Origin of the sequence: Candidatus Dechloromonas phosphoritropha (assembly GCA_016722705.1) — a bacterium.
GTDB lineage: Bacteria > Pseudomonadota > Gammaproteobacteria > Burkholderiales > Rhodocyclaceae > Azonexus > Azonexus phosphoritrophus.
Map to the genome: position 1 here is coordinate 399637 of JADKGN010000005.1, position 114528 is coordinate 514164.

At 62.3% G+C, this 114528-nt stretch carries 101 protein-coding genes and 4 pseudogenes (2 of these 105 cut by a window edge); 50 read left to right on the plus strand and 55 right to left on the minus strand.

The window, feature by feature from the left end:
* The 4 genes from prsK to IPP03_21515 all read right to left on the minus strand — a co-directional run.
* On the minus strand, positions 1 to 1818 hold the 5' portion of the coding sequence (gene prsK, locus IPP03_21500) for a PEP-CTERM system histidine kinase PrsK (GenBank protein ID MBL0355080.1). Its footprint begins 297 nt before the window's first position; 1818 of the gene's 2115 nt are visible here — the first part of the coding sequence; it begins with the start codon at positions 1816 to 1818; its stop codon lies beyond the left edge, outside the window.
* A 47-nt stretch (positions 1819 to 1865) separates the two neighbouring features.
* Positions 1866 to 3245, minus strand: coding sequence for a TIGR03013 family PEP-CTERM/XrtA system glycosyltransferase (locus IPP03_21505; GenBank protein ID MBL0355081.1), 1380 nt, complete (start codon positions 3243 to 3245; stop codon positions 1866 to 1868).
* A 371-nt stretch (positions 3246 to 3616) separates the two neighbouring features.
* Positions 3617 to 4861, minus strand: coding sequence for a pyridoxal-dependent decarboxylase, exosortase A system-associated (locus IPP03_21510; GenBank protein ID MBL0355082.1), 1245 nt, complete (start codon positions 4859 to 4861; stop codon positions 3617 to 3619).
* A gap of 29 nt (positions 4862 to 4890) precedes the next feature.
* Positions 4891 to 6489, minus strand: coding sequence for an acyl-CoA ligase (AMP-forming), exosortase A system-associated (locus IPP03_21515; GenBank protein ID MBL0355083.1), 1599 nt, complete (start codon positions 6487 to 6489; stop codon positions 4891 to 4893).
* A gap of 110 nt (positions 6490 to 6599) precedes the next feature.
* Here IPP03_21515 and IPP03_21520 point away from each other — a divergent pair, with 110 nt between their 5' ends.
* The 11 genes from IPP03_21520 (at position 6600) to IPP03_21570 (ending at position 17409) form a co-directional block, all read left to right on the plus strand.
* The gene (locus tag IPP03_21520) at positions 6600 to 6851 is read left to right on the plus strand and encodes an acyl carrier protein (GenBank protein MBL0355084.1); all 252 of its coding nucleotides are present in this window, start codon (positions 6600 to 6602) and stop codon (positions 6849 to 6851) included.
* A gap of 101 nt (positions 6852 to 6952) precedes the next feature.
* Positions 6953 to 8938 carry a 2-oxoglutarate dehydrogenase gene (locus IPP03_21525; protein ID MBL0355085.1) on the plus strand — a complete coding sequence of 662 codons (1986 nt, stop codon included), beginning with the start codon at positions 6953 to 6955 and terminating at the stop codon, positions 8936 to 8938.
* 15 nt (positions 8939 to 8953) lie between these two features.
* Positions 8954 to 10054, plus strand: coding sequence for a 2-oxo acid dehydrogenase subunit E2 (locus tag IPP03_21530; protein ID MBL0355086.1), 1101 nt, complete (start codon positions 8954 to 8956; stop codon positions 10052 to 10054).
* 15 nt (positions 10055 to 10069) lie between these two features.
* Positions 10070 to 10339 carry an acyl carrier protein gene (locus IPP03_21535; protein ID MBL0355087.1) on the plus strand — a complete coding sequence of 90 codons (270 nt, stop codon included), beginning with the start codon at positions 10070 to 10072 and terminating at the stop codon, positions 10337 to 10339.
* A 25-nt stretch (positions 10340 to 10364) separates the two neighbouring features.
* Positions 10365 to 11213, plus strand: a complete 849-nt coding sequence (locus IPP03_21540; GenBank protein MBL0355088.1) for a hydrolase 2, exosortase A system-associated — start codon at positions 10365 to 10367, stop codon at positions 11211 to 11213.
* Positions 11210 to 12109, plus strand: a complete 900-nt coding sequence (locus tag IPP03_21545; protein ID MBL0355089.1) for a hydrolase 1, exosortase A system-associated — start codon at positions 11210 to 11212, stop codon at positions 12107 to 12109. The genes IPP03_21540 and IPP03_21545 overlap by 4 nt, the downstream gene beginning before the upstream one ends.
* Before the next feature lie 4 nt (positions 12110 to 12113).
* A complete protein-coding gene (locus IPP03_21550; protein ID MBL0355090.1) occupies positions 12114 to 12962 on the plus strand; it encodes a hypothetical protein in 849 nt (282 codons plus the stop codon).
* A 486-nt stretch (positions 12963 to 13448) separates the two neighbouring features.
* On the plus strand, positions 13449 to 14666 hold the full coding sequence (locus IPP03_21555) for an IS256 family transposase (GenBank protein MBL0355091.1): 1218 nt from the start codon (positions 13449 to 13451) through the stop codon (positions 14664 to 14666).
* Between the two features lie 223 nt (positions 14667 to 14889).
* On the plus strand, positions 14890 to 16152 hold the full coding sequence (locus tag IPP03_21560; GenBank protein MBL0355092.1) for a glycosyltransferase: 1263 nt from the start codon (positions 14890 to 14892) through the stop codon (positions 16150 to 16152).
* Positions 16153 to 16251: 99 nt separating this feature from the next.
* The gene (locus tag IPP03_21565) at positions 16252 to 16686 is read left to right on the plus strand and encodes a hypothetical protein (protein MBL0355093.1); all 435 of its coding nucleotides are present in this window, start codon (positions 16252 to 16254) and stop codon (positions 16684 to 16686) included.
* A gap of 69 nt (positions 16687 to 16755) precedes the next feature.
* Positions 16756 to 17409 carry a tetratricopeptide repeat protein gene (locus IPP03_21570; protein ID MBL0355094.1) on the plus strand — a complete coding sequence of 218 codons (654 nt, stop codon included), beginning with the start codon at positions 16756 to 16758 and terminating at the stop codon, positions 17407 to 17409.
* A 125-nt stretch (positions 17410 to 17534) separates the two neighbouring features.
* On the opposite strand, the gene IPP03_21575 is transcribed toward IPP03_21570, so the two are convergent.
* The gene (locus IPP03_21575; protein ID MBL0355095.1) at positions 17535 to 18485 is read right to left on the minus strand and encodes an IS5 family transposase; all 951 of its coding nucleotides are present in this window, start codon (positions 18483 to 18485) and stop codon (positions 17535 to 17537) included.
* A 280-nt stretch (positions 18486 to 18765) separates the two neighbouring features.
* Here IPP03_21575 and IPP03_21580 point away from each other — a divergent pair, with 280 nt between their 5' ends.
* Both IPP03_21580 and IPP03_21585 read left to right on the plus strand, forming a co-directional pair.
* Complete coding sequence (locus IPP03_21580; protein MBL0355096.1) at positions 18766 to 20091, plus strand: IS4 family transposase; 1326 nt, start codon at positions 18766 to 18768, stop codon at positions 20089 to 20091.
* 120 nt (positions 20092 to 20211) lie between these two features.
* Complete coding sequence (locus IPP03_21585; protein ID MBL0355097.1) at positions 20212 to 21894, plus strand: asparagine synthase; 1683 nt, start codon at positions 20212 to 20214, stop codon at positions 21892 to 21894.
* Between the two features lie 69 nt (positions 21895 to 21963).
* On the opposite strand, the gene IPP03_21590 is transcribed toward IPP03_21585, so the two are convergent.
* Positions 21964 to 22314: a hypothetical protein gene (locus IPP03_21590; protein ID MBL0355098.1), complete on the minus strand. Its 351-nt coding sequence runs from the start codon at positions 22312 to 22314 to the stop codon at positions 21964 to 21966.
* A gap of 138 nt (positions 22315 to 22452) precedes the next feature.
* On the opposite strand from IPP03_21590, the pseudogene IPP03_21595 reads away from it, so the two are divergent.
* Positions 22453 to 24150: pseudogene (locus tag IPP03_21595) on the plus strand (IS1634 family transposase).
* A 285-nt stretch (positions 24151 to 24435) separates the two neighbouring features.
* Here the strand turns inward: IPP03_21595 and IPP03_21600 are convergent.
* The 20 genes from IPP03_21600 to IPP03_21695 all read right to left on the minus strand — a co-directional run bounded on the left by IPP03_21600 (position 24436) and on the right by IPP03_21695 (position 50173).
* Positions 24436 to 27546, minus strand: a complete 3111-nt coding sequence (locus IPP03_21600) for a hypothetical protein (protein ID MBL0355099.1) — start codon at positions 27544 to 27546, stop codon at positions 24436 to 24438.
* Between the two features lie 40 nt (positions 27547 to 27586).
* The gene (locus IPP03_21605; protein MBL0355100.1) at positions 27587 to 29734 is read right to left on the minus strand and encodes a hypothetical protein; all 2148 of its coding nucleotides are present in this window, start codon (positions 29732 to 29734) and stop codon (positions 27587 to 27589) included.
* Complete coding sequence (locus tag IPP03_21610) at positions 29731 to 32856, minus strand: putative baseplate assembly protein (protein ID MBL0355101.1); 3126 nt, start codon at positions 32854 to 32856, stop codon at positions 29731 to 29733. The genes IPP03_21605 and IPP03_21610 overlap by 4 nt, the downstream gene beginning before the upstream one ends.
* Entirely contained in the window at positions 32853 to 35309 is a 2457-nt protein-coding gene (locus IPP03_21615) for a putative baseplate assembly protein (protein ID MBL0355102.1), read from the minus strand. The genes IPP03_21610 and IPP03_21615 overlap by 4 nt, the downstream gene beginning before the upstream one ends.
* Complete coding sequence (locus IPP03_21620; GenBank protein MBL0355103.1) at positions 35306 to 35665, minus strand: GPW/gp25 family protein; 360 nt, start codon at positions 35663 to 35665, stop codon at positions 35306 to 35308. Before IPP03_21620 ends, IPP03_21615 begins: the two co-directional genes overlap by 4 nt.
* Position 35666: 1 nt before the next feature.
* Positions 35667 to 35990, minus strand: coding sequence for a hypothetical protein (locus tag IPP03_21625; protein ID MBL0355104.1), 324 nt, complete (start codon positions 35988 to 35990; stop codon positions 35667 to 35669).
* 20 nt (positions 35991 to 36010) lie between these two features.
* Entirely contained in the window at positions 36011 to 36526 is a 516-nt protein-coding gene (locus tag IPP03_21630) for a baseplate assembly protein (GenBank protein MBL0355105.1), read from the minus strand.
* Positions 36523 to 37650, minus strand: a complete 1128-nt coding sequence (locus IPP03_21635; protein MBL0355106.1) for a hypothetical protein — start codon at positions 37648 to 37650, stop codon at positions 36523 to 36525. Before IPP03_21635 ends, IPP03_21630 begins: the two co-directional genes overlap by 4 nt.
* Positions 37643 to 37960 carry a LysM domain-containing protein gene (locus tag IPP03_21640; protein MBL0355107.1) on the minus strand — a complete coding sequence of 106 codons (318 nt, stop codon included), beginning with the start codon at positions 37958 to 37960 and terminating at the stop codon, positions 37643 to 37645. Before IPP03_21640 ends, IPP03_21635 begins: the two co-directional genes overlap by 8 nt.
* A complete protein-coding gene (locus tag IPP03_21645; protein MBL0355108.1) occupies positions 37957 to 38613 on the minus strand; it encodes a hypothetical protein in 657 nt (218 codons plus the stop codon). The genes IPP03_21640 and IPP03_21645 overlap by 4 nt, the downstream gene beginning before the upstream one ends.
* Before the next feature lie 123 nt (positions 38614 to 38736).
* Positions 38737 to 41124, minus strand: coding sequence for a DUF4157 domain-containing protein (locus IPP03_21650; protein MBL0355109.1), 2388 nt, complete (start codon positions 41122 to 41124; stop codon positions 38737 to 38739).
* A complete protein-coding gene (locus IPP03_21655) occupies positions 41121 to 41372 on the minus strand; it encodes a hypothetical protein (GenBank protein ID MBL0355110.1) in 252 nt (83 codons plus the stop codon). Before IPP03_21655 ends, IPP03_21650 begins: the two co-directional genes overlap by 4 nt.
* Positions 41369 to 43345 carry an ATP-binding protein gene (locus IPP03_21660; protein MBL0355111.1) on the minus strand — a complete coding sequence of 659 codons (1977 nt, stop codon included), beginning with the start codon at positions 43343 to 43345 and terminating at the stop codon, positions 41369 to 41371. Before IPP03_21660 ends, IPP03_21655 begins: the two co-directional genes overlap by 4 nt.
* Entirely contained in the window at positions 43342 to 44634 is a 1293-nt protein-coding gene (locus tag IPP03_21665; protein ID MBL0355112.1) for a DUF4255 domain-containing protein, read from the minus strand. The genes IPP03_21660 and IPP03_21665 overlap by 4 nt, the downstream gene beginning before the upstream one ends.
* Positions 44631 to 45437, minus strand: coding sequence for a hypothetical protein (locus tag IPP03_21670; GenBank protein ID MBL0355113.1), 807 nt, complete (start codon positions 45435 to 45437; stop codon positions 44631 to 44633). Before IPP03_21670 ends, IPP03_21665 begins: the two co-directional genes overlap by 4 nt.
* A gap of 7 nt (positions 45438 to 45444) precedes the next feature.
* A complete protein-coding gene (locus IPP03_21675; protein ID MBL0355114.1) occupies positions 45445 to 46188 on the minus strand; it encodes a hypothetical protein in 744 nt (247 codons plus the stop codon).
* 21 nt (positions 46189 to 46209) lie between these two features.
* Positions 46210 to 46734, minus strand: coding sequence for a phage tail protein (locus IPP03_21680; GenBank protein MBL0355115.1), 525 nt, complete (start codon positions 46732 to 46734; stop codon positions 46210 to 46212).
* A gap of 29 nt (positions 46735 to 46763) precedes the next feature.
* Positions 46764 to 49046 carry a phage tail sheath subtilisin-like domain-containing protein gene (locus tag IPP03_21685; protein ID MBL0355116.1) on the minus strand — a complete coding sequence of 761 codons (2283 nt, stop codon included), beginning with the start codon at positions 49044 to 49046 and terminating at the stop codon, positions 46764 to 46766.
* Between the two features lie 453 nt (positions 49047 to 49499).
* Positions 49500 to 49751 carry a hypothetical protein gene (locus IPP03_21690; protein MBL0355117.1) on the minus strand — a complete coding sequence of 84 codons (252 nt, stop codon included), beginning with the start codon at positions 49749 to 49751 and terminating at the stop codon, positions 49500 to 49502.
* A 5-nt stretch (positions 49752 to 49756) separates the two neighbouring features.
* A complete protein-coding gene (locus tag IPP03_21695) occupies positions 49757 to 50173 on the minus strand; it encodes a GTP pyrophosphokinase (GenBank protein ID MBL0355118.1) in 417 nt (138 codons plus the stop codon).
* Between the two features lie 474 nt (positions 50174 to 50647).
* Here IPP03_21695 and IPP03_21700 point away from each other — a divergent pair, with 474 nt between their 5' ends.
* The gene (locus IPP03_21700; GenBank protein MBL0355119.1) at positions 50648 to 51994 is read left to right on the plus strand and encodes an SUMF1/EgtB/PvdO family nonheme iron enzyme; all 1347 of its coding nucleotides are present in this window, start codon (positions 50648 to 50650) and stop codon (positions 51992 to 51994) included.
* Between the two features lie 100 nt (positions 51995 to 52094).
* A complete protein-coding gene (locus IPP03_21705) occupies positions 52095 to 52331 on the plus strand; it encodes an SUMF1/EgtB/PvdO family nonheme iron enzyme (GenBank protein MBL0355120.1) in 237 nt (78 codons plus the stop codon).
* Positions 52332 to 52416: 85 nt separating this feature from the next.
* Here the strand turns inward: IPP03_21705 and IPP03_21710 are convergent, their stop codons facing one another.
* The gene (locus tag IPP03_21710; protein ID MBL0355121.1) at positions 52417 to 52761 is read right to left on the minus strand and encodes a four helix bundle protein; all 345 of its coding nucleotides are present in this window, start codon (positions 52759 to 52761) and stop codon (positions 52417 to 52419) included.
* A 55-nt stretch (positions 52762 to 52816) separates the two neighbouring features.
* Here IPP03_21710 and IPP03_21715 point away from each other — a divergent pair, with 55 nt between their 5' ends.
* Positions 52817 to 53758, plus strand: a complete 942-nt coding sequence (locus IPP03_21715) for a group II intron reverse transcriptase domain-containing protein (protein ID MBL0355122.1) — start codon at positions 52817 to 52819, stop codon at positions 53756 to 53758.
* Between the two features lie 144 nt (positions 53759 to 53902).
* Here the strand turns inward: IPP03_21715 and IPP03_21720 are convergent, their stop codons facing one another.
* Both IPP03_21720 and IPP03_21725 read right to left on the minus strand, forming a co-directional pair.
* Positions 53903 to 56737, minus strand: a complete 2835-nt coding sequence (locus tag IPP03_21720) for an SUMF1/EgtB/PvdO family nonheme iron enzyme (GenBank protein ID MBL0355123.1) — start codon at positions 56735 to 56737, stop codon at positions 53903 to 53905.
* A gap of 168 nt (positions 56738 to 56905) precedes the next feature.
* On the minus strand, positions 56906 to 57469 hold the full coding sequence (locus IPP03_21725; protein MBL0355124.1) for a phosphatase PAP2 family protein: 564 nt from the start codon (positions 57467 to 57469) through the stop codon (positions 56906 to 56908).
* 220 nt (positions 57470 to 57689) lie between these two features.
* Between IPP03_21725 and IPP03_21730 the strand changes: the two genes are divergently transcribed.
* The 21 genes and pseudogenes from IPP03_21730 (at position 57690) to IPP03_21830 (ending at position 76595) form a co-directional block, all read left to right on the plus strand.
* Positions 57690 to 57926 carry an acyl carrier protein gene (locus IPP03_21730; GenBank protein ID MBL0355125.1) on the plus strand — a complete coding sequence of 79 codons (237 nt, stop codon included), beginning with the start codon at positions 57690 to 57692 and terminating at the stop codon, positions 57924 to 57926.
* Positions 57927 to 57930: 4 nt separating this feature from the next.
* Positions 57931 to 59178 (plus strand): beta-ketoacyl-[acyl-carrier-protein] synthase family protein, encoded by a 1248-nt coding sequence (locus tag IPP03_21735; GenBank protein ID MBL0355126.1) that lies wholly within the window; start codon positions 57931 to 57933, stop codon positions 59176 to 59178.
* 21 nt (positions 59179 to 59199) lie between these two features.
* The gene (locus IPP03_21740; protein MBL0355127.1) at positions 59200 to 59484 is read left to right on the plus strand and encodes an acyl carrier protein; all 285 of its coding nucleotides are present in this window, start codon (positions 59200 to 59202) and stop codon (positions 59482 to 59484) included.
* On the plus strand, positions 59481 to 60155 hold the full coding sequence (locus IPP03_21745; GenBank protein ID MBL0355128.1) for a hypothetical protein: 675 nt from the start codon (positions 59481 to 59483) through the stop codon (positions 60153 to 60155). The genes IPP03_21740 and IPP03_21745 overlap by 4 nt, the downstream gene beginning before the upstream one ends.
* Positions 60152 to 61495 (plus strand): acyl-CoA synthetase, encoded by a 1344-nt coding sequence (locus IPP03_21750; protein ID MBL0355129.1) that lies wholly within the window; start codon positions 60152 to 60154, stop codon positions 61493 to 61495. The genes IPP03_21745 and IPP03_21750 overlap by 4 nt, the downstream gene beginning before the upstream one ends.
* Complete coding sequence (locus IPP03_21755) at positions 61482 to 61787, plus strand: hypothetical protein (GenBank protein ID MBL0355130.1); 306 nt, start codon at positions 61482 to 61484, stop codon at positions 61785 to 61787. Before IPP03_21750 ends, IPP03_21755 begins: the two co-directional genes overlap by 14 nt.
* Positions 61784 to 62698, plus strand: coding sequence for an acyl-CoA synthetase (locus IPP03_21760; protein ID MBL0355131.1), 915 nt, complete (start codon positions 61784 to 61786; stop codon positions 62696 to 62698). The genes IPP03_21755 and IPP03_21760 overlap by 4 nt, the downstream gene beginning before the upstream one ends.
* The gene (locus IPP03_21765; GenBank protein MBL0355132.1) at positions 62695 to 63261 is read left to right on the plus strand and encodes an outer membrane lipoprotein carrier protein LolA; all 567 of its coding nucleotides are present in this window, start codon (positions 62695 to 62697) and stop codon (positions 63259 to 63261) included. The genes IPP03_21760 and IPP03_21765 overlap by 4 nt, the downstream gene beginning before the upstream one ends.
* Before the next feature lie 41 nt (positions 63262 to 63302).
* On the plus strand, positions 63303 to 65597 hold the full coding sequence (locus IPP03_21770) for an MMPL family transporter (GenBank protein ID MBL0355133.1): 2295 nt from the start codon (positions 63303 to 63305) through the stop codon (positions 65595 to 65597).
* 167 nt (positions 65598 to 65764) lie between these two features.
* Positions 65765 to 66565, plus strand: a complete 801-nt coding sequence (locus IPP03_21775) for a polysaccharide deacetylase family protein (protein ID MBL0355134.1) — start codon at positions 65765 to 65767, stop codon at positions 66563 to 66565.
* Complete coding sequence (locus IPP03_21780; protein MBL0355135.1) at positions 66562 to 67284, plus strand: class I SAM-dependent methyltransferase; 723 nt, start codon at positions 66562 to 66564, stop codon at positions 67282 to 67284. The genes IPP03_21775 and IPP03_21780 overlap by 4 nt, the downstream gene beginning before the upstream one ends.
* On the plus strand, positions 67281 to 67841 hold the full coding sequence (locus IPP03_21785) for an isoprenylcysteine carboxylmethyltransferase family protein (GenBank protein MBL0355136.1): 561 nt from the start codon (positions 67281 to 67283) through the stop codon (positions 67839 to 67841). The genes IPP03_21780 and IPP03_21785 overlap by 4 nt, the downstream gene beginning before the upstream one ends.
* The gene (locus tag IPP03_21790; protein MBL0355137.1) at positions 67766 to 69025 is read left to right on the plus strand and encodes a DUF1615 domain-containing protein; all 1260 of its coding nucleotides are present in this window, start codon (positions 67766 to 67768) and stop codon (positions 69023 to 69025) included. Before IPP03_21785 ends, IPP03_21790 begins: the two co-directional genes overlap by 76 nt.
* Positions 69026 to 69079: 54 nt before the next feature.
* A complete protein-coding gene (locus IPP03_21795) occupies positions 69080 to 70273 on the plus strand; it encodes a beta-ketoacyl-[acyl-carrier-protein] synthase family protein (protein MBL0355138.1) in 1194 nt (397 codons plus the stop codon).
* Positions 70270 to 71073 carry a beta-ketoacyl synthase chain length factor gene (locus IPP03_21800; protein MBL0355139.1) on the plus strand — a complete coding sequence of 268 codons (804 nt, stop codon included), beginning with the start codon at positions 70270 to 70272 and terminating at the stop codon, positions 71071 to 71073. The genes IPP03_21795 and IPP03_21800 overlap by 4 nt, the downstream gene beginning before the upstream one ends.
* On the plus strand, positions 71067 to 71513 hold the full coding sequence (locus tag IPP03_21805; GenBank protein ID MBL0355140.1) for a 3-hydroxylacyl-ACP dehydratase: 447 nt from the start codon (positions 71067 to 71069) through the stop codon (positions 71511 to 71513). The genes IPP03_21800 and IPP03_21805 overlap by 7 nt, the downstream gene beginning before the upstream one ends.
* Positions 71510 to 72229: a 3-oxoacyl-ACP reductase FabG gene (gene fabG / locus IPP03_21810; protein ID MBL0355141.1), complete on the plus strand. Its 720-nt coding sequence runs from the start codon at positions 71510 to 71512 to the stop codon at positions 72227 to 72229. Before IPP03_21805 ends, fabG begins: the two co-directional genes overlap by 4 nt.
* Positions 72230 to 72431: 202 nt before the next feature.
* On the plus strand, positions 72432 to 72854 hold the full coding sequence (locus IPP03_21815) for a hypothetical protein (protein ID MBL0355142.1): 423 nt from the start codon (positions 72432 to 72434) through the stop codon (positions 72852 to 72854).
* On the plus strand, positions 72854 to 73795 hold the full coding sequence (gene dmeF, locus IPP03_21820; GenBank protein MBL0355143.1) for a CDF family Co(II)/Ni(II) efflux transporter DmeF: 942 nt from the start codon (positions 72854 to 72856) through the stop codon (positions 73793 to 73795). The genes IPP03_21815 and dmeF overlap by 1 nt, the downstream gene beginning before the upstream one ends.
* Before the next feature lie 13 nt (positions 73796 to 73808).
* Positions 73809 to 74240, plus strand: a pseudogene (locus tag IPP03_21825) (N-acetyl-gamma-glutamyl-phosphate reductase).
* A 309-nt stretch (positions 74241 to 74549) separates the two neighbouring features.
* A complete protein-coding gene (locus IPP03_21830) occupies positions 74550 to 76595 on the plus strand; it encodes a C1 family peptidase (GenBank protein ID MBL0355144.1) in 2046 nt (681 codons plus the stop codon).
* Positions 76596 to 76927: 332 nt separating this feature from the next.
* Here the strand turns inward: IPP03_21830 and IPP03_21835 are convergent, their stop codons facing one another.
* Positions 76928 to 81760: a hypothetical protein gene (locus IPP03_21835; GenBank protein MBL0355145.1), complete on the minus strand. Its 4833-nt coding sequence runs from the start codon at positions 81758 to 81760 to the stop codon at positions 76928 to 76930.
* Positions 81761 to 82236: 476 nt separating this feature from the next.
* On the opposite strand from IPP03_21835, the gene IPP03_21840 reads away from it, so the two are divergent.
* Positions 82237 to 82641 (plus strand): hypothetical protein, encoded by a 405-nt coding sequence (locus IPP03_21840; GenBank protein MBL0355146.1) that lies wholly within the window; start codon positions 82237 to 82239, stop codon positions 82639 to 82641.
* 315 nt (positions 82642 to 82956) lie between these two features.
* Here the strand turns inward: IPP03_21840 and IPP03_21845 are convergent, their stop codons facing one another.
* Positions 82957 to 83376 carry an HU family DNA-binding protein gene (locus IPP03_21845; GenBank protein MBL0355147.1) on the minus strand — a complete coding sequence of 140 codons (420 nt, stop codon included), beginning with the start codon at positions 83374 to 83376 and terminating at the stop codon, positions 82957 to 82959.
* A gap of 375 nt (positions 83377 to 83751) precedes the next feature.
* Here IPP03_21845 and IPP03_21850 point away from each other — a divergent pair, with 375 nt between their 5' ends.
* On the plus strand, positions 83752 to 84168 hold the full coding sequence (locus IPP03_21850) for a CHRD domain-containing protein (GenBank protein ID MBL0355148.1): 417 nt from the start codon (positions 83752 to 83754) through the stop codon (positions 84166 to 84168).
* A 33-nt stretch (positions 84169 to 84201) separates the two neighbouring features.
* Here the strand turns inward: IPP03_21850 and IPP03_21855 are convergent, their stop codons facing one another.
* Genes IPP03_21855 through IPP03_21870 form a run of 4 tightly spaced genes read right to left on the minus strand, consistent with a single transcriptional unit; the run spans position 84202 to position 87920 of the window.
* Positions 84202 to 84921 carry a phosphoadenylyl-sulfate reductase gene (locus IPP03_21855; protein ID MBL0355149.1) on the minus strand — a complete coding sequence of 240 codons (720 nt, stop codon included), beginning with the start codon at positions 84919 to 84921 and terminating at the stop codon, positions 84202 to 84204.
* 9 nt (positions 84922 to 84930) lie between these two features.
* Positions 84931 to 85443 carry a DUF934 domain-containing protein gene (locus IPP03_21860; GenBank protein ID MBL0355150.1) on the minus strand — a complete coding sequence of 171 codons (513 nt, stop codon included), beginning with the start codon at positions 85441 to 85443 and terminating at the stop codon, positions 84931 to 84933.
* Complete coding sequence (locus IPP03_21865) at positions 85443 to 87134, minus strand: nitrite/sulfite reductase (GenBank protein MBL0355151.1); 1692 nt, start codon at positions 87132 to 87134, stop codon at positions 85443 to 85445. Before IPP03_21865 ends, IPP03_21860 begins: the two co-directional genes overlap by 1 nt.
* A gap of 9 nt (positions 87135 to 87143) precedes the next feature.
* Positions 87144 to 87920 (minus strand): sulfite exporter TauE/SafE family protein, encoded by a 777-nt coding sequence (locus tag IPP03_21870; GenBank protein ID MBL0355152.1) that lies wholly within the window; start codon positions 87918 to 87920, stop codon positions 87144 to 87146.
* Between the two features lie 82 nt (positions 87921 to 88002).
* On the opposite strand from IPP03_21870, the gene IPP03_21875 reads away from it, so the two are divergent.
* Entirely contained in the window at positions 88003 to 88944 is a 942-nt protein-coding gene (locus IPP03_21875) for a CysB family HTH-type transcriptional regulator (GenBank protein ID MBL0355153.1), read from the plus strand.
* A gap of 267 nt (positions 88945 to 89211) precedes the next feature.
* On the opposite strand, the gene IPP03_21880 is transcribed toward IPP03_21875, so the two are convergent.
* From IPP03_21880 to IPP03_21955, 16 genes are all read right to left on the minus strand, one after another.
* Positions 89212 to 90003: a peptidylprolyl isomerase gene (locus tag IPP03_21880; protein ID MBL0355154.1), complete on the minus strand. Its 792-nt coding sequence runs from the start codon at positions 90001 to 90003 to the stop codon at positions 89212 to 89214.
* A gap of 36 nt (positions 90004 to 90039) precedes the next feature.
* On the minus strand, positions 90040 to 90306 hold the full coding sequence (locus tag IPP03_21885; protein MBL0355155.1) for a BolA family transcriptional regulator: 267 nt from the start codon (positions 90304 to 90306) through the stop codon (positions 90040 to 90042).
* Complete coding sequence (locus IPP03_21890; protein MBL0355156.1) at positions 90303 to 90605, minus strand: YciI family protein; 303 nt, start codon at positions 90603 to 90605, stop codon at positions 90303 to 90305. Before IPP03_21890 ends, IPP03_21885 begins: the two co-directional genes overlap by 4 nt.
* Positions 90605 to 91213 (minus strand): septation protein A, encoded by a 609-nt coding sequence (locus tag IPP03_21895; GenBank protein ID MBL0355157.1) that lies wholly within the window; start codon positions 91211 to 91213, stop codon positions 90605 to 90607. The genes IPP03_21890 and IPP03_21895 overlap by 1 nt, the downstream gene beginning before the upstream one ends.
* Positions 91214 to 91256: 43 nt before the next feature.
* Positions 91257 to 91952, minus strand: coding sequence for a dethiobiotin synthase (gene bioD, locus IPP03_21900; protein MBL0355158.1), 696 nt, complete (start codon positions 91950 to 91952; stop codon positions 91257 to 91259).
* Positions 91949 to 92713 carry a malonyl-ACP O-methyltransferase BioC gene (gene bioC / locus IPP03_21905; protein MBL0355159.1) on the minus strand — a complete coding sequence of 255 codons (765 nt, stop codon included), beginning with the start codon at positions 92711 to 92713 and terminating at the stop codon, positions 91949 to 91951. The genes bioD and bioC overlap by 4 nt, the downstream gene beginning before the upstream one ends.
* Positions 92706 to 93419 carry an alpha/beta fold hydrolase gene (locus tag IPP03_21910; GenBank protein MBL0355160.1) on the minus strand — a complete coding sequence of 238 codons (714 nt, stop codon included), beginning with the start codon at positions 93417 to 93419 and terminating at the stop codon, positions 92706 to 92708. The genes bioC and IPP03_21910 overlap by 8 nt, the downstream gene beginning before the upstream one ends.
* The gene (gene bioF, locus IPP03_21915) at positions 93416 to 94579 is read right to left on the minus strand and encodes an 8-amino-7-oxononanoate synthase (GenBank protein ID MBL0355161.1); all 1164 of its coding nucleotides are present in this window, start codon (positions 94577 to 94579) and stop codon (positions 93416 to 93418) included. The genes IPP03_21910 and bioF overlap by 4 nt, the downstream gene beginning before the upstream one ends.
* Positions 94580 to 94632: 53 nt before the next feature.
* The gene (locus IPP03_21920) at positions 94633 to 95118 is read right to left on the minus strand and encodes a hypothetical protein (protein MBL0355162.1); all 486 of its coding nucleotides are present in this window, start codon (positions 95116 to 95118) and stop codon (positions 94633 to 94635) included.
* A 78-nt stretch (positions 95119 to 95196) separates the two neighbouring features.
* Positions 95197 to 95601 carry a PIN domain-containing protein gene (locus tag IPP03_21925; GenBank protein ID MBL0355163.1) on the minus strand — a complete coding sequence of 135 codons (405 nt, stop codon included), beginning with the start codon at positions 95599 to 95601 and terminating at the stop codon, positions 95197 to 95199.
* Positions 95598 to 95864 (minus strand): CopG family transcriptional regulator, encoded by a 267-nt coding sequence (locus IPP03_21930; protein MBL0355164.1) that lies wholly within the window; start codon positions 95862 to 95864, stop codon positions 95598 to 95600. Before IPP03_21930 ends, IPP03_21925 begins: the two co-directional genes overlap by 4 nt.
* An 87-nt stretch (positions 95865 to 95951) precedes the next feature.
* Positions 95952 to 96200: an acyl carrier protein gene (locus IPP03_21935; GenBank protein MBL0355165.1), complete on the minus strand. Its 249-nt coding sequence runs from the start codon at positions 96198 to 96200 to the stop codon at positions 95952 to 95954.
* Positions 96200 to 97681 carry a hypothetical protein gene (locus tag IPP03_21940; protein MBL0355166.1) on the minus strand — a complete coding sequence of 494 codons (1482 nt, stop codon included), beginning with the start codon at positions 97679 to 97681 and terminating at the stop codon, positions 96200 to 96202. The genes IPP03_21935 and IPP03_21940 overlap by 1 nt, the downstream gene beginning before the upstream one ends.
* Entirely contained in the window at positions 97678 to 99255 is a 1578-nt protein-coding gene (locus IPP03_21945; protein ID MBL0355167.1) for an amino acid adenylation domain-containing protein, read from the minus strand. Before IPP03_21945 ends, IPP03_21940 begins: the two co-directional genes overlap by 4 nt.
* 116 nt (positions 99256 to 99371) lie before the next feature.
* A complete protein-coding gene (locus IPP03_21950) occupies positions 99372 to 100718 on the minus strand; it encodes an adenosylmethionine--8-amino-7-oxononanoate transaminase (protein ID MBL0355168.1) in 1347 nt (448 codons plus the stop codon).
* A complete protein-coding gene (locus IPP03_21955) occupies positions 100718 to 101890 on the minus strand; it encodes a DUF2863 family protein (GenBank protein MBL0355169.1) in 1173 nt (390 codons plus the stop codon). Before IPP03_21955 ends, IPP03_21950 begins: the two co-directional genes overlap by 1 nt.
* A gap of 87 nt (positions 101891 to 101977) precedes the next feature.
* On the opposite strand from IPP03_21955, the gene yaaA reads away from it, so the two are divergent.
* On the plus strand, positions 101978 to 102751 hold the full coding sequence (gene yaaA / locus IPP03_21960) for a peroxide stress protein YaaA (GenBank protein ID MBL0355170.1): 774 nt from the start codon (positions 101978 to 101980) through the stop codon (positions 102749 to 102751).
* Here yaaA and rlmF read toward each other — a convergent pair.
* The gene (gene rlmF, locus IPP03_21965; protein ID MBL0355171.1) at positions 102742 to 103770 is read right to left on the minus strand and encodes a 23S rRNA (adenine(1618)-N(6))-methyltransferase RlmF; all 1029 of its coding nucleotides are present in this window, start codon (positions 103768 to 103770) and stop codon (positions 102742 to 102744) included. The genes yaaA and rlmF overlap by 10 nt on opposite strands.
* Entirely contained in the window at positions 103767 to 104207 is a 441-nt protein-coding gene (locus IPP03_21970) for a putative toxin-antitoxin system toxin component, PIN family (protein MBL0355172.1), read from the minus strand. The genes rlmF and IPP03_21970 overlap by 4 nt, the downstream gene beginning before the upstream one ends.
* Positions 104208 to 104397: 190 nt before the next feature.
* Between IPP03_21970 and IPP03_21975 the strand changes: the two genes are divergently transcribed.
* Both IPP03_21975 and IPP03_21980 read left to right on the plus strand, forming a co-directional pair.
* A protein-coding gene (locus IPP03_21975; protein ID MBL0355173.1) for an IS3 family transposase occupies positions 104398 to 105575 on the plus strand; the annotation gives its coding sequence in 2 pieces (ribosomal slippage) (positions 104398 to 104650 and positions 104650 to 105575; 1179 coding nt in all).
* 166 nt (positions 105576 to 105741) lie between these two features.
* Positions 105742 to 107036 (plus strand): annotated as a pseudogene (locus tag IPP03_21980) (IS4 family transposase).
* A 117-nt stretch (positions 107037 to 107153) separates the two neighbouring features.
* On the opposite strand, the pseudogene IPP03_21985 reads toward IPP03_21980, so the two are convergent.
* Positions 107154 to 108370: pseudogene (locus tag IPP03_21985) on the minus strand (IS256 family transposase).
* A gap of 238 nt (positions 108371 to 108608) precedes the next feature.
* On the opposite strand from IPP03_21985, the gene IPP03_21990 reads away from it, so the two are divergent.
* From IPP03_21990 to IPP03_22010, 5 genes are all read left to right on the plus strand, one after another.
* Positions 108609 to 109592 (plus strand): hypothetical protein, encoded by a 984-nt coding sequence (locus tag IPP03_21990; GenBank protein MBL0355174.1) that lies wholly within the window; start codon positions 108609 to 108611, stop codon positions 109590 to 109592.
* Positions 109593 to 110756: a hypothetical protein gene (locus IPP03_21995; GenBank protein MBL0355175.1), complete on the plus strand. Its 1164-nt coding sequence runs from the start codon at positions 109593 to 109595 to the stop codon at positions 110754 to 110756.
* Between the two features lie 296 nt (positions 110757 to 111052).
* Complete coding sequence (locus tag IPP03_22000) at positions 111053 to 112012, plus strand: tRNA-dihydrouridine synthase family protein (GenBank protein MBL0355176.1); 960 nt, start codon at positions 111053 to 111055, stop codon at positions 112010 to 112012.
* On the plus strand, positions 112012 to 112677 hold the full coding sequence (locus IPP03_22005; protein MBL0355177.1) for an SAM-dependent methyltransferase: 666 nt from the start codon (positions 112012 to 112014) through the stop codon (positions 112675 to 112677). The genes IPP03_22000 and IPP03_22005 overlap by 1 nt, the downstream gene beginning before the upstream one ends.
* On the plus strand, positions 112674 to 112988 hold the full coding sequence (locus IPP03_22010) for a YkgJ family cysteine cluster protein (protein ID MBL0355178.1): 315 nt from the start codon (positions 112674 to 112676) through the stop codon (positions 112986 to 112988). The genes IPP03_22005 and IPP03_22010 overlap by 4 nt, the downstream gene beginning before the upstream one ends.
* 102 nt (positions 112989 to 113090) lie before the next feature.
* On the opposite strand, the gene IPP03_22015 is transcribed toward IPP03_22010, so the two are convergent.
* Positions 113091 to 113378: a hypothetical protein gene (locus IPP03_22015; protein ID MBL0355179.1), complete on the minus strand. Its 288-nt coding sequence runs from the start codon at positions 113376 to 113378 to the stop codon at positions 113091 to 113093.
* A gap of 471 nt (positions 113379 to 113849) precedes the next feature.
* Here IPP03_22015 and acnB point away from each other — a divergent pair, with 471 nt between their 5' ends.
* Positions 113850 to 114528 carry the 5' portion of a bifunctional aconitate hydratase 2/2-methylisocitrate dehydratase gene (gene acnB, locus IPP03_22020; protein ID MBL0355180.1) on the plus strand. Its footprint extends 1919 nt past the window's final position, so 679 of the gene's 2598 nt are visible here — the first part of the coding sequence; it begins with the start codon at positions 113850 to 113852; the stop codon falls past the right edge of the window.

Here is a 114528-nt window from a genome sequence, read left to right on the forward strand (position 1 = left end):
TTCATCTGTGGCATCCAGCGCATTCTGAACAAGATGACCGATGACACGCTCCAGTCTCTCCGCGTGGCCTCGCGTTGCCAAGTATTCGCTTATCGTCATTTCAACAGTGCGTCCTTGTTTCATTTTACTCTGCCGTACGCGATTGATGACATCGGAAAGTTGCACGCCGCATGCCGTTCCGGGCGGGGTTGCACCTTCACGGAGCTGCATCATCAGCTGGCGCATGCGCTCGACTGAATGCTCCACCGTCATCAGCATGTCCTGCTGAAACTCTGGGTTGTCCCGGTGACGTTCGGCATTGCGCAGCATTAGGGAAAGTTGAGTAACGATGTTCTTGAGATCATGCACCACAAATGCCGACATTCTGTTGAACGCATCGAATTTCCGGGCTTCGAGGAGTGCTTCCGTAGCCTGCATCCGCGCCAGAAAACCTGCTGCCTGGCAGCCAGCGGTGCGAAGCACATCGTTCACTTCCCAATTCACATTGATGCGTGTCCGGGCACTGGCAAGAATCACGAAGCCGGTCATTTCCTGATTGACAATCAGTGGAACAACAAGCCAGGCGTTTGGAATGCGATATACCCACTCGGGCATTTCCAGTTCCGCATAGCGTCCCCGTGCCATCCGATACTCCTCGAGATTGATGACCCAGCCCCTGCTGACGAGGAAGCGGCAGAGAGATGAATCGCCGTCTTCGGAGACTTCATTGGCCGGGATGTTCCATCTTCCGGTCATCCTGAAGGTATTTTGCCCGGGTTCCTTGAGCCACAGGCCGCCTGCCGGGCTCTCGACCAGGTTGGCAAGGCCGCGTATGGTCTGTTGCCCAATGGCTTGGTGAGAGTCCTGTAATGACAGGGTCTGAGTAAAGCGCAACCATTCCTCACGGTAGTCGTAGCGATACCTGAAGAAATGCTTGCTCACAAGAACACGTAGTTTTGCCCGCATTGAGCCCGAGAAAACCAGTACCCCGAGGAACAGTAGCGAGATGAACAACAGCGAGAACTGCAGAGCACGTCCCCAGTCACCGCCGAAAAAACGGACGTAAGAACCGAGGGAAGCCATGAGCAGAAGATAGATAGCCGCAAACACAAGCGTGGCCGTGTGGAACGCGGCCTTCTGAGAAAATTGGATCTTTGCGCGCCAGTCACGGCTACGGATCGTGGCGACGAGAAGTAGCGGGATGACCAGCGCATGGACGAATCCGCGTATCGCATAAGCGTCGGCATCAATCCGGTTGAATAAAAGCGCGTCCGAATAGAGGTAGAGATCGAAGCCGAACTGCCCGAGCAGGGCCACGCACAGAGGCTTGACATTCCAGCGCGCGTCATCGGTTACGTTCCGGAAAACCTGTTCCAGAAGGATCAGGACAATGATGACCATTCCTAGACTCAGGAGAAGTTCCATCCTCACCCATTGAAACGCCTGAAACAAACCCATGGAAATCGCCAGATGCACACCGATACTGCCAGTCACCATTGCCCAGCCTGCAGGAATCATCCAGACGGGAAGGATCCGATCAATGCGTCGATGTGTCTCAGATGGAGAAAGCAGAAGGATCAGGAAGACATACCAGGCGCCATAGCGCAGGGTATCGAGTAGAACGCTCGATACAAGAAGAATGCGCTTGCCAGTCAGAGCAAACAGAGTGCCGACGATTGCCCAAAGGGCCGCGAGAACCACGGCTGCCATCATTGCCTGGACGCGCCGGTTACCACGCCAGCCCTGGCCGAGAGTAATGAGATGGACAGTCAGCAGTCCGTAACTGACTGCTGCCGTGCCCATGCTCCATGCGATCAGCGATGTCGTTTCGATATTCATGGTTCAGTCAGCAAACGACACGATGAAACGCGCCGTGAAACCGCGTTTTATTGCGCACCTTTGCCTGTTAGTACAACTCCGACCGTTTCGAGGAGCACGACGAGGTCAAGGAACAGGGAGTGGTTTTTCACGTAGTATAGGTCGTACTGCAGTTTCACCGCTGCGTCCTCGGCGGATGCCCCATAGTGATAACAAACTTGGGCCCAGCCGGTCAACCCGGGCTTGACGCTGTGCCTGACCGCGTAGAACGGTATCTCCCGGATCAGTTGATCGACAAAGAAGGGCCGTTCCGGGCGCGGGCCAACAAGACTCATGTCACCTTTGAGGACGCAGTACAGTTGTGGCAGTTCGTCGATGCGCAGTTTGCGGATGATGCGTCCAATCTTTGTCACGCGATCATCAGATGATGTCGCCCAGACAGGCTTTCCATGCTTCTCGGCGTCCTGACGCATGCTGCGGAACTTGATGACACTGAATAGACGTCCGTTATGCCCAACTCGTTCCTGCCGATAGAGGAGCGGGGTGCCGGTTTCCAGCCCGATCAGCAATGCGGTGACAACCATCACCGGCGCCCCGATGATTAGCAGAATGAGCGAGGCAATAATGTCAAAGATTCGCTTCACGACTGAGCGAACGACGCCTTGACTGAAGCCCTCACCGAAAATTAGCCAGCCAGCGTAAAGGGAGTCCAGGCGGATCTGGCCAAGCGTCTTCTCGAAATGACTGGCCAGGTCGAGAACGCGGATTCCATTCAGGCGGCAATCCAGAAGTTCACGCATAGGCATGGAACCTCCGCGTCGTTCAGACAAGGCGATGACAATTTCATCAGTTTCCAGGGAGATTGCGGCGTCGAGCAGATCACCGCCCTGCGCAATTAGCCGGTTGCCTTGAATGATCGAGTCGTTTTCATTGGGTCCCGGAAAAAAGCCGACGATAACGGTATTCTTGTCCGATTTCCTGAGCGCGTCCCTGACTTCAATTGCCTTGGAGCCTGTTCCAAAAACCAGTATTCGCCGTTTGGCGAGTTCCGAATCGCGCGAGCCTAAACTTCCGATACGTGAGACAAGTACCCCGAACACCGCTGCCATGATGGAAAGGTAGAGCAATTCTCGATCGAACCGGACGAATAGCAGAACATCGATGAGATAGGCAATCGGAAATGAAAGATAGACCGAGAAGAGTATTTGGGTTCGCGGCCCAATGGTCGTCCGTGGGTTGATGCGTTGATTGACGCCCAGCAGTGCGGTAATCAACACGGCGACAACCAAATAAATCAGAGCGAACAGAACGACCTGTTTTTGATTTATTGGCAAGCCGCTGCGAGCCCACTCTAGCGCAATGACCGCAACGACAACGATGAACGCTGAATCAAAAAGCGCTTGAGCGAGAGGTCGCCAGTACAGCCAGTAACTGAACATTCGGTTCATTGTTGTCCTATTATGCACTTTTCACCGTGCCGAACTCGAAACGCCTTCTAGCCGATGACATGGGGGCACCGCCCCTGACAACCTGGCCGATAAGGTTATTCGGGATTATCCGGAGGAAGGTGCAGTTCGCCAAATTGTCAGAGGGCTGAAATAATTTTATCCAAGTACGTTGATGTCGCGTGCGTATTATTTCACGATCCTTGGCCGTCTGCTGATCGAGGGCGAAAGCAGGAGCGCGCAAATCCCCGTGTTGTTTTTAGGTTTGATGACGTTGCGTATGGTTGGCAGGAAGCGCCCAAGAAGGGAAGCTTTTCGGGTCGATCGCCGCAGTACAACAGGCGCTGATGCCGAGTTAGCAAGCTGCTCGCCGGCTAGACGAGCACCTCGACCGCAGCCGGATGCCCGAGAAATCCGTGCGGGCTGGCACTGGCTCCATAGGCGCCGGACTGGAAGATCACTACCAGATCGCCGGGTTGGGCAACTGCAAGTTCCATGCGGTCGGCGAGGAGGTCGAGCGGGGTGCACAAGGGTCCGACCACGGAAGCGGTTTCCCGTTGATCCGTTGCCATCCGGTTGCCGATGGTGACCGGGTAGTTCTTGCGGATGACCTGCCCGAAGTTGCCTGAAGCCGACAGGTGATGGTTCAAGCCACCATCGACGACGAGAAAGACTTGTCCGCGTGAAACCTTGCGGTCGACGACCTTGGCGACGTAAATTCCGGCCTCGCCGACCAGATAACGGCCGAGTTCGATGACCAGATGCGCATCAGGCATATCCCGTCTCACGCGCTGCACCAGGCGGTCGAGATTCTCGCCGATTGCTGCCAGGTCAAGTCGCTGCTCACCTGGGAAGTAGGGAATTCCAAATCCGCCCCCAAAATTGAGGAAACGGACCGGCGCAGGAGCATCGGCGGCCAGTCGCAATGCCAACTCATACGATTTCTGCTGCGCCTCGCAGATCGATTCTGCGCGCAGGTTCTGTGAACCGGCAAACAGATGGAAACCTTCAAAAGCCAGACCCGCACGCCCGATCTCACCCAGTAACTCGGGAACTTGTTCCGCATCGACGCCGAACTGCTTCGGCCCGCCGCCCATCTTCATTCCCGAGCCTTTGAGCTCGAAATCCGGGTTGACGCGCACCGCCACCCGGGCGGGAAGGTCAAGTTCGGCGGCAATTGGGGCAAGTTCTTTGACTTCGCGGAAAGACTCGATGTTGATCAGGACGCCGGCTGCCACAGCCTGGGCCAACTCACCGCGGCGCTTGCCGGGACCTGCAAAGCTGATCTCGGCCGGATCCACGCCGGCGTCGAGCGCAACCTTCAACTCGCCACCAGATGCGACGTCGATGCCATCGACCAGACCGGCCATGACACCGACCAGTGCCGGCATCGGGTTGGCTTTCATCGCATAGTGCAGCTGGATGTTCTTCGGCAGTGCCGAGCGCAACTCAGCGACGCGAGATCTCAATAACTTCTGGTCATAGGCATAGAAGGGCGTCTGGCCGACCCGGGCCGCGAGGCGTTGCAGGGTGATGCCACCAACCAGAAGCTGGCCATCGGCAGTGGCGAACTGATTCATTGGAGCGTGAACCGGAATTGGGCGATCTGAAACGGACATTGATTGCATTTCTCCGGAAATGGTTTGGGTCAACCGGCGTTCTTCTCGACCCACGCGGTCGACAGGGTTTTTCGGTCAATTTTTCCATTGGGGTTCCGCGGCAACGGGCCTTCGCGAACCTCGATATCTGCCGGTACCATGTAGGCTGGCATGCGCATGCGACACTCGGCAAGCAAGGCGGCCGTATTGATTTCGTTTCCGGCGGGTGGGGTGACAATGACCTGAATTGCTTGGCCCAGGGTGTCGTGGTCGACGCCGAAGGCGACACATTCACCGACCAGCCTGGTAGCGTAAAGGATTTCCTCCACTTCCGTTGGGCTCACGCGGTAACCGGAAGTCTTGATCATCTCGTCCCGGCGACCGATGAAGTATAGATAGCCGTCCTCGTCCATGCGGACGGTGTCACCCGAAAACACGGCGATTTCCGGGAGGACGAGCCCAGCCTCGCGTCCCGGTGCGTGAACGGGTAGCGGCCTGAAGCGCTCAGCGGTTTTTTCGGCGTCGTTCCAGTAGCCCAAGCCGACCAGGGCACCACGGTGGACGAGTTCGCCCGGCTCATTGGGCGCGCAGGGCGAGCCGTCCTCGCGCAACACCAGAATTTCGGCATTGGGGATCGCTTTGCCAATCGAGTCCGGGCGTCGTTCTACCTCGGACGGAGGGAGAAAGGTCGACCTGAAAGCCTCAGTCAGCCCGTACATCAGAAAGGGTTTGGTCTTCGGTAGGTGTCTGCGCAGTGCTGCGAGTGTTTCGAGTGGCATGCGGCCGCCAGTGTTGGCGAAGTAGCGCAGGTGTTCGGTGATTTCCGGGAGCCACTCGAGCTGGGTCAGCTGGATGTAAAGTGGCGGCACCGCCGTCAGGCCGGTTACCTTTTCACGAACGATGGCCTTGAGCACGTCACGAGGCAACAGGTAGTTCAACAGCACGACCCTAGCCCCGACATGAAACGCGGTAGTCAACTGGCTGAACCCGGCATCGAATGAAAGAGGCAGAGCGGCGAGCAGCGTGTCGCCAGCGTGATTTTCCAGGTAAGAGGCCACGCTCTTGGCGCCGGCAACCATATTGCGATGCGAGAGAACGACGCCCTTAGGCTTACCCGTGCTGCCAGAGGTGTAGAGAATACCGAGTATGTCGGTATCGATCGTCCGATGGCACGCCACGAGTGGATGCTCGAGCATTTCGCTCCAGCGGTGCGCATTCTGCGCGCCGACAAGCGGTGAACTTTCACCGGAGTCCACGACAACGACATGTCTCAGATCGTGACAGGCTGGAAGCGTCGATCGCAGCAGATCTAAACGTTCGGGCGAAGTGACCAGAACGCGAACGTCGCAGTCACGCAGTATATAGCCCACCTGTTCGGGCTTGAGCAGCGGATTCAGGGGAACAAAGACAGCGCCGGCGGCCGGGGCGCCGAAACTGGCGATCACTGTTTCGAAGCGTTTCTCGAGATAGATGGCGACGCGTTCGCCACGCTCAATGCCGAGCGCAAGGAGGCCGCCGGCAAGACCTGCTACCGCATCATGCAGCTGACCATAGTTCCAGGTGGACTTCCCGTAAGTCAGCGCTGGCGCCGCCGAATCGCGATCGGCGGCAAGAGAAATGAGTTCGGGTAGAAGGGCGGAATCTCGCATGCGTTGGAAGTCTGGGATAGAAGAAGGTATGACAGTGTGGAGTATCTCACAGTTGAATTTGCATTCTCCGACTATAATTTCGCCCGGAATCTGCCTTTTTGGAGCAAGACTTGAATACCGAAAATGAAGTATTGTCCCTTCTGGACGAAATCCTGAGTCTGAATGGCCGCTCTGCGGAATTCTCCATCAATACGCCGCTATTGGGTGCGATACCGGAACTGGATTCGATGGCCGTAGTCGCGCTGATTACCGGACTGGAGGAGCGCTTCGGTTTTTCCGTTGATGACGACGAAATCGAAGGGAGTACGTTCGCTACGGTTGGTTCACTGATCGAGTTTGTTGACGGCAAACTGGCCAGCTAGCCCGCGAGGGCAGGTGGGTTGGTACGGCAAGACATGGTGGCGGGACAGGTCGCGGCGACCGTCTGCTCGACCAGCCTAGGTGTTTTTTTTTGGATAGCGTGATGGATATTGCCTCGACTTTCAGCATGGACGCTTACGGTAAGCCCCGCATTGGCAATTCTCCCCAAGAACTGTATGCGTTCGGACACCGGATTCGTGAGACCGAGAAGCTGATACTCGATCTTTTTTCACGGGGACTGGTTTCTGGGACGACGCATACTTGCCTGGGTCAGGAAATCTGTCAGATGTCTGTCGTTCGGGCGCTGAACCATCCGGATGATTACGTCCTTTCCAATCACCGGAATCACGGGCATTTCCTGGCTTATTCGGGTGATTTTCTCGGTCTTGTCGCCGAGATCATGGGGCGCCGGGCTGGAGTCTGTGGCGGGTATGGCGGTAGCCAGCATCTGGCCCGTCGGAATTTCCACAGTAATGGCGTCCAGGCGGGCATGACGGGGATTGGCGTCGGACTTGCCGCCGCCTTGAAGTCCCGATCAAGCCAAGGGATCGTTGCAATCATCATTGGCGACGGCACTCTGGGAGAGGGTATGCTTTACGAGAGCATGAATCTGGCGGCGATCTGGCAGGTTTCGGTTCTTTTCGTGGTTGAGCACAACGGTATAGCCCAGACAACCTATACTCGGAACACGATCGGGGGCGATATTGTTCAGCGCGGCCTCGCATTTGGCCTCTCCGCCTGGCGCCTCAGCGATCGCGATTGTGATTTCTCCGCGCAGGTCGCGCGGGTGGTGCAGGATATACGCGAGAGTCGTGGCCCCGGGATGCTGGTCATCGACACAGGGAGAATGGGCCCGCATAGCAAAGGCGATGACCTTCGTGAATCCGGCGAGCGTGCGGAACTCCTGGCCAACGATCCGCTGGCGAAGCTTGGCGCCAGTTGCTCGGCCGATGAACGCGAACAGATCGAGTCGTCGTGCCGGTCGTATCTTGCCGAGATCGAAAGGTCCGCGCTGGACTCTCCGCGCGCACAGTTTGATTTTGTTCCCGAGCATACCTTCAGGCCCGTATTGGAGATTGATTCCCCGGTTGCGGATGCGTCCGCCGCCAATGTTCGTCTGGCGTTGAACGACGCATTGCAAAAGCTTCTTGAGTATAATGAAGACGTGGTGTTGCTGGGAGAGGACTTGCACGACCCCTACGGAGGCGCATTCAAGGTCACTGTCGGTCTCTCCGAGAAATACGCGGGCCGCGTAATTTCCACGCCAATTAGTGAAGCCGGAATCACGGGGGCAGGCATCGGGCTGGCGATGGCGGGCAAGAAGCCCATCGTCGAGATCATGTTTGCTGACTTTCTGACCCTTTGCATGGATCAGATCTATAACCACGCAGTGAAATTCCCGGGCATGTTTGCCGACTCCGCCGTGCCGATGGTAATACGTGCTCCGTGTGGCGGCCGCAGAGGATACGGACCGACACACAGCCAGAGTCTGGAAAATCTTTTTGTATCCGTTCCCGGGTTGACCGTAGTCTTCGGAAGTCACCGCCACAAAATCGGCCAGATGCTGATCGATGCTACGGTTTGCTGGCCAAATCCGACGCTATTCCTCGAGCATAAGCTGCTTTACGCCGAGAAACTGGATCCCGCCGGATACGCGGAAATCGACCCGGAACCCGGTGATCTCGGCGCGGAATTGTTCCCGACGCTGCGAAGTCGAGGCCCGGATCCGGACGTCACGCTGGTTTCGTACGGTGGCATGTTGCCGGTTGCGGAAAGGGCGGCAGGGATTCTGGAGGAAAGCGAGGAGTTGTTCGTGGAAATCATTGCGCCGGCGCTCTTGGCTCCGCTACCGCGGCTGACGCTATTGAAGGCTCTGCTTCATCGCCCGAGAATCCTTGTTGTCGAAGAAGCGCATCATCATTTCGGATTCAGTGCTGAAGTGCTGGCGATGCTCGCGGAGAACGGATATCACGGCAAAGTCGCCCGTTTGGGCACTGCGCCGGTGCCAATTGCGTCCGCGCGTAGCCTGGAAAGCGCACAACTCCCGGATGAAAATGCGATCGTAGCGGCAGTCCTGGATATTCTCTAGGCTCGGGAAACAACTATGGCGACTCCAATACACGTACCGCGAATCAATAACAATGACGATGAAGTCAAGGTCCTGGCCTTCGATGTCGTCATCGGCGACAAGATCGAGAATGGCCAGATCATCGGGCAAGTGGAAACAGACAAGGCTGTCCTTGACGTGACCGCGTCCTGTGCCGGTTACGTGCTTGGCTTTGTTGCCGGACCCGAGGAGGTGGTCAAGGTTGGCAGCGTCATGTTGTGGTTGGGAGAGAGTGCGGCCGAAAAAATTCCCAAATCGATGGAGGCGCAATCGGCACAATCAACCACGCAGATATCCCAGGTGACTGCGAAGGCACGTATCCTGCTCAAGCAATCGGGTCTGCGCGCCGACGTCGTTCCCTTAATAGATGGCAGAGTTACCGTTGAAGCGGTAGAACGTTATCTGGCTGCACAGGGTAGCGGCAGAACCAACAAGGTGGAACCGCAGCCGGTCGATGTGGCGCCCGACATCGAGGGCGTGCATGTCAATCTCACGCGTGAAGAGAAGGGCATGGCGGCTACGGTGACCTGGCATCGCGACTTCGCTGTTCCTGGCTACATCGAGATCGAATACGGTGTTCCTCCTTGGGTGGAATACGCGAGACAATTTCAGGAAGAAAAGGGTCTCTTGATGCCGCCCCTGCTGCCGTTGATGGCTTGGCGCCTAGTACAAATTGCGCGCGGTAGCCAACGACTGAACGCGACGTTGATCAACAACAAGCGATTCGAATACAGCCCGATCAATCTTGGATTTACCATTCAGGCAGGCGATTCGCTCTATCTTGCGGTTGTTCGCAATGCCCAGGACCAGGATGAACTCAGCTTCGTCAACTCACTGGGTGATGTGCTGCGCCGTGCCGCGGGTCATAATCTCAAGGAGTCTGAAGCCACAGGCGCGACAATCGGATTTTCGAGTATGGAGCGCTGGAAGGTGTCGCGCCATATACCCATCCTTTCGCCATGGACTTCGCTGATGGTCGCACACGCTGCTGGGCAGGGTGGCAGAAGCGTGCTGGGAGCCAGCTACGACCATCGCGTTCTGAATGGTGGCCAAGTGGTTGCCATGCTAAAGAAATTGTCAACACCACACAGGAACTAGACTAGGAAAAAGCTGATGCCACTGAACAAAGAGTCGATTGAAGCGGAAATCAAGGCAAGGATCGTCGAAATTGCTGCGGAGATGGGAGACGACGCGTCGGAACTGGGGGTAGACGAAATCATTCCGGCTACTGGCCTGATCGACTCGACCGGCTTGCTCGAATTGATCGCGTGGTATGAAAAGACCTATCAGATACCGCTTGCGCAGGAAGAAATAAATATTGACAATTTGGGAACGCTGGCACGGATGGCTGAGTTCGTTCTGCGCAAGAAGGGGCTCCTCTAGGCGCTAACAGGCAGAGATGCATCTCTTGGAAGCTAATCGCTGCAAACCTCGGCCCTTTTTCCTTCCCAGTAGTCTTGGAAGAATCTTCTGCGTCTTTCATGAACCTGTGGGAGAGGTAAATCGCTTGGGAAATCTTCTTGTCGTTCCCGGTTTCAACGAAGAGATGAACCGCTGTCGAAGCATGGTGACACTTCTGGCCCGGGAATTGGCCGTAAAGGGCGTTGGAACCCTGGTGATTGACCTGTACGGGACCGGCGAGAGTGATGGTGAGTATGGCGATGCGCGATGGGATGCCTGGCTTGAGGATATTGGCCAGGCCATGGCTTGGCTTGACGGGCAGACAGGTGGTTGTCTCGCTCTCCTAGGGATTCGTTTGGGTTTCCCGCTGGCGGTAGCCGCAATGGCTAATGACCAAAGGGAGCGAGCACTGATCGGCTGGCAGCCTGTTATTGACGGCAAGAGCTATTTCACTCAGTTCATGCGCATGAAGATCGCCGCGAACATGGACAGGACCGATATCCCCAGGGAGAGTACGGGTGACATGCGCGCCCGGCTGGATTCCGGGAACAGTATCGAGATAGCCGGGTACGAGATCCATCCGGAACTCGCGATGGCAATCGAAAGCTTCCGGCTTGCGGAATCGATACCGCCGGAATACGCAAGGGTTGCCTGGTTCGAGAAAGAGGCCGGTGCAGAGCGAACGCTTTCGCCTGCCAGTACGAAAGTCATTGACGGTTGGTGTCTGGCTGGCAGGGCAGCACAGGCGATATCGTTTGAAGGCCCGGCGTTCTGGGCCCTTCATGAACGCTTTCTTGCGCCTGATCTGGTGAACAAGACGTCCGAGTGGCTTCTGCAGTTGGGTCCACGGCGATGAACGAGAAGCCAGTCGTTATCGAGAGCTGCGGCCAGCCTCTGGTCGGCATGCTTCACCCTGCGCCGGGAGCGCAGCGACTGGGTGTATTGATGATCGTTGCTGGCGGACCGCAATACCGCATCGGGGGTCATCGCCAACTGCTGCTCTGGGCGCGCAGGATTTCATCCTGCGGATTTCCGGTATTTCGCTTCGATTCGGGCGGGATGGGTGACAGCTACGGCGAGTTCGTCGAATTCGAGAATGTCGAAGAAAACATCCGGGACGCGCTCGACCGGTTTTTCGAGGAAACGCCGTCGCTGAAAAAGGTCGTGCTCTGGGGGGAGTGCAATGCCTGTTCGGCATCGCTTTTCTATGGCTACAAGGATCCGCGCATCGTGGGGTTGGTCATGCTTAACCCCTGGGTGCGCACGGAGCAGGCGCAGGCAAAGGCGGTGGTCAAGCACTACTACTTTGATCGGCTGACTCAACGTTCGTTCTGGGTGAAGGTCTTGACCCTGAGATTCGATTTCATTGATTCGCTACGCTCCGCATTGCGGATGATCTCGCTCGCTCGCGGACGGTCGGATTCCGGTGTCGGAATTGATGTCAGAAATGACGTTGACCGCAAGAGGCCGTTGCCGGAACAAATGCTGGACGGGTTATCTCGTTTCAAGGGCCGAATCATGCTGGTCATGAGCGGGCGTGACATGGTTTCCAGGGAATTCGACGATCTGATTCAATCCGTGCCTTCCTGGCGGGAGTGTCTTGAGGCGTGTTCTCTGATGCGCCACGACCTGGAATTCGCTGATCATACGTTCTCAACCGGCGTATGGCGCGATCAAGTCGTTGAATGGGGAATAGACTGGCTTTCCAGCCTGCCAGGCGTCCCGGGCCTTGACCCACCAGCAAGCAGCTAAGTTCATGACCAAACCAATTATCGAGCCCATCACCGACCAGACGCTTCCCGAATTCGCTGCATTTCTGGAATTCAACATGCCGGTCAGCCGGAGTGCCGAGGACTGGATTCTGGGGTTGCGCGTGAGTTGGTGCGAAAGCCGACCTAATTACGGCTTCCTGATGCGTGACCAGGGAGAAGTAGTCGGCGGCATCGGGGCGTTTTACGCGGACCGGATCATTGGTGGGCAGAAGGAGAAATTTTGCAATATCACTAGTTGGTGTGTTCTTGACAGTCATCGCAAGTACAGCATGCAACTGACGATGAGCATTGTTGCGCAGCGGGGATATCACTTTACCGATTTTTCACCAACCAAAGTTGTCGCAGGGACACTCCAGTTCTTCAAGTTCAAATCTCTGGACGAGGGCATTGCTGTGGTGCCGAATTTGCCACTGCCTCTCTTTTCCGGGCGCGTGCTGACAGAGTCTTGCGATATCGAGCAAAACTTGACCGGGAAGATGCTGGACGTCTGGAGGGATCACACCAAGTTTCCTTGGTTGCATCATCTGATTGTCGGCAAGACAAACGATTGGTGTTACGTGATCTATAAGCCGCGCCGATTCAAATCGTTGCCGTGTTCAAAGGTCATTTATCTTAGTGATGGCCGCGTATTCAATCGATATTTGAATTGCTTGAGTTGGCATTTTTTCTGGCAAGGAATGATGACAACACATGTTGAGAAAAGAATGCTATCTGAAATACCCATGACGGCCATAGTGAGGACAGGTTTCAATCCGAAACAGTTCCTAAGCCAGACACTGGAACCGAAAGACATCGATTACTTGTACTCGGAGACTGTGGCGCTCGATCTCTAGGGAATCCCGAACAAGTGAAAATGTTTCGCGTGTCCGGAGACAATTTGGAGTGACCTGCCCGAAGCCTTAGCGCCGACTTAAATTTGGGCGGAGGGCTTCCTTGGAGAAGAGTTGGTTGCGCGAGGTTATACTGCCGGCTGTGTAATGGAATCGGGGATGAAGAGCAAAGATTAGATTGAGGTACTGACGAGTGTTGTCCGTCCGGATACCGTCGTGTGTTCCGATGGCAGTTCAGCCTGCGTCGCCGAACTTGGGGCAACGTGGAAGATGAACAGCGCCTCGAAGCGTGGATGACCAATCAACCCATCGTTCCATGTACAGACTGTCATCAGTTATCATTTCACGGTGAAGGAATGGCTTAACAGTCGTTTCCGCAGCGTGGCAAGATTGAGTCCCTAAACTGCTGTAAATCGGGTGGCAGGTAGCCACCGCTTCGATTCGGTAAACTGACGTTGCGAGACGATCGATAACCGAAGGAGAGAAGCGATGACTGGGTATGAGGTTAGCGTAGGAACGGACTTGCTGCCAGGGCTTTTAAACGGGCAGGACGGGCTGGCGAAACTGGTGGAAGCGGTGCTCAATCAAGTACTGGAGGCGCAGGTGACGGAAACGCTGGGGGCGACGCGGCACGAGCGCACGGACGAACGGGCCGGCTATCGCAACGGCTACCGGCCACGCACCCTTTACACGCGGGTTGGGCCGGTGACGCTGCTGGTGCCGCAGACGCGGGACGGCAGCTTTTCGACGGACATCTTCAAGCGCTACCAGCGGAGCGAGCAGGCCTTCGTTCTGGCGCTCATGGAAATGGTCGTGCACGGTGTCTCGACGCGCAAGGTCTCGGCGATCACCGAAGAGCTGTGCGGCGCCAGCTTCTCCAAATCGATGGTGAGCGCACTGTGCGCCGGACTGGAACCGCGGGTCAGCGCGTTCAACGAACGGCGGCTGGACGGCGAGTATCCCTTCGTGCTGGTCGATGCCCTGTTGATCAAGAGTCGGCAAGAAGATCGTGTGGTTTCGCGTGCCGTGCTGACCGTCTCAGGCATCCGCTCCGATGGCTTCCGGGAGATTCTGGGCGTGCGGATCGGCGACACCGAGAGCTTCGCCACCTGGGACGAGACCTTCCGCTGGCTCAGAGGGCGCGGCCTCAAGGGCACGCAGTTCATCATCTCGGACGACCACGGCGGCCTGCGTGAAGCGGCAGCGCGGCACTTTCAGGGGGCCAGCTGGCAACGCTGTCAGGTGCATCTGATGCGCAACATTCTGGGCCAATGCAACACCCGCCACCGCGCCGAGGTGGCAGCTGCCGTCAAGCTCGTGCTGCAGGCGCCCGATTTGGTCGAGGCCAAGCGCCGCCTGGCGGAATTCACCGAGCGCTTCGCCAAGAGCGCCCCCAAAGCGGTGGCCTGCCTCGAAGCAGGATTCGAGGATGCCATGGCGGTAATGGTCTTGCCCGAGAAGTATCGCAAGCGGCTACGCACAACGAACATGCAGGAGCGGCTCAACGAGGAAATTCGCCGGCGGGAGCGCGTGATCCGCATCTTCCCCAACGACGAGTCAGCCTTGCGCCTGATCGGCGCTCTGCTGGCCGAACAGAACGAGGCTTGGCAGGAACGGAAGTACCTCGACATGGATGAATTCAAGGAGTGGGCGGCTTCCCGCGCCGCAGCTAGCGAGGGCAACAACGTTGTTGCCCTCGCTAGCTGAAAACCATTCGTCATTCATCGGATCGAAGAGTATTTACAGCAGATTTTGGACTTGACTCGTGGCAACGAAGTACCTGCGAACTATATGGCTTGATAGCGACTGCTTTCATGGTTCAAAGAGGTCGTGACGCCCAACGAATTCAGCGCCTCTGCCCTTGGAAGACAGTGAACCAATAATACGTAATGCGAACAGAGCCAAAATGAACAAAAACAAGCGACTATTGATGGTGGCCTATCATTTCCCGCCCGTCAGAGTGAGCAGTGGTATCCAGCGCACCTTGAAGTTCTGTACTTATCTTCGCGAGCATGGTTGGGATCCTCTCATATTGACAATTGCACCGAGGGCATACGAAGTAACCAGTCCAGATCAACTGAAAGAAATCCCGGATGACGTGATAGTTGAACGCGCGTTTGGTCTAGATACATCACGTCACTTGTCTTTCCGAGGGAAATACCCAATGTTCATGGCCCAGCCTGACAGATGGGTTAGCTGGTGGCCTGGTGCGGTCTGGTCCGGGATGCGGATGATCAAGAAATATAAGCCAGATGCCATATTCTCGACCTTCCCAATTGCAACGGCCCACCTTGTTGGTTTAAGCTTGAGCAAGCGTAGTCGTCTGCCATGGGTTGCGGATTTTCGAGATGCAATGACCGAAGAGAATTACCCGCGTGACCCGCTGACATGGAAGGTTCAACGTCGCCTGGAAAGCGCTTCGGTCGAGCAATGTTCCAAAGCTGTGTTCACGACAAGACAAACCAAGGACATTTATGCTAAAAGATATCCGGAAATTCCCAATTCAAAATGGGTGGTAATAGAAAACGGTTATGACGAAGATAATTTTCTCGATGCTGAAACTGGCTTGGAACTCCTTCCGCTTGGCAATCAAGATCAATTGACCCTAATCCACAGTGGTACTCTTTACCCGGAAGAACGCGATCCCCGTGCCTTTTTCCAAGCTCTGAGTAATCTTAAGGTTGCGGGCGAGATAAGCGCGGAAAAACTTCAAATTGTGCTTCGGGCCACTGGAAGTGATGCCCTCTACCAGCCGAAACTTATTGCCCTGAATCTGCAAGACATTGTCAGGCTGGAACCTGTCATTGCTTATCGCGACGCCCTTCGTGAAATGTTGCGCGCAGATGGCCTGTTGCTGTTTCAGGGAAGCGTATGCAATCATCAGGTGCCAGCAAAAATCTATGAGTATTTTCGTTCTGCCAGACCGATTTTTGCACTAGTCGATCCTGGAGGGATTTCCGCAGTCATGCTTGGAGAGGCAGGGGTTCAAGACCAGGCCAATATTGCTGATGTTCAGCAAATCACCGAAGCTATGTCAGTATTTCTCAGTAAACTTCGCAATGGGAAATGTGGCGGTGTGACTCGTGACGTGGCCATGAGAAATTCAAGGCGGTCACGAGCTCGGGAACTTGCGCAGGTTCTTGATGAATTGATAGTAGCCCGCGAACTGCAGCAACTTTCGCGCCAGTCCTGAACACTAGGATTTGGCTTTTGATACGGACGGGTTTTTGTATTCTGGAACCTGATGGGATTGGAGGGGTCGCATTGATGCCCGGTTTTTTTTGAGACGTTAATGGCGGTCAGGGCGATTTTGGGCGGGGGTGCGTGTCAATCGAACTACCTTGCTGTACCTGGAGACGTGGACTGGGCATGCACATCCCCTCTAGCTCCAGTTGAGTTGTTCAGTGACGCCATTGTTGGTTTACAGGGCGTAGCTTTAAGCGACGTTCAGTGCGATACCTTTAGATTTGAGCGGATTGAGGATGTCATCATCAGTGTATCGCGTGCTGCGATTCGTTGTCGATGCCAATTTCCGGCTGATATAAATGCCAGTTACAACGAATTCGGCCGTGACGAAGGGGATGCTGGACATGACCGAATGAATTTCGAAAGACCAGGCGACGAAATGACCGATAGCCCGGTATCACAGGAACCGATTGCCGTCCTTAGTATGAATTTGAGTATCGTCCATACTCTTCTTCTGGCGGATTTACGAATGTGGCGATGATGCTGAATCAAATTTTCTTGTGCAAATTTAAATTAATTGAAAATGCATAGAATCAATGCGAGAATTAGAATGAGCACAAAATTTTTTAAAATTTATCGTCTTTTTTTCATAATTTTATTTTTGATCTGTTCGCATAGTAGTGCAGATGTTAACGATTATGTTTGCGGCCCTCTGCAGAATGCTTATGGACCGTACGATTACCGTTCTAACAAGGATAAACTAAGAGTCGTTGAGGCATATCACTTGACGCCGGAAGTAGTTAACCTTGTCGCAGGATCAACTGGTATGGTAGGGGGTGATCTAGATTACACACTACGTGCTTCTCCGAATCACCACATCGCATTGATGGCCATGGTCAGGCTTGGAGAAAAGCAAAAATCTGTCAAACCGGGAGGTGCTAAATATACGGTCGAATGTTATTTGCAACGCGCTGTGAGGTTTAGTAATGACGATGAAAATGTCAGAATAATCTACGCTTATTATCTGTCAAAGGCTGGGAAAAGGACTGACGCATTAAATCAACTGGACGTTGCTGCTCAGATTGGGAGTGATAGTGCTAATGAAAATTATAATATGGGCCTCATTTATTATAATTTGAAGGAATACGATAAGGCATTAACCTATGCGCATAAAGCTTACAGTTTTGGTTTCCCATTACCTGGATTGCGGGACAAGCTCAAAAGGGCTGGGAAATGGACAGAGCCTGTTGTCCAGAGTGAGTAAAGCAGAAAGTAATTTTTAAATAATTGGTGTTAATAAAGGCGTTGGTTCACAATTAGCAATCGCTTATACATCAAAGGCTTAAATTCAAGACTTTCGGCATGAACCACCCCTATCCCCATCCTGATTCATACAGCAGCCACAATTTGCCCAGCGCGGACGGATTTCGGCATGCCGAGGCAGGTGAACCGGTTGATGATCGCCACTCGAACGTGGCTCTCGGCAACCTGCCGGTCAAACTCACGGGAGAACAGATGATCGCCCAATTGTTTGAGCCGATACATCATGTTTCCGGCAATGCTGCGTCGGTGGTAAGCGGAATCCTCCTTCCAGCCTGCGCGACTCTTGGATTGGATCTCAGCCAGGAGGGCATCCCGGGAATGGTTGTTTCCCCAGGTCACTGCATCCTCACGCGGCGGAATCGTCGCCTTGGCGTTCCGCTCGCGGATTGCGGCATGGGTGCCTGCGGTGTCGTAGGCGCCATCGGCGGAGACTTGGGAGACTTCACCCTCGACTTGCGCCAACAGGTCAGGGAAAACTTCGCTGTCGTGCCAGTCGGCGGCCGTCACCTCAATGCCAATGATGTCTTTGGCCGTTTCATCCACCGCCAGATGAATCTTGCGCCAGGTGCGGCGCTTACCAACCCCGTGCTGGCGGACTTGCCATTCGCCTTCGCCGAATATCTTCAGGCCCGTGGCGTCGACCACGACATGGGTGGCCCCGGTTCTCGGGTGCCAGGGTATCTGCACTTCCAGCGTGGCTGCCCGGCGCGACAGATGGGTGTGATCCGGCACCGGCAAATCCAGCGCAGACAAACGCATCAACGAGTTGAGCAGGCCTTCGGTGGCCCGGTAGGGCAGACGGAACAGGGCTTTGCGTGTCAGGCAGGTCTGGATCGCCAGGTCCGAGTAAGACCCCGGCTTGCCGCGCCCGACCGGTCGCGGCGGCGTCCAATTCTGGGCGATGCTGGCTTCGTCAAACCAGATTGTCAGGTTGCCACGATTGACCAGCGCTCGATCGTATTCCGCCCACTTCTTTACCTGGTAGCGGCATTTCGGCTGCGCCGTGCTTGCGTCCATCTTCGTTCTTGCTGCCATCTGGATCTCTCTCGCTCGTCAAAAACCCGCCACCCGGCAAGCTATGACATTATATTGCGCCAATGCCACTACCATCTCAAGCACGGTTCGAAGCTAATTAGCAAAGCGGGTAATGGTCGGTGCAGTAGATGGTATCGCTCTCCGGCCAACGGCCAAGTACCAGCACCCACGTACGGTTTGGGCTCTGAAGGCATCCCATTACACACAACTTCAACACCTCTGCGTAACATGCTGACTTTACAAGAAATGCTGGGTGGATGTGATGGGTTGGGCAGCGGAAGAATTCAAGGCGATCGACCTGGGCGACCGGCGTCTGGACAAGCGCACGGTGCTGCTGGCGGAGCGCATGGCAGCCAATCCGATGGCCAGTATCCCGCAAGCCTGCGGCGGCTGGGCGGAAACCCAGGCGGCGTATCGTTTTTTTGCGCAGGACGACATCGAATGGGAAGCCATCCTGGCCTCGCACTGGGGAAGCGCCGAAACGCGCATGCGGGTGCATCCGGTGGTGCTGTGCATCCAAGACACCACGGAACTCGACTTCAATGGTCAGCGCATTGCCGGTCTGGGGCCGCTCTCGTATGAAGCCCAACGCGGGATGTACGTGCATTCCACCTACGCGGTCAGTCCGCAGCGTGAACCCTTGGGTGTTCTGGACGCCTGGATGTGGGCACGCGAACCCAAGGACGCGAGCGGCCAACGAGGTGGCCTGCTGGAAAGCACCCGCTGGACGGAGGGCTACACCCGCATCGCGGAGTTGGCGAGCAGCATGCCGGACACCCGGCTGGTGTATGTGGCGGATCGGGAGGCGGACATCGTGGCCCTGATGGTGCAAGCCCGCGAGCTGGGGCATCCCGCCGACTGGCTGATTCGTTCCCAGCACAATCGGGCGCTTCCCGAGGGCGGCAAGCTGTGGACTGAGGTCCTGGCCAGCGAAGCGCTCGGCGGCATCCGCTTCACGATGCCTTCGCGGCAAGGACAGAAGGCGCGGGACGTTCGGCAACGAGTCTGGGCAAAGCGGGTGACGGTCTCCGACGGCAAGGGGAGCCGGATCGAGGTGAGTTGTCTGGTGGCGCGAGAAGAAAGTGCCCCCGAGGGCGTGAAGCCGGTGGAATGGCGGCTGCTGACCAATCGGCCGATTAACTCTTTCGAAGCGGCGACCGAACTGATCGACTGGTACCGGGCGCGCTGGGAGATCGAACTGTTCTTCCATGTCCTCAAGAACGGCTGCCGCGTAGAGGCGTTGCAGTTGAGCACCGTGGCGCGGCTGGAACGGGCGCTGGCGCTGTTCATGGTGGTGGCTTGGCGGATTGCCCGACTCATGCGCCTGGGCCGTACCTGCCCAGACCTGGATGCGGCCTTGCTGTTCGAGCAGGACGAATGGCAAGCGGCTTACATCCTGAATCGGAAGAAGGTGCCCAAGACGCCGCCCAGGCTCAATGAAGTGGTGCGCTTGGTGGCGATGCTTGGCGGATTTCTGGCCCGCAAGGGCGATGGCGAGCCAGGGGTGAAGACCCTTTGGCTTGGCCTTCAACGCGTCGTCGATTTCGCCGCCGGGATCAGATTCGCGAGAGAGGCTCATGCGTTATGACGCGAGTTCAACTTCAAAGTGTAATTTTGAATAATTTGTGTGTAATGGAATGCTCTGAAGGACGTAGCGCTCAGCCCAGGCACAATGCAGTAGGCGATAGGCAGCATCAGGAAATTTCTCATGATTAATAACAGTAATTCTTTAGTTTCGGGTAATCCTGAATTCGCATCGCGGGAGATTGCCGCGCTCGCAAAAAGTGAAGGTTATCTTGCGGCTTGGCGAACTCTGATCGGTACTGGTGGCAAGGAGGCCATGAGAGACGTTTCCGGTGATTTTTCCGTCGGATTCTTCGATACATCCGGGTGTGCCTTTCTTGCGGTTGACCGATTTGCGATTAGAAGTTTGTGTTACCAAGTTATAGATGGTGAACTGCGTTTCGCGGCACGGGCTGACGAGTTGGCAGATTCAACCTCAGAAATCGATCCGCAGGCTATTTTTGATTACCTGTACTTCCACGTAATTCCATCACCACGCACCATTTTCAAAGGCATTTTTCGCTTGCCGCCAGGACATTGTGCAGTATTCGAGAATGGTTCACTTAGTGTGTCACCCTATTGGGTGCCCGAATTCAACGAGTTGCAGAAGCCTTCCCCTACAGATTTGCGGACAGAGTTCCGTCAATTGTTGCGTGATGCCGTAGCGCGGCAACTCGATGGCGGGAAACCGGGATGCTTTCTAAGCGGCGGAACTGATAGTTCGACGGTGGCCGGAATGATCGGGGAAGTATCAGGTCAGCAGACTGCTACCTACTCAATCGGTTTCGAGGCCGAAGGTTACGATGAGATGGAATATGCGCGAATCGCGGCCCGCCATTTCAAGACCGAGCACCATGAGTACTACGTGACCCCAGATGATCTGGTGCGCAGCATTTCTGCGGTGGCTCAATATTACGATCAGCCCTTCGGCAACTCTTCGGCATTGCCCGCATATTACTGCGCCAAGATGGCAAGAGAGGATGGCGTAGGCAAGATTCTCGCGGGAGATGGGGGCGACGAGTTGTTCGGCGGAAATACTCGGTATGCAAAACAAAAGATATTTGGCTATTACGATTCACTACCAGCACTTTTTCGAAATACCTTGCTGGAGCCGCTGCTGCTAAAGACCGCCTTGGGAAGATTGCCTCTGGCGCGAAAAGGTGTGAGTTATATCGAGCAAGCGACGACCCCGTTGCCTGACCGTAGCCAGATTTATAACATGCTCTTTCGCTTGGGCATCCACCAGGTTTTCGAGCCGGATTTTCTTGACCTCGTGGATATAAATGGTCCCATCGCGCAACAGCGAGCAGTCTGGAACAGTGCCCTTGCCGACTCGCAAACGAATCGCGAACTGGCGTTCGATTGGCGTTATACGCTGGCTGAATGTGACCTTCCGAAAGTGGTAGGAACGACGGCCTTGGCTGGTATCAATGTAGGATTTCCCTTGCTTGATAAGGCACTGGTTGATTTTTCAACAAAACTGCCTACGAGTTACAAGTTGAACGGCTTGAATTTGCGCTGGTTCTTCAAGGAAGCATTACGTGGATTCCTGCCCGACGAGATTCTTGTCAAGAAAAAGCAAGGCTTTGGCCTTCCGTTCGGAGTTTGGGCTGCCAATAATGCAAAATTAAGGAGTCTCGCTGAGGATTCTGTTCGTGGACTGGTTGACCGCAACATCCTGCGGCAGGATTTTGTCGACGCATTGTTCAATCGGTATCTCTATGAACACCCGGGATATTACGGTGAAATGATCTGGATTTCGATGATACTGGAGCAGTGGCTTCGTCGAGACCTGACGGTGGCAGATTGCTGCGTGGGTGGAAGTTAATCCAGTGTCAATTCACCCAGCACCTTCTCTGCAATTGCCATACATGAGGTTAGGCCGGGCGATTCTATCTCAAACAGGTTTATCAGTCTCATAGCGCCGTGCTTTCCAGGCCCACTGAAATCTCCAGCGGGTTGCGTCGGACTCGTTACCTTTGGCCAGAATCCCGGTATAGCCAGGTTGAAGTGCGCCGCTTGGTAGGTCAGGGTAATAGCGGCGGATTGCCCGGTAAAACTTGTCCTCCAAACCAGTCTCGAACGAAAAGTCGAGCGCGGCCGGCCAGCCGCTGACGTCTGGTCCGAACTTGCACTGGCCACCCAGGTCGAGCGTCACGTGAATGCCGAGGCCGGCATGGTTCGGCATTGGGTAGACGAGGTGCTGGAATGGCGCACGCCCGCACACCCGAGTTCCGCAGTTATCCATCAAAAGCTGCCTCTTTTGACCCCGTCAGGCTAATGGAATCAATGGCTTGCAAGTGGGGGTTTTGAAACAGACGTAGTGGCACGCTGTTGTTCGTTATTCGTTAATTGACATGATTTAATCCTGGCGTATGGTGCTGGCATGTATGTTAAAGTTACTCGCTCCGGCCCCCGTCGCTACGTGCAGCTTGTCGAGTCCTATCGGGACGCAGAAGGCAAGGTTAAGCAGCGCACCATCGCGACCCTTGGCAGACTTGACTAGATGGACGGATCGCTTGATTCGGTCATCGGCGGATTGATGAAAGTCACCGGCCGTGAAGCGCCAGCCCCGACTGCACCGCCCACGGTTACGTTTGAATCAACGCGCGCCTTGGGGGATCTCTGGGCCCTGCAAGAACTCTGGAACACCCTGGGCTTCTCTGAATTGGCTCGCACATTCGGAAAGACCCGGCATCAGATTGATGTCGAAGCACTGATTCGGATCATGGTTTTTAATCGACTCTGTGATCCTGAATCAAAGTTGGGCGCCCTGCGCTGGTTGCAGACGGTTGCCTTCCCTGGTTTGAATCCCGCCACGGTGACGCACGATCATTTATTGCGCGCCATGGATGCCTTGATGGATCATCAGGCTGCGGTTGATGCCGTGGTAGCCAAGCTGCTGCGCCCCTTGATTGACCAGGAACTGTCGGTTGTCTTCTACGACATGACCATGATTCGAGCCGACGGGCAGTCTGATCAAGCCGGTGATATTCGCCAATTCGGGATGGCCAAGGAAGGGCCAATTGCCCGCCAAGTCATGCTGGGCGTTGTACAAACCGGCGACGGTCTGCCGATCTATCACGAAGTATTTGCCGGCAACACGGCGGAATCGCCGACCTTGTTGCCCACGCTGAAGACGGTGCTGGAACGCTTTCCCTCGATTCGCCGCGTGGTGCTGGTGGCGGATCGGGGTTTGCTCTCGCTGGACAACCTCGACGCCTTGTCTGAAATTCGTCTGGACAGGGGTGAGCCGCTGGAATTCGTGCTGGCCGTACCGGGTCGGCGCTACAGCGAATTCACTGAGCTGCTGCAACCCCTCCACGACACGCATTGCGTCGCGGCCACGGCGGAAACCGTTGGCGAATTGCCTTGGCGGAATCTGCGCCTGGTCGTTGCGCACAATCCCCATGTGGCCAGCGAAGCTCAGGCATCGCGCCGCGAGAAGATCAAGGCGCTGGAGGAACAAGCAGCCGCGTGGGTAGGCAAGCTGGATGCCCAGGACGCCGGTGTGAAAGCCCGCGGCAAGAAGCTCTCGGACAGTGGCGCCAAGGCGCGGCTTTATCATGCGGTCAAGGATGCGCATCTGGCGCCTATCTTCCGGGTGGATCTCAAGAACGAATTGTTCGCTTACGAGATTAACCAAGCCGCCCTCGATCTGGCTGAACTGATGGATGGCAAGTTGTTGCTGGTCACCAATACGCCGGATTTATCACCGAAAAACGTGGTCGACCGCTACAAGTCGCTGGCGGATATTGAGCGCGGCTTTCGGGTGTTGAAATCCGAGATTGAAATTGGCCCGGTGTTTCATCGCTTACCTGAGCGCACCAAGGCGCACGCCAGCATTTGCTTCATGGCGCTGATTCTTTATCGCATCATGCGATTCAAGTTGAAGGCAGCAAAAAACGCACTTTCACCCGAGAGAGCACTCGATAGTCTGCGGCGTATTCAGCATCACCGTATCCAACTCAACGGGGAAAACCCCGTTGAAGGTATCTCGACGATTACCGACGAACAAGCAAAGGTCTTTCAGGCACTCGGCGTTAAAAAACCAGCAGCCTCACAACAATTATCGCTTTTGTAGTGGAGCGCTTTTGAACCGCCTCCAAACAAATCAATGGCTTATCAAATTAACTGCGGAACTCGGGAGGCCTGGGGGTAGGGGTGAAACTGCCGGTGTTGGCAATGAGCCTGTGCAGGAATGTTCTCGACCAGTGCCGCGCCTTGCGTAATTTCGGCGACCTGACTACTGGTCAGGGGTCGCTTGGTGCAACCGCGCCGACGTTGACACTGGTGGTCAGTCTGGCCCGCAAACGGCCAATCGTCCGACTTTCAGGATGCAAACACCAATCAGCAACTCGAAAAGACCTTAGAGTGCCACGATCGACAGCCCGCCGTTCCCGAAACTTTCCGGGTTGGCGCCGGCAACGAAGAGTCTGAAATCGTTGTGGGCGAAGTTGCCGATGACCTTGGCCTGGTTGGCGATTAGGACGCCGACGTCACCTTGCGGTTCGAGGGTGTTGCAGTTGAAGGCGTTGTTGAAGCCGGGGTAATGGTCTCGCTCGCTGTCGATCCGGTTATCGATGACCTTCAGGTCGTGCCAGACGAGCAGGCTGCCCTGGGCGCTGCTGAGGACTTTGTCCAATACCTTGCCGCTCATCCGCAGGCCTTGCAGCGCATTCCGTTCGAGGACAAGGGTGCCGCTGTCGTCGAAGGTCACGGCACCGGCTTTGATCGCGGCGCTCAGGCGTTTGATCTGATCCGGCGTCAGGTCGGGCAATGCGTCAGATTCGCCAAATAACGTGATGCGCCCTTGCACCCGGTTGTCGATCAGGCTGGCATCGTCGGTATCGTCGAGGGCGAGCGCGAAAGCGGGGGTCGCGGCGCGCACGGCGATGGCGAGTTGGCCGATGGCCTTGCCCAGGCTGGCCGGGGAAATGCTGCGGCCGACGGCGCTGCTCAGCGCGCTGAGGCCGCTCTGCTCGCGCGGGCTGAGATTGGCGAGGTCGTTGCTGCGCAGCAGGGTGGTGATCTCGCCGACCATTTTTTTCTGCGCGGCAGGGCTGAGCGCGGCAATATCGCTGGCGGCTGTACTCAGGGTGCCATCGATGCTGGCGGTGGCGCTGAAAGCTTTCTGGAAGGCGGCCAGACTGGGAACGCGCTGGAGCACGAAGTTGAGACGTGAGCCATCGTCGGCAACGGCCGAGGCAAAAAGCCGGCAGCCTTCGATCAGCAGGCGCTGGCCGCCGCCGATGCGGAGCAGGCTGGTACCGGTTGCGGTCGGGCCGGCCAGGTCCAGTTGGCTCAGGCGCAGGTCGCCGCAACGCAAAAAGCCGAGACTGCGCGGACCGCCGGAACTGATGATGGTGAAGTCGGCCAGGGTCAGCGCGGCAAAGGTGTCGAACTGCAAGAGTTGGTCCTTGAGCACCAGGCGAGTCGCTGGGCCGGCGCCGTGAATGCTGATGCGGTGGCGCGTCGTGCCGGTCAGGCTGAGGTCGTCTTTCAGGGTATGGTTGCCGGGGAGCAGGCAGATGCAGATGTCGCGTAGGTCTTGGCCGATCAGGGTGCGCAGCGCGACGTCCAGCGTTTCAAATTCGCCGGTCAGACCAACAGTCACACAGCAACCGCCACCCGCCGTGCGTTTGCACAGCGTGTCGATGGCTTCCTGCACCGTATAGGCGTTGGCGGCCAGCAGGTCGGCGCATTGGCTCGGGTCGTAGGCAACGCCACTGGCCAGCGCCAATTGGGCACTGAAGTGCACGGGCAGGTAACGGCCGGGAACGACCTGACCGGCAACGAGCAATTCGGCGGTCGCATGCTGGACCGGTTTGGTGGCGTCGGAGGCCAGCGACCAGGCGATGCTGGCCGTGCCGTCGGCCAGGGTGTCGACCACTTGCGTCGTCGTGCCGTTGGGCAGTTGCCCGGTGTCGACGGTGAATTTTACCTGTGCGCCGAGGACCGGAAACTGGCCGTTGGCAACGCCGACCTGCAGCGAACTGGGCAGCGCGATGAGGGCGGGCGTATCGGCCGGGTTGGTCTTGATATTTTGACCATCGCCGCCGACGTAATGCAGCTGGGTCAGTTCGGTCAGGCTGGGGAAAAGCGGCCGGCAATCGGATTTCGGCGTCCACACGCCGCCGACAAATTCGAGCAAAGCCAGTCGGGCAAAGGCGCGCAGCACGCCGGCCGGGGCGCGGAAAGCCGGCTTGCCGGCTTCCTGCGGCCACTCGATGGCGGCGGTCGCGGTGCGGGCGGGAATCAGCCAATAATCGCCGATGCGATAGCTGCCCGGCGCGAATTTCAGTTCGATGCCGTCCTGCGCCATTTCCTCCCAACCGGCATTGACGTTGGCAATGGCGACCGGCTTGAGTTCGACGATGCCATCCCAGCACCGGACCCGCGGGTTGCTCGGGAACAGCGCAACATCGAGGGCATGGCCGATGCGGGTGGTCAGATCGACGGTGACGACATTGCCTTCGGTGCGCGTCACCTGGACCAGCGGGCCGGGCTGGCCGAGCAGTTCATGGCTGTCATCGATGAACTCGACCCAGCAGCCGGCGGTGATCGCCAGCACGTCGTCGCGGCCGATGCTGGCGACTTCGAATTCGTTGGCGATCGGGTCGTCGAGCCAGCGCACGACGCGGCTGAGCAGGCTGCCATTGTCACGCGACCATTTGTAGCGCGCCTTGCCGGCGATGCTGCCATCGTCGTGGATCTCGACCCGGTAAAGATGGTTTTCGAGCAGCCGGTAGCCGGCTTCCGGCGGCAACTGGCACGGCGTTTTCGGCGGAACGGTGGCTTCGGCGCGGGCGGCGAGCTGACCGTCGGGGGCGGCGGTCAAGGTGTTCCAGGCGGCAATATTCGACAGGCAGTCGAGGGCGGCACCGGCGTCGCCGGCGCGCAGCAGCTTGACCTGCCAGACGGTCTTTTCACGGGTGCAGGTGTCGGGGCCGCCGAGCGCCACTTCGCGCATGCTGGGGTTGTCCACTGGCAAATCGGGCGGGCTGAGGTGGCGTTGCCATGCTTCGAGATAGGCGAGGTAGGTGCCGTCCGCCGGCGCCACGGCATTGCCGGCATTGTTGAAAACGACGACGCCGGTGATGGCGCTGGCGACGATGCCGGCCGGCGGCAGGGGCAGTACGCTGGCGCCGGCCGGCAGCACCGGCGAGGCGGTGTCGGGCAGGTCGGGCTGGTCGGCGACGGTGGTCGGCGCCGGGTTTTCACAGAGCAGGCCATCGACGTACAGGCGGCCAGCCGAAATGGCCAGATCGGTGCCGGCCGGGGTCAGGCCGAAGCCAGGGTTGTCGATCGGCACGGCGACCGGGCCGAGGCTGTCGCGGGTCTCGATTTCGATGCGGTGATTGAGGATGTCCTGCTGCTCGTTGAAATCGGCATCGAGCTGGACGCGGCCCTGCTGCATGCGCACGCTACGGTAGCGTCTGGCCTGGTCGAAGGTGGCGCGGCTGAGGTCGGCTTTCATTGGGTCTCTCCCGGTTTTTGTCTAGGGATGTTGAATGGGGTCAATTGACGAAAATCGCGGCCGCTTCAAGGCCGAAACGCAGGTATTCGTCGAGCGCCAGGGCGAGATTGGCTTCGCGCTGGGGTTGCTGGAGCAGGTTCCAGACGCCGATCTCGGCCCCGTTGTCGGCGCCGGTGCGGATTTCCGGCGCGGTGCTGCGGGTCAGTTGGCCATAAGCCAGCGTGTCGAAATGGATGCTGGTAAAGCCGGGCGTGACACGGGTGGCTTCGCGGGCGGCCAAGGCGGCCGGCAGGTCGGTCATGACCAGATCGGGCTGGCAACGGTGGCGACGCGGCGTCACCGATTTCGCCGGCAGGTAGCAGTAGCGCACGCAGCCTTCCTGGCGGCGGGCAATGTTGACCAAGCCGTCGAACAGCGTGTTGCTGGCCTCCAGTCGGCCAGCGGCAGTTGTGCCAAACAGCGTGCAGGCGATCACCGATAACGGGCTGTCATCGACGTCGACCGCGACATTGCCGCCGGCCCCGTCGTCGCCATCGATCAGGCTATCGCGCAAGACGGCGGCGGCGAGCGGCTGGTTGCTGTGTAGCGCGCCGCTTAGGCAGCGGTAGATGCTGAGACTGAGGTCGGTGGCGGTACCCGTGTGGGCGATGCCGCCCTTGGCCGGAACCAGAGTGCAGTGGCGGAGCGTTACGGCGTGCAGCGCACCTTGCAGTTTGAGGGCGCCGTCGAGGAGCAGGCCGCCCAGGCTGAGCCGCGTGCTGGCGTTGCCCTTGAGGCTGAAATCGCCGATCAGCACCGGCCGGCGACCGGCTGCGGCGGTGATGGCGAGGTGCGTATCGGGGAGGTCGAGATCGGGTGTCAGCGCTTCGCTGGCGTCGCTGTTGAGGACGATCAGCGTGCGTTTTCCGGCAATAACCCGGTTGACCGTATCGGCGGGGTTGGCCGGGGCGTTGAAGGCCGAGGCCAGGGTCGGCGTGGCGGCGCTGGGAATCTGGATGACGACCTCGAAATCGGCCGGATCGGGCAGGATGGCCAGCGGGTCGCTGTCGCCCGGATTGGGACGCTCGTCGTAGGGGCCGGCGCCGATATCACCGGGAAAGCCGTAGGCGTAGCCGACTTCGACTGTGCTTGCCGCGACGCCTTCCGGCAGGGCGAGGCGGCCGCGCCGCGGGTCGATGCCGACCAGCACGCTGCCGACGGATGGAAAGTTCATGTCCGGCCGCCCGGCCTTGCTGGCGGTGACGGTCAGGCTGGCCGGCGGATGCCGCCAGTCTTCAGGAACGACGCCAGGAATCGGGCTGAGGTCGCAAATCACCAGATGTTCGACCGCGACTTCCTGATCGTCGATCCAGACGCGGAACACCGGTCCGCCAGCGCTCGCGGCAAAGTAGCGGTCATCCGGGTCTTCGCCATCGGTGAGGGCTTGCCGGCGGGCTTCCAGCTCGGCGTGGAGGTCGCGCCAGTGCAGTGCTTCCGGGACGTTGATCGGCTCGGCGAGATGACTGATGTCGGTTTCGCTGCGCGGCCGGTTGAACAGCGGCTGATCAAGGCCGAGCGGGTCGATGGTATAGAAGCCGGGCCGCGTCGTCGCCGGACGGGCGCTGGCGCGCTGCACCGGGTAGGCCTGCAGGCGCCATAAAAAAAGGCCGACATTGGGCAGGTTGTAGCGGCCGGCCGGCAGGGCGCGGACGTCGGCCGTATGCGCTTCGGTCCCGAACGGGCCGTCGATGCGGTCGAGCGGGCGCGGTTGGCGCAGATCCGGCGTGCGCAGGGAATGCGGCCGGGTGTGGTTCAGGTACTGCGTCGTGCTCACCCGTTCGAAAAACTCTACGGCGCGGGCCCGCCAGCCGGTCGTGTCGAAGGCCAGTTCTTCGAGAACCAGCGCCGTGCCCTTGCGCCGGCGCAGGCGCAAGGTGTTGGCGACCAGCGCCCGCGGGCCGAAGGCGGCGGTGCCGCTGACCGGGTAGAGGGCGCGCACGCCGAGCAGGTCGCCGATGTAGGGCACGACCCAGTCTTCGCAGGTTTCGATGAAGGCGTTGTCGTAGAGCCGGTCGATATCGGCTTGCAGCAAAGCCCCTTGGCGCGCAATGACGCCGAGCAGGGCGCGCAACGGGCCGTTCAGTTCGGTGTCGCGCTCGCGGTAAAAGGCAGGCAGCAGGTTGAGCAGCGTGTCGGCGTCGAGTTTCATGACGTGCGCTCCGTGAGGGTGACGGCGCCCGGCTCAAGCCGCAGGAGATCGGCCGGCTGCAGGCTGTTGCCCTGCCAGCGAGCGCTGCGCGCCGGTATGCTGCCGTCGGGGCCGTCTGAGGTAAGGACGGTCAGGCCGGCTGTGACCTGGATCAGCTGGTCGAGATCGCAGCCGATGACACCAGGAACATCCTGCAGCGCGGCCAGCACTTCGCTGCCGGTGACCGGCTGGCCAAAGCCACGGGCGGCAAAACCGAAGGCCTTGGCGAGGGCAGCGGCGGCGGCCGCGAGCACCTTGTCGGCCTCGTAGTCCGGGGCAATCCACAAGCCGGCACTCAGGCCAAAGCGCAGGTCGCGACAGGGGCTGACGCGCAAGGGTTGGTAAGGCGGCCGGGCGGCGTCGATGGCGGCGAGGAGGTTGCGGTAAAGGGCGGTATTCGGGTCCAGCCCGGCGCCGTCGGTGCCGGCCACGGTGAGGTGCACCATGCGTTGCTCGCCATCCCACAGCCAGACGGCCTGGGCTTTGCCGATGCCGGTGAAGGCGGCGGCAAAATCCTCGAAATCGCGCAGCGAGACGATGCGCTCCAGCGTGCGCACGGTGAGCGGGGCATTGCGCCGGGCTCCGTCGCCGGCCTCGGCATCAGTGCCGCCACTGGCCGCGACCGGGTTGGTGACGGCTTTCAGGCCCGGCGGTCGGGTCAGCAGCATGCTGATCTGGTCGGCCTTGACGTTGCCGGCCGTGCCGAGGCCAACGCGATAGCGGGCTTCGACATTGCCGCTGCCGGTGGGCAGGCGGGTGCCATGGCTGCCATCGCCGAATTGCACGGTGGCGCTGCCGTTTTCATCGAGCTGCACGGTATAGGCGCGCTCGGTCGGACCAGATGCCGTAAAGCGTGGCGCTTCCGGCCAGAGCAGGCCATCGACGCGGATTTCGAGGGTGCTGGCCGTACCGCTCGGGGTCGGCGCGGCGATATAGGTGAGCGGTCCCTGGCGCAGCGCAAAACGTTGCAGGCTGCGGCTGCCGTCGCCGCTGCCCAGCGGTTCGGGCTGGATGCGCATCTGCTTGCTGTCGCCGGCACTGGCTGGCGCGAGGTTGGCGTTGATGCGGACGGTGGACGGCAGGTAGGCTTGCGTCAGGTCGCTGTCGAGCAGCAACTGGGTGCGTCCGCCGGTGCTGTCGTTGTGCTGGATGCGGACAATTTCGGCGGCCGGGGCGAGGCTTGCGGTCAACCGGGAAAAATCCTCAAATTCCAGTTCCGCCGTCTTGCGGTCGCGGGCGAGCCGAATCGCTGCCAGCGCGTCGCCCTTGTTCAGCCGGTTGCGCGCCTTGATGTTGGCCGGCAAATCGGCCAGGACGAGGCCGGAAACGGCGAGCCAGCGGCCTTCGGGCAGATCGGGTTCATAGCCGGCCAGTTCGATGAGATGGCCTTGCAGGAAACCGGTGCGCGGCCGGGTCGCCCAGTCGAGCGGCTCAGATTGACCATGAGCCGTTGTGGCACGCAATTCTGGCCCGAAGATGTCATTCAGGTTCTCACCAAGCAGCGAGAGCCGTGTGCTCGTGGCGGACAACGTGAAACCGGCACGGGCGCCATCCTCGGCCTGCACGATGCGATAGACTTCTTCGTAATCGGGCAGCGACAATACTGTCCAGCTACCGGCCAGCCATTTGGGATAGCTATTGTCGAGGTAAAGCGGATGCACGTCGCGCGGATAGAGATATTGCATCGGGATGATCGCCTTGGTGACGCCGGGACCGGACCACGACAACTGGCAGGTCGCATTGGAAAGGTGTTCGTAGTATTCAAGACGAATACTGTGTTTCCGGTCGGCGACCAACTGGAAGCCTCCCGTGCGTTCGGTCGGGGCTTGGTCTTCCCAGTGATTGATGACGACCTGATCGTCGATCCACAGCCGGCAGCCGTCATCGGCATTGACATAGAAGGTAAACGTGCCACTGGCGGGTGCCTGCACCCAGCCGCTCCAGCGAACCGAGAAATTGTCGGCCGGTACACCGGGCGCCGGGCTGCCTTCGCCCCAAGTGCTGAAATCGATCACCGGGTCGATATTGGTGTAGACACGATTGCGCAGCGAAGTGCCCTTGAAATATTCGCCATACAAACCCGTTCCGGTGGCTGCCCCGGCCGGCGGATCGGAAACGTCGGCCAGTGTGAAACCGGGCCATTCCGGATAATCGACGATGGACGGTTTGCTTTCTTCCAGCAAGCCTAGGTAATTGGCGCGAACATTCGCCGGCATGGCCCGCCAGTCCGGCGCGTTGTGACCGAACATGCGGGCGCGGGCACGCAGGGCATGGCAACCCGGGTTGGTGCGGGCCGGATGGACGCCATGCCAGGGCTGGCCGAGGCCGCGGTCGAGTGTGACGACGGTGTAGCCGATGTCCTTCGGATCGATCGGGTCGGCGGGCAGGACTTCGCGCAGGCGGGTGACGTGACGGAAATCCCAGTTTTCGTTGCCTGGGTCCTTGCTGCGTTCGTCGCCGATGATCAGCAGCGCATCGCCGGCTTGCAGGCGCGTCGCGGTGCCGGCCAGATAGAGGGTGCGCAAGCCCATGCGCGGCGGCACGGCGTCGGCGGCCAGCACCGGCAGAGCGTTCCAGCGCACCTTGGCGTCAATCGCTTCGAGGGTCTCGAAAGTTTGCGCTTTTTCGTCCTGGCCGGGCACGCTCTGGGCGCGGGCGCCGATGTCGATGCGCGTTTCGAGCGGGGCGCCGGGTGCGGTTTCCAGCGTGAAGGCAAGCCAGGTCGAGGCGGCAACGCCGGGCCGCAGTTCGTAGCCGATGGCGCGCGCCAGCTCGAGGACCGAGCGCCGTTCGGTCGCGGTGCGCAGGTAGTTTTCGTTGCCAATGCGCTCCTGATAGAAGCTCAGTACGTCGAGCACCGCCGCCCAACTATCGAGCAGCGCGATGGCCGGGTCGTCGCTGGCCCGCGTGCTGAGCCCGGCCAACTGCGCTTCGTCGGCGAGGTCGGCCAGCATGCTCTGGCGGAAGCGGCCGTGGGTGCCAATGCGCAGCGTCAATTCCGGCTGGCCGGGGGCCTGGGTTTCATCGACCGGGGTGAGTGGGCTGACGCCGGCGCAGCAGCCGCAGTTGTCGGTGGTGCTCATGAGCCGCCCTCCACGATGAAGCTGATCTGGCCGTTTTCAGGGAAATTGAGGTCGCCGTCGGCGCGCAGGATTTCGAGCGGCGAGGCGGTGATGACCCCGGCGGCCAGTTCGCCCTTGGCACTGCGGCCCCAGCGCTGGAACTTCTTGATGTCGACCGAGGCGACGCCGGCCACCGCCATCGCCGTGGCAACAACGGCCGACAGGTAGAGCGGCGTGCCGAAGGTGTAGCGGTCAGGGTGGAAAAAGCCGGGTTGGCCGTGTTTGTCGATGCCTGCGGTAAACGCGGAAATCAGGGCGGATTTGACGTCGGCGGCAAAGTAGCCGCTGGCGACACAAATCTGTAGCTGGATGTCGAGCGGGACGTGCACCGGGTCGGTGAATTCGAGGTCGTAGCCGGCCAGGCGGAAGCGCTCGATGAAGGCGCGCATGGTCGCCTTGAAGGCGGCATCGACCGGCTTGCCGGCACGGCGGTCAAGCATCAGGAAGACGGTGTACCAACTGCCGGTCCAGCGCAGGCGGGCGGCGGCCCGCTGCACGTCGGGATGGCGTTCGGCGGCCCGCGCGTAGTCGTCGGTGGTAACCGCGCGCTCTTGGGTGCGGAAGGCTTCCGGGGCGTTGAGGCGGATGGCGTCGAGCGCTTCGGGCTCGGCGCCCCCTTGGGCCGGCAGCGGATTGCGCAGCGCCTTGACGCCGAGCATCAGTGCGGCGTCATCGCTGATCAGGGCGCTGATCGCTTCGGCCCCGATGTTGCCTTGCGGACCGCCTCCGAGCCGGTAGCGGGCGAGCAGGCGCTGGCCGGTGATCGGGGCGGCGCCGAAATGGTTGTCGCCAAAGCGCAGCCAGGCGCTGCCGTCGTTTTCGGTTTCGACGACAAATTCGCGGGCGAAGCGCTCGCTGGCCAGCAGGTCGCGTTGCGGTGTCCATGGCGTTTCGCTGGGGTCGGGCTGGTCGCCGAACAGGCTTGAATCGTCGGCCAGCAGCATCATGTCGGCGGGGCGGGCCTGGCGCGGTTCCTGGGTCAGAACGCGGCTGGCCGACAGCGGTTGCAGGCTGTTGCTGGCCTGATCGTGGTCGTAGGGTTCGGCGAAAGCGAGGCCGGATTCCTTGAGGCGCGGCCGGTAAGGCAGGCGCAGGGCCGGCGTGCCGCCATCGCCGACGGTGTCCGGTTCCATGACCTGCCAGGGGCGGGTCAGGCCATGGTCGGCGAGTACGACGTTGCCATGGGCGACGGCGATCGGCCGCTCGACGAGGGCGCCGCCGATTTCGAATTCATGACTGACGCAGAGCGGGAAGGGCAGCGCGTCTTCGGCGTGCCAGTTGATGAGCAGCAGGTCAGTGTCGGTGAGGTCGTCATGGCCGGGACTGACCGCCGTCAGGCGGATCGGGTGACGATGACTGGTGTCGACGTCGGCTACCTGGCCGGTGGTCGGGCTGAGGATTTCCTCGAGGATCAGGACGTCGCCAGCGGCGAGCGCAAGGGTGGGCGTGTTGACCAGGGCCGCCGCCGTGGTGCCGTGCGGCAGGCAATAGGCCGGATCGGCGAAGTTGTGGATGGCGATGCTGCTGTGCGCGGTATGCAGGATCTGGTCATGCAAGGTTTCGAAGACTTCGATGCCGAGCAGCGGCAACTGATCGAGCAAGTCTGTGCGCCGGACCGGGTCGCCTTCGCCGGCGGCGGCGAGCAGCGCAGTGCCGGCCGGGATGATTTTTGCCTCGCAATTGGCGTCGACCGCAAGGGTCACGAAAACCCGGGCATTGCAGCCGTCGTGCAGTGGGTAGTCGAGCAGCCGGGCATGGCGGCGCAGCGAGGTGCGGCGGCGGGCGGTGCCGAGATAGGCCTCGGTGGCGACGGCATCCTGCGTGTAGGAAAGATGGTCGCCGGCATAGGCCAGCGTTTCGACCAGCGCGACGGTGAAGTCAGCCGGGCTACGTTCGGCAAAGCCGGGCACCAGTTGCGCCATGCGGTCGAGCATCAGGCGGCGGAAGCTGTCGTAATCCTTGGCCAGATAATCGAGACGCGGTTCGGGCGGGGTGAGCGGCGGGCAGTCCTGAACATCGGCGCAATCGAATTCGGAGGGACAGCCGGCCTTGAAATTGATGCGGATGGCGGACAGGCAGATGTCGAAGCCGATAGCCGGCGCTTCCGGGTCGGCCGGGTCGATCAGACTCAGCGTGTACCAGGAAAAATCGCCGGCCTGGGCGACCTTGAGACGGATCTCGCGGCCATTGATGACAGGTTCGCCAACCTGTGAAATACCGGTTATGCGAACGCCGCCGTCGATACGAATGTTGGCGCGACCGATGCCGCTGACCGGATGGACGCAGACGATACGCAGGCTGCGCTGGTCCAGCGTCGTGATTTCGACGAAATCGATGCCATTCTTGCCGACCGGCTGCTGGTCGCGCAGCAGTTGCAGGCGGCGCGGGTTGTCGCTGCGAAACTGGCGGTTCATGGTGCCCCCCGGGTGAAACGGGTCAGCCGGCGTTCCTGGCCGTGGCGGACGACGTACTGGACATCCACCGACAGCGTGCCTTCGTCGTGTTCGACGTTGACCCCTTCGACGACGATGCGGTCGCCCAGCCATTGCTGCAGGGCGCTGTGCACCGTCATCTGGACGGCGGCGGCCAGCGTGTCGCTATTCGGCGCGAAGACCAGTTGCAGCAGGCCACAGCCAAAATCGGGCCGATTTACCCGTTCACCAGGGATGGTGAACAACACTTGCTCGATCATGTCGCGTAGGTGGCTGTCGCTGTCCGCCTCGCCGCTACGGCCGCGGTGGTCGGGCTGGAAGGGGAAGTGGAGGCTCATGTCAGGTTCCCATCACGCGGGTTTGCACCACGGCGACCATCATCGGCGTGCCGGTCGGGGCGCAGATGGAGGGCGAAGCCTGGAGCAGGGCCGGCTGGCCGCCGATCAGGACGCGAGTGGCACCCATCAGCCACTGGCCGGTAACGCACGGGCCGTTGCCGGCCGGCGGGGGCGGCATGGCGCAGCCGGCCACGACGTAGGGTGCGCCGAGCGTCGTCGCTGGCTGGCCGGAAAGCAGAACGCGTGGGTTGGGCGCGGTGGGCGTGGCCTGGCCGCCGTGGGAACAGAGGACGGTAGCGCCGAGGTGGAGGAGGAATCCGGGCATGGTCGTGTTGTCCTTTGCGCTCAAATCACCGTCAAGGCGCCGTTGTTGATGTTCACCGTCGGCCCGGTGAGCATGATGGTGGCGCCCTGGCCGTTGGAAATGGTGATGCCGATTTCGCTGATCGAAATCATCGCCCCGGTCATCGTCTTGAGCAGGATGCCGCCGGTCGGGCCGGGCAGGTCGGAGATCATCAGCGTGTTCTGGTTGCCAGTCTGCAGTACGATGCTCGGCGATACCGGCAGGCCGGCCAGCGCCAGCGCCGGTACTTCGGCCGCCGAGCCCCAGAAGCCGCCGACCCAGATCGGGTAATCCGGATCGCCCTGCTCGAACTCGACCCAGACGCCGGCGCCGATCTGCGGCTGGACGAAGACGCCGCTCTGGATGCCGGCGAAAGGCACGCAGGGCATCGCCCACGAGGAAAGCGCCGGGCCGAGCACATCGGGCACCTGAACCTGGATGCGGCCCATCTGCATGGGGTCGATGTTGTTGATCACCACCCCGCGATATTTTCCGTAATAGTCTGTACTTTCAGTCATGCCGGCACCAAGGGAAGGGTTGAGACGAGGCCATTGCGGGCCAGCGAAAAGTTTTGCTTGAATTCGCCGGCCTTTAGACTGCTATGGACTTTCTTGACGTAATAAAGGCCGTCAAAAGCCAAACCCGCGCCGCGTACGCCGACCAGTTGGCGGGCCTTCAGGACATGGCCATAGCGCAAGACGTCAAGGCTGCCATCGCCGGTCACGGCATCGGCCGAAGATCGGGCTGCGGCCGCCAGTCCCTCGCCAAGGGCGGCGATTGGCGAGAGCTTGGCGGCGCCCTTCAGTAGATTGAGGCCCTTGGGCGGCGGCGGAATCAGGCCGAGCGGCGGGTTGGCCAGGCTGATGTCGGGGATGGGCAGCGGAATCGGAAACTTGGAGATCGGGTTCTGGATGAAAACGATAGGAAGCTCGGCATCCGACTGATTGACCGAGAAGGAGATCGCGTCGACATTGCTGTGCACGTCCATGCCCATATTGAGGGCGGGCTGGACAGGACCGATACGGATTTCCGGCCCCCAGTAGGCGATGTTCATGCCGGGCAGCGGGCCGGGTTCAATGTAAAAGACATGGTGGGCCTTGCGAGCCAGTTTTCGGATGTAGTGTAGATCCGTACCTTTATGGGTCGGGATGCGATCCACCGGGATCGGGAGATCCTCGAACAGCGACGGGATGATGATCGGCAGCATGCCATAGAGGCCATAACGGGCGACGATCAGCGCGACGCGGGCGGCCGGTGGCATCGCCGGGTAGGGCAGGCCGCTCATGTCCTGCTTGTCCATCGCCACCGTCAGGTCTTCTCCGGTGATGGTCAGGAGGCTGTGGCCTGGTTCGTTGCCGCCGGTAATTTCCTGGCGGGTGATCAGGCCGTCCATCAGCACGGTGGGCAGGCTGTTCATGGTGGCGACGAGGATGACGCGCAACCACGGCACCTGGCCGCCGGCAACGAGCAGCAGGGTATGCAGCGGCGATCGGTTGTCGACGACGAAACTGAGCTGGAAGCCGCTTGGCGTATCGGCTGACGAAGTGACCTCCACGCTTTCCAGCGCGTCCATCAGCGGCTTCGGTGCCGGAATCGGGATACCCGGACCGACCAGCAGCGTCAGATGGATACCCTTAAGCACCGCCGCCTCCGAGGCCAGCCGGCAGGGTCAGGCGCAGCGTGTGGCCGGAGCGTTCCAGATCGGAGGGCACCTGGGCGCCATTGCCGTCGGCGATCCGCCAGTACTGGATCGGGTCGCCGAGATTGGTCGCGGCCAGCCGGTCGAGACGGTCGCCGCCCTGAACCTGGACTTCGCCGACAGGGACCAGTGTCGCCGGGTCGGGGATAAAGCGGCGGCGCAAATAGACGGTCTTCTCGCCATCCGGGGATTCCAGTTCGGCTGTGGGAACACCGTTGTAGCGGCTGTTGGGTGGGAAACGCTCGATGCTCATGGCAGTCCACTCAATCCCAGCGAGGCGAGGCTGCCGAGGCCGGCATCGGCCGCCAGGCGTTCCTTGCGCTGCTGATAAACCATATAGAGATGCCCACCCTTGTCGTTGAAACCGAGATCGCCGACATGGAGGACCTTGAGGCTCAACGAAACCTTGGCGCGGATGGGGTTCAGCGCGCTGTCGAAAGCCTCTTCAGTAATCGAAAAATCGGTGATGCGCACCGGCACGACACGTTCCTTGCTCCAGACGAAGAGGGTCAGCGGGGCGACGGTTGGGGCGATTTCGAGCGTGCCGAGGCTGAGCAGTGTGTTGTTCTGGATCAGCGTGTCGCTGTCTGGATAGACGATGGTTTCCAGTGCCGCCAATTGCGGATGTATCCCGGAGGAAACGGTTTTCGGATGCTGGTCGGGAAATTCCAGTTGGTCGGTCGCGTCGATCAGGGCATCGAGCTTGATGGTTTCGGTCGGCGGCCCCTTCAGGCGCAGGGGTTCCGAAAACGGGCCGCTGGATTCGGTGGCCTGCGGATGGAGGGTCCGGGTCAGCGTTTCCGGGTTGTACTGCAGCGAAATGACCCGCTGCACGGCGCCGCTGGACGGGTCGATCAGGATAAGGCCGCCTTTGATGAGATATGAATTGCCACCGAACGAACTCATATGCGCCTCAGGATTCATCAACCAAGGGAATGCCTGGATTCGATGCTGTTAGCCGCATCGCCATGTTGTCAGGGCTATTGTGATTAGCCCCTATGTCCATCTCAAATTGCCTGTTGAAGTCATTCATGGTTTTTTCGCTATCTTCTGTCTTGCCGCCAAGCACGTAGCCATGTCGAGCCCGGCGACAGCGCAAACATCGCGATCATTGGGGTGCGGAGCTTGATCCATGATGGAGGTCGGGTCGTTGAAGTTTGCAGGCTTGCCCAGTTCTTTCCTGAACCAGATCAGTCGCTGGTCGATTTGCATGGAAGCGTTTGTGGAATGAGCATCGATGTAGTTGTAGCGATCAAGTTCAAAAGCAAACATGTGATGCAGTTCGTGTGCGAAACCCAATGGCTCGCCACCAGACCAATTGGTGGCGACTTCCCAACGCGAAGGATCTACCTCAATCTCAAAAGTATCTGCATCCTTGGTTGTGACAAATGTGATATCGACGATGTAGCCTTTCGTGGAAGCTGCTTTCTCAATCGCGTCTTCCATTCCCTTGATCTGAGCTACATCCGCCGGAGTGCCTGTTCCGGTGGGGTGGAGGAAGATACTGGCCTTGATATGAATATCGGTTGCCGAACGTCGGTCAACGTAATAAGTACCGCCACCGAACTTCCCTTTGATGGGCGTCCATGCCGCTGCCCGTCTGGGGTCGCGACTGCCCTGTTCTTCGATGCCGGTGTTTTTGGCTGCAACAGGTTTTTCCAGCCGGGTTTGTTCCTGCGTCGCCGCAACCGCGGTGCTGCTCTTGGTTTCTACGGAAATGGTTGCTGGCGGTTTTGGTTTGCTGGTGAATAGCGCTTCGAGTGCTACGAGCAATTTGTAGCGTTCCCCGAGCAAACGTTTTTCTGATTCGACGATGATCTCTTCGGCCAGCTTTTTTGAGTTGGGATCAAGTGCCAGATAAGCCGGGTCTAGGCGAATTTTTCCTTTGGTTTCCTCGCAGGCTTCAGAGAGTCGCAAGTCACCCATGCCATCGCGCTGGATCTGCTCATCGTCGTCGCCTTGTTGCAGCACATGAGCAAGTTCGTGGGCAATCAGGTGCCGCCCCTGGTGCCCCTCCGGTTGGAGCTGGCCCTGACCAAACACGATGTGCTTCCCAACCGTGTAGGCACGGGCACTCACATCCTGCGCTGACTGTTCGGCGGCTTGCCCGGTATGCACGCGCACCGTCGAGAAATCATGAACGAAGCGTCGCTCCATGTCCTGCCTTAGCGCCGGTTCGAGCGGGTTGCCCGGACTGGAGAGGACGCGGTCGACGCTGGTGGGCGCTGGCCCTCCCTGTCCGGTGGTCTGCGCTGTAAAGCGCTGGATGCGAAGAGGGGCGCCGCTGGCTGCAGAAGGCGCCGACGAAGCCAACACTTGATCCGCAACCCGATCCGCTTCCTGTTCCAGCGGATCATTGCTGGCGCCGACGCTGAGCTTTTTCTGCAATTCTGGTTCATCGTCCGGTTTTTTCTTTTGCTCACCAAGCAGCTTGAGCTTGAACTGGTCGCCAAACGGCGATGACGGCTGAACGCCGAACGATGGCTTGGGCATGGTCAGCTGTAGCCCACCCTTGGGCTGGGGAGCGGCCAGCCATGGATATTTCTTGATGCTCCCTTCGATTTCCGGACCACCGGAGGACTTCAGTACGGCCTTTCTGATCGCATCCTGCTCGGCTTTTTGCTGCAGGTCTTCCGGCGAACCCGGCTGGTAAGTCATGCCGGCCCGGAACTTGGCGTTCTCGGCGGCCAGTCGGGCGGTTTCGGCGCGGTATTTCTCGCTGGCGCTGAGCGGTTTCCGGTCTCCGCTAGCCTTCGGGGCCTGCTCGGTAAATTTGAATGTAATCATCGCCTCGGTGGGCTTGTCGACTGGGCCTTTGTAGGTCAGTTGCACGCTGAGCCCCGGCGTCAATATGTCCAGCGGAATCTCGGGAATCTGTGCCGGCAACTCTTTGTGCGTGGCAGCCAATGCCGCAACTGCACCAGTTGCGGCAGCGCCGGTGACAATTTTCCCCGGCCACGTTGAAATAAAGTCCTTGCCGAGTGCTGTAGCCCCTTTGACTAGGGCATCCTGTTTTATCTTTTCCTGAATCTCCTTGCCCAGCGGAGTTTTCAGGAAAGCATCACCGAGTTTTTCGAGGCCTTCTTGGTATTTCTCCTGATTGGTTTTCTCCTTGGGTGCCTCCTGTCGCTGCAATAGCCCGGAAGCCGGACTTGAAACCAAAGGCGATGCGGGCAAGCCGTTGCCGATTACCTGATCCGCGACCCGGTCGGCTTCTCGTTCCTGCGGATCGTTACTAGCGCCAATGCGGCGCTTGGTCTGCAGGAGTTTTTTGCTTTTGCATTCCGCGCATTCACCGGTCAGCGATGAGGTCGGCGAACCACACACGCATTTTCGGCGCAGAACCAGGCTCGTGTGGCTTGAATTGCCTGAAGGATGTGACCTGGCGGCAAGTCTCTGCAAGGGGGCCGTGCTCATTTCGTTGTCTCCTTGCCAGAGCCAAGCGACAGGCCTGCTATGGCGCTATGAGCCACGGATTGCGGGCGCTGGTCCGGCGAAGTGACGCGAAGCACCGCGCGCTGCTCGGTTTGGTGTTTTGGCGGAACAACGGTGGAGGAAATGCTGGTCATCAGTTCGCGTTCCAGTGCCGCCACAAAGGCGCAGCGCTCGGCCGGGGTGTAGCCCGGCAGGCTTAGATGCTCGATATGGAGATGGATTTTTTTCATGTCCAGCCTCGCGTTTCGGCATCGGCCAGTGGCCGTTCGCGCTTTGAGGCTTCGGCGTGGGCGGCTTGCAGCAGGTGGCTCATGCTCACCGCTTCGCCGGCGTCGGCGGCGAGGAAGGCGGCGTTGAGGGCGATGTTGCGGATGCTGCCGCCGGTCATCGAGAGGCGGGAGAGTTTGTCGAGATCGAGGTTGCGGGTTGGCGTGGCGGCCGGGAAGGCGCGCTGCCAGAGGGCGAGGCGTTGCTCCTGGTCGGGGAAGGGGAATTGGACGACGAAGCGCAGGCGGCGCAGGAAGGCGGTATCGAGGCTCGACTTGAGGTTGGTGGTGAGCACGGCGAGGCCGTGATAGGCCTCCATGCGTTGCAGCAGGTAGCTGACCTCGATGTTGGCGTAGCGGTCGTGGCTGTCCTTGACCTCGGTGCGCTTGCCGAACAGGGCGTCGGCTTCGTCGAAGAGCAGGACAGCGCCGGAATTTTCAGCTTCGTCGAAAACCCGGCGCAGATTTTTCTCGGTTTCGCCGATGTATTTGCTGACCACGGCCGAGAGATCGATACGGTAAAGGTCGAGTTGCAGAGTGTGGGCCAGCACCTCGGCGGCGAGCGTCTTGCCGGTGCCGCTCTCGCCGGCAAACAGCGTGGCAAGGCCGAGCCCGCGGCTGCCTTTGGCGGCAAAGCCCCACTCTTCCTGGACCTTGAAGCGCTGACGCAGGTGGGCTGCGATCTGCCGCAGTATGGCAAGCTGGGCTTCCGGCAGGACCAGGCTGTCCCAGTCGGCCGTTGTCTCGAGGCGCTGGGCGAGATTGTCGAGTCCGCCGCGGCTTTCCTGACGGCAGCCATTCCACAATGGGCTTGGCTTTGTTTTACCGATGGCCGGCATGGCGAGGCTGGCCTGCAAGGTTTTTGCAATGTTCTGGACGGCCCGGCTGCCGAGGCGGAAATGGCTTGCGGCGCGGTCGAGTTCCGGGCCGGCATGGCGAGCGCCATTGGGGCCAAGGGCGTCGATCCACAGTTGCCGGCGATCGACTCCGGCCGGTTTATTGACCGGGAAGCGCTGGTTTTTCGTCAGGAGCGCCGGTGCGCTCGGGCAGGCCACCAGGCACAGGCCGCCGAACCGCTCGATCATGGCGCGGGCTGCCGCGCCGGCCGCAGAGACGGGATCGCTGATGACGACCAGCAAGGTGGTGCCCAGCAGCGTGGCTTCGCGTTGCCAGAGGGTGATCAGGGCGGCGCGTTCTTCGGCGGTGAGGGGAATGTCCTCGGCCTGAAGGACCAGACAGTTCAGGCCGAGCGCCTCGGCACTGCGCGTCGCGATGTCTTCCTGGGCGGCCGGGTCATCGCCTTCGAGGACGATGACTGGCCATTGGCCGGGGTCGGCTTCGCGCTCGGCATTGAGCGCCGCAATCGCCGCTTGCGTCGCCGCCGCGTGGCTGCCGGCTTGCCGGGGTAGGGCTATGGCGGGCCGGAGCAGGTGGGCGAGACGGACATCCTGTTCATTGATGCCGACGAGAAAGTGCAGCACGCGTTCGTCGATGCGCAGGCGACTGGCTGCCAGGCCGGCATGGTCGTCGACCTCAATGAGGCGCCAGCGGCGGAGCGGGCCTTGTGGCGTCAGGGCGCTCCAGTGCGGTGATTCGAGTGTCGCCAGGGCGAGGCTGAAGGTGACCCAGGGCCGCGTCGTGTCGCCCTGGGCAACTGCGCATGCGCGGGCGAGATCGGCATCCATTTCGGCGCCGGCGCAGAGCAGCAGGAGATCGCGCTCGAAAGCAGAGAGGCCGAAGGCGGTAGTCAGCCAGTCGATGGCGCTTTCAGTGTGAAGCAGCTTACGGGCGTCGGCGAGGGCTGAGCCCACCTCGGCTTTCGCATTTTGGGTGTTTTTTCCGGTTGACCGTGGAAGCATGCCTTTTAGCCGGGCGAATTCGGCGACCAGCAGTTGCTGGTTGGCGATGGTCCAGTCCTGGGCGAGCGGGGCGTTCATGGCAGGGTGATCCGGCGGTCGAGGTAGGCAACCGGGGTCGCCGTGCGGTCGATGATCGGGCTTTCAAAGCCGTCGACCCGCAGGCGCGCCAGATGCGTGCTGCCGGCCGGTGGTGGGGCGGCGATCTTGAAGGTCAACTGGCTGGCTGGGGCGGTGAACTGCTCGGCAATAATTTCGCGTTCGCCAAGGATCAAGGTGACCGATTGGCCGGGCCGCACCGGCGGGAGGACATCCAGTTTCACGGTAACCGTATCGGCGTTGCGGCCGGCGCTGGCCGGCGGTAGTATAGGCTGCGGAGCCAGCGCCAGCGGCAACTGGTTGGTGCGGCGGGCATGGCTTTCGTCGAGTCGTTGCACCGAGAGTTCGACACGATAGAGGCCAACCGGCAGGTCGTTCGGGACGATGAAGCCGACTTTGTCCGGCCCGCCGCCGGTGACCGCGATGCTGCGACTGATCTGGAAGGCGGCAAGGCTGAGTGTGACTTGGCGGTCGACGCCGTCGAGATGATGTCCTTCGAGCGTCACCTCGCCACCTGGAATGGCGACAGGCTGACGGCCGGCCGGAACAACGGCTTCGAGGGTCGGCAATGGCGGGGTCAGGCCACTGAAGGCGAGTACGCCGCGTTCGCGCTGCGATACCGGATCGGTTTCGCCGCGACTGAGCACCGGCAGCGGGCTGCGCGAGGCCTTGCGCGATTCGATGAGGACGACCGAGACCTGAAAGGCGGCGGTCGGCCGATAACGCGCCTGCAGTGCCGACCACAGGCGGGACATTTCTTCGCTGCCAAGGGCGGATGGGGTGATCTTGAGTAACTCGATCTGTTCGGCCAGATCGGCGCCGCGCAGGCTTTTATAGACCGTTGGCAGGATGGCGCCGTCGAGTACCGCCGGCGCCAATGCTCTACGAATGGCTGCTCTAGGCAATACGGGCGTTTCGTGGAGCAGTTGAAGGGCGTAGCCGAGCAGCACTTCGGCCTGCAGTTCGGCCCGACCGTAGGCGGTCAGCAGATAGTGAAGATCGAGGGCAAGCGGTGGATTGGTGATGCGATTGCCGGCAGCATCCAGCGAGGGTAGTGCGGCGTTGCGCCAGGCAACGTTTGGCGTGACCTGATGAAGAAACAGATTGAGTTGGGGTGAATCTTTGCTGTCGAGCGAAACCGTATCCGGGGCCATGCTGGTGACCAGGACGCCGGCACCCAGCGTGTCACTGATCGCTTGATCAATCATCCCGGAATCGAGCAGGTCCTTGATGACGGCCGTGACGCCGGCGATGGCCAGGGCGTTGCTCATGAGTGGCCTCCGTTGCGGCGTGCCAGGTAGTCGGAGAGCGAAAGCGGCGCCGGGCCGCGCGGGCGTGGTGGCTGGGCGGCGGGGGCCGGGCGGCTGGGCGGATTGACTTCGAGGCGGCCGATGGTGATGTGCACTTCGGGGGTGTTGTCGGGTTCCGGGGCGGGGCTCTGGCGTTCACGGCTGGCTGGCGGGCGGATCGTGCTGATTTCGGCAGGGCGCTGGTTGGCTTGGCGCGGCGTGACGATGGTGGGCGGCGCGGAAGCTTCCGGTGATTTTTCGGGAGGGGTTTGGTTGTCGCCGAGCAGTCGGGTGACCAGGGATTCGAGGTCCGTGAATGCTGGCCGGGGGTTTTCGGCTGGGCGGCGAGTTTCTGGCGCCGGTTCCGGGTGTCGCTGAATGGATTTCTGTTCAGCCGCGATCGGGCTGACGAGGATGGCAGGTGTCGGGGCCTGCCTGTTGTCCGTTATTTCGAACGGAGTATCGTCGGGCAACTGCTGAGCGGAAATGTGGGGCGGCTGGCTGGCGCTTGGCGTCGAGGTTTGCCTTTCGATGTGCGTGGCTGGCGCTGGATTCACGGCGACGATGGGCGCCGGCAGTGCGTTGTCCATCGCCTGCTCATTGCGTCGGGTATTGTGCACCGGCTCAAATCCAGGACGCTCGACGGCTAGCGTTGTTTCGTGACTGGCCGCTTCCACCATTGAAAAGTCGGCCGTCGGCGCGGCGTAGGGCAGTGCCGCCCGCGACTTGATCTGCGGGGCGAGGCCCAGGCTGCGGCTGGCAAGTTGATGGAGGAAGCCGCTCATGGTCGTCTCAGCCGATCATGTTCAGATAGGCGGCACGGCGGGCCGGGCTGAGGGCGAGAATCTCGGATTCACGCCAGCCATAGGCGCTGGCCAGCCGATGAACGGATTCGAGTAGCTGGTGGGCGCGGCTGCCGAGTTCATCCCAGAAGCAGGCGCCGATGTCGAGCACGGCGTTCCAGACGTGTCCGCAATCGGTGCAGCGCAGGCCGAGACGGATATCGGCAGCCGGGTCGAGCGCTTCCATGTGCGATTCAAGTTCGCCGATAAGCGCCGGCGAGGATTTCATTTTTGGGACTTTTTTCCGGTTGACCGTGGGAATGTCGGTCAAACCGCCTTCGTCCATCCGGCAACGATCAAGCAGCCAGGCGACCGCCGTTTCCGGATCCGGCGCGTCGAGAATCATCGCCTGATCACGACTGCTCGGCAGCCGCCATTGCCGGCCGTCGAGCGTGATGCGGGCGTTGGCGTCGGGCGCCGGAAGTCCGTCGAGCAGCGTTTTGCCATCAAGGCTGAACTCCATCAGCGCGGCGCAGGACGGACATGGCGCATAGCCATCCAGCGCGTTGCCGAAGGTGGCGTTGCGCAGGGCGAGCAGATTGACTTCGCGCCAGCCGACCGGGCGGTCGGCCAGTTTGTCGGGTGCTTCTTCCGGCATGGACAGGGCCAGCGCCAGCAGGGCGCGGTCAATCGGATGGCGTGTCTGTCCGGCGTCCCACAGGGCGAGAACTTGAGCGGCACTTAACGGGCACATGGCGTGGTTCCATTCGCGCTATCAGCCCGGCTCGACAAAGCTCGGTTCCGCCGGCTCGCTCACTTCATAGTCGCGTTCCCAGCCTTCGTTTTCGAGCTTGATGTGTTGAATCGCCACGGCGTTGGCATTGGCGTCGAGGTCTGGCAGCGCCTGGTATTCCGAGACCCAGCAGCGGAAGACCTTGTAGGCCAGCGCCAGTTGCCCGGCCTCATTATAGACCTCGATGATCAGGTCCTTGCGGAAGTCCTTGAGCGAGACTTCGCTGCCCAGGCCGGAGCCGAGGTTCCAGACCTTGTTCGCCCATTGCTCGAAATTGGTGTCGTGGGTGACGCCACGCTCCAGCGTGATGGCCTCGAACTTGGTGCGGCCGGGCGACTTGTGGCCGGTGGACGGACTGCCCCCTTCGCGGTGCTCGACGACTTCGGTCGTCCGCTTGAGCGATGAAACCTTGCTGATGCCGGCGACGTAGCGGCCATCCCATTTGACGCGGAATTTGAAGTTTTTGTAGGGATCGAAGCGCTGGGCATTGACGGTGAACTGGGCCATTTTCTATCTCCTCGTAATTCGCTTCAGAATCAGACCTGGATCTGTCCGGCCAGCTGCTGGATGCTGATGACCACGAATTCGGCCGGCTTGAGCGGGGCGAAGCCGACCAGAATGTTCACCACGCCGCGATTGATGTCGTCCTGCGTCGTCGTCTCACGGTCGCACTTGACGAGGTAGGCGTCGCGCGGCGAACTGCCCTGGAAAGCGCCCTGGCGGAACAGGCCGTTCATGAAGGCGCCGATGTTGAGGCGGATCTGCGCCCATAAAGGCTCGTCGTTCGGCTCGAAAACGACCCATTGCGTGCCGCGGTAGAGCGATTCCTCGATGTAGAGGGCGAGGCGGCGCACCGGCACGTACTTGTATTCGGACGCCATCTGGTCGGCGCCGCGCAGGGTGCGGGCGCCCCAGGCAATCGCGCCATAGACCGGGAAGGTGCGCAGGCAATTGACGCCGAGGGGATTGAGGCTGCCGTTTTCACCATCGGTCAGTGGCACGGCCATCGACTGCACGCCGGCCAGATTGGCGTCGGTACCGGCCGGCGCCTTCCAGACGCCGCGGTTGCCGTCGGTACGGGCGTAGAGGCCGGCCATCGTACCGCCGGGCGGCGTCAGGCGGGGCTTGCCGTTTTTCAGTGGGTCGGCAACATAGGTCCAGGGGAAATAGACGGCAGCGTGATCGGATTTCGGCAGCTCGGTGCCGGATGCTGCGGTGACCATGGTGGCGACGCTGTTGGCAGCCGGCGGTGCATCGACGATGAAGAAGGCGCGACGCTCCTCGCAATACGAGGCGGCGTCGGCCAGCACGCCGGGGTCGGTGATGCCGGGCATGACGAGGATGTTGAAGATGTCAGCGTCTTCCAGGGCATACAAGCCTTCGCGATTGGTTCGGCTGCCGATGAAGGCCGGATAGACATCGGCCGGCCCGTAAGGCGTTTCGGCGCCGCCGCCGAGGAAGGCATCGGTTGGCGGAGTGGCCAGTGTGGCCCCGGCCAGCAGATGCAGGCCGGCGGCGATGTCGTTGGCCGGCGCAGCGCTGACGGCGATGGCCGAACCGGCGCCGCGCGAACCGCTGGCCAGGACCAGTGCGGTGGCGCCTGCCGTGACGGTGAAATTGCTGTAGGCCGGATTACCGGGTTTCAGGGCGCGCACGGCAGCCTGCAGCCGGCTGGCCATGTCGCCCAGTTTGGCCGCGAGGTTGGCACCGGCCGCGGCTGCGCTGCCGAGATCGACGACATCCGGGCCATAGCCATCGAGGCTGATGCGCAGGCTGATATGGGTTGCGTCGGGCTGCGTATCGAGATCGGTGGCGGCGAAGGCGCCGCTGGTTAGCGTTGCCGGGTCGGGCAGTGGTGCCGGGCGAAGGCTGGCAACGGCATCGACCTCAATGCCACCATTGGCAACGCCCAGCTTGAGCGCACCGGCGGCATTGTTGCTGCTACCGGGCAGGGCGCGGATGGATGAAAACTCACCGCCAGTGCCCGACGTCATGACCAGCGTGCTGCCGCTGCGGGCGCAGGTGAATCCCGAGAGCGCAGCCTTGCCGCTGGCCTGAGCCTGAACCTTGGCCTGAATGGCGGCGGCCAGCGCGGTCAGGCGTGCGTTCGCGGTACCGCCAGCGATATCCGCCGGCAGCGTGATGCTGACGGTGACCGGCGGCAGGCCGTTGACCACGACGCGGAAATCGGTGTGGGTGGCATCGAGCAGCGTTTGGACATCGGCCAGCGTGTCGCTCGTCGAGGTGCCGGCGGCCAGGCCGTTGAGCGTCAATTGGGGTACGTCTCGGCTGATCTTGACCAGCTGCGACACGCCATTGACCAGATCGGGCAGGTAGCGCGCGTCGGCCGAGTTCATCGAGACATTCGGGTACTGCTCGGCCCGGCCGTCGCTGTTGCGGATAAAGCTGATGTTGAAGGTGCTGTCCGGGTAGGCAGTCGCAAAATCGGCGCGGATCTGTATGGCGTTGCCGGAAGCGCCGGCATCGAGCGCTGTTACGGTCAACACCGGAATTGGCGTCGAATTGAGTAGCGAACGGCTGGCCGGCGCCGCATCCTTGACGATGCGGACGATCCAGGCGTCGGTGCCGCCGTTGAGGAAGAACTGGCGTACGCCGTAGCTCATCTCCGAGTCTGCCGAGAGGCCGCCGAAGGCGCGCTCAAAATCGGCAAAGCTATAGATGCGGGTCGCCTTGTTGATCGGCCCTCGGGGCGCGGCGCCTAGGAAGGCGGCGACCGAGGTGGCAACGCCGGCAATGGTGCGGACGCCGCTGGAAACTTCCTGGATATAGACCCCGGGGGACGCAAGCTGTACGGGCATGACGGACTCCTTTCTGCGGAACGGCCAGCGGCCATTCCATTCAAGATCACATCGATACTTCTGCCGGCCCCGGAATCCATGTCGAACAATGATCGTCGACGGGCGTCCAGGTTACCACTGAGAAGACCCCTCAAGCCGGGGTCCGAAGGTGGGCTGGATGGATGATCCAGAACCACGTCAAGGTAGGCACCCTGAAAATTCTTATCGTGTCATCTGAGCGAAACGGTGAAAGCGTTACTTAAACGCCAATCAAAACAACCCGGTTGCCGCGAGTATCGCTGATTGCTACCGAGAAAGGACTGCAAGAACCAACGTGCTGCATGATGCGCAATTAGTTTCAAGATCCTGCCGCTTACGACTTTGAGTCTAGGCATGCCGGTTGGAAAACACAAGATAATTTTGTAGCGGAAACTTATTGCGGTTTGTCCAGCCCGTAACCCGGTCATCGGCGCGCTACAAACGCAGCGACAGCGCTACGAAGATCAGGCCGAACGTGATGCCGGCCAGCACATTGACCGCGACATGCTGACGGATTGCCACGGTGGCAGGCAATCGCCGTGCAATGCAGCTGGCTCGCGACAGCCAGGCAGTGAGTGGGGCGCATTGATGCAGTTCTGGATGTGCTGCAACCAGACTACCGAGAATGCCTTTGTCGCCCCATGCAGCGCTGGGCGGGGGTTTGAAGGCGCCCTCAAGGTGGGCCATCCTTTTCAGGACAGGCGTTTCCAGCTCACGTGGTACTTGTGCAGACGCTCGACGTCTTTGTCCAGCAGTTCGTCCAGGCGCAAAAGGTTCATGATGTCTTCGAGGTCGGCAATTGTTACCGCCTTGGCAATCGGGTTGGTCGCGGCACGTTCGATGAAGGCAACGTAGTCTTCGTCGTCTGTCAGCTTGGTGACGCAGTGGACGGCTTCGATGACGCTCTCCGGGATGCCCGCCTTGCCAAGCCGTTCGAAGGTCCAGCCCTCGTCGGCGTGGTCTTCGACTACATCGTGCAGCACGGCGGTCATCCGTGCTTCATCGTTGTCCATCCGCAGCATCATGCGCAGCGGATGCAGGATGTACGGTGCGCCGCCCTTGTCCGGCTTGTGGGTGGCATGGGCAGCGATCTTGACCGCCAGGGCCAGTGGATGAAGCGTCGAGCCAGCCTTCAGTTCTTCAAACCGGGCGAACAGGGCATCGAACTCGGCGAGGAGCGCCGGGGCTTCAAGAGCCAGGCTGCCATCGCGTAACCCGCAGGCGACGCCGTTGGCCCAGGCCGACTTGTGCGGGGCATGTTCGATCTGCAGGGACTTGCGCTCGTCCTTGGGCAGCGACTTGTCGTCGGGGCCGAGCGGGCTAGTGACAAGTCGACGATCCCGCAATTGCGCTCGCGAGAGGTCGGAGGCTGCCGGTGAGCCGGTGGTCCGGAGACAACCTGGACTGGCGCGGGTCCGCTCGTTGTGATCGTGATGGCGCCGCACGAGTTCGTCGAGGACAAGACGCTGGCCGGCATTCTGGCCGCCAAAGCGGCGTGGAGGGCCGGATGCTTGATTGCCCGTCGCCCGTTTGCTGGCCGCGAGTGCATCGGCAGTTTCCACCGGCACGGAAATTCGGCGATAATGCCTGTGGTATCGGCGGTGGCCCGGCTGCGACGCCACGCACGCCGCAGCCAGGGGCAATCAGGAGTCTACGTGAGCGACATCTTCATCTGCTACTCCAGAAGTGATCGCGTGCTTGCCGACCAGCTCGTGCAACGATTGCGCTCGGCTGGCTGGTCCGTTTTCCTCGACGTCCAGACACGTGTCGGCGAGCGCTGGCACAAGACGATCGAGCGGGAGATGCAGGCGGCGCGTACCTTCGTCGCGCTGTGGTCGAAGCGCTCAGTCGATAGCGACTACGTGCTCGAGGAAGCCGATTACGGCAAGCGCAAGGGCATCCTGTTGCCGGCCTTCATCGAGCGCGTCGACTTCCCCTACGGATTCAGCCGGATTCAGACCGCCGATCTCGTCGGCTGGGCCGGCGAGGCGGACCATCCCGGCCTGGCGCAGCTTGTCGACGGGCTGCGGCAACAGCTTGGGGAGCAGTTGGCGACCCCGTCACCGGGTTCATCTGCGCCGCCGTCGCCACCGCGTTCTGTTCCAGTGCCAGTGTTCGCGCCGGGCCAGACCTTCCGCGACCCGCTGCGGACAGGCGGCGAAGGCCCGCTGCTGGTGGTGATTCCCGCGGGGCGTTTCCTGATGGGCTCGCCCCCGGACGAACCGGAGCGTTCGGAGGACGGGGACCCGCAACACGAGGTCAGGATCGCACAGCCCTTCGCGATGGGGGTCCATGCGCTGACCTTTGCTGACTACGATCGTTATGCCGAGGCCAGCGGCGAGAAGAAGCCGGATGACAAAGGCTGGGGCCGTGGCCGCCGGCCGGTGATCAACGTCTCGTGGGAGGACGCGCGGGATTATTGCCAGTGGCTCGGCGAACAGACCGGCAACGTTTACCGTTTGCCGAGCGAAGCGGAATGGGAATATGCCTGCCGCGCGGGGACGACGACGCCGTTCCACTTCGGCAGCCGGATGACCAGCGATCAGGCCAACTTTGATGGAAATTACACCTACAACGGCTCGGCGCAAGGCGAGTATCGAGAGAAGACACTGCCGGTGGGCTCGTTTCCGCCCAACGCTTTCGGTCTTTACGACATGCACGGCAACGTCTGGGAGTGGTGCCAGGATCCATGGCATGGGGACTACCAGGGAGCGCCGACCGACGGTTCAGTCTGGGAAACAGGCGGCTCATCGTCCCGCGTGCTGCGCGGCGGGGCGTGGAGCTACTTCCCGAGGTTCTGTCGCGCGGCCTCCCGCTTCGTCGGCAGTCCGGTCGGCCGCAGCTACGACTTCGGCTTCCGGGTGTGTCGTGGTGCCCCCAGCGAACCGCTGCCCGCGGCGGCGCCGAACACTGTATCGCCGAAGCGCTGAGCACTGTGCGCCGCGCAGCGGCGCCAGAATTTTTTTGCCTTGGCCTGCGGGTGGGTCCATACTTCACGCGCAGGCTTCGGCCTGCGGGGCTGCCTGAAACGTGTCCCGCGTGCTGCGCGGCGGGGCGTGGAACAACAACCCGAGGAACTGTCGCGCGGCCAACCGCAACGACAACAATCCGGACAACCGCAACAACAACATCGGCTTCCGGGTGTGTCGTGGTGCCCACATCGTGATCAACCCCGGAGAGCGTCGGAGACCATTCTGGCGCTGCCGGAAATGCCGGCCGACCACGGTTTGCCGGACGAGGCCGGGGAGCGATCGATGGCGCAGGTGAGTCCCGTCCGCACGCGGCGGCATTGCGTCGGGCGCATAGCAAGACCGGGCGCCACCTGGATTCGCTCCCGTGGCGCCCACCCTTTTCAGGGAGTGCTTTGCCTGATCCAGCCGCCGAGCAGTCGGCCGATTTCCGCGACCAGGGTGCTGACGTGCGCGTACTGACTGTCGTTGAGCCAGCACCAGCGATGCGCCAGGCGCAGGTAGAGACGCAGGCGATTGAGCGCCGCATCGGCGTCCTGCAGCGCCGTCTGCCGGCGGGCGCCACGCGCACTCTGGGCGACGAAGACGGCTTCCTGGCAGTCGAGCGCGGCAGCCATCAGGCGCAAGGTCACGGTCTGGCGGTACACGCGCGGAAAGCGTTCCGCCTTGGGCAGCAACCAGGTCAACAGATCGAACAGCCGCGTCAGCAATACGAGTTCTTCCGCCATCGCCATCTCCTCCAGTCATAGTCCCGCCTTCGCCGCACTGTGCGCCTGGCCGCACTTGCTGCAGGCGTTTCAGCGCGCGGCCAGCGGCAAGCGCCGGCGACCGGCCGTCGCCGGGTTCGAGTTCCAGATGGCCGATCGTCTGCTCTGCCTGCGCGACGAACTGCTTGGCGGCGAGTATGCGCCCGGCCCCTACACGCATTTTTTCATCCATGAGCCGAAGCGGCGCAAGATCAGCGCCGCGACGTTTCGCGACCGGGTCGTGCACCACGCGCTGTGCGCGATCATCGAGCCGCGCTTCGAACGCGTCTTCATTCCCGACAGCTACGCCAACCGGATCGGCAAGGGCAGTCACCGCGCCATCGACCGCCTGCAGCAGTTTGCCCGCCGCCAGCGTTACGTGCTGCGCGCCGACCTGCGCCAGCATTTCGCGTCGATCGACCATGCGCATCTGCTCGCCAGCCTGCGCACACAGATCCCCGAATCGGACATCATGCGTCTGATCGAGCGCATTCTCGACAGCGGTCGCGAGGTGTTGCGCGACCAGTACGACATGGTCTGGTTCCCCGGCTACGATCTGCTCGCCGCCTGCCGGCCGCGCGGCCTGCCGATCGGCAATCTGACCTCGCAGTTCTGGTCGAACTGCTACCTCCACCCGTTCGATCTGTTCGTCAAGCGCGAACTCGGCTGCCGCGACTACCTGCGCTATGTCGACGATTTCGCTCTGTTCGCCGACAGCAAGGCGACACTGTGGACGTGGAAGGAGGCGATCGAGGCGCGGCTGGGGTCGCGGCTGCGGCAGACGATCCACGAAAGCAGCGCGCAGGTGACGCCGACGGCGAGCGGCATCCCCTGGCTGGGGTTCGTCGTCTTTCCCGATTATCGCCAGGTGAAGGCGCGCAAGGTGCGCCATGCGACGCGCCGCCTGGCTGAGCGCTACGCCGCCCACCAGGCGGGCGCGCTGCCCTTTGTCGCCTTCGATGCCGGCGTCCGCGGCTGAATCGCCCATGTGCGCCACGCCGATTCGTGGGGTTTGCGCCGACACCTGCTGACGCCCTTGTTGTTGCAGCCGGGAGATGTGCCGCGGCGCCGGGGCGGTGGCGGTTGACCGGCTGCGGTGAACGCAAGCAGCGGCGATAAATTTTCAGGCGCCGCTGCGCGGCGCCCAGTGCTCAGCGCGACAGCGCAACAGTGTCCAGCGGCGCCGCGGGCAGCGCTTCAATGGAGGCACCACGACACACCCGGAAGCCGACGTCGTTACCTCTGTAGCTGGGCTCACCGCCGCCGCCGCGGCGTTCCGGACGACATAGATCTGGTGGGCTACCCCAAGACCCACCACGCAATACCGGATGAACATTTTTTCTATCCGGGTATTGCCCGGCGCTTGGAAATCGTTCAGGCACCGTTCCCAAACATTCCCGACGAGGTCCATGATCGGCCATGGATCGGGCGCCGCGAGCGGATACACGCCGACGGCCGTCGTCCGGCCGATACCGCTTTCGTAGCTGTTGGCGCGACTTGCAAGCCATTCGCCGGACCACGGATATTCCCGTTCCTCGGTGCCGGCCTGGGCGACCCACTGCCATTCCCATTCGGTCGGCAAGCGGACGACCTCAGGTCCGGTCAGCCCGAGCTTTTCGCTCAGCCAGCGGCAGAAAGCGATCGCGTCGTACCACGAGACGTTGATCGCCGGATAATTGGCGAACCCCCAGCGGGCCACGCCGGGTTGGTCTTCCCACTTGAGGTCATGCCACCAGCGGGGATTGCGGTAGCCATCGGCGGCGTCCCGGAAAACGGCATACTGCTGCCAAGTGACCGAGTATTTGGCGATGCTGAAAGGGTGGACCGCAAAGGTCTCGTGCTGGTCGCTTTCCAGTATGACTTTGCCCCCTGGAATGTCGACCCAGACAATGTCGGGCAGCCCTGCCGTATCAAGGCCGACCCCGCGGCGCGGATCGCCCATCTGGTTGAGGCGCAGGCCGATTTCCTCGCGGCGATGCTGCGGGGTGGTGTCGGACTCCAGTTCGGCGAGCAGGCGCAGCGGTTCGGGCGCGAGGAAGCTCTTCAGTGGTTCGCGTAGCCCGCCTTCGAGGCTGCGCCAGGCGTCGATGCCGGCGTCGGCGAAATCGGGGTCGGGTGGCACTGACCGGTGGGGAGCGAGCGCGAGAAGTGCTTCCAAGGCGGGCTTCTGGCGTTCCCAGGTCCAGCCCAGAAGGTCGCTGCGGCGAACTGCTGCGAGCTGGCCGGATGACGCCTCTTGCTGTCGAGCCTTCTGCCATTCGCCGGCCGCCTGCTCGGCCTGGCGACGCAGCGCCAGCTTGTCGCCATACTGCTGGCACCAGGCGTGCAGGCGCGGCCAGTGGCTCAGCAGCGTCTCGTGCGCTAGCTCGATGTGGCGTTCGTCGGGGTCGACGAGAAATCCCTGCGCGCGCAGCGCGTCGACCAGCGTGCTGACCTCGGGGTCGCTGCGCAAGGGCACGACTTCGGCGGTGCGCCGGGTCGGCAACTCGTCGATCACCGTCGCCAGCTCGGCGAACAGGCGCTCGCCGGCACGGGCCAGCGCCGGATCGCTGGCGATCGCCTCGTCGATATCCCTGGCGGCGGTCTCGACCACCTTCCGCAGTCCGCCCATGTGCCGGTAGCCGGCGAGGGTCAGGCCTTTCTCAGGGTCGCGCCGCTCGAACAACTGCGCCAGCGCCAGCGCGAGCAGTGGCAGCGCGCCACCCATTTCCTGCGCCGCCGGCAGCAGCTCGGCAAGCAGGTCGGGCTGTACCGCGACACCGCTTTGCTCGGCCGGGCGGACGATGATTTCGCGCAGGCGGTCTTCTCCCTTGATGGGGTCGAGGGCGAACAGGGAACGGGTGAACAACTCGCCGCCCAGCCAGTCCAGCAGCCGGGGCATGAACTCGCGGCGCAGCGTCAGCACGAGGTAGACCGCCTCGTTGCGCCGCAGCGGCTCGATCAATGCCTGGAAGCGGGCGGCTATGGCCGGCGGCGTCTGGGTAAACAACTCCTCGAACTGGTCGGCGAAGAGCAGGATCGGCGCCGGCAGCTTGCCGAGGCTATCGGCCAGCGCCTTGGCCGGGTCGGCGGCGAGCAGTTGCCGGAGGCGCTCAGCGCGCGGCTTGCCGAGCGGCAGGCGCTCTTCGGGCAGGGTGGCGTCGAGCGTTGCGGCGAGCTGGGCGAAGGGATCGGCCTGCGGCTTAAAGCGCAGGTAGGTGAGAAGCGGGTGCTTTTTCTTCAGCGCCGGCTCGACGCCGGCGGCGACCAGCGACGACTTGCCGGTTCCCGAACCGCCGACGACGCTGACGAAGCGTGTCTGTTCGAGACGCTCGACGACGGACTCGCTGTCCGCCTGGCGGCCGAAAAAGAAGTCACATCCCTCGGGCTTGAAGGCGGCGAGCCCGGGGTAGGGGTTGGCGATCTCCGGCCGGGGCGGTGGAGCGGCTGCCGGTGAGGACGGCGTCGCCGGTTGGGGCGCCGCCAGCGGCGGTAGGCGCCGCAGCGCTCCGAGCACCGGCGCCGGTGTCGCGGGCTGGTCGGTCAGCAGTCGAAAGAGCGCTTCGTAGTCGTCGTCGAGGCGGAAGTTTTTGTAGTCGCGTAGCGGCAACGGGATGTGGCGCGGGTCACCGGCCGGCGGCAGCACCGGGACGAAGCGCTTGTTGCTGAATTTCTGGTCGTAGAGCGCCTGCGTGATGTGCTGCGATTCCCAGCGCACGCCACGACCGCTGTCGGCCGGCGCGTTGCCGTCGAAGCGCTTGTTGTATTCCTCGGTGCACACGACCAATACCCAGTCGGCCTGTTCGATCTGCTCGTTCATCCAGGGACGCCAGCCTTTTTCGAGCCAGGTCTGGAATTGGTCGATGACGGCTTCGACACCATCGTTGCACAGCCCCCTGGCGAGTGCCAGAACCCAGGCGGAATGGGCGTCGGATTCCTGGGAGTAGCTGATGAAAACGTGCGGTGGGTGGTCGATCATGGGGTGGTTGGGGAGCAGGCCGGAGGGTAAATGAATTGTAGGGCGTATCGCCTTGCCCCGAGAAGACGAATGGGTAGCGCCGCCGGGACCGGCCAGCGGGGCAAGTGCATCGGGCGGTGCTGCGGTTTCGCCGGCCTGACGGCAATTCTGCTTCAGCCGGCAACCCGTTTAGCGGTGGGCCAGATGACGCAGCGACAGCGCCGCGAAGGCCAGGCCGACCGCGATGCCAGCCAGCACGTCGACCGCGACATGCTGGCGTATCGCCATGGTCGACCAGACGATTGCCGCGCAATGCAACCAGTTGGCGACGGCCAGCCAGCGCGGGGCGTTGATGCTGTTCAGGATGTGCTGCAGCCAGACGGCCGAGAACACGGCAGTCGCCACATGCAGCGAGGGGCAGGCATTGCCCGAAAGATCGATGCCCTTGATCATGGCGAGGCCGGGATGGGCGGCCCAATCCACGCTATCCTGCGGAATCGTCGTCGGCCACAGCCAGAACACGACCAGGCAGAACAGGCACAAGGCGCCGATCCACAGTCCGTAGCCGAGCAACTGGCGGCGATCAGGCAGAAATGCCGGCGCCAGGGACACGTAGACCCAGAGCGAGGCGTAGGCTCCAAAGGCGGCCGGCGTGAAGGGAATCCACTCGTCGATGATCGTCAGTGGCATCACCGTCGGCGGCGCCAGCGGGTGACGCATCACGCCGAAGTAGCCGGCGAAGAACAGGAGCATGAAGCCCATCGTGCCGAACGTCTTGAGCGCGCGCAACCTGGAGGCGCGAAGCGCTGCCTGCCGGTACCAGGGAGCTGCCGGGCCATGCTCGACGGGAAGTGGACTGACTGAAGAAATGCTCAAACCATCTCCGCAAGAAGGTTGCCGGCGTCCTCCGTGGCCCGCGCCAAGCGGCGCGGGGAAGGTCGGACAGGCATTTTGACCTATAATTCCACCCATCATGGATTCCCTGACCATTATTCGCGAGTTTCTCGACAGCCGCCTGGAAATTGCTCCGGAGAGGGTCCTTCCCGAAGCGAAACTTGACGATCTCGATGTCGACTCGCTGATGCTGGCCGAGATCGTGTTCGAATTCGAGGATCGCTTCAATCTGACTCTGCGCAGGGGTATCAAGAGTCCGCGCACGGTCGGCGAGTTGGTTGCGCTCATGGACCGGCTACGCGGCGAGCAGGGCTGAGAAGATGACCCGGCGGCGAGTTGCGGTGACCGGCCTGGGCTTGGTCAGCCCCTATGGCGGCGATACTGTTGACTTCTTTACCCGTCTGCTGGCCGGGGAATCGGCGATCGGTTTCCTGCGTACCGACGACGTTCCCCGCCCGCTGGCCATGCCTTTCGTCAGTTGTACCGGCTTCTCCGCCGATGCTACGCTCGGTCGCGCGCTGGCGGGAACACTCGACCGCTTCGCCCAGCTTGGCGTCGCCGCAGCCTTCGCCGCGTGGGACGATGCCGGCTTCCCGCGCAAGGACGCGGCTCCGGATCGGGAAAGCTGGGGGGTGGCGTGGGGCACTGCGCTCGGCGGCACGCTCGCTTACGAGAAGGGTTACCGGGATCTCTGGCAACGAGGCCGCGAGCGCCTGTCACCGCTCTCGCTGATCCATGGCCTGAACAACGCGGCGAATGCTCATATTTCGATCCAGCTTGGGCTGGGAGGCGTCAGCATGACCCATACCGTCGCCTGCGCCTCTTCCGCCATCGCCATCGGCGAGGCCTTTCGCCGCGTGCGAAGCGGCGAGGCGCCGGTCATGGTGAGCGGCGGCTCGGATGCGCCGCAGGCCTACGCCGTGGCCCGGGCCTGGGAGGCCTTTCACGTCCTCGCCAGCGGCGACGAATTTACCGCGCCGCAGTCCTGCCGCCCGTTCAGCGTTGACCGCGGCGGTCTTGTCCTCGGCGAGGGCGGGGCAGCGCTGGTGCTCGAGGACTGGGACCATGCCGTCGCTCGCGGCGCCCGCATCCACGGCGAGATGCTCGGTTACGGCACGACCTGCGACCATAGCCACCTGGTGCGCCCGGTGGCGGCCGGGCAGGTCCGGGCGCTGCACGCCGCGCTGGCCGATGCCGGCCTGGCCCCTGGTGACATCGACTACGTTAACGCCCACGGCACGGCGACTGCTGAAGGCGATCCGGTGGAGGTGGCGGCGCTACGCACGGTATTCGGCGAACGCGCGGCGCGGCTGCCGGTCAGCGCGACCAAGTCGATGCACGGTCACCAGCTCGGCGCCGCCGGAGCTGTCGAGGCGATCGTCACCGTGCTCGCCCTGCGCGAGCAGGCGTTGCCGCCGACGGCCCATCTCGCTGACCTCGACCCCGCCTGTGCCGGTGTCGGCCACGTCCTCACCGCCCGCCGTGGCCAGAACCTGCGGGCGGCCCTGTCCAACACATTCGCCTTTGGCGGCAGCAACGCGGTGCTCGCTTTCCGCGCTGTTGCCTGATCGAATCACGGAACAACTGCCATGACCCAAGAAATTTCCCCGGAAACCGTCGAAAACCTGCTCCCGGAGGTCGCCGAGATGATCGTCGAGGCCCTCAATCTGGAAATGACGTCGGCCGAGATCGAGCCCGACGCGCCGCTGTTCGGCGAGGGACTCGGTCTCGACTCGATCGACGTCCTGGAAATCGCGCTGGTCATTTCCAAGCGCTACGGCTTCCAGTTGCGCTCGGACAACGAGGACAACGTCCGCATCTTTTCCTCGCTGCGCACCCTGGCTTCACACATCGCCGCCCAGCGCAGCAAATGACCCTGACTCCGGCCAACCTGCTGCGTGCCCTCGCGCTGTTCGCCCTGGCGGCGGCATGGGCCTGGCTGGCGCATCAGGGCAGCGCCGGGGAGGGTAATCCGGATTTTGCCGCCGCGCTGGCTGCCTTGCCGGTCGTCGCCATCGTCGTCATGCTGCTGTGGCGCGTCCGTAACCCGCTATGGATCGCCGGCGGCGGTCTCGCCGTGCTCGGCCTGCTTGCCTGGCTGTGGCCGGCGCTGCGCCACAACGTCGCGTTGCTCTATTACATCCAGCACCTCGGCACCAACCTGGCGCTTGCCATTCTGTTCGGACGCAGCCTGTTCGGCCCGCGCGAAGCCCTGGTCACACAGTTCTCGCGGAAGGCGCATGGCGGCGTCATCTCCGCCGCCAAGGCAGATTACACGCGCCAGGTGACGATCGCCTGGAGCATTTTCTTCATCACCACAGCGCTGCTGTCGACCGCGCTGTTCTGGCTGGCCCCGCCGGCCGTCTGGTCGGTCTTTGCCAATCTGCTGACGCTGCCGCTGATCGGGCTAATGTTCGCCGTCGAGTACTGCTTCCGCTGGTGCGTTCTGTCGCCGGCAGACCGTTCCACTATTGCCGACACCATTCGCGGCTACCGGGCGGCGATGCGCCAGCGCCACGCCGACAATCTGGCCAGGCGCCCATGAACGCGGTGCCGCTGCTCGGGCACGCCAGCCTCGACGATGTTCTTGCCTGGCGGCCGTCGGGTCCGGTCCGCGTGCGCGAATTCCTCGCCGACGCGGCGTCGCTGGCGGCACAACTGCCGGCCGGTCGCAACTTCCTCAACCTCTGCCACGACCGCTACCGCTTCACCGTGGGGCTGGCGGCCGGGCTGATCAGCGGGCGGACCAGTCTGCAACCTGCCGCGCAATCAGCGGATACGCTGCGTCAGGTGCGGGCCGCTTGCCCCGACGTCTTCTGCCTGTGCGATGGTGATTTCGACAGCGGCGATCTGCCGCGCTTCGACTTTCCGGAGCTTATTGCGGTCGACCCGGAAAAAGTGGTCAAAATCCCCGAGATTCCCGCCGCCCGCATCGCCGCCCGCCTGTTCACCTCGGGCTCGACGGGCCTGCCGCTGCCGCACGACAAGACCTGGGGCGGCCTGGCGAGGAACGGACGGGCTGGCGCCAGGCGGCTGGGAATGGTCGCCCGCCCGCACGCGATCGTCGCCACCGTACCGGCCCAGCACAGCTACGGCTTTGAATCGACAGTGCTGCTCGCGCTGCACGGAAACTGCCCCTTCTGGACGGGCAAGCCGTTCTACCCGCAGGACATCATCACTGCCCTCGACGCGGTCCCGCGGCCGCGGATGCTGGTGACCACGCCCTTTCATCTCGCTGCCCTGCTGGCGGCGGGCCTCGACCTGCCGGCCGTCGACCTGTTGCTCTCGGCCACCGCACCGCTCTCCGCGCAGTTGGCCGCCGAGGCCGAGAGGCGCTTCGCCGCGCCGCTGCACGAGATCTACGGCTGCACCGAAGCCGGCCAGATCGCCAGCCGGCGCACGACCGCCGATCAGGCCTGGCGCTTGCTGGCCGATGTCCGGCTGGAGCAGGATGGTGAGCGGACGACGGCTTTTGGCGGCCATGTCGAGGGCCGCGTGGTGTTGTCCGACAGCATCGAGATCCTTGGCGACGGGCGTTTCCTGTTGCATGGCCGCCATGCCGACCTCGTCAACATCGCCGGCAAGCGCTCTTCGCTCGCTTACCTGAACCACCAGATCGCCGCGCTGCCGGGCGTGGCCGATGCCGTCTTCTTCCTGCCCGACGACGAAACGACCGATGGCATCGGCCGCCTGTGCGCCCTCGTCGTCGCGCCCGGGGTCGCGCGCCGGCAACTGCTGGCGGCGCTGCGCGAACGTATCGATCCGGCTTTCTTGCCGCGGCCGCTGATCCTGGTCGACGCCTTGCCGCGCGACGCGACCGGCAAATTGCCGCGCGAGCGGCTGCTCGGGCTGTATGCCAGCCACAAGTCCGATGCAGTCCGCTGAGTTTGCCTGGATCGTGCCGCCGGACCATCCGGCGCTGAGCGGACACTTTCCTGGCCGTCCGATCGTGCCTGGCGTCGTCCTCATCGACCGCGCCATCCTGTTCGCCGAACACCTCCACGGTCGCGCCGACATTCGCTGGCAGATTGCCAGCGCCAAGTTCTTCAGCCCGGCCGGGCCGGGTGAAGCGCTCTTGTTCACGCTCGAGGTCAGGGGCAACGGCGCGATTGCCTTCGGCGTACATGCCGGCGGACGCGCCGTCGCTTCCGGCCGCCTGACGCCGACCACCCCATGAACGGCCACCAGGCGGCGACCGTCGACTGGCGGCGCCAGCAGGAGAAGAGTCATCTGCTGATCCTGAAGCTGATGGTCTGGATTTCGCTGACTTTCGGTCGCCGGATCGGGCGCGTCGTCCTCTACGGAATCGCCGCCTATTACGTGCTGTTCACCGCCGCCGCCCGGCGCGCCAGCCGCGCCTACCTTGGGCGCGCTCTCGGGCGCTGGGCCGAATGGTCGGATGGCTTCCGCCATGTCCTGAGCTTTGCCAGCACCATCCACGACCGCATCTACCTGCTTAACGACCGTTTCGACCTCTTCGACATCGAGGTGGTCGGCGCCGGGGCGCTGCTTGCCTCGCTTGAGAGGCAGCCCGGCGCGCTGCTGATCGGCGCCCATCTCGGCAGCTTCGAGGTGCTGCGCGCCGTCGGCCGGGGCAGGGCGGGGCTCAAGGTGGCGATGCTGATGTACGAGGAGAACGCGCGCAAGATCAACGCGACGCTGGCGGCGATCAACCCGGCGGCGACCGAGGACATCATTGCGCTCGGGCGCATGGACTCGATGCTGCAGGCCCGCGACAAACTGGATCAGGGCTACGTGGTCGGCATGCTGGCCGACCGCGGTCTGGGTGGCGATGCCACGGTCGACTGCGAATTTCTCGGTGAAATGGCTCCGTTTCCGGTCGGGCCATGGCGCATGGCGGCGATGTTGCGGCGGCCGGTGTTTTTCATGACCGGGCTCTACCTCGGTGGCAACCGCTACCGGATACACTTCGAGCCGCTGGCCGATTTCTCCGCGACGCCGCGCGCCGATGTCGCCGCCGCGATCGGCGCGGCGCAGCGGGACTACGCCGGGCGTCTGGGGCGCTACTGCCGGCTGGCGCCCTACAACTGGTTCAATTTCTTCGATTTCTGGCGGAAGGACCGATGAGACGATTTTTCTGCTCCCTGCTGCTGGCCTTGCTGACCATGCCGGCGCTTGCCGCCTTCGATGTCGGCGAACTGATGGGCGAGCTTGCCAGACATCGGGGCGGCCGGGCGAAATTCGTCGAGAAGAAGACCATCTCACTGCTCGACAAGCCGCTGGTGTCCACCGGCGAAATGAGCTACAGCGCCCCTGGCCGCCTCGAAAAGCGCACGCTGACGCCGAAGCCGGAGACCCTGGTGCTTGACGGCGAGGTGCTGAGCATCGAGCGTGACAAGCAGAAACTGACCATCGATCTTGCCAGTCAGCCGGAGGCGCTTGCGTTTATCGACAGCATACGCGGGACGCTGACCGGCAACCGCGCGGCCCTGGAAAGGAATTATCTGCTGCACCTGGCCGGCACTCCCGAAAAGTGGACACTGACCCTGCTGCCGAGCGAACAGAAGATGGCGGCGCTCGTTCAGCGCATCACGGTCAGCGGCAGCCGGGGCCGGGTGCGCAGCATCGAGTATCTGCAGGCCGACGGCGATCGTTCGCTGTTGACCATCGAACCGATCGAGTCGCGGTGACCGGAGTCGCGCGGCGCTCCCTCCTGATCTGGCTGCTGGCGATGCTGGCCGGCGTGGCGATCGTCTGGAACAGCCGCTTCGTCGCCGACATGTCATTCTTCCTGCCGGCCCACCCGAGCGCCGGGCAGCAGGTGCTGGTCGACCAGATCAGGACGGGCGCCGTTTCCCGCCTGCTGATGCTCGCCGTCGCCGGTGGCGATGCGCGCCAGCGCGCCGGCCTGTCGCGCGACCTGCGGCGCCGGCTGGCCGCCATGCCCGAGTTCGTTTCGGTCCAGAACGGCGAAGCCGGCAACATCGATATCGACCGTGACTTCCTGATCCGTCATCGCTACCTGCTCAGTCCGGCGGTGAGCCCGGAACGGTTTACGGTCGACGGCTTGCGTGCCGCCATCGCCAACAGCATCGACCTCCTGGCGTCGCCGGCCGGACTGATGCTGAAGCCGTTGCTGGCGCGCGATCCGACCGGGGAATTGGTCGAATTGCTGGGCAGCCTGAATGCCGGCGCCCAGCCGCGCAGCGTTGAAGGGGTCTGGGGCTCACGCGATGGCGAGCGGGCAATGCTGCTGGTCCAGACCCGGGCGCTCGGCTCCGATACCGATGGCCAGGAAGCGGCGATCGCCGCCATCCGCAGGGAGTTTGCCGCCGCCGCCGGGGCAGCGGGCGTTCACGACGCCAGGCTGCAACTCTCCGGCCCCGGTCTCTTCGCGGTCAATTCGCGCGAGACGATCAGGAGTGACGTGACGCGCCTGTCGCTGATCAGCACGTTCGCCATCGTTGCTGTCCTGTTGTTCGTCTATCGCTCGCCGCGGCTGTTGCTGCTCGGCCTGCTGCCGGTCGCTTCCGGTGCGCTGGCTGGTATCGTGGCCGTCAGCCTGGCCTACGGCATGGTGTTCGGCATCACCATCGGCTTCGGTTCGGCCCTGATCGGCGAGGCAGTCGATTACTCGATCTATTTCTTCGTGCAGTCCGGCCGCATCGGTGTCGCTGGCTGGCGCGAACGCTTCTGGCCGACGATCCGCCTCGGCGTGCTGACCTCCGTGTGCGGCTTCGGCGCGCTGGTCTTTTCGGGTTTCCCGGGACTCTCCCAGCTCGGCTTGTATTCCCTGAGCGGTGTGCTGACCGCCGCGCTGGTTACCCGCTTCGTCCTGCCGCAGCTCGCCGGGAACCGGACCCCGGCGCGCGATCTGGCTGGCCTTGGCAGATCCGCGGCACGCGGCATCGACGCCCTGCGCGTCGGGCGCTGGCCGCTGCTGTTCCTCGCCGCGCTCGCCGCCGTACACCTGTTTACGCACCGCGACGTCATGTGGCATTCGAGCATTTCGGCCCTGAGTTCGGTCAGTGCCGGCGAGTCGGCGGCTGACCAGGCCTTGCGCACCGACATCGCGGCCCCGGATTCGCGCTACATGGTCGTCGTCAGTGGCGCCGATCTGGATGGCGCGCTCGTGGCTGCCGAAAGGGCCGGGGAGAGGCTCGACCGCCTGGTCGCCAGCGGTGTCATCGGCGGCTACGACAGTCCGGCGCGTTTTCTGCCCAGCCTGGCGACCCAGAGGGCGCGTTGCGCCAGCCTGCCCGAGGCGGCGGAACTGCGTGCCCGCCTGCAGACGGCACAGGCCGGGTCGCCACTGGCGGCCGGCAAGCTCGGCGCCTTCATCGACGATGTCGCCAGCGCCAGGGAACGGTGCGCGCTGAGCCGCGAGTCGTTGGCCGGCACCAGTCTGGCGCTCGCTGTCGACGCGCTGTTGCTGCAGCGCGCCGAAGGCTGGAGCGCTCTGCTGCCGCTGCATCCGCCGGTTGGCGATAAACGCCCGGACATCGCCGGTGCGCCGGTGCGCGCCGCGCTGGCCGGGAGCGGCGCGCTGTTCATCGACATGAAAGGCGAACTCGACAAACTCTACAATGATTACCTGCACGAAGCGATGCTGCTCTCCCTGGCCGGATTCGCCGCCATCGTCGCCCTGCTGGCCGTCACCCTGCGCTCGGCGAAGCGGCTTGCCGGCGTTCTGCTGCCGCTACTGCTGGCGGTCGTCCTGGTGATTGCGGGCCTGAGCGTCGGCGAACAACGGCTCCATCTGTTGCACCTGATCGGTATGCTGCTGATCGTCGCCGTCGGCTCCAATTACGCGCTGTTCTTCGACCGCGCCAAGGTTCGCGGCGCGATCGAACCGGAAACGCTGGCGTCGATGCTGATCGCCAACCTGACGACGGCCATCGGCTTCGGCACCCTGGCGCTCTCCAAGGTCCCGGTGCTGCATGCGATCGGCGTCACCGTCGGACCGGGAGCGCTTCTCGCCCTGCTGCTGGCGGCCATTTTCGTTCCCCGGCCGGCGCCGCGATGAAGCCTGCCGCGCGGACAGGACGGTATACTCGCGCGGCCCGCAATCTGGCGGCTCAGGGGGTTTTCCCGAGGCATCGCGACCGGTCGTTCCCGGCGGCCAAGACCGGGCGGCGTGGCTGGTTTTGTGGGAGAATTTTGCCGATCGCGGACCTCTCGCCAACTGAACCCATGCCGCAGCCCTGGAAACCCTCGCCAGCCATTCAGATTTCGTTCGCCGCTCATGGCGCCGCCGCCGTTAGCCTGCTTGCCTTTCCCGGGTCGTGGCCGTGGGCGCTCGGCGCCGTCGCCGTAAACCAGTTGCTGCTTTCCGGCGCCGGCATGCTGCCGCGTTCCGCGCTCCTTGGCGCCAACCTGAACCGCTTGCCGGCGCTGGCGGCGGCGCGGCGCGAGATCGCGCTGACCATCGACGATGGGCCGGACCCCGAGGTGACCCCGCGTGTCCTCGACATTCTCGATGCGGCGGGAGCGCGGGCCAGCTTCTTCTGCATCGGCGCGCGCGCCCGGCAATACCCCCGCCTGTGTCGCGAGATTGTCGCGCGCGGCCATCGCGTCGAGAATCACGGTGACTCGCATTCCTGGCTGTTTGCCACCTTCGGCCGCACCCGGATGCGTGCCGACATCGCCGCCGCCCAGACCACGCTGAGCGATGTCACCGGCCAGGCGCCGCAGTTCTTCCGGCCGACGGCCGGCCTGCGCAATCCGCTGCTCGACCCGGTCCTGGCCAGTCTCGACCTGCGACTCGCCTCGTGGACACGCCGTCCCTACGATACGCGAGCCAGCGACGGGCGGCGGGTTCTCGAGCGCCTGACCGGTCGTCTCGGTCCCGGCGACATCCTGCTCCTGCACGACGGCAACGCCGGCCTGACCCCGGCCGGCGAGCCGCTCATCCTTGCCGTGCTGCCGCCGCTACTGGCTGCCGCCGCCGAAGCCCGTCTGTCGCCGGTCACGCTCGTGGCGGCCGGGCGATGACGACGCGCTTCCAGCATGACCTGGTCGACGCCGCCAGTCTCCCATTCCGTGGCGGTGGTCGTTTCGCCTACCACTATGCGCGCGGCAAACTGTCCTCGGACTGCATCTTCCGCGAAGTCCTGAAGCGTGGGATCTTTCCGCCGGAAGCCCGCTTTCTCGACCTCGGCTGCGGGCAGGGCAGCCTCTTCGCCTGGCTGCTGGCCGCCAGGAATTTCCATGCGCAAGGCCGCTGGCCGGGCGACTGGGCCATTCCGCCGAATCCACTCAGCCTGCGTGGCATCGAATTGATGGAGAAGGACGTCGGTCGCGCGGCGCGCGCGTTCGGGGCCAATCATCCGCTCGTCAGCATCCGCCAAGGCGACATGTGCGAGGTCGATTTTGGCGAGGCCGATGTCGTCACCATCCTGGATGCCCTTCACTACATCGACCACGCCCGGCAGGACGACCTGCTCGGGCGCATTCGCGCCGCGCTGCCCGGCGGCGGGCTGTTCCTCACCCGAGTCGGCGATGCCGGGGCAGGCCTGCCGTACCACATCTGCAACTGGCTCGATCATGCGGTCACCTTCGTCCGCGGCCATCGCCTGCCCAGGCTCCACGGCCGCCAGCTCGCGCAATGGATCGAACTGCTGAGGGCTCATGGCTTTGAGGTCGAGCCCATGCCGATGAGCCAAGGCAAGCCTTTTGCCAACATCATGCTTATCTCGCGGGTGCCGGCATGAGCCCGGAGCGGGTCGACCTGGTGCTGCTTGCCGTCGGCACCCTCGCGCTGATCTGGTTGTCGCGCAAGTCACTGCGCCACCCCGGTCGCCACGGCTTCTACCGTTTTTTTGTCTGGGAGGCGATCCTCGGCCTGATCGTGCTCAATCGCCAACCCTGGGGCGAACAGCCGACCTCGGTCCATCAGAGCATTTCCTGGGGTCTTATGCTGGTCAGCATCTACCTGGTCACTCGCAGCTATCGGGCACTGTGTCGCCATGGTGCGGCCAGCGAGGCACGTACCGATGGCACCCTGTACGCTTTCGAAAAGACGACGGCGCTGGTGACGTCCGGTATCTTCCGCCACATCCGCCACCCGATGTACGCCTCGTTGCTGGCGCTGATCTGGGGCGCCTATTTCCAGGCGCCATCCTGGCCGGGTACCGCGCTCGCCGGTTTCGCGTCGCTGTTGCTGGTACTGACCGCCCGTGCCGACGAGAACGAATGCCTGGCCTATTTCGGCGCTCCCTACGCCGCCTATATGCGACGAACCCGCCGCTTCATACCTTACCTCTTCTGATGTTCAGGCGAGCCAGGGCGGCCGTGTTGCTGCTGCCGGTTGCAATTCTCGCCGGCTGTGCGGGCACAGGCGAGCAGGCTCCGGCTGCCCGCCTGCCGCCCGATCTCGCGCAGCCGCTCGCCGGCGGTGTGGCGCCGGCCCGCCCGCAAGCACCCCCGACCGAAGGTGAGATCCGCGCCATGGTCACCCGGCTGATTCCGGCCACCACCAGGGACCGCGGCGGCTGGGCCGACGACCTGTATAGCGCCTTCGGCAGCCTCGGCCTGCCGCACGCGCCGCAGGTCTATTGCGCCGCCATCGCCATCATCGAGCAGGAATCGAGCTTTCAGGCCGACCCGGTGGTTCCCAACCTGCCCGACATCGTCTGGCGCGAACTGGAACAGCGCGGGGGGAAATACGGCATTCCCAGACTGCTGATATCCGCGGCGATGCTGAAGACCTCTCCGGACGGTCGCAGCTACAGCCAGCGCATCGCCATGCTCAAGACCGAGAAGCAGCTCAATGCGCTGTTCGAGGACATGATTGCCGAACTGCCCGCCGGCAAGACGCTGTTCGCCGACTACAACCCGGTGCGCACGGGCGGCCCGATGCAGGTCAGCATTGCCTTCGCGGAGGAATTTGCCCGCGAAAGGGCCTATCCGTATCCAGTCAACCGCGGAATCCGCGACGAAGTATTCACCCGCCGCGGCGGCCTCTACTTCGGCAGCGCCATCCTGCTCGACTACCCGGCGCCGTACGACGATGTCGTCTACCGCTTCGCCGACTTCAATGCCGGGCGCTACAGCAGCCGCAATGCCGCCTTTCAGGCTGCGCTCGTTAGAGTCGGCGGCAAGCCGATGGCGCTCGACGGCGACCTGCTGCGCTACAAGGGTGGCAAGCCGCTGGAGCAGCCGAGCGAGGTCGAGGCCGCATTGCAGGCGTTGTCCGGCAAGCTGCGCCTGAGTCCGCGCGAAATCCGCCGTGACCTGCTGCTCGAAAAGAGCGCCGCCTTCGGCCAGAGCCCGCTGTATTTGCGCCTTTTCGCCGTGGCCGACCAGGCCGCGGGCAGCAAGCTGCCGCGTCAGGCCATGCCGCAGATCGATCTGAAGAGTCCCAAGATCACCCGCAAACTGACCACCGAATGGTTTGCCCGGCGCGTCGAAGGGCGTTATCGCAATTGCCTGGCACGCGCCGGCAGCGGCTGACGATGCGCCAATCCGTGCGGTTAAAATAGTCTTTTGACGAATTCGAGGCCCGCCGTGACCCCGTTGCTGATTTCCTGTTACACCGCCACCACCTGTCTCGGCCATGGTCGCGATGCGCTGCTGGCCGGGCTGCGCGAAGGGCGGAGCGGCCTCACGCCCTGCGCTTTCGAGACGGTGAAGCTGGAAACCTGGATTGGTGAGGTTGCCGCGGTCGACGCCGAAAAACTGGCCGATTCCCTCGCCCGTTACGACTGCCGCAACAACCGCCTGGCGCGGCTTGGGCTTGAAGCCGACGGTTTCGCCGACGAGGTCCGCGCGGCAATCGTCCGTTACGGCAGAACCCGTGTCGGCGTCTTTCTCGGCACCAGCACCGCCGGCATCCTGCAGACCGAGCTGGCCTATCGCCGGCGCAATCCGGATACCGGCGCCTTGCCCGATGATTTCTTCTACCGCACGACCCACAACTCGTTTTCGCTGGCCGAATTCGTGCGCGAGTATTTCGGGCTGGAAGGGCTGGCAATGGTTGTTTCCACCGCCTGTTCCTCGAGCGCCAAGGTGTTCGCCGTTGCCGTCCGCCAACTGGCCTGCGGCACCATCGACGCGGCGCTCGTCGGCGGCGTCGATTCCTTGTGCCTGACGACGCTCTACGGCTTCGCCTCGCTGCAACTTACTTCAACGACACCGTGCCGTCCCTGCGATGCGGCCCGCGATGGCATTTCGATTGGCGAGGGCGCGGCCTTCGCGCTGCTCGAACGGGCGCCGGAAGCGCCGGCAGCCGGGACGCTGCTCCTGCTTGGCGCCGGCGAGTCGAGCGACGCTTATCACATGTCGTCACCTCACCCAGAAGGCCTCGGTGCCCGCATGGCGATGGCGGCAGCCCTGCGTTCGGCCGGGCTGAACCCGGAGGACATCGACTACATCAATCTACATGGTACGGCCACGCCTGCCAACGACGCTGCCGAAGGCAAGGCGGTCAACGCGCTGTTCGGCCATCGCGTACCGTGCAGTTCGACCAAGGGCGCCACCGGGCATACCCTGGGCGCCGCCGGCGCCGTCGAAGCCGTCGTCTGCGCGCTGGCCCTGAGCAACGACCTGCTGCCCGGGTGCACGAATACCGAAACGCCCGACCCGGACATCCCTCTCGCCTGTTTTCTGAAATCCCGGCCCGGCAGGTTGCGCCATGCGTTAAGCAATTCCTTCGGCTTTGGCGGCAGCAACTGCAGCCTGATTCTCGGAGTCACGCGATGACGCCAACGCCGCTCGCCGCCTGGATCGAAGGCATCGGCTTTCTCGCCCCCGGTCTTGCGGACTGGCCGTCGGCCCGAGCGGTGCTGCGTGGCGAACAGCGCTACTCACCGGCCCCCTCGGCGCTCCCGCCGCCCGCCATCCTGCCGCCAGCGGAGCGCCGGCGGGCCAGCCGCATCGTCAGACTCACCCTTGCCATCGGGCTGGAAGCCGCCGCCCACGCCGGAGCCGATGCCAGCACGCTGGCGACTGTGTTTGCCTCTTCCGGCGCCGACGGCCATAATTGCCACGCCCTGTGCGAGCAACTGGCCAGTGATGACCGCCAGGTTTCGCCTACCCGCTTCCACAATTCCGTGCACAATGCCGCTGCCGGCTACTGGGGCATCGCCACCGGGTCCATGGCGCCGTGCCAGGTCCTCTGCGCCTTCGACGCCAGCTTCGGCGCCGGTCTGCTCGACGCGCTCGGCCAGGTGGTTGTGGACGGGCAGCCAACACTGCTGATCGCCTACGACAGCGAATATCCGGAGCCGCTGCATGGCAAACGTAAGATATCCGATTGCGGCGGCGTCGCGCTGCTGCTGACGCCGGCAAGAACCCGACGCTCGCTGGTGCGGATTACCGTGACGGCGACCACCGAGCCTGCTCAAGCCCTCGCTGATGCCGAGCTCGAAGGCCTGCGCCAGAACATTCCGGCAATGCGCAGCCTGCCCTTGCTGGCGAATCTGGCCCGGGGCGAGCCGGGGCAGGTCCGTCTCGACTACCTGGCGCCCATGCAACTGAACGTCACTCTCCAGCAATGCTAGACCGCGCCGCCATCGCCGCCCGTATCCCGCACCAGGGCGACATGTGCCTGCTCGCTGCCGTGGTCGACTGGTCGCGGGACCTCATTTCGTGCCGCGCCGTCAGCCATGCCGATCCGGCCAACCCGTTGCGCGCCGAAGGACGTCTTGGTGCCGCCATCGGCATCGAATATGCCGCCCAGGCAATGGCGCTGCATGGCTCGTTGCTGGCGAGGGACGATGGGCCGCGCCAGGGCTACCTGACCAGCGTGCGCAGCGTCCACCTGCATGTCGCGCGTCTTGACGACCTGCCGGGCGAACTCGATGTTCGGGCCGAACGTCTTTCCGGCGACGCCGACCACATCCTCTACCGGTTCTCGGTCAGTCACGCCGGGGATTGCCTGGTCGAGGGTCGCGCCGCCGTCGTGCTTGACACTGGCTCGCCACGGGAAGCGCGGTCGTGAGGCGGGCGCTCGTCACCGGCGGCAGTGGTGGCATCGGCGCCGCGATCTGCCGGCGCCTCGCCGCGTCCGGTCATCACGTCGTCGTCCATGGCAATCGTGGCCGTGACAAGGCCGACGCGGTCGTCGGTGAAATCCTCGCCACCGGCGGCAGCGCCGAAAGTATTGCCTTCGATGTCACCGACCGCGCCGGCACAGCCGTCGCACTGGAGAGATTGCTCGAAAGCGGTGCCATCCAGGTTCTGGTCAACAATGCCGGCATCCACGCCGATGTGGTTTTCCCCGGCATGTCGGGCGAGCAATGGGACAGCGTAATCGCTGTCTCGCTGAACGGCTTTTTCAACGTCACGCAGCCGTTGACCCTGCCGATGATCCGCACACGCTGGGGACGCATCATCACCATCTCGTCGGTCGCCGGCATCACCGGCAATCGCGGCCAGGTCAATTATTCGGCGGCCAAGGGTGCGCTGCATGCCGCGAGCAAAGCGCTGGCACTCGAACTGGCCAGCCGCGGCATCACGGTCAACGCCGTTGCCCCAGGGATCATCGCCAGCGCCATGAGCGAAGGCAGCTTCGACGCCGAGGCGATCAAGAACCTGGTGCCGATGAAACGTGCCGGCAAGCCGGAAGAGGTCGCCAATCTCGTCGCTTTTCTGGCGTCGGATCAGGCGGCGTACATCTCGGGGCAGGTCATCTCGATCAACGGTGGGATGATCTGATTGTTCTCCCGGGCAGCGGAAGCGTTTCCTCTTGCATGAACCGGCGCGATGCCGGTTGATCGACAACAGACCAAGCGGAGGGGAATTCGCAATGCCCAATTTCAGTCCGCGTCTGACGCAACCGGCACAGCCTGACACGAATCCCTGGTCGCCGCTCCTGCATTAGTTCCAGAACCCGCTTTCCGCCTGGCAGGCGGTTCAAGTGCCGCTGTCCGGCGACGTGAACCAGGCGATCAATCCCTGGTCCTGGACATTCGGTTCGGCGAGCAGTCAGGTTGGGATGGTCAACATCAACCTTGGCCGCAGCAGCGACCCCGAGCTGGAACAGGAGGTCCTCGATACGAACGAACGCGATGTGCTCACTGCATTGCGCTTCCGGCTCGAGGAGATTGCCCAGATCAAGACGCGGTATCGTTCCGATTCCAAACTGGCGACGAAAGCGAAAGCGAAACCGCAACATCGACACCGGGCGAGGGGATACCGGCGCCGGTGTCGCCCCGAAACTCGGTCCGCCATGCAACTACTGTTATGCTTCGCCCGTGGCCACCTGGCGCCGGCTGAGCGGGCGCTCGTCAAGCTTCCGCAGGCCGGTCACGGCGTTGCCCAACACACTGGAGATCGATGATGCACACACACGACCTTTCGGCCTGGAAACACAACCACGTATTCGACAAGGGCAATCCGGCCGCCGAGAAGGGCACGCGTCTGGTGATGTGGATCACCCTGGTGATGATGGTGATCGAGATCGTTGCCGGCTACGTGTTCAATTCGATGGCGCTTCTGGCGGATGGTTGGCACATGAGTTCGCACGCCCTCGCCATCGGCCTCTCGGCATTCGCCTATGCCGCTGCCCGCCGCTACGCAAGTGATCCGCGCTTTGCATTCGGCACCTGGAAGATCGAGATTCTCGCGGGCTATTCCAGTGCGATTTTCCTGGTCGGCGTGGCGGGGTCGATGCTCTTCCAATCGGTCGAACGGATTCTCTCGCCGGAACCGATCCACTATGCCGAGGCGCTGGTCGTTGCTGTGAGCGGCCTCGTGGTCAACATCGTTTGCGCGATGATCCTCGGGAAGGCGCACGATCACCATGACCATGGACACGATCATCACGCGGGCCATGACCATCATCACGGCGATTTGAACCTGAAGTCGGCCTACGTCCACGTCGTCACCGATGCAGCGACCTCGGTCCTGGCCATTGCCGCACTTGCCGGCGGCTGGGTGTACGGCTGGTCGTGGCTCGATCCGGTCATGGGCATCGTCGGCGCCATTCTCGTCGGTGTGTGGGCGAAAAACCTGATGATCGACACCGGCAAGGTGCTGCTCGACCGCGAAATGGACCATCCCGTGGTCTCCGAGATTCGCGAAGTGGTCGAATCCGGGCCGGAGATCAGCGGGACGCGCTGTACCGACCTGCACGTCTGGCGCGTCGGCACGGGAACCTACGCCTGCGCGATCAGCCTCGTCACCCACGATCCGGCGCTGACGGCGGCGCGCGTTCGCGCGCAATTGGCGGTCCATGAGGAAATCGTGCACGTGACGGTGGAGATTCACCAGTGCGCCTGAGTGGCTTCTCAAGGCCGATAGGAAGCGCCTGATCAACGAATCGGATGTCACGTTTCCCTGTCTGCCCGACGACGCGGCCAGGGAATCGGTGGTGCTGGTCGCCGACGGCCTTGTCGCGGTCGACAAACAAATTGCGGCCAATTCCATCACCGGCTATTCGGGCGGCGGCAAATCGATGATCACCCACTACGAAAGCCCGGCCCGCATCGATGCGCCGCGCCCCTCCGCGCTCGGCCTCGCCCACAACCATCTGCCGGAAATGCAGGCCTACACCGGGTTGACCACAGCACCCATCTTTCAGCCCATCGTTGGCCCCTTCTACAAGGGCCTGGCCGTCACCGCCTATCTGCACCCACGGCAATTCACCCGCAAGGGCGCCTCGGGCGCCGTCGTGCGGGCGATGAAGGTCCATCTCGGGGTCGAGGAGAGCAGCAGGCGGGTGTGAGCGCCGTTTCCGCCGACCCCTGTTTTGCGCAAGTTGCACGATACGCTCAGCCTGGCCCAGCCAGCCTTGGAGAAGCAGTGCAAAACAGATGAGCGACGCACTCTCTGCCTCCTCGTTCGTGAGCGGGTATGTTCAAAAGGTCTCGGTCTTTCCTGGAACCCGAGGGGTCTGAGCAGCATCTCAGCTTGTTGCACTTCAGGCTTGAAACGGCCTACCATAAACCCGGAGCGGGCATCCTGTCGATCACGCGCGCCGCCAGCCCGTCTCGAGGAAGGCCGGCGCATGAAAAGAGAATGGAAAGGTCATCCCATGCCTACTCGCACAATCAGCAACCGTACCTTCGACGCCCGGCCGGACCGCATCGACCTGCGCGACCGGGCTTACCTGCCGAAGCTGCTCAGCTTGCCGCCAGTGTGGCCGGCCGCCGAACAGATCAGGAACTATCTTCCGGCTTATGCCAAGACGCTGATTCTCGACCAGGGGCAGGAAGGCGCGTGCACCGGCTTCGGCCTGGCGGCCGTGATCAATTACCTTCAGTTCAGGAACAACGGCTATCAGGTTCAGGGTGTGAAGCCGGTGAGCCCGCGCATGCTCTATCACATGGCGAAGCTGTACGACGAGTGGGCCGGCGAGGATTACGAGGGATCGAGCAACCGCGGGGCGATGAAGGGTTGGCATCGGCATGGCGTGTGCACCGAGGACCTGTGGCCCTACCGCAACAAGAAAAGCAAGGTTGCCTTCATTTCGCCCGCTGGCGGTTGGGAACAGGATGCCAGTGAGCGGCCGCTAGGGGCCTATTACCGCGTTGACAAGCGAAGCATCAGCGACATGCAGTCAGCGATTTGCGAAGTTGGCGCGATCTACTGTTCGGCCGATGTGCACAAGGGCTGGTTCATGAAGAAAACAGCCAGTCTGACGATCATCAAGCGCGACCCGACCAGGGCCGGCGGCCATGCCTTCGCCATCGTCGGCTACAACGGGGATGGCTTCATTGTGCAGAACTCTTGGGGCCCGGACTGGGGCTACCATGGCTTCGCCATCCTCGGCTACGAAGATTGGGTCGCCAGCGGCAGCGATGCGTGGGTTGCCGTTTTCGGGGCACCGATGCGCGTCGCTGCCGGATCAGCCGCCTTCAGCAACCGTGGCCTGCAGGAGGTGGCGCTGCCGGCCGGTTCGTCAGGCAGTGCCAGGAGTTTTGCCTACAAGAACGACAAGGTCCGCCCGCTGTGCGAAAGCGATGCCTACCTGCAGACCATCGTCCTGGGCAACAACGGGGTACCGATCAATCGCATTGTCATCGCCGAGAACGCCGAACGGGCGGTCGAACAAGTGTGTTTTGCGCGGCCGAAGGAGTGGTTCGCGGCCCTGCCGGCAGACCAGCCACGCAAGCTCGCCGTTTATGTGCATGGCGGGCTCAACAATGAGGAGGACTCGCTGGGGCGCATCCGCATCATGGCTCCCTATTTCCAGGAGAACGGTATCTATCCGCTGTTCATCACCTGGAAGACTGGCGCCCTGGAGAGCATCGGCGGCATTCTCGAAGACTCGTTACCGGATATTTTCAAATCGTTGCCGTCGCAACGCGACGCCGGGATTGTCGACAAGCTCGCGGAAGCTCTCGGCGAAGCGCGCGACCGGACGATCGAGGCCGCCAGCGAGAAGATCCTGGTCCGGCCGCTGTGGTCGCAAATGAAACAGAACGCAGCCGCCGCGGCGCAGAGCGGGGCCGGACTGTCCATGCTGGCCACGCATCTGCTCGCCCTGAAAAAGCAATTTCCGAATCTGGAAATCCACCTGGCTGGCCATTCAGCCGGCTCTATCGTCCTCGGATACCTTTTCGGACTTTTCGACAAGAAACTGACGGCCGCCAGCCTGTCCCTGTTCGCTCCCGCCTGCACGCTCGATTTTGCCGTTCGCCAGTACGGCGCGGCGATCAGCGACGGCAAGCTGAAGCCCGACACCGTTCACGTTGACATCATGAACGACGAGCGGGAACTTGCCGACTCTGTCGGCCCCTACGGCAAGTCCCTGCTTTACCTGGTCAGCCGTGCCCTCGAATCACGCCGCAAGGCGCCGATGCTGGGCATGGAATGGTCGTGGAAGACGCAGGGAATGCCGCAAGACCAGTGGTCGGCCGACGAGGATTCCAGGAAGGCGCTCGAATCCTGGCCTGTGCTGGCAACCAACATGAGCCTGCGTCTGCATGACAAGAAGCGTGAATACGTATCGACAGGGGCCGGAAAGATCAAGCTTGCACACGGATCCTTCGACAACGATATCGACGTCGTCGCCCAAATGCTGGAACGCATGCGCGGCGGACCGCTGCTCGCCAAGGTGGAAAACCTGGCTTATTGAGAATGCACTTGGCTGATAGGAGGCGGCTTGCAGTCAGTGCCAGGGCCGAAGCATCGGCGGCAGCGTCGCCGGTGCCTCAGCGGATGTCGGTCGCGGTGAGCCGCTTTGTACGCTGCTATGCGTTTTTGGCAACAGGGTTGCAGAGCGGTGGCGGGCAGTATCAAACGTTTGAGGTGCAGTAGCGTGATCCGTCTTGTGGGCCGGGATCCGCGCCAGCCAACGCATCGCCAACCCCGGCTGCCACGCCTCCGCCTTCGTCATCGCCCCCAAGCACCTGCCGGAAATGGCCACCGACGCGGGGTTGACCGTAGCGCCGCTTGGAGTGATGCCCTTCAGCGCACGAGAATGCCCGCGACGCGGCTGGCGAAGCGGCGCACCTGGCTGGCGCTCGGTACACTCCCGAAAGTAGCGAGGTGCTCTTTCCAGGCTTTGTGCAAAGCAGCCGATCGTGCCGCGGCTGACGGGTCAGTCGGCGCGCCGCCGCTGGCATCTTTGTAACCCTCCTCAAAGTCCCTTCGCACCAGCCACGCTTCGACCTCCGCGGTTGGTGCCCGGCCTTCTTGCTCGGCCGACAAGAGGGCGTTTTCGAGTTCGCCCAACGATGCCGGGTCGAGGTGATGCATCGCGGCCAGCGCGACCAGCGATTCATCGCGCGCGGCATCCGACGTGTTTCCCTGCGTTTCGTAAGCGGCAAACAGGCGTGCCCGGTTGTAGAAGCGCTTGATGTGGCGCGGCGTCGGATCGTAACTGACGACCACCGGATTCCAGATCTTCAGTGCCCGCATGAAGCGGTCGGAATCCTCGGCGCGCAGGGCGCCGCCGAGCGCGAGCACGACCTTGTCGCGATGGCGTCGCAGCCAGCTCAAGAGCAAGCCGGCGAGTGCCAGCAGCGCCGTCGCGCCCAGCCAGCCGAAGGGAGAGACGGTGGGCGGCGTCGGCATGAGACCGATGGCTATCGGCTGACTGTCTCGCTCGGGTTTGAGCTTGGGGTCGGCACTCGCGGCGTCCGGTTGTTTCTGCTGAGCGACCTCGCTGACGACGGAAGGCAGCGCCGCGAGAACCTGCAATGCCTTTGCTTTGCCGCCGTGCGGCAGCCGCTCACCCTGGATGAAGACCAGGGCCAAAACTGCCACGGCGCCCGCGACCAGCATGCCGCGGCCCGCGAAATGCCAAGCTTGCGAACGTACTACGTCGGCTGGCCCTGCGGTCGCCTCGGCTCCCGCCAGACCCTCCAGCAACGCACGGTTCTGTGGCACCGGCAGCTCGATGTGCACCAGCTTGCGCAGGTACGCGGTGGCATAGGCATCATGTTCAGTGCGATCCTCGTCCTCAACCGGCGACTTGACGCAGCGCTTTACCCGTTCCATCGCCGCACCGATCACCACAAAGCACTTGCCGACGTCGACCAGGTAGTTGGTCAGCTCGAGCATGCCATTCACGGTCGCCGGCGTGCAGCGATCGAGATCGTCGATAAAGATCACCAGCCTGCCGCCCAGCGCGTCGCACAGCAGGCTGAATTCCGCGCGGTAGCGCTCGATCGTGCCGTTCGCTTCCTTGTCACCGTCGGCGTCTTTCGTGGACGCTGCCAGCCAGGCACGCAGCGGCGCGGCCAATTGCACCCCATAGACCGTAATTCCCTTGGCGAACAGCAGCAGCAGGAAGCCCGCCAGCCCGCCGACCAGGAAATTCTCGAACCACGGAAAGACCGGTGGTGGCGGCAGCGTCTCGGCAGCGGCGAGGATAGCCTTCTTCTCGCTTGGCCAGAGCTTGCTTCGGTCGGCGAAGGCGTTCGCATCGAGCGTTGCGATCAGTTCCTCGCCACTTGCGAAAACGCAGCGCTGGCCGGCGCCCACCGCGGACGCGTGCTGCACGCCGCAGTGGCTGTCGTCACCGCTTTCCTCCCATTGCAGGCGGGATTGCAAGTAGCAATAGAGCGCCGGGCGAATCGGCTCGGCCTTGTGTAGCGTGGACCAACTGCGAGGGTCGCAGTGGTCGCGTGGGGATGCGGCAGTTGCCGTGGTGGCGGCGTGCGCGGCGCTCGCTGACTCGGGCGCGCTCTTCGCCGGTGCCGAGGCAGCGCTCGCCACGGACTTGGCGAAGGGGTCAAGCTTGGCCAGGCTGGCGCCGGTAATTACCGTCCGGCGCTCCTGCAGCACATGATGCGCGACGTTGAGTTGCAGGCGATCGCGCGCGCTGCGCCAACCGTCGGCCAGCAGGTCGCCGGCGAGCAGCGCGGCGAGCAGCGCCGTCGCGACGGCAACCGACCGGTAGAAACCGCCTCGCCCCCAGATCAGGCGTGATCGCACGCGCAGCGCGCTGACCGGCTGGCGCCACCAGCGCGGCACCGCCTGTTTGCGCACGGCCTCGAACAAGGCGGTGAGCTGGCGCCCCTCCTGCTGGTGGTGCCAGGCGTTGAACCATGCGGTGCGGAAGCCGGCGTGCTCGAGTTCGGTCTGCAACATGCGCATGACCGAACTCTTGCCGTTGCCCCATTCGCCGGTCACGGCGATTGTCACGCGCGGCTCGGTGTCGCGATTGCGGATGAACGACGACAGCGCCTCGACCGCCGGACGCACCCCCAGCCGGTCGAAAAGCTTGTCGGCCACCGGCTGGTCGGATCGCAGCAGGGTTGCCGCGCCATCTGCCAACGGCGGGCCAGTGTCGGCAGCGCTCCCCGGCTGCGCGATTTCGACCAGGCCAAGCAGCACGAACAGGGTGAACGCCAGCAGCGCGAGGGTCGCGAAGTACCATGGCGCCCAGTAACGCTGGTAGGGAGCGGAGGCCGACCACAGCCTGCCGCCGTCGCCGGTGGCGAGGACCGTCCCGAACCCGCCGACCGCCCAGCCGCGCTGGCCGTCAGCGGTGGACTGCGCGCTGCTGAGCCAGGCCTCGGTGCCGCTGGTCTGCGGGGTCCACGCCTTGCCGCCGTTGCCGGTGGTGAGAATCGTCCCGCCCGAGCCGACCGCCCAGCCGCGCTGGCCGTCAGCGGTGAACTGCACGCTGAAGAGTAATTCCCAGGTGCCGCTGGTCTGCGGCGTCCACACGTTGCCGCCGTCGCCGGTGGCGAGGATCGTCCCGTCCGTACCGACGGCCCAGCCGCGCTGGCCGTCAGCGGCGAAGTGCACGCTGTTGAGCTGGGCACCAGTGCCGCTGGTCTGCGGCGTCCACACGTTGCCGCCGTCGCCGGTGGCGAGGATTGTCCCGTCCGTACCGACGGCCCAGCCGCGCTGGCCGTCAGCGGCGAAGTGCACGCTGATGAGCGCGGCCTGGGTGCCGCTGGTCTGCGGGGTCCACTTGTTGCCGCCGTCACCGGTGGCGAGGATCGTCCCGTTCCAGCCGACCGCCCAGCCGCGCTGGCCGTCAGCGGTGAAGTGCACGTGGTTGAGATAATCCTGGGTGCCGCTGGTCTGCGGGGTCCACTTGTTGCCGCCGTCGCCGGTGGCGAGGATCGTCCCGTTCCAGCCGACCGCCCAGCCGCGCTGGCCGTCAGCGGTGAAGTGCACGCTGTAGAGATCACCCTGGGTGCCGCTGGTCTGCGGGGTCCACTTGTTGCCGCCGTCGCCGGTGGCGAGGATCGTCCCGTTCGAGCCGACCGCCCAGCCGCGCTGGCCGTCAGCGGTGAAGTGCACGCTATTGAGCGTGGCCTGGGTGCCGCTGGTCTGCGGGGTCCACTTGTTGCCGCCGTCGCCGGTGGCGAGGATCGTCCCGTTCGAGCCGACCGCCCAGCCGCGCTGGCCGCCAGCGGTGAAGTGCACGCTACTGAGCGTGGCCTGGGTGCCGCTGGTCTGCGGGGTCCACTTGTTGCCGCCGTCGCCGGTGGCGAGGATCGTCCCGTTCGAGCCGACCGCCCAGCCGCGCTGGCCGTCAGCGGTGAAGTGCACGCTACTGAGCGTGGCCTGGGTGCCGCTGGTCTGCGGGGTCCACTTGTTGCCGCCGTCGCCGGTGGCGAGGATCGTCCCGTCCATGCCGACCGCCCAGCCGCGCTGGCCGTCAGCGGTGAAGTGCACGCTGTGGAGCCAGGCCTGGGTGCCGCTGGTCTGCGGCGTCCATGCGTTGCCGCCATCGCTGGTGGCGAGGATCGTCCCGTCCATGCCGACCGCCCAGCCGCGCTGGCCGTCAGCGGTGAAGTGCACGCTGTTGAGCCAGGCCCCGGTGCCGCTGGTCTGCGGCGTCCATGCGTTGCCGCCATCGCTGGTGGCGAGGATCGTCCCGTCCATGCCGACCGCCCAGCCGCGCTGGCCGTCAGCGGTGAAGTGCACGCTGGTGAACAAGTTTCGGGTGCCACTGGTCTGCGGCGTCCACGAGTTGCCACCGTCGCGGGTGGCGAGGATTGTTCCGTTCTCGCCAACCGCCCAGCCCAGACGCTCGGTAGCGAAGAACACCGCGTTCAGGTCGGCGTGGTCGGGACCCGGCCCGGTCGGCGCCGGCACTGCTTCCGGCGCCTTGGCATCGGTCTTCGCGACCACGGCGCCCGGCGCGGCAGGGATTGGCGTGATTTTATTCGCGAGCGGCTTCGCCGGCGCCGGTGCGGCCTTGGGACTGCTGTCCGGTATGCCCCCGGGATTGACGACCTGTGCCGCCGGATTGGCTGCCACCTCCGACAGCGGTGGCGCATTCAGCTTCTGCTGCGCGGCAAGGTTGGGCGCTGCCTGTTGTTTCGGATCCGGCTGTTCTCCGGCCAGCGCTTCGGAAAACGGCGACCAGGCGCCGGCTCTCGCCTGCCGGCCACCGTCCGCCGCGTGCGCCACGGCAGCGGGCCGCTGTTGCACCCAGTTGCTGCCACCATCCGCGCTGTGCAGGACAAGACCGCCATCGCCGACGGCCCAGACATTTTGCGTGTTCGGCAGAACGAAGACGGCCGACAAACTGCCGACGACGACACGGCGCTTGAAGGCGTTGCGCTCGAGCGGATACGCCCACCAGTCTGCCTTGCCGATGTCCCAGTCGGCGACAGGCCGAAACATGTCCGGGTGCGGCGCCTGGCGTTGCGCGAGAAAAGTGGCGACGGCCAGCAGAGTGATGACCAGGGTGATCAGCGCCCAGCGCAGCCAGCCCGGCATTCGCAAACGGCTTCGGGGTTCCTGCACCCGGCGGTCGGGCTGGAGCGAAGGCGGGTCCTCGCGAACTTGCGGCGCTTGTTCCTTGCGTGCCGGCGGAATGCTCAAGCTTGCCTCCGAGAGTAAGGCTGCTGCGGAAAGTATCTCTGGCCGTAGCCGCCGCGGTCAAGCACGGCTGGCCTGCCGGGATGATACGCCCGGACGATATTCCCTGGAGAAGGAATAACAGGGAATCCGCAGTGCCGGCATTTTCCGGTTTCTATGGGCTTCTTGAAGTGGGGGCCAGATTGCTTTCCATGGCACCACGCGCTGAGGCTGGCGGTGGCGGTGTCAACTGCGGTTTTCCGTCCGGCCTGGAGAAGACCGGCGCGGACGTCAGTCAGCGGCCAAGACCGGCGATGCAGATCAGAGGTCGCGGGTGACTCGAATGCGATACCAGGAGGTCCTTCGGCACCGTCCCGGGCGTCACTGAACGCGACTGATTCGCGCTGTGCTAATCTGGACTATCGGTTTGCCTGCCAGGATGGCGGGCAGATCAAGCAAGCGTGATTCACGAGCTGCCGAATTCTGATCAAGGAGATCTGTTGTTCATGACGAAAAAAGCACATAAACGACCAACCCATGCGAAAAAGGCCGCGAAGGGGATCACGGCAAGGAGCCACGCGAGGAGATCGGGGAAAGGTCCGAGCATACCGGACCTGACCGATGCGCTGGCCGCTGTCATGGCAAATTTGAAGGCAGCGCAGATTTCCAGGCTGCTGGGCGCTGCGGTTCCGGGGGGCCTTCCTGACGAGGCCGAAGTCTGTCAGACCGCAGCCGGGAAGAAGAAAGTCGGGAAGGCGCGGAAGGAAGCCCAGAGGAAAGCCCGGAAGGCCAGGAAGCAGGTAGAGAAAAAAGCAAGGCGAGCGAAGAAGCGAGCAATGAAGGAAGGCAAGCAGGCGAGCCCCACTGGCGAAGCCGATCCGAAAATTAACGATTCCGGAACCTGACTGCCCGCCGCGGCCTGATGTCGGGAGCGCGCTGCCTCGCTTGATGGCAATCCCAGGCGAAGCGAACGGTTGCCCCAAGCCTCACGCTGCCGGCCGCCGTCGGAGATGCACAAGCAACACCATCGGGATGGCACGGGCCGATCGCATCGACAGTGGCCGACCGGGGAAAGCCGGAGATTCGATTGCTACGAGCATCGTTGCGGTCGGCCATGCGGCTGCAGCGGAACGCGGGTACCGCCTGGCGTGGATGCAGCGTTGTACATAAAAAGAGCGGCCCGCAGGCCGCTCCCTTTCTGCCAAATCGCCGTGTCAGTTCTACTTCTCGGCAGCGGGCTTGACGGCGGTAGCGGCAGGCTTGGCGGCAGCAGCAGGCTTGGCGGCAGCAGCGGGCTTGGCGGCAGCAGCAGGCTTGGCGGCAGCAGCAGGCTTGGCGGCGGCAGCTTTTTCCGGCTGGGCTTTCTTGCCCACCAGGACGGCCTTCAAGGTGGCTCCTCCTGAGAGCTTGGAAAACTTGGCCGCTGCCTTCTTGATCTTTTCACCGCTAGCAAGTTCACTGCCTTCGCGGGCCACACGCATGACCGACTTGAAGGTATCAAAGCCGATCAGCGCGACGGACTCGCCCTTGGTAATCGCTGCGGTGATGATGTCGACCAGACCATCGATTGCGCTTGCGGCTTGGGCCTTTGACAGTTCCGCGCGCGCGGATAGCGCCTCAATCAGTTCGTCTTTGTTCATTGGTACTCCTCCTCTTGTGGTTGAAAGCGCGATTCTGCCATTTATATGCGGGTAGCTACAACAGATTCATTGAATCGATCGAGTTGGCTGGAAGCGGGACGCTCACGCTGGCAGCCCGACCGGCAGACTCGCGTCGCTACCGGGATCAGTCATGAGCCCAGTGTCCCGGCAGACGGCGGAGGTGGACTATGATCAATACTTGGGGCAACTTCTTGAACCAAAAGTGATAACCGGCAATCAAAGGGTCTTGTAGCGCTACGAGCCGGGTATGGTCAGGTGGCAAGTGCATCGGATTCTCCCGGTCAATTTGAATTGCCAATACATGAGAGGCCCACCATGAACTCCACCCCCACCTTCCGTCATTGTCTGCCCGGCATGGTCGCGGCCGCGACCCTTGCCTTGTCCGCGTTTTCAATGTCCGCGACAGCCGATGAGCTGCTTTTCAAATTGTCGGGGGACGCGGAAGTGCCGCCGGTTGCCACGACGGCCTCGGGCACCGGCGCGATCAACATCAATCCGGACATGACCGTCAGCGGGAAGGTCACGACCTCCGCGGTTGCAGCCACGATGGCGCATATCCACGTTGGTAAGGCCGGGGCCAATGGAGCGGTCGTCGTCACCCTGGCGAAGAGCGGCGATAACGTCTGGCTGGTGCCGGACGGGACCAGGTTGAGCGAAGCCGCGTATCAATCCTACAAGGCCGGCGAACTCTACGTGAATGTTCACACCGCTGAACACAAGGCTGGCGAGATTCGCGGCCAATTGAATCCACCGAACGCGTCGGCCTACTGAAGAACAAGGAACGAGGGCAGGGTGCCGCCCGGGTCAACCCTTGACGTGCAGTCCGCACTCCTTGGACTCAGGTGATTCCCACCACCAGCGGCCGGCGCGGATATCCTCGCCGGGAGAGAGGGCGCGGGTGCATGGCGCGCAGCCGATGCTGGGGTAGAACTTGTCGTGCAGCGCGTTGTAGGGCACGACGTTCTGCCTGATGTAGGTCCAGACTTCCTTCTCGGTCCACCCGGCGAGCGGGTTGAACTTCTCGAGGCCATTGCCCGCGTCGTATTCGCGCAGCGGCAGGGCGTCGCGCGTGGCGGCCTGCTGGGCGCGCAGGCCGGTTATCCAGGCGCGCTTTCCGGCCAGCGCGCGGCGCAGCGGCTCGACCTTGCGGATGGCGCAGCAGGCCTTGCGCAGCGTGACCGAATCGCGGAAGGCGTTGATGCCCTGGTTGCGTACGTAGGTTTCGACATCGTCGGCGCGGGGAAAGAATATCGTGAGCTTGTGCCCGTAGCGTTTCTCGACGGCGCCCATCAGCTCATGGGTTTCGGCGGGCAGGCGGCCGGTATCGAGGCTGAAGATGCTGATCGGCAGTTGCGACTTGAGAATCAGGTCAGTCAGCACCATGTCTTCGGCGCCCAGGCTGCTGGCAAAGGTTGCCGGCGCGAAGTCGCGGGCGATGTCGGCAAGCAGCGTCTGCGCCGTCAGGGTTTTTTCAGCGACGCTGGCCGATAGTTCCGGCGTGATGTTGAGCAGGCCCGGACTCATCGCTCTGTTTCAGGCTGCACGGCGGCGGAAATACGGCTGCGGCCGGTCGCTGGAGGTCTGGTAGGCGTCGCCGAAAGTCGAAAAGCCGTGCTCGATTGCGTAGCTTGCATCCTTGTCGCCCTTGAGGGCATAGGCATCGAAGCCGACGCGCCGCAGGTAGAATAGCTGGTCATGCACCACATCACCGACGGCGCGCAGTTCGCCTTGGTAATTGTAGTGCTGGCGCAGCAGGCTGGCGCTGGAATAGCCGCGGCCATCGACGAATTTCGGGAAGTTGACGGCGATCACGATGAAGTAGTCGAGGTCGGCGGCGATCTCCTCGACGCGGTCGTCCGGCTGCAGCAGCAGGCCGATGCGCTTGTGGGTGGAGATGATTTCGCCCTTGCGCGCCTGCCATACGGCGATCGGGAAGATGACGTCGCCAACTGGCAGGACGACGCTTTCCGGCGCTTCGCCGTCAGTCAGTTCGAGGGTTTTCCAGGCGTCGACCGCGACAGCCTTGTTCCTGATCAAGTGAGCCATCATGCGGCGTCCTTTTCTGCGGGCTTGCCCGCGCCGTGGGCGCGTCCTTCGTAGACGCGGTTCTTGAATGGGTCGATGCCGATGCGATCGAAGGTGTCGAGAAATGATTCGTCGGCATGGCGGTTGGCGAGATAGACCTTGATGATCTTGTCAACGACGTCGGGCATCTCGTTGGCCGAGAACGAGGGACCGATGACCTTGCCGAGACGGGCAGCGTTGCCCTGGCGCCCGCCGAGCGTGACCTGGTAGAACTCGGCATTGTTCTTGTCGACACCGAGCACGCCGATGTGGCCGACGTGGTGGTGGCCGCAGGCGTTCATGCAGCCGGAGATGTTGAGGTCGATTTCGCCGATGTCGAAGAGGTAATCAAGGTCGTCGAAACGGGCCTGAATGGCGGCAGCGATGGGGATCGACTTGGCATTGGCGAGGTCGCAGAAATCGCCACCGGGGCAGCAGATGATGCCGGTCAGCAGGCCGACGTTGGGCGTCGCCAAGCCGTTTTCCCGTGCCACCTGCCAGACGGCGTGGAGGTCAGACTTGCGGACATCGGCAAGGATGATGTTCTGCTCGTGCGAGATGCGCAGTTCGCCGAAGCTGTAACGGTCGGCGAGATCGGCGACGAGATCCATCTGCTCGGCGCTGATGTTGCCGGGTGGCACGCCATGTTTTTTCAGCGACAGGGTGACGGCGGCGTAGCCGGCGACCTTGTGCGGGTGAGTGTTGCGCTCAACCCAGCGGGCGAAGGCCTTTTCGGCGTGGCGATGCTGTTCGAAACCGAGGTCGACGGCCGGGGTTGCCGCGTAATCCGGTGCCACGAAGTGCGCGGCGACGCGGTCGAACTCCTCCTGCGTCAGTGTCGCCGGACTATCCTTGATGTGTGCCCATTCATCTTCGACCAGCCGCGTGAATTCCTCGACGCCGAGCGCCTGCACGAGGATCTTGATGCGCGCTTTGAAGGAATTGTCGCGACGGCCGAAGCGGTTGTACACGCGGAGAATGGCTTCGCAATAGGTCAGGATGTGCTGCCAGGACAGGAATTCGCGGACAACCTGGCCGCGAATCGGCGTCCGTCCGAGGCCGCCGCCGACGATGACCGTGAAGCCGGTTTCGCCGTCCAGTTGCTTGAGATGCAGGCCGATGTCGTGGAACCAGGTGACGGCGCGGTCCTCCTTCGTTCCGGAAATGGCGATCTTGAACTTGCGCGGCAGGAAGGCGAATTCCGGGTGGAAGGTGCTCCACTGGCGGAGGATTTCGGCGAGCGGGCGCGGATCGATCACCTCGTCGGCGGCGACGCCGGCGAACTGGTCGGTGGTGATATTGCGGATGCAGTTGCCCGAGGTCTGGATGGCGTGCATCTCGACTTCGGCGAGGTGGGCCAGGATGTCCGGGCAATCCTCGATCTTTGGCCAGTTGAACTGCATGTTGTGGCGCGTCGTGAAGTGGCCGTAACCCTTGTCGTAGGTGCGGGCGATGAAAGCCAGCTTGCGCAACTGGGTGCTGTTCATCAGCGCGTAGGGAACGGCGATGCGGAACATCGGCGCGTGGCGCTGGATGTAGAGACCGTTCTGCAGGCGCAGTGGGCGGAACTCGTCTTCGGTGAGTTCGCCACCCTGCCAGCGCCGCACCTGATCGCGGAACTGCGCGACCCGTTCGTTGACAAGTTGATGGTCGATGGCATCGTATTTGTACATGGTTATTCCTCAGGCAAAGACCAGCTTGCCGCCGATCAGAACGAGCATGGAGGCCAGCAGGCGACGCAGGATGTGCTCCGGCACCTTGGCTGAAATGTGGCTGCCGAGCCAGATGCCGGGCAGTGAGCCGAGCAGCAGCGCTCCGAGCAATGCCCAGTCGACACCGCCGAGCAGCCAGTGGCCGAGCCCGGCGACCAGCGTCAGCGGCACCGCATGAGCGACATCCGAACCGACGATACGCACCGGTGAAAGGCTGGGATAGAGAAAGAAGAGGGCGGCGACGCCGAGCGCCCCAGCGCCGACCGACGAGATCGTGACCAGCACGCCAAGGATGGCGCCGACGGCAACGGTGATGGCCGGCCGGTGGCGCTGGAGCAGCGGCGAGTCTTCATGCCTGCCGGCGCAGTCACGCAGCTTGCGCCCGAACAGGATGGCGATGGCGGTCAACAGCAGGGCGAAGCCGAGGCCGTGCGAAATGATCTCGCCGATGACGTTGCTGCCCTTCGGCAGTTGTGCCAGAACCCAGATGGTCAGCGCCGCGGCCGGGATGCTGCCGAGCGCCAGACGACCAGCGACCGCCCAGTCGATGTGGCCCTTGCGGCCGTGCGCCACAGTGCCACCGGCCTTGGTCAGCGCCGCGTAGAGGAGGTCGGTGCCGACCGCGGTGGCCGGGTGAATGCCAAACACCAGCACCAGCAGCGGTGTCATCAGCGAGCCGCCGCCGACGCCCGTAAGGCCGACGATGGCGCCGACGGCAAAGCCCGACAGGGTGTAGAGATAATCCATGGCGCGCATCGTAGCAGCGGAAGATTGAATCAAAAAGAATATCGGGTTAGATTGTTATATCAATTTATTATTTAATATAACCATGAAACTTCAGCAACTTCGTTACATCGTTGAAATCCAGCGTCAGGGACTCAATGTCACGGAAGCGGCGGAAACGCTGTTCACCTCGCAGCCCGGCATTTCCAAGCAGGTGAAACTGCTCGAGGATGAGCTAGGGGTGACGATTTTCGAGCGCAGCGGCAAGCGCTTCACCGGCGTCAGCGAACCGGGCAAGGCGGTGCTGGCGATTGCCGAGCGCATCCTGCGCGAAGCCGACAATCTCAAGCGTGCCAGTTCGGAGTTCGCCAACGGCGAAGGCGGGCGCCTGGTGCTGGCCGCGACGCACACCCAGGCGCGCTATGCACTACCCCTGGTGGTGCGCGACTTCGTTGCTCGGCATCCGGCAGTCAAGCTGGAAATGCACCAGGGCAGCCCGACGCAGATCGCCGAATGGGTGGTTGCCGGCGAAGCCGATATTGGTATCGCGACGGAGGCGCTCGACCAGTACCCGCGGTTGATCTCGCTGCCGGTACGCCAATGGAGCCATTGCGTGATCGCGCCGGAAGGTCATCCGATAACCGGATCGGTTCCGCTGGCGCTCGACGAACTGGCGCGCTGGCCCCTCATCACCTACGACACCGCCTTCACCGGCCGCTCGCGCATCAACCGCGCCTTCGAGCGCATTGGCGCCGAACCGAACATCGTCCTTACCGCACTCGACGCCGACGTGATAAAGACCTACGTCAGCCTCGGCCTCGGCCTTGGCATCATTTCGGCGCTGGCGTTCGACGCGCAGCGCGATGCCGGGCTGGTCGCGGTCGACGCTGCCCACCTGTTCGAATCCAATACGACGCGTCTGGCCTTGCGCCGCGGTACCTACCTGCGGCGCCACGACTACGACCTGATCGCGCTGTTCGCCCCACACCTGTCGCAGCGCGTCGTCGAAATGGCGATGCAGGGTGGCGGCGCCGAATATCAGTTGTAGCGGGGTTTGACGGCACAGCCGGGGGTCATGCGCGGCGCCGTGCCACGCAGGATCAGCGATGGCGCGGAAAAGGGCGCCGAGCAGCGCCCTGTCGAGGCTCGGCGGGAGCGGCAGCGCGGCGAGCGCCGGTAGGGCGGTATTCAGGCAGGCGAGAAAGGCAAGGCGGAGAAACTTCATCAGCCGCAATTTTGCGGGCAAGACGTTGCTCGGGCCCTGAAACGAAAATGCCCGCCTGATGGCGGGCATTTTCGCGTGCGGGGGCAATGCTCAGTTGACCTTGGCGCTCTCGCGAAGCTTCTTGACCAGTTGCTCGATCTGCTGCTGCTGCGCGCGCTGCTGCAGTTGCGGCTTGACCTGGTCGAACGGCGGCGGGGTCAGCGGGCGCGTGTCTTCGAGGACGATGACGTGATAGCCGAAGTCGGTCTTGACCGGGGTCTTGGTGTATTCGCCCTTTTTGAGCTTGGTCAGCGCGTCGGAGAACGGCTTGACGTAAGTGCTCGGCGAGCTCCAGCCGAGTTCGCCGCCGTTGTCCTTGGAACCTGGGTCCTTGGACTGCTTGGCTAGTTCGGAGAACTTCTCACCTTTATCGAGTTTGGCGATGATGGCCTTGGCCTCATCCTCGTTGGCGACCAGAATGTGCTTGGTCTTGTACTCGGTTGAGCCGAGAGTGGTTTTGATCGTCTCGTATTCCTTCTTCAGGGTTTCGTCGCTGACCGGGTTGGCGCGCACATAGCCCGAGAGAAACGCCTGAATCAGGACAGCCTGGCGGGCGAGTTCCATCTGGCCCTGAACTTCTGATTTCTTGTCGAGGCCCTTCTTCTTGGCTTCCTGGACCAGCAGTTCGCGGCGAATCAGTTCTTCCTTGACGGCGTTCTGCAGTTGCGGCGAATCCGGCGCGCCCTGGGCCTTTTGCTGGGCGACGAAGGTATCGTAGGTGTTTTGCGAAATGGGCTGGCCATTGACGGTGGCAACGGTACCGCCCTTGTCGGCGGCAAGGACCGGGGCGGATACGAGGGCGCCCGCCAAGAGCAGAGCGGCCAGCGGGGAGACTTTGATCATTCGGTTTTCCTTGAGTGTGGGGTAAAAACCCGCCGATTATACTTCGTCGGGTGAAAAAGCGCGGATGCTGATCGCGTGAATTCGACCGCTCATCAGATCGCCGGTTGCGGCGTAAATCGTTCGATGACGCCTGACCGTATTGTGGCCGGCGAAGGCGGCGGCGACTATGGTGATTTTGTAATGGCCACCGTCTTTCGCGCCGGCATGGCCAGCATGGCGGTGCGATTCGTCCTCGATCGTGAGCGATTGCGGTTCCAGCACCGCCAGGCGTTCGCGTAGCAGGGCTACGGTTTCGGCACTCACGCCGGCAGTGTTTTCTTGTAGGGCTTGACGGTGATTTTCGCGTAGACACCGGCGGCGACATAGGGGTCGGCGTCGGCCCAGGTTTGCGCCGCCGCCAGCGAGGCGAACTCGGCAACGATGACGCTGCCGGAGAAGCCAGCCGGGCCGGGGTCGGGCGAGTCGATGGCCGGGCAGGGGCCGGCGAGGATGAGGCGACCATCAGCCTGCAAGGCCTGCAGGCGATCGAGGTGGGCGGGGCGTGCCGCGAGACGCTGGTCGAGCGTGCCGGGGTGGTCTTCAGCGATGATGACGTAAAGCATTATTTATCCTCCTTGACGTATTTTGACAGCAACAGACCTTGCCCGAGCACAAACAGAAGCAATAGGCCCATGCCACCGAACAGTTTGAAATTGACCCAGGTATCGGTCGGAAAGTTGAAGGCGACGAACAGGTTCAGAGCGCCCATGAACATGAAGAAGGTCACCCAGGACAGATTGACTTTGTACCAGACCGGGTCGGGCAGGGTCAACTGCTCGCCGAGCATGGCCTTGATCGGGTTTTTCTTCAGCACCAGCGCCGCGAAGGCCATGCTGCCGGCGAACACCCAGTAGAGGATGGTCGGCTTCCACTTGATGAAGGTTTCGTCTTGAAAGATCAGGGTCATGCCGCCGAATACTGAAACCAGGACGAGGCTGACCCACAACATCTTGTCTACCTTGCCGTGGCGGAAATGCACCCAGGCGATTTGCGCGACAGTGGCGGTGATGACGACGATGGTCGCGAGCAAGATCGGCGCCTGCTTGACGTCGAGCACGGCGCTGCCGAGCAGGCTGCCGACCAGTGCGGCGGCACCTTCCGGATTGCTGACGTAATACTTGAAGGTCGCGAAGAACAGGATGACCGGGAAGAGATCGAAGAGCAGTTTCATGGCGCGGGATTATACCTGTAGTGGATTGGCCGGGCGGACGCCGTCAATCGCCTGATGGAAGTTCGATGAATGATGCCGCATCCGACGGATTGCTGCCGGCGATGCGCGGCACGCTGCCGAGCAGCGGCGCGGCGATGCGTTCGCGCAGGGCGGTGATGTTGTCCTCGACGCGGGCCATGTCCGGATCGATCCGGTTGGCGACCCAGCCAGCCAGTACCAGGCCGCGTGCGGCGATCGCCTCGGCGGTCAGCAGGGCGTGATTGATACAGCCAAGGCGCAGGCCGACGACGAGGATCAGCGGCAGGTTGAGGGCGACAGCAAGATCGGCGCTGTCGCGCCCCGCAGGAAGTACCCCTGGGGTGCGGTCAACGCCCAAAGGCACGCGAAATCCGCCAACGCCTTCGACGATGAGCAGGTCGCTTTGCTGGCGCGCAGTGGCGCAGGCGGCGGCGATGCGCGCGAAATCGATGGCCACGCCCGCCTCGGCGGCAGCCAGATGCGGAGCGATGGCGGGCGTGAAGCAGTAGGGGTTGATTATCTCCAGCGGCAGCGCGACGTTGCTGGCGGCGCGGATATTTTCGACGTCATCGTTCCTGCCCGTGGCGTTTGTGCCCGCTGCTACCGGCTTCAAGCCGGCCGCCTTGAGTCCTAGCTGGCGGGCACGCTGAAGCAACGCGCAGGTAACAAAGGTTTTGCCGATTTCGGTATCGGTGCCGGTCAGGAAGTAGGCGCGGTTCATTTGCGGGCGTGCAGGATGATGCCGTCGTAGGTGAGCGGCAGACCGGCCGGCGTGCGCAGCTTTTCGCAAGCATCGGCGGCGCGGTTGAAGGCGGTGCGGCTCAGCAGCGCGGTGCGCCGCCCCTCGCCGAGCTGGTTGGCGCCGAGTGCCTTGACCGCAAGCAGCAGCGATCTGAAGTCGGCGTAATGGGCGATTTCCGTGTGTTTTTCGACGTCGACCGCGACGAAGCAGGAGTCACTGGCCAGACGGCGCATTTCCTCCGCCGTCTGGAAAGCCAGGGTGTGGCGATGAGCGTCGATGCCGGCGAACGCCGTGCGCAGTTCATGAAAGGTGGCGGGGCCGAGGCTGGCAAGGGCCAGGTGGCCGCCGGTCGTCAGTACCCGCTGCGCTTCGGCCAGCGTGCGCGGCAGGTCGCACCACTGGACGGCGAGGCTCGACCAATAGAGGTCGATGCTGTTCGCGGCCAGCGGCAGATTTTCAAGGTCGCCGGCCAGCCGGCAACACGGCGCGCCGACCCGATGCAGCATGGCGGGCGCGAAATCGAGCGCGATGGCGTGGGCGGTCGGAAAGCGCTGCTGCAGCAGGGGTTGGGCGAAGCCGGTGCCGCAGCCGGCGTCGAGGATGCGGCTTGGCGTCAGATCGTCCGGCAATCCGGCGGCAAGGCGGGTGCAGACGCGGCGCTGGACGAAGGCCGCGTCGTCATAGCTCGGCGCGGCGCGCTCGAAGGAATCACGGATGCGCGCCTTGGCCGGCCTAGTCATTCAGGAAGGCTTGCATGCGGGCGAGGAATTCGTCCGGGCGCGAAATGGATGACGCATGCGCGCACCCGGCCAGCACTTCGAGGCGGGCGCCGGGAATCAGCGCCGCCAGCGCCTCGGCGGCGGGTAGCGGCATCAGCGGATCGGCGGCACCGTGGAGCAGCAGGGTTGGTGCCCTGACCAGAGGGGCGAGCGGGCGCAGATCAACGTCACGCAGCCAGTTCAGGCCGGTGGCCAGCGTGGCGGCCGGTGGGCGCGGGTCGGCCAGTTCGAGTAATTGGCGCGTGACGTCCTTGCTTCGGGCATCGCCACGGTTGAAGCCGCCGACGAAGCGCGGCAGGATGGCCTCGATGTCGGTTGCGACGTCGGCGGCGAAGTCAGCCAGCATTTCCGGCGGCATCGCATGCGGCCAGCCCTCACGCTGGACGAAGGAAGCCGTGCCGGCGATCAGCACCAGTTTGCCGACCTTTTCTGGCGCGCGGGCGGCAATGGCCAGCGCCATCTGGGCGCCGAGCGACCAGCCGCAGAGGTGGGTTCCCGGGTGCAGGCGAGCGGCGACATCATCGGTTGCCGCGTAGAAGTCGGTGATCAGCGGTGCGTCGCGGTAACCGGGCAGGTCAAAAATTGAGCCATTCAGTGCGTCGACCGCAGCATTCAGCGGGCCGCGGCCCAGACACCAGCCGGGGAGAAAAACAAGGGGTGTGCTCATGCCAGCGACCTCAGGGCAGTGATCAGATGGTCGATATCGCCCGCATTGTGGGCGGCGGAAAGCGAAATCCGCAGCCGTGCCGTGCCTTTGGGGACGGTCGGCGGGCGAATGGCCGGCACCCAGAAGCCGCGTTCCCACAGCGCGTTGGCCAGCGCCAGCGCCGCTTCGTTGTCGCCGACGATCAGCGGTTGAATGGCGGTGGCCGAGGGCAGCAACTGCCACGGCAGGCCTGCCAGGCCGTCACGCAACTGGCCGATACGGGCGAAGAGATTGGCGCGCCGGGCGTCGCCGTTCTCGATGAGGGCCAGACTTTTGCTCAGTGCGCAGGCGATGGCCGGTGGGGCGGCGGTCGTGAAGATGTAGCTACGCGCCTTTTGCAGCAGGAACTCGATGGCGGTTTCCGAGCCGCCGACGAAGGCGCCGCCAACGCCGGCCGCCTTGCCCAACGTGCCCATCAGCAGGATGCGTGGCGTCGCCGGCAGATTGAAGTGGGACAGGCTGCCGCGTCCATTTTTGCCAAGCACGCCGAAGCCGTGCGCATCGTCGATCACCAGCCAGGCGTCGTAACGCTCGGCCAGTGCGTAAAGCAACGGCAGCGGTGCGAGGTCGCCATCCATGCTGAACACGGCATCGGTGACGATCAACTTGGTCGCCGTGGTGCTGGTTGCCAGTAGTCGTTCGAGCGCGGTAACATCGCCATGTGGATAGCGTTGCACCTCGGCACCGTTGGCCTTGGCCAGTTGCATCGCGTCGATCAACGAAGCGTGGTTCAGCTTGTCGGAAAAGATTGCTGCACCCCGCCCGGCCAGCGTCGGTACGATGGCAAGATTGGCCAGGTAGCCGGTGGAAAAAGTCAGCGCACGCGGAAAACCAACGAAGGCGGCGATTTCTTTTTCCAGTGCTTCGTGCGGCGCAAGATGCCCGCTGACCAGATGCGAAGCGCCGCTGCCGGCCCCCCATTGCAGCGCCCCATCGGCCATTGCCTGAGCAATCTCGGCATTGCCGGCCAGCCCAAGATAATCGTTGCTGGCGAAATTCAACACATTTTTGCCGTCGACCGTGGCAGTCCGCCCACAGGGCGATTCGAGGAGGCGACGGCGGCGGGTCAGGCCGGCGGCGGCGAGTTCAGATATCGCTGTGGTGAGGCGGAATTCGATCACGGGCTTTTGGGTGATTTTCGGGAGCCTTCGTCAATGCTGACTATTTTATGCTGTCATTCAAAAGTGAAACCGGCATAGTGATTACTCATCCGTTGCGCTAACGCTGAGCAATAACCGAAGTATTTGGTGCACTCGGTTCTGCTCATGTTTTTGGTGCCTGGATAGCAGAGTGATATGAAATAAACTCGTGTTGATGGCAGTATCGCCATTCGCGAAACAAATTTCTTTGTGACTTGGTCGGCTCGATTTTTGTCTAATTCAATTACTACGACAAATCCATTGCCCTTGCCGAAAATATCAATTGAGTCATTGGTTTTGGGGCTAGGACGATGCTCCATGTGCCATTCGATGCTTGGTATTTTGCTCGTCAAAATGGATGTGGTAGCCTCTTGAAATGCTGTAACGATCCTCTTTTGATCGGATTGAGATTTTCCGATGTGGTCTGAAAAATACTTTGAGCAATCGATGTCAGTAATGCATTTGACGATTGAACTAAGTACTTCGTCATCATCTGAGATTACAGAAAGCTCTGGTTTCATTGGGAACTCTGAGGAAAAAGCGGGAAAAGCCGAGAACGACTCGCGTTGGTAAAACGGCAAACACGCAGGTGATAATCTTCACGCCAATCGAAAACGCTTCCGCCCAGGCAGGCGGTAGGTTTCAAAATCTGCTCTGTCGAGCGTCCAGACATCGATGCAACCGGTTTTGAGAGCGGTGATGACGAGCGAGGCATCGGCGAGATCCATCGGACGGTCGGCGTAGCGCGTGATCCAGTCGATGGTGCTGACCAACTCGTCACGGCCCAACGGATTGATTTCCATGCCGCCGCGTTCGATCCATTGGTAGAGCGCAATGGTCGCGGGAATCGAACTGGCCAGGTGGGAAAACTCGGTGAGCACAGCCCAGGTGGTCAGCAGGCGGCCACGGTAGCTGGCGAGAAAATTAGTGCATCCCTCGTGATGCTCGTCGCGCTTGTTGGCCAGCGCGACGAGCGGCCCCGTATCGACCAGCAGCAGGTTCATGCCGTGGGCTGCCGGCTGTGCTTCTGGGCAATGGCTTCCTTGACGCGTGCTTTGGCCTCACCGGCAGTATTTTCGTCAAGTTCCAGCGAGCCGAGAAAGCCGGTTTCGCAGGCGAGTTCATAAGGAGTTTTCTCCGTCTGCTCGGCGGAAAAGTGCTGCTCCAGCAATTCGATGATGACTTCCGACTTGCTGCGGCGATGCTCGACACAGTAGCGCCCAAGCGCCTGCTCAAGGCGCAGGGGAAGACGAACGCTGGTGGTCATGGCAGGCTCCGACTTGATTTGTATTAACGGTAATACAAAACCGGGCTCGGTGCAAGGAAGCTGGGCAAGCAGCCCGGTTGGTTCAGTTCAGCGCCGGGCGTCGACGAAGCTTTCGATCAGGTCAATCGAGTCGAGTACGCCGACATCGAACTCAAAATCTGAAAAGTCGATGGCGAAATTTTCTTCGAGGAACATCACCAGGTTCATGGTCGAAAACGAATCGAGGCGTCCGTTGGTGAACAGCAGGTCGGTATCGTTCACCGGGTTGCGGTCGCCATGTTTGATCAGGGTGTCGGCGACGAAGTCGCGGAGATTTTGTTTTTCTTCGGGTTGCATCAGATCACTCCAAAAAGGCTGATCAGGAAAGACAGGCGTTCGCCCAGCGAATGCTGCCGTGAGCCGTCGCTGAACAGGTGCATGCAGACGACGAAGGACCAGACAAAAATAAACGAATACAGTTTTCCGGCCAGTGTCGGTGACGGACGGATGCTACTGTTGACGCGGATTTGCGATATACCGACGCCGGTGGCGAGGACGACGCAGTAGAAAGCGTAGCTGGCATAGGTTTTCAGCGCCGTTGCCAGGCCGACGCGGGCGATCAGGTCAATGTCGCGGACAAAATGCCACAAGGCGTTGCCGACGGCGGCGGCCATGAAGGTGGCAAAGAACATGCGCAGCCGGGGGTGCTTGCGGAAGGTGCTGAAGAAGGTCGGGATAAAGAAAAAATCGACCAGCAGTTCCTTGAAGTAATAGTGGAAGCGGTTGAAGTAATCCATCAGCGTCCGCGATTCGAGCGGTCGCCACGAGCCGCGCGGCAGACGGTAGCCGGCGAGGCGAGCGATGCCGATGAACAGGTGCGCCCAGATGGCGATCTGCAACGCAAATTTGGTCGTCGAATAGGCCAGCGCCGTCCAGCTGACGGCTATCGGGTAAGGCTGTCCCTGCAGGAAGGCATCGACGGTCTGGGCGACCGTTGGCGTATCGAAGTGGCTAACGAACAGCCAGCCGAGCAGCCCCTTGAGGGTCAGCAGCAGATTGGACCAGACAAGCAGCTTGATGGCCTTCAACTGGGTGATGACGAGATCGTCCGGCGTCTTGGCCAGGAATTTTTGCAGATAGGCCGCACCCTTGCCGAAAGGCAGGTAGGTCGGGCTCCAGAAGGGGCGCAGCGCGGCCATTTGCATGCCGACCGGGCCGGCGCTCGACGCACGCTGATCGACGACGGCGTAGGGAAGGAACCAGATGAAGGGTGTGACAACGACCAGCAGCGACCAGATCAGCAGGCGCGGCCAGCCGGGCAGGAAATCCGGCAGTGCCAGTACACAGAGCAGCGCTTCCAGCCCCAGCATGGCCAGCATCGGGCGGCGGGCAAGCAGTGATTTGGGATGTTGGCGAACGAAGGCAAGCAGCGTGCGAATGCCAAGTACGACGGCGAGCAGGCTGGCGGTAGCCAGTCCGGCAGCGGGCAGATTGGCAATGCCTTCCTGAGTCATGACCAAGCCGATGTGTTCGGCAAAATCGTTGCCGGAGAGCAGGGTTTCGGTAAACGTGGCCAGCCAGGTTGCGGTCAACAGCACCGGGATGCGGTATTTCGGCAGCCAGGCGGCGGTTAGCGCGGCACTGACGGCGAGCAGCGTTGCCCAGACGTCGAAATAGCGGCTGACGGCGAGCAAGGCAATGGCGAAAATCAATACCCGGCCGACCGGTGTTCCGGCAAAGGCGACGATGCGCGCCTGCTCGTCGATGGCAAACAAATCGCGCGGGCGACGCCGCGGCGGCTTTGGCGCGGCAGCCGGCAGGGTTGACGTGAGACTCATGTCGCCAGACCATCCAGCCAGCCGAGCAGTGCCTTGCGGTCGACCTTGCCGCTGTGGTTGAGCGGCAGGCTCGCCCGGGCAAGCACCCACGCCGGCAGCATGTAGGCGGGAATGCGCTGCTTGAGGCTGGCGATCACCGCCTCGCTGTCAATGTGTTCGGCACCGACGACGCCGACGATGCCGCGCGCCGTGCCATCCACCACCGGCCAGGCGACGGCGCCGACGACATCGGCGCCCGTAACGAGGCGCAGGTAAGCGTCAATTTCTTCCAGTTCGACGCGATAGCCGTGGATCTTGATCTGATTGTCGATACGGCCGAGGCAGTGGAAGCTTCCCGAGGCATCGCAAATCGCCTGGTCGCCGGTCAGGTACCAGCGTTTGCCGGCATGGATCGGGAAACGGGCGGCGGTCAGTTCCGGCGCGCCAAGATAGCCGGTAGCGAGTTGGGTGCCGGCGATGGCCAACTCACCCGGTGTGCCATCGGCGACCGGCTGGCCATGGGCGTCGAGTACAGCGGCCTCGCTGCCGGGCAACGGGGTACCGATGGCGACGACGTCGCGACCCGGCGTTACAGGCAGCGCGCCACTCTGGGCAAGGCAGAAAACGGTCGCTTCGGTCGGGCCGTAGAGATTGAAGATCGCGCTGTTGGGCGCTGCTTCGCGCCAGGCGCTGACAACGCCGGCCGGTAGTTGCTCACCACCGAAAACGGTGACGCGCAGACCGGCCAGACTGCCCGGTTTGAGCGCCTTGATCTGACGCAGCATGCCGGCCAGCGACGGCACCGAGTTCCAGACGGTCAACCCGGCATCGTGGACGAACTTGACGGCATTCATTACCCGTGTTGCCGGCAGGATGTGCAGTGCCGCGCCGGCTTCCCAGGTCGGGAACATGTTGTGCACCGAAAAATCGAAGCTCAGCTCACAGGTTTCCAGCACCCGGTCGGTCGGCTGCAGGCCGAGATGGCTGGTAATCATCGTGATGTAGTGGCGGGCAGCGGCAGCCGGGATCATCACGCCTTTGGGCACGCCGGTCGTGCCGGATGTGAAAATGATGTAGGCGATATCGTCGGCTTCGACATGGGCCGGTTCGGGCAAGTCAGGCGGGGCGTGGGCCGGCAGTTCGATCAGTTTTGCGGCATGTGGCGTGTCGACCGCAGGTCGTTGGCCGAGGCAGATGACGGTTGGTGGGCAGGCTTCGAGGATGCGTTCGCTAAGCAGGCGGGCACCTTCGTCATCGACGATGATGGCCGACAGATTGCACAGCGAGAGCAGCGTCAGGATGCGCTCTTCCGGCAGTTTCAGGCCGATCGGGATGTAGGTGGCACCGGCCCAGGCGGCACCGATCAGCGCTGTGCAGGCATCCGCACTACGCGAGGCGAGAATGCCAACATTCGGCAACTGGCCGTCGTCCGAGCGCCTGACCCCGACGCTTTGCAGGCAATGGGCGAGATGGGCCGCGGTGCCAGCCAGTGCAGCGTAGCTGAGGCTCTGCCCCTGGCAGACAACGGCGGGTGCGTCGGGCGTGGTGAGACTGTGGCGGCGGATGCTGCGGGCCAGATTGAAATTGTCATTCATGGGGTTGTGGAGGCGCGTGCTGATTACGCTGCATATTGCGGTGCAGCATTTTAATCGAGCACCGGCTGTGGTGCTGTGCTGTTATGTAACCGGCGAATTTATTCGGATGCTGCGGCTCAGGCTGACAGGGACGTGTCGAGTGCGTAGGCGATGGCCTGTCCGAGATGCGCGATTTCGTCATCGCTGACGATATATGGTGGCATCAGGTAAACCGTGTTGCCGATTGGCCGGATCAGCGCTTCGTTGTCCAGCGCGGCGCGGTAGAAGCGGCGCGAGAAATACGGGTCGTCAGTTTCGACATCGAAGGCAGCGATCATGCCGCGCTGGCGCAGGTGGCTGACTTGCGGATGGTCGGCCAGTGGGGCGAGGGCAGCGCCAATTTTTTCGGCTTTTTGGCGGTTGACCGCAACAACGTTGTCCTGCTCGAAAATGTCGAGCGTGGCCAGCGCGGCGCGGCAGGCCAGCGCGTTGCCGGTGTAGGAGTGCGAGTGAAGGAAGGCGCGGGCGACCGAATCGTCGAGAAAGGCGTTGTAGATCGTGTCGCTGCTGAGAACGACCGAAAGCGGCAGGTAGCCGCCGGAGATGCCTTTTGACAGGCACATCAGGTCGGGCCGGATCTCCGCCTGCTCGTGGGCGAAGAAGGTGCCGGTGCGGCCGTAGCCGACGGCGATTTCGTCGCAGATCAGGTGGACTTCGTGGCGGTCACACAGGGCGCGGGCCAGGCGCAGATATTCCGGGTCGTACATCGCCATGCCGGCAGCGCCCTGGACGAGCGGTTCGACGATGAGGGCGGCGATGTTTTCGCCGTGGGCTTCGAGATGGGCTTCGAGCGCGGCGACGGCGCGGCGCGCCACGTCGGCCGGGGATTCACCTTCTTCGGTCTGGCGGAAATCGGGCGACGGCACGACGCTGGCGGTGCGCACCAGCGGCGCGTAAGCATCCTTGAAAATGGCGACGTCGGTGACCCCCAGCGCGCCGACTGTCTCCCCGTGATAGCTGCCGGCCAGGCACAGGAATTCGGCCTTCTCTGGACGGCCAATATTGCGCCAGTAGTGAAAGCTCATCTTCAGCGCGATCTCGGTAGCCGAGGCGCCGTCCGAGGCGTAGAAGGCGTGTCCCAGAGTTCCTGCGGTCAACGCCGATAAACGCTCGGAAAGCTCGATCACCGGCTGGTGCGTGAAGCCGGCCAGCATGACGTGTTCAAGCGTTTCCAGTTGGTCGCGCAACGCCGCGTTGATGCGCGGATTGGCGTGGCCGAACAGGTTGGTCCACCACGAGCTGATGCCGTCGAGGTAGCGCTTGCCGTCAAAGTCGTAGAGCCAGGCGCCCTCGCCGCGGGCAATCGGGATCAGCGGCAGGTGGGCCGGCGAATCCGCCTGGGCGTGGTGGCGCATCTGCGTGCACGGATGCCAGACGGCGGCCTGACTGCGCGCCAGCCAGTCCGGGTTTGCCGATTTCGCCATCAGTGCAGGACTTGCGAACCGGCGGCGGGTTCTTCCGGCATCTCGGCGTGCACCAGTTCGGCCTCGACGTTGGGGTAGAGTGGGGCACCGCAGTCGTCGCAGAATTCGAGCGGGAAATGGTGGTCGAGGAAGGTCACGTCCTTGACCCCGACCTCGCGCAGCACGGCCTCGATTTCGCCGGCGGCGTCGGTCGCTTCATCCTCGGCGCCGAGCAGCGGCCAGACGATGCCGTGGTAGGTCTCATCCTTGTCCTTGGGGCCGAGGCCGACGCGGTATTCCTCCATGCGGCGGTCGTAGCAGGGGCCGACGACAGCGCGCATGTCGGCCGGCATCAGCCCGAGCATGGTCTGCAGGAAGGCTATCGACGCCTTCAGTGAATAGGGGCGCGACAGGCGGTCGGCATTGCGGCAGGAGGCATGGTAGGCGTCGGGCAGCAGCGGTTGCCAGGCGCAGCCGGTGAGCAGCGGTTCGAGATTGGGGCTGCCCTGTTTGATCCATTCCTTGAGCGCGGCTTCCTTGCTGCCGTCCTTCTCGTTCCAGCGGAACAGCGGGGTACTGCGCGGCACGGCGATGGCGCCGACCAGGTAGCGCACATCGGAAAGAAAGCGGTTGGTTTCGTCCAGGCCGCCGGTGTCGACCGCCAGATGCTCGCCGGCCAGCGTCGCCTGGCCCAACGCCTGGGTCAGTTGCCAGGTGTCGCAGAAGCTGCGCGGCAGCTGATCGGGGCTGAACAGGAAATCGGCCAGCGCGACGCGCGTGGCGGCGCTGAAAACATGGGCGCCGAGGTGTACGGTCAATGCTTGCAGCGTGCTTTTCGGCAACGGGCAGGCGGGGATCGAGAAGCGTGACCAGGCCAGCACCGGCGCCGCGAACAACTGGATGTCGAATTCCTGCCCCTGCGCTTCCAGGCGGCTGGTTTCGGCGCATGACTCGACCATGTCGGCGAGTTCGTCGTGGGCGGGTGGATTGGCCTCGAACAGGCGGTCGAGCGCGGTGTTGATGTCGTCCTCGGCGCCGTTTTTCAGCAGGCTGTCGACCAGTTCGCCAAGCCGGCCTTCCCAGAAGCGGTCTTCCAGCTTGCCGCCGGATTCGGAGAGGCCGGTGGCCAGACGTTGCAGTTCTGCCGCGTCGCGCGAGGTGCGCTCGCGCGCGCCGAAGCGGGTACGTTTCATCGATGTTCCTGAAAAAGCAAAAAACGAATTTTACCAGCCGGTAAAATCAGGCGTAGCGCATTACTGGAATATAAGGAATTTACTCTCATGCTGATCTTTCTCTCGCCCGCCAAGTCGCTTGACTACACGACGCCGCCGCAGATTACCACGCACACCCAGCCGGCTTTCCTGAAGCAGTCGGAAACGCTGATCAGGCAATTGCGCGCACTGTCGCCGGCGGACCTCGCCAACCTGATGTCGATTTCCGACCCGCTGGCGCTGCTTAACTTCAGCCGCTACGCCGACTGGAAGCTGCCGTTTACCCCGGAAAACGCCAGGCAGGCGGTGCTCGCCTTCGATGGTGACGTGTACGACGGGTTGGCGGCCCGCAGCATGAGCGCCGCCGACCTTGACTTCGCGCAGCAGCACGTGCGCATCCTGTCTGGCCTCTACGGTATTCTCAGGCCGCTCGACCTGATGCAACCCTACCGCCTCGAAATGGGTACCAAGTTCGCCAACAAGGCCGGCAAGGATCTTTACGCTTTCTGGGGCGAGACGCTGCTCGAGGCGATCAACGGCGAACTGGCCACGCTGCCACGCCCTGTTGCGGTCAACCTCGCTTCCGAGGAATATTTCAAGGCCGCCGTCGAACGCAAGATCAAGGGCACGGTGATTCAGCCGGTATTCGAGGACTGGAAATCAGGCCGCTACAAGATCATCAGCTTCTTCGCCAAACGGGCGCGCGGCCTGATGACGCGCTACGCCGTAGTCAATCGTCTGGACGAACCGGAAGGGCTGAAAGATTTCGACTACGACGACTACGCCTTTGCACCGGAAGCCTCGGACGACAAGCGCTGGGTTTTCCGCCGCCGTCAGGACTGATCGGCCCAGCGCGCCTTGCGCCAGCGCTCCATCTCGCCGTTGCCGCAGAAGGTCCAGGCGATCAGGCGGCTTTGCTTCTGACCTTGTGCCATCGGAATGATGCGCGTGTCGACCGGGTGCACCTTCTTCAGCGCCGCTTGAACATGGGCGACGTTTTCCGCCTTCGAGACGAGGCTGGTGAACCACAGGCAGCGCTTGGGGATGCCGGCGCTCTGCGCGACCATGCGTTCGAGAAAGGCGCGTTCGCCGCCTTCGCACCACAGTTCGGTGCCCTGACCACCGAAGTTGAGGCGCGGCGGAGCGGCCGACTTGCCGCGCGCGCCCTTGCCGAGGTTGTTCCACTTGCGCTGCGCGACAGCCATGACGTCGCCGGGCGAGTTGTGAAAGGGCGGATTGCAGATGCTGAGATCGAAGCTTTCGCCCGAGCGCAGCATGCCGACGAAGATATTGTCCTGCACCGGTTGGTGGCGCAGTTCAATGGCGTCGGCAAGCGCCGGATTGGCGCTCAAGATACGCCGGGCGTTGTCGAGTGCCGGCTGGTCGATTTCGACACCGAGAAAGCGCCAGCCGTATTCACCGTGGCCGATCAGCGGATAGATGCAGTTGGCGCCGACACCGATATCGACAACCCGTACGTTCGGGCCGCGCGGAATCTCCTTGCGGTTGCAGGTAGCCAGCAGGTCGGCAACGTGGTGGATGTAGTCGGCGCGGCCGGGGATCGGCGGGCACAGGTAACCGGCGGGAATATCCCAGCCCGCGATGCCGAAGTGGTGGACGAGCAGGGCGCGATTGAAGGCCTTGACCGCCGCCGGGTTGGCGAAATCGATGCTGGTGCCAGCCGTTGGTTTTGTGGTGCCGGGCGTGCCGGCCGGCGTCGTGATCAGGTAGCGCGCCAGGCCGGGCGAGGCGGCAGCGAGCGCGGCAAAGTCATAGCCGGCGAGATCCCGGTTGCGCGGGTGAAGGCCAGGTTTGGGCAGCGGCGGGGCTTTGGGTTTGGCGGCAGGGGGTGCTTCGCTCATGGCGTTTCCTGAAGTGTGGTGGGCGAAAGCAGCGCCGAGGCGGCAGCCGGTTTGAGAATCCTGAAGCCGAGGGTGGTGTGCCCGCGCAAGCGAAGCAGCGCCTTGTCCTTGGTCACCAGCAGATTGGCGCTGCAGCGGGCGGCGAGTTCGAGGAACTTCTGGTCGTCGCGGTCCTTGCAACGTGGCAACGGCGGCGCCTCGCCTTCGGCAATCATTTGTACCAGGCGGCTGTAGCGACTGTAGCGGTCGACCGCCATTTCGGGCGTTAATTTGAGTTGCGGGTAGCTCAGCACGCGCTGCAGTTCGTCCAGCGTCTGCTCATCGGCCAGGCATTCGATTCGCCCACCTTCGAGCGCCGCAATGATTGGTACGGCGTCGATGTTGCTCCAGTGGAAGATATCGAGGACGACGTTGGTGTCGAGAACTAAGCGCAGCATGGCGCGGATTATAGGGAGAAAGTCGGATTTGGTCTGACCCGGGTTGGTGGATCGAAGTCTTGGTACGTCCAACTGCTGACGGTCGGGGATTTCTTCCAAAGCGGACCGTCACGGCCTCCTGTCTGAGCTTCCCCCGGAAATTAGTCTGCCAAGGGTGACCTAAAATTGAGTCACTTTTGGAAGGCCTGAAATGAAGATACCGAAGCAGGCCTACACGACCGAGTTCAAGGAACTGGCGGTCAAGCGGGTGAAGGATGGTCAGAGCATCAGTCGCGTGATCAAGGAACTTGGTCTGGGCGACCAGACGTTGCGTAACTGGGTAAAATCGTCAGCAGAAGGCAGACTCAGAGGCGTAGGAAACCGAGAGGTGACGCCCGAGGAAATGGAGATCTCCCGGCTGCGAGCGGAGAACCTGCGGCTCAAACGGGAGAACGAAATCCTAAAAAAAGCGACGGCGTACTTCGCAAGGGATGTCCTGTGAAGTACGCCTGGATTGCCGAACAAGGCTTGCGCTACCCGCTCGTTGATCTGTGTGAGGTGCTCGATGTCAGCGTCAGCGGTTATCGCGCCTGGAAGCGCGGCGGTCGGCCGGATCGCAAGCGACTGACCGATCTCCAGATGCTGGCACTCATTCGTGCCATTCATGCTGAGATCAGGGGTGCCTACGGCAGTCCGCGCATGGTCCGAGAACTGCGGAGCCGGGGCTTCCCAGCCAGCAAGGGGCGGGTTGAACGGCTGATGCGTGAAAACAGCATTCATGCCCGCCACAAGCGGCGCTACAAGGTCACCACAGACTCGAAGCACGGCTTGCCAGTTGCTGACAATTTGCTCGACAGAAACTTCACACCAGCGGCCCCGAATCAGCTCTGGACGTCTGATATTACCTACCTGTGGACCGACGCAGGCTGGCTGTATCTGGCCATCGTGCTCGACCTGTTCAACCGCGAAGTCGTGGGCTGGTCGCTGAAGCCGCGCATGACGGCAGATATCGTGACGGATGCGCTGACCATGGCCTGGTTCCGCAAGCGTCCTGCAGCGGGATTGATGCACCACTCGGACCGAGGTAGCCAGTACGCCAGCCATACGTTTCAGGACAAGCTCAGGGCTTACGGCATGATCTGCTCGATGAGTCGCAAAGGAAACTGCTGGGATAACGCGCCGACGGAAAGCTGGTTCAACAGCTTCAAAAACGAGTGGGTGCATGGCATTCGCTACGCCAGTCACGCCGACATGAAGGCCACCAGCTTCGAGTACATTGAGGTGTTTTACAACCGGAAACGACAGCACTCGACGCTCGGTTACCAATCACCAATTCAGTTCCTTGAAAACTGGCTCAGTGAGCAACATCAGCAAAAACTGGTAGCATGAAATCCACCCTTTGGCAGACGAAATACAGAGGGAAGCTCAGTGGCTACCTGCCACCCGATTTACAGCATCCCATTACACACAACTTCAACACCTCTGCGTAACATGCTGACTTTACAAGAAATGCTGGGTGGATGTGATGGGTTGGGCAGCGGAAGAATTCAAGGCGATCGACCTGGGCGACCGGCGTCTGGACAAGCGCACGGTGCTGCTGGCGGAGCGCATGGCAGCCAATCCGATGGCCAGTATCCCGCAAGCCTGCGGCGGCTGGGCGGAAACCCAGGCGGCGTATCGTTTTTTTGCGCAGGACGACATCGAATGGGAAGCCATCCTGGCCTCGCACTGGGGAAGCGCCGAAACGCGCATGCGGGTGCATCCGGTGGTGCTGTGCATCCAAGACACCACGGAACTCGACTTCAATGGTCAGCGCATTGCCGGTCTGGGGCCGCTCTCGTATGAAGCCCAACGCGGGATGTACGTGCATCCCACCTACGCGGTCAGTCCGCAGCGTGAACCCTTGGGTGTTCTGGACGCCTGGATGTGGGCACGCGAACCCAAGGACGCGAGCGGCCAACGAGGTGGCCTGCTGGAAAGCACCCGCTGGACGGAGGGCTACACCCGCATCGCGGAGTTGGCGAGCAGCATGCCGGACACCCGGCTGGTGTATGTGGCGGATCGGGAGGCGGACATCGTGGCCCTGATGGTGCAAGCCCGCGAGCTGGGGCATCCCGCCGACTGGCTGATTCGTTCCCAGCACAATCGGGCGCTTCCCGAGGGCGGCAAGCTGTGGACTGAGGTCCTGGCCAGCGAAGCGCTCGGCGGCATCCGCTTCACGATGCCTTCGCGGCAAGGACAGAAGGCGCGGGACGTTCGGCAACGAGTCTGGGCAAAGCGGGTGACGGTCTCCGACGGCAAGGGGAGCCGGATCGAGGTGAGTTGTCTGGTGGCGCGAGAAGAAAGTGCCCCGAGGGCGTGAAGCCGGTGGAATGGCGGCTGCTGACCAATCGGCCGATTAACTCTTTCGAAGCGGCGACCGAACTGATCGACTGGTACCGGGCGCGCTGGGAGATCGAACTGTTCTTCCATGTCCTCAAGAACGGCTGCCGCGTAGAGGCGTTGCAGTTGAGCACCGTGGCGCGGCTGGAACGGGCGCTGGCGCTGTTCATGGTGGTGGCTTGGCGGATTGCCCGACTCATGCGCCTGGGCCGTACCTGCCCAGACCTGGATGCGGCCTTGCTGTTCGAGCAGGACGAATGGCAAGCGGCTTACATCCTGAATCGGAAGAAGGTGCCCAAGACGCCGCCCAGGCTCAATGAAGTGGTGCGCTTGGTGGCGATGCTTGGCGGATTTCTGGCCCGCAAGGGCGATGGCGAGCCAGGGGTGAAGACCCTTTGGCTTGGCCTTCAACGCGTCGTCGATTTCGCCGCCGGGATCAGATTCGCGAGAGAGGCTCATGCGTTATGACGCGAGTTCAACTTCAAAGTGTAATTTTGAATAATTTGTGTGTAATGGAATGGATTTACAAGTCAAGTCCAAAATCTGCTGTAAATACTCTTCGATCCGATGAATGACGAATGGTTTTCAGCTAGCGAGGGCAACAACGTTGTTGCCCTCGCTAGCTGCGGCGCGGGAAGCCGCCCACTCCTTGAATTCATCCATGTCGAGGTACTTCCGTTCCTGCCAAGCCTCGTTCTGTTCGGCCAGCAGAGCGCCGATCAGGCGCAAGGCTGACTCGTCGTTGGGGAAGATGCGGATCACGCGCTCCCGCCGGCGAATTTCCTCGTTGAGCCGCTCCTGCATGTTCGTTGTGCGTAGCCGCTTGCGATACTTCTCGGGCAAGACCATTACCGCCATGGCATCCTCGAATCCTGCTTCGAGGCAGGCCACCGCTTTGGGGGCGCTCTTGGCGAAGCGCTCGGTGAATTCCGCCAGGCGGCGCTTGGCCTCGACCAAATCGGGCGCCTGCAGCACGAGCTTGACGGCAGCTGCCACCTCGGCGCGGTGGCGGGTGTTGCATTGGCCCAGAATGTTGCGCATCAGATGCACCTGACAGCGTTGCCAGCTGGCCCCTGAAAGTGCCGCGCTGCCGCTTCACGCAGGCCGCCGTGGTCGTCCGAGATGATGAACTGCGTGCCCTTGAGGCCGCGCCCTCTGAGCCAGCGGAAGGTCTCGTCCCAGGTGGCGAAGCTCTCGGTGTCGCCGATCCGCACGCCCAGAATCTCCCGGAAGCCATCGGAGCGGATGCCTGAGACGGTCAGCACGGCACGCGAAACCACACGATCTTCTTGCCGACTCTTGATGAACAGGGCATCGACCAGCACGAAGGGATACTCGCCGTCCAGCCGCCGTTCGTTGAACGCGCTGACCCGCGGTTCCAGTCCGGCGCACAGTGCGCTCACCATCGATTTGGAGAAGCTGGCGCCGCACAGCTCTTCGGTGATCGCCGAGACCTTGCGCGTCGAGACACCGTGCACGACCATTTCCATGAGCGCCAGAACGAAGGCCTGCTCGCTCCGCTGGTAGCGCTTGAAGATGTCCGTCGAAAAGCTGCCGTCCCGCGTCTGCGGCACCAGCAGCGTCACCGGCCCAACCCGCGTGTAAAGGGTGCGTGGCCGGTAGCCGTTGCGATAGCCGGCCCGTTCGTCCGTGCGCTCGTGCCGCGTCGCCCCCAGCGTTTCCGTCACCTGCGCCTCCAGTACTTGATTGAGCACCGCTTCCACCAGTTTCGCCAGCCCGTCCTGCCCGTTTAAAAGCCCTGGCAGCAAGTCCGTTCCTACGCTAACCTCATACCCAGTCATCGCTTCTCTCCTTCGGTTATCGATCGTCTCGCAACGTCAGTTTACCGAATCGAAGCGGTGGCTACCTGCCACCCGATTTACAGCAGTTTAGGGACTCAATCGATTTACAGCAGTTTAGGGACTCAATCTCGTGCGACGATGAAGGTATTCACTAATACTCGCCAAGCATCTCTTTAACTGACAAACTGTCATTGCACTTTCAGGATTCAAAGTACCGTTGCAACCTATTCCCGTTTGCTTGACTGCCGATATCGAGTTTGATATTCGTGGCGCCCTGACCTATCCCGATCGCTGTTCTCCAGCCGGTTTTGAATCTGTGCAACGCAAGGTTGGTGGCAGGAGCCAAGGGCTTGCCCCGCTCCTTAGACCTCTTTCCGAATTCGGGTTGCCCGCCACCTTTTTTGTCGAGGCGATGCAGGTGGCGCATTTTGGTACTGAACCCATGGCGAGTGTCGTCAACGAACTGAAGCAGTATCCGCTCTTCGATCTCCAGTTGCATGCCCACCCTTGCTGGGAATATCTGCTCGCCCCTGACTGGCGACAGACCGTGGGGCAAGTTGTTAAAAACGATTCGCTTGCCGGTCGTGGCGTAGGTGGTGCCACACGTATTCTTTCCCTGGCTGCAGACTATTTCCGGCATCTGACAGGCCAGTCGCCGGTTGCCTTTCGGCCAGGAAACTTGCGTATCGACGGAGACCTCCTTCGGGCCCAGGCAGCCGTGGGGTTACCTCTGTCTTCGTCCGGCGGTAAGGCGTATTTCGTACCAGAAGACCCCAGTCTCTCGTTGTGGTCCGGTGTGGCGCGCCAGGACTCTGTCACCGAGATACCAGTTACCTCTTACCAGGTTGGAGTGCCGTGGAAGAACTTGGCGAAGTTGCTTACCGTTACCGGCACTCCGCTGAGCACCATGATCCGTATACTTGAGCATGCTGCCAAACATAACCAAGGGCCAGTTGTGTTTTTGACCCATGCTAGTGAGATGGCGAAAGACGCGGCGAGCATCTTCGAGCCACCACGTTATGTACCCCTGCGCACTAACCAGGAACGTTGGCGTGAACTATGCTGCTACCTGCATGAAAACGCAGCACGCTTCAGGGTATTACCGTTCGGCCCTTCAGTCGCCTTCTGGCAGAGTCTAGCCCCCGTATCCCGAAACCCTTATCGTGGACGGGTGAGGGATTTGTCGGTAATTGCCCTGAGCCGACTGATAAAGAGAGTGTAAATGAGCGATCGACCTTATGTCGGGATTGTCGGCCCACTCGGCCCGGCCCAACTGGCGTGCCTGCGGAGTTGGCGGCATGCCGGCCTGCGTACTGCCTTTTTCCAGACAGGCGTACGTCCGCTTCATGGCTTTCTGATTCACCTGGCAGATTTTTATCGTTTCTTGCCAGAAAGCGTTGCCATCAAAGAGAGCATTGCCAAAGTGGGGGAAGAATGCACGGTGCACGGAATCGCCGCCATCACGTCCCTTTCTGAGCGGGTTGCATTGAAACTGTGGTCGCATCGGCAGGAAGGAGGGTTCCCCATGACACACCTCATGCTCAATGAGCCGGGGCTTTACGGGGTATTGGAATCCAAGCTGAAACAGATTGGTATTGCGGAACAAGCGGGTTTACCCATTCTGCCCACGATCACCTTGGCCGTTGTTGGGGATTCGGCCAAATTGCCAGCCGATCGCTTGATGGTATTGCGCCCCGACATTGCGCGTTTGGTGCGGCCGATGTTCAAGGCCGAAGTCATCGGCAATCGCTCTGAGGCAGAGACATTTCTGGCATCGCGCAGCCTGGATGAGGCGTGGATTATCGCTCAGCCTTTCGTCGCCGGTCCCAATCTCGTCGTCCATGCGGCGAGGGCTATCGACGGCAGTTGGGATCATCGTGAGGCCTATGTTACCGAGATCAAGTTTAACGGTCTCGCGGTGTCGCTGAAGCCCTGCTCGCTGCCTGCGGAACTCCTTGAGGCTTGCCGCAGATTCGAGAAAGCCACGGGGCTGTATGGTGTTTTCCATTACGACTTCATCGTTGACGAGAATACTGGCAAAGCCTTTTTTCTGGAGGTCAATCCGCGCCTCGGTGGAACAACTGCCAAGGTGTACGCGACAGGTTATGACGAGCCGACCCTGCTCGTTGCCGCCCATCTGCCGTTCCTGTTGGCATCTGAATTTCGGCAGCAGACAAAGCGGTACCGTGCTATCAGCCGGATCGCCGCACTTAAATGCGTGCTTGCTACCATACGCCGCCCCCTGTCCTCGATCGATTTCCCGGCCAATTCGCGTACTGCCTTCATTGGCCAGGCTTTGCGGGGAATGCTTACCTACCCTGATGAAGTCTTCTCTTTCTCCGACATCGTGGGTGATATTGCCTACCTGATACAGATGTGTGTCTGACGATCGTCGCTCAGCAACAGGGCCATTCGCCGTATTACAAGCAATTAGGAAATAGCCTAGTAGAGGCCTCTGTCGTGTCTAGTGTTCCATGCGCCGGAGATTGACTCAGGCTTGGGACTGCTCCGATACCGGAATTCTGGTGCTTGATTCTTTGAAGATGCCCGGCTTCCGCATTCATGTACGTTATCGAAACCAAGTTCCTGCCTCCTGCGACGTCAGCCGACCCGTTGCCGGATCGCGACTGTATTCCTGAGGACTTATAATGCCGGCCTCTTGAGCATCCCGCCGGAATCCCGATGTCCCGCATTCTTCTCGCCCCGATGGAGGGTCTTGCCGATCCGCTGATGCGCGACGTGCTGACGGCGATCGGCGGCTACGACTGGGGTATCTGCGAATTCATCCGGGTAACCGAGAGTGTCCTGCCGAATCGCACTTTCCTGCGCACCTGCCCGGAGCTGCTCAACGATAGCCGGACGGCGAGCGGGACGCCGATGCGCGTTCAACTGCTCGGTTCCGATCCGCATTTTATGGCAGCCAACGCGCGGCGTGCGCTCGGGTATCGGCCGGCCGGCATCGACATCAATTTCGGTTGTCCGGCGCCGACCGTGTTCCGCCATCGTGGCGGTTCGGCGCTGCTCGGCGAGCCGCAACTGCTCTACGACATTGTCAGCGCCGTGCGCGCGGTTGTTCCGGTCGACATCCCATTTACGGCAAAAATGCGTCTCGGCATCGCGGACGATTTGCTGGCCGTCGATTGCGCCCGCGCCATCGAAGCCGGAGGTGCCGACGAATTGATTGTCCATGGCCGGACCAAGGTCGACGGCTATCGCCCGCCTGCACGCTGGGCGCAGATCGACCGCGTGCGCGCGGCGGTTAACATCCCCATCATCGCCAATGGCGAGGTGTGGACGGTCGACGATTTCCGCAAGTGCCAGCTCGAGTCGGGCTGTGCCGACATCATGATCGGCCGTGGTGCCCTGGCTGACCCGCTGCTCGCCCGGCGCCTGCGCGGTGAAGCGGTCGGCGGCTGGGACGCGCTGATTCCGTCGGTTGCCACCTATTGGCATGGTGTGCGGGAACGGGTATTACCGGTCCATGCCGGCGGCCGCCTCAAGCAGTGGCTGATGCTGCTGCGTCGCCATTATCCGCAGGCCGAATTGCTCTATCAGCGCCTGCGTCCGGTCAAGTCAGCCGAGGAAATCGACCGCCTGCTGGTCGCTGCAGGCATTATCGAAAACTTACCGCTGGCCGCCTGATGGACGGCAACTCGCGTTTCATTGCCAGCGCGCAGGACGGCCCGCACCGCGATCTGGAAAAGCTGGTGCGCCGTCACATGACGCATCCATTTCGCAAGCCGATACTCGATTACAACCGTGCCGCCTTTTCTGCCGCACTGGCTGCCCGCGATCGCTGGCGACCTAACGCACCGCTGATTGTCGACGCCGGCTGCGGCGTCGGCTGGAGCACGCAGCGCATCGCCGAGAGCTTTCCCGGACATTTCGTTTTTGGCGTCGATCAGTCGGTCGACCGCATCAGTCGTCGCAAGCCTCTGCCGCTCCCGGCCAATGCGCTGCTGGTTCGCGCCGATCTGGTCGATTTCTGGCGTCTGCTGGCCGCGAGCGACATCCGGCTGGCGCGCCATTACATCCTCTACCCGAACCCGTGGCCGAAGATCGGCCATCTGGCGCGGCGCTGGCATGGGCATGCCGTCTTTCCGACCTGGCTTCTACTGGGCGGCGAACTGGAGTGTCGCAGCAACTGGCGCATCTATATCGAGGAAATGGCGCAGGCGCTGGCCTTGCTAAGCGGACAACCGGTGGCTGCCGAGCCGTATCTGACCGATGATCCGCTGACACTGTTCGAGAAGAAATACCTCGCTTCCAGCCACTCGCTGTGGCGCTGCCGGGTCAATCTGCCATGAACGTCTGTCAAAGTTGCGGCGCCTGCTGCGCCAGCTTGCGTGTCGATTTTCATCCGGCCGAGCTGGCCAGCGGTGCCTTTGCCTGGGGGCAGGGTGTGCCGCTGGAAATGACCGTGCCGGTGACACCGGCCATCGTTCGCCTGCGCGGCACCGATGCGGCCGCGCCACGCTGCGTTGCGCTGGAAGGAACGATTGGCCAGTGCGTGCGTTGCAGAATCTACGAAGAACGCCCGTCGCCGTGCCGCGAATTCGATACCGCCCACGACGCCTGTGCGCGGGCGCGGCAGCGCCACGGTCTCCCGAAGTTATAGATACAACTCGCGAGCAAGAGGTGGTCAGTAAAAGGGATAACCAGGCGGCGTGAATCTCTGCCTGGTCGCTGGTATCAAGGCCAGTACGTAGTTTGCTGCAGGCTACTTGATCTGGGACTTGAAGTAGCTGAATGAATGGATAAATGCATCGCGGATTTTTTCCATTTCAGCGACCATCTTGTCCCAAGAATCTTCGCCAGCGGCCTTGAGTTCTTCGAGTTTGGCGACAGCCAGTGTTGACTGATGATGCAACTTGGCCATTTCAGCCTTGTACTTGTCGCGCGCATCCTCTTTTGCCTCTTGGGCCTTAGCCTCCAGTTCATCTAATTTGGTATTCAACTCGTCAAGTTGAAGTTTCATTTTTGCGGTGTATTCGTCTCTTTTTGTCATGATCTGCTCCCTTGCTATCTGAAATGGAAAGGCTTGGTTTTGAAGTGGCCTGACAATGGCGCCTGTTTGTTTCTCGCCTTCACCAGTGCTGCATAAGTATAGTCGGGAAACGAACTACTATCTGTTCGGTCGCGCACATAACGGGGCGGAAATTAACCTACCGCGGCATATTGCGCAGTTCGACAACAATCTTCGCTTATCCCCGTAATGGTCGCACAAGGCTGTGGATAAGCACGGGACAAGTGGCAGGAATCGCCGCCGAATGGGGCCGTCGCGGTCGACGCCGAAAAAACAGGCAATTTTCCCGATTCCGTCATTCGGCAAGGCGCCACATCTGCCAATAAATCCGCGTTAAAAATGTACAAGACCGGCGAGCTGGCCTTGGGGAAGCAAAAAGCAGAACCATGCAGTCGCCGCCGTTGACGTAAAATAAACATTTCCCAGAGCAAGCCTTTACGAAAGGAAGTCGCCGTGCTTGAAGCCTATCGCGCCCACGTCGCCGAACGTGCAGCCCTTGGTATCCCCCCGCTGCCCCTCTCCAAACAACAGACCATCGAACTGGTCGCCCTGCTGAAGGACCCGCCTGCAGGCGAGGAATCGGCCCTGGTCGAGCTGCTCAGCTTTCGCGTGCCGGCCGGTGTCGATGACGCTGCCAAGGTCAAGGCCGAGTTCCTGGCCAAGGTTGCCAAGAATGAAGAACCCTGCGCCAGGATCTCCAGGGAGATAGCCACCGAACTGCTCGGCACCATGCTCGGCGGTTACAACGTCAAGCCGCTGATTGACCTGCTGACCGACCCTGCCATCGGCGCCGTGGCGGCCAGGGGTCTGAAGCGCACCCTGCTGGTCTTCGACGCCTTCCACGATGTCGCCGAACTGGCCAAGGCCGGCAACGCCAATGCCCAGTCCGTGATGCAGTCCTGGGCCGACGGTGAGTGGTTTACCTCGCGTATCGATGTTCCTTCCTTCCAGACGCTGACCGTCTTCAAGGTCACCGGCGAAACCAATACCGACGACCTGTCACCGGCGCCCGACGCCTGGTCGCGTCCCGACATCCCGCTGCACGCGCTGGCCATGCTGAAGAACCCGCGGGCCGGCATCGAACCGGACGAGCCGGGCGCCCGTGGCCCGCTCAAGCAACTGGAAGCGCTGG

What these genes read in the sequence shown, in the direction of transcription:
- IPP03_21950 (MBL0355168.1), bottom strand. Translation starts at nt 100,718, where the DNA reads ATGGCGAAATCGGCAAACCCGGACTGGCTGGCGCGCAGTCAGGCCGCC.
- bioD (MBL0355158.1), bottom strand. Translation starts at nt 91,952, where the DNA reads ATGAACCGCGCCTACTTCCTGACCGGCACCGATACCGAAATCGGCAAA.
- IPP03_22005 (MBL0355177.1), top strand. Translation starts at nt 112,012, where the DNA reads ATGGACGGCAACTCGCGTTTCATTGCCAGCGCGCAGGACGGCCCGCAC.
- IPP03_21700 (MBL0355119.1), top strand. Translation starts at nt 50,648, where the DNA reads ATGCCTGTGGTATCGGCGGTGGCCCGGCTGCGACGCCACGCACGCCGC.
- IPP03_21660 (MBL0355111.1), bottom strand. Translation starts at nt 43,345, where the DNA reads ATGAACGCCCCGCTCGCCCAGGACTGGACCATCGCCAACCAGCAACTG.
- IPP03_21760 (MBL0355131.1), top strand. Translation starts at nt 61,784, where the DNA reads ATGAACGGCCACCAGGCGGCGACCGTCGACTGGCGGCGCCAGCAGGAG.
- IPP03_21525 (MBL0355085.1), top strand. Translation starts at nt 6,953, where the DNA reads ATGGATATTGCCTCGACTTTCAGCATGGACGCTTACGGTAAGCCCCGC.
- IPP03_21675 (MBL0355114.1), bottom strand. Translation starts at nt 46,188, where the DNA reads ATGTGCCCGTTAAGTGCCGCTCAAGTTCTCGCCCTGTGGGACGCCGGA.
- IPP03_21845 (MBL0355147.1), bottom strand. Translation starts at nt 83,376, where the DNA reads ATGAACAAAGACGAACTGATTGAGGCGCTATCCGCGCGCGCGGAACTG.
- IPP03_21630 (MBL0355105.1), bottom strand. Translation starts at nt 36,526, where the DNA reads ATGACTGAAAGTACAGACTATTACGGAAAATATCGCGGGGTGGTGATC.
- IPP03_21935 (MBL0355165.1), bottom strand. Translation starts at nt 96,200, where the DNA reads ATGCAACCCGAAGAAAAACAAAATCTCCGCGACTTCGTCGCCGACACC.
- IPP03_21580 (MBL0355096.1), top strand. Translation starts at nt 18,766, where the DNA reads ATGGGTTGGGCAGCGGAAGAATTCAAGGCGATCGACCTGGGCGACCGG.
- IPP03_21735 (MBL0355126.1), top strand. Translation starts at nt 57,931, where the DNA reads ATGACCCGGCGGCGAGTTGCGGTGACCGGCCTGGGCTTGGTCAGCCCC.
- IPP03_21530 (MBL0355086.1), top strand. Translation starts at nt 8,954, where the DNA reads ATGGCGACTCCAATACACGTACCGCGAATCAATAACAATGACGATGAA.
- IPP03_21590 (MBL0355098.1), bottom strand. Translation starts at nt 22,314, where the DNA reads ATGGATAACTGCGGAACTCGGGTGTGCGGGCGTGCGCCATTCCAGCAC.
- IPP03_21880 (MBL0355154.1), bottom strand. Translation starts at nt 90,003, where the DNA reads ATGATCAAAGTCTCCCCGCTGGCCGCTCTGCTCTTGGCGGGCGCCCTC.
- IPP03_21790 (MBL0355137.1), top strand. Translation starts at nt 67,766, where the DNA reads ATGCCTGGCCTATTTCGGCGCTCCCTACGCCGCCTATATGCGACGAAC.
- IPP03_21610 (MBL0355101.1), bottom strand. Translation starts at nt 32,856, where the DNA reads ATGAGCACCACCGACAACTGCGGCTGCTGCGCCGGCGTCAGCCCACTC.
- IPP03_21575 (MBL0355095.1), bottom strand. Translation starts at nt 18,485, where the DNA reads ATGGACGCAAGCACGGCGCAGCCGAAATGCCGCTACCAGGTAAAGAAG.
- IPP03_21710 (MBL0355121.1), bottom strand. Translation starts at nt 52,761, where the DNA reads ATGGCGGAAGAACTCGTATTGCTGACGCGGCTGTTCGATCTGTTGACC.
- IPP03_21720 (MBL0355123.1), bottom strand. Translation starts at nt 56,737, where the DNA reads ATGATCGACCACCCACCGCACGTTTTCATCAGCTACTCCCAGGAATCC.
- IPP03_21570 (MBL0355094.1), top strand. Translation starts at nt 16,756, where the DNA reads ATGAGCACAAAATTTTTTAAAATTTATCGTCTTTTTTTCATAATTTTA.
- IPP03_21670 (MBL0355113.1), bottom strand. Translation starts at nt 45,437, where the DNA reads ATGAGCGGCTTCCTCCATCAACTTGCCAGCCGCAGCCTGGGCCTCGCC.
- IPP03_21690 (MBL0355117.1), bottom strand. Translation starts at nt 49,751, where the DNA reads ATGGCCCACCTTGAGGGCGCCTTCAAACCCCCGCCCAGCGCTGCATGG.
- IPP03_21870 (MBL0355152.1), bottom strand. Translation starts at nt 87,920, where the DNA reads ATGGATTATCTCTACACCCTGTCGGGCTTTGCCGTCGGCGCCATCGTC.
- IPP03_21585 (MBL0355097.1), top strand. Translation starts at nt 20,212, where the DNA reads ATGATTAATAACAGTAATTCTTTAGTTTCGGGTAATCCTGAATTCGCA.
- IPP03_21645 (MBL0355108.1), bottom strand. Translation starts at nt 38,613, where the DNA reads ATGAGTTCGTTCGGTGGCAATTCATATCTCATCAAAGGCGGCCTTATC.
- IPP03_21895 (MBL0355157.1), bottom strand. Translation starts at nt 91,213, where the DNA reads ATGAAACTGCTCTTCGATCTCTTCCCGGTCATCCTGTTCTTCGCGACC.
- IPP03_21555 (MBL0355091.1), top strand. Translation starts at nt 13,449, where the DNA reads ATGACTGGGTATGAGGTTAGCGTAGGAACGGACTTGCTGCCAGGGCTT.
- IPP03_21505 (MBL0355081.1), bottom strand. Translation starts at nt 3,245, where the DNA reads ATGAACCGAATGTTCAGTTACTGGCTGTACTGGCGACCTCTCGCTCAA.
- IPP03_21545 (MBL0355089.1), top strand. Translation starts at nt 11,210, where the DNA reads ATGAACGAGAAGCCAGTCGTTATCGAGAGCTGCGGCCAGCCTCTGGTC.
- IPP03_21535 (MBL0355087.1), top strand. Translation starts at nt 10,070, where the DNA reads ATGCCACTGAACAAAGAGTCGATTGAAGCGGAAATCAAGGCAAGGATC.
- IPP03_21855 (MBL0355149.1), bottom strand. Translation starts at nt 84,921, where the DNA reads ATGAGTCCGGGCCTGCTCAACATCACGCCGGAACTATCGGCCAGCGTC.
- IPP03_21780 (MBL0355135.1), top strand. Translation starts at nt 66,562, where the DNA reads ATGACGACGCGCTTCCAGCATGACCTGGTCGACGCCGCCAGTCTCCCA.
- IPP03_21750 (MBL0355129.1), top strand. Translation starts at nt 60,152, where the DNA reads ATGAACGCGGTGCCGCTGCTCGGGCACGCCAGCCTCGACGATGTTCTT.
- IPP03_21685 (MBL0355116.1), bottom strand. Translation starts at nt 49,046, where the DNA reads ATGCCCGTACAGCTTGCGTCCCCCGGGGTCTATATCCAGGAAGTTTCC.
- IPP03_21510 (MBL0355082.1), bottom strand. Translation starts at nt 4,861, where the DNA reads ATGTCCGTTTCAGATCGCCCAATTCCGGTTCACGCTCCAATGAATCAG.
- IPP03_21860 (MBL0355150.1), bottom strand. Translation starts at nt 85,443, where the DNA reads ATGGCTCACTTGATCAGGAACAAGGCTGTCGCGGTCGACGCCTGGAAA.
- IPP03_21785 (MBL0355136.1), top strand. Translation starts at nt 67,281, where the DNA reads ATGAGCCCGGAGCGGGTCGACCTGGTGCTGCTTGCCGTCGGCACCCTC.
- IPP03_21615 (MBL0355102.1), bottom strand. Translation starts at nt 35,309, where the DNA reads ATGAACCGCCAGTTTCGCAGCGACAACCCGCGCCGCCTGCAACTGCTG.
- IPP03_21770 (MBL0355133.1), top strand. Translation starts at nt 63,303, where the DNA reads ATGCTGGCCGGCGTGGCGATCGTCTGGAACAGCCGCTTCGTCGCCGAC.
- IPP03_21560 (MBL0355092.1), top strand. Translation starts at nt 14,890, where the DNA reads ATGGTGGCCTATCATTTCCCGCCCGTCAGAGTGAGCAGTGGTATCCAG.
- IPP03_21550 (MBL0355090.1), top strand. Translation starts at nt 12,114, where the DNA reads ATGACCAAACCAATTATCGAGCCCATCACCGACCAGACGCTTCCCGAA.
- IPP03_21725 (MBL0355124.1), bottom strand. Translation starts at nt 57,469, where the DNA reads ATGCTCCTGTTCTTCGCCGGCTACTTCGGCGTGATGCGTCACCCGCTG.
- yaaA (MBL0355170.1), top strand. Translation starts at nt 101,978, where the DNA reads ATGCTGATCTTTCTCTCGCCCGCCAAGTCGCTTGACTACACGACGCCG.
- IPP03_21565 (MBL0355093.1), top strand. Translation starts at nt 16,252, where the DNA reads ATGGCGGTCAGGGCGATTTTGGGCGGGGGTGCGTGTCAATCGAACTAC.
- IPP03_21740 (MBL0355127.1), top strand. Translation starts at nt 59,200, where the DNA reads ATGACCCAAGAAATTTCCCCGGAAACCGTCGAAAACCTGCTCCCGGAG.
- IPP03_21940 (MBL0355166.1), bottom strand. Translation starts at nt 97,681, where the DNA reads ATGAGTCTCACGTCAACCCTGCCGGCTGCCGCGCCAAAGCCGCCGCGG.
- IPP03_21995 (MBL0355175.1), top strand. Translation starts at nt 109,593, where the DNA reads ATGAGCGATCGACCTTATGTCGGGATTGTCGGCCCACTCGGCCCGGCC.
- dmeF (MBL0355143.1), top strand. Translation starts at nt 72,854, where the DNA reads ATGCACACACACGACCTTTCGGCCTGGAAACACAACCACGTATTCGAC.
- IPP03_21775 (MBL0355134.1), top strand. Translation starts at nt 65,765, where the DNA reads ATGCCGCAGCCCTGGAAACCCTCGCCAGCCATTCAGATTTCGTTCGCC.
- IPP03_21955 (MBL0355169.1), bottom strand. Translation starts at nt 101,890, where the DNA reads ATGAAACGTACCCGCTTCGGCGCGCGCGAGCGCACCTCGCGCGACGCG.
- IPP03_21800 (MBL0355139.1), top strand. Translation starts at nt 70,270, where the DNA reads ATGACGCCAACGCCGCTCGCCGCCTGGATCGAAGGCATCGGCTTTCTC.
- IPP03_21945 (MBL0355167.1), bottom strand. Translation starts at nt 99,255, where the DNA reads ATGAATGACAATTTCAATCTGGCCCGCAGCATCCGCCGCCACAGTCTC.
- IPP03_21745 (MBL0355128.1), top strand. Translation starts at nt 59,481, where the DNA reads ATGACCCTGACTCCGGCCAACCTGCTGCGTGCCCTCGCGCTGTTCGCC.
- IPP03_21600 (MBL0355099.1), bottom strand. Translation starts at nt 27,546, where the DNA reads ATGAAAGCCGACCTCAGCCGCGCCACCTTCGACCAGGCCAGACGCTAC.
- IPP03_21680 (MBL0355115.1), bottom strand. Translation starts at nt 46,734, where the DNA reads ATGGCCCAGTTCACCGTCAATGCCCAGCGCTTCGATCCCTACAAAAAC.
- rlmF (MBL0355171.1), bottom strand. Translation starts at nt 103,770, where the DNA reads ATGAGCGAAGCACCCCCTGCCGCCAAACCCAAAGCCCCGCCGCTGCCC.
- IPP03_21865 (MBL0355151.1), bottom strand. Translation starts at nt 87,134, where the DNA reads ATGTACAAATACGATGCCATCGACCATCAACTTGTCAACGAACGGGTC.
- IPP03_21930 (MBL0355164.1), bottom strand. Translation starts at nt 95,864, where the DNA reads ATGACCACCAGCGTTCGTCTTCCCCTGCGCCTTGAGCAGGCGCTTGGG.
- IPP03_21850 (MBL0355148.1), top strand. Translation starts at nt 83,752, where the DNA reads ATGGTCGCGGCCGCGACCCTTGCCTTGTCCGCGTTTTCAATGTCCGCG.
- IPP03_21755 (MBL0355130.1), top strand. Translation starts at nt 61,482, where the DNA reads ATGCAGTCCGCTGAGTTTGCCTGGATCGTGCCGCCGGACCATCCGGCG.
- IPP03_21970 (MBL0355172.1), bottom strand. Translation starts at nt 104,207, where the DNA reads ATGCTGCGCTTAGTTCTCGACACCAACGTCGTCCTCGATATCTTCCAC.
- IPP03_21730 (MBL0355125.1), top strand. Translation starts at nt 57,690, where the DNA reads ATGGATTCCCTGACCATTATTCGCGAGTTTCTCGACAGCCGCCTGGAA.
- IPP03_21875 (MBL0355153.1), top strand. Translation starts at nt 88,003, where the DNA reads ATGAAACTTCAGCAACTTCGTTACATCGTTGAAATCCAGCGTCAGGGA.
- bioC (MBL0355159.1), bottom strand. Translation starts at nt 92,713, where the DNA reads ATGACTAGGCCGGCCAAGGCGCGCATCCGTGATTCCTTCGAGCGCGCC.
- IPP03_21665 (MBL0355112.1), bottom strand. Translation starts at nt 44,634, where the DNA reads ATGAGCAACGCCCTGGCCATCGCCGGCGTCACGGCCGTCATCAAGGAC.
- IPP03_21830 (MBL0355144.1), top strand. Translation starts at nt 74,550, where the DNA reads ATGCCTACTCGCACAATCAGCAACCGTACCTTCGACGCCCGGCCGGAC.
- IPP03_21805 (MBL0355140.1), top strand. Translation starts at nt 71,067, where the DNA reads ATGCTAGACCGCGCCGCCATCGCCGCCCGTATCCCGCACCAGGGCGAC.
- IPP03_21655 (MBL0355110.1), bottom strand. Translation starts at nt 41,372, where the DNA reads ATGAAAAAAATCCATCTCCATATCGAGCATCTAAGCCTGCCGGGCTAC.
- IPP03_21650 (MBL0355109.1), bottom strand. Translation starts at nt 41,124, where the DNA reads ATGAGCACGGCCCCCTTGCAGAGACTTGCCGCCAGGTCACATCCTTCA.
- IPP03_21920 (MBL0355162.1), bottom strand. Translation starts at nt 95,118, where the DNA reads ATGAAACCAGAGCTTTCTGTAATCTCAGATGATGACGAAGTACTTAGT.
- IPP03_21910 (MBL0355160.1), bottom strand. Translation starts at nt 93,419, where the DNA reads ATGAGCACACCCCTTGTTTTTCTCCCCGGCTGGTGTCTGGGCCGCGGC.
- IPP03_21515 (MBL0355083.1), bottom strand. Translation starts at nt 6,489, where the DNA reads ATGCGAGATTCCGCCCTTCTACCCGAACTCATTTCTCTTGCCGCCGAT.
- IPP03_22015 (MBL0355179.1), bottom strand. Translation starts at nt 113,378, where the DNA reads ATGACAAAAAGAGACGAATACACCGCAAAAATGAAACTTCAACTTGAC.
- IPP03_22010 (MBL0355178.1), top strand. Translation starts at nt 112,674, where the DNA reads ATGAACGTCTGTCAAAGTTGCGGCGCCTGCTGCGCCAGCTTGCGTGTC.
- IPP03_21890 (MBL0355156.1), bottom strand. Translation starts at nt 90,605, where the DNA reads ATGCTTTACGTCATCATCGCTGAAGACCACCCCGGCACGCTCGACCAG.
- IPP03_22000 (MBL0355176.1), top strand. Translation starts at nt 111,053, where the DNA reads ATGTCCCGCATTCTTCTCGCCCCGATGGAGGGTCTTGCCGATCCGCTG.
- IPP03_21925 (MBL0355163.1), bottom strand. Translation starts at nt 95,601, where the DNA reads ATGAACCTGCTGCTGGTCGATACGGGGCCGCTCGTCGCGCTGGCCAAC.
- IPP03_21765 (MBL0355132.1), top strand. Translation starts at nt 62,695, where the DNA reads ATGAGACGATTTTTCTGCTCCCTGCTGCTGGCCTTGCTGACCATGCCG.
- IPP03_21625 (MBL0355104.1), bottom strand. Translation starts at nt 35,990, where the DNA reads ATGCCCGGATTCCTCCTCCACCTCGGCGCTACCGTCCTCTGTTCCCAC.
- IPP03_21620 (MBL0355103.1), bottom strand. Translation starts at nt 35,665, where the DNA reads ATGAGCCTCCACTTCCCCTTCCAGCCCGACCACCGCGGCCGTAGCGGC.
- IPP03_21605 (MBL0355100.1), bottom strand. Translation starts at nt 29,734, where the DNA reads ATGAAACTCGACGCCGACACGCTGCTCAACCTGCTGCCTGCCTTTTAC.
- IPP03_21640 (MBL0355107.1), bottom strand. Translation starts at nt 37,960, where the DNA reads ATGAGCATCGAGCGTTTCCCACCCAACAGCCGCTACAACGGTGTTCCC.